This window comes from Streptomyces sp. NPDC006259, from assembly GCF_042870975.1.
Taxonomy (GTDB): Bacteria; Actinomycetota; Actinomycetes; order Streptomycetales; family Streptomycetaceae; genus Streptomyces.
In genome coordinates this window covers 808,047-923,389 of record NZ_JBIAHY010000001.1, presented here as the reverse complement: position 1 = coordinate 923,389, position 115,343 = coordinate 808,047, and the positions used below count along the sequence as shown (strand labels likewise).

Genomic DNA, 115,343 nt, shown 5'->3' with positions numbered 1-115,343 from the left:
CTGGTCGACGGCACCCTGGTCACCCAGCCCAGGTACGCGATCTGGCTGGACGGTCCCGGGTGGGGCGTGGAGAACCACGGCGTCGACCCGGACGTGGAGGTGGTGGCCCGCCCGCAGGACCATGTGGCGGGCCGGGACGTGCAGTTGGAGGAGGCGGTCCGGCTGGCGCTGCTCGCCCTGGAGGAGACCCCGGCGAAGGTGCCGCCGGCCCTGCCGTGAGGGACGGGCCGGTGGCGGCGACGTCGCTACGATGCTCCGTAAGAGATCACCGGTGCGAGGAGGATCCGAATGCCAGGCGAGCCGCAGGACGACTGTCTGTTCTGCAAGATCGTGGCGGGGACCATCCCCGCGACGATCGTGCGGGAGACCGGGACGACCGTCGCCTTCCGGGACATCAACCCGCAGGCCCCCACCCACGTCCTGGTGATTCCCAAGGCGCACCACGTGGACGCCGCCGCGCTCGCCGCCGAGGCGCCGCAGCTCGCCGCGGACGTCCTGCGCGAGACACGGGCGGTCGCCGACGAGGAGAAGCTGGACAGCTACCGCATCGTCTTCAACACCGGCAGCGGCGCCGGGCAGACCGTCTGGCACGCCCACGCGCACGTCCTCGGCGGCCGTGGCCTCCAGTGGCCCCCCGGCTGAGCCGTGTCCGTACGTGAACTGGTGGTCCTCGGCACCGCCAGCCAGGTCCCGACCCGGCACCGCAACCACAACGGCTACCTCCTGCGCTGGGACGGCGAGGGCCTCCTCTTCGACCCCGGTGAGGGCACGCAGCGTCAGATGCTGAGGGCCGGGGTCGCCGCGCACGACCTGAACCGGATCTGCGTCACGCACTTCCACGGCGACCACTCCCTCGGCGTCGCCGGGGTGATCCAGCGCGTCAACCTGGACCAGGTCCCGCACCCGGTGACCGCCCACTTCCCGCGGTCCGGCCAGCACTTCTTCGACCGGCTCCGGTACGCCACCGCCTACCGCGAGACCGTCGGCGTCACCGAGGTCCCGGTGGACGGCGACGGTCCCCTCGCCGTCACCGCCTCCTACACGCTGGACGCCCGACGGCTCTCCCACCCGGTCGAGTCCTACGGCTACCGCCTGATCGAGCCCGACGGCCGCCGTATGCTGCCCGACCGGCTCGCCGCGCGCGGCGTGCGGGGGCCGGACGTCGGCCGCATCCAGCGGGAGGGCTCCGTCGGCGGGGTGTCGCTGGAGGAGGTCAGCGAGGTGCGGCGGGGACAGCGGTTCGCGTTCGTCATGGACACCCGCCTGTGCGACGGGGTGGGGGAGCTGGCGGAGGGCTGCGACATGCTGGTGATCGAGTCGACGTTCCTCGACGAGGACGAGCGGCTCGCCGTGGACCACGGCCATCTGACCGCCGGTCAGGCGGGGCGGGTCGCACGGGACGCCGGTGTCCGGCATCTCGTGCTCACGCACTTCAGCCAGCGCTACGGCGAACCGGACGCGTTCGGGCGGCAGGCGCGGGCGGCCGGGTTCGAGGGGGAGCTGACGGTGGCGCAGGACCTGCTGCGGGTGCCGGTTCCCAAACGCCAATAAAACACCCGTACGATGCTTTGATGCCCCTCCCCAAAGCCGAACTGCACCTGCACGTCGAAGGCACCCTGGAGCCGGACCTGGCCTTCGAGCTGGCCGCCCGCAACGGTGTCGCCCTGCCGTACGCCGACACCGAGGCGCTCCGCGAGGCCTACCGGTTCGAGGACCTCCAGTCCTTCCTGAACCTGTACTACGAACTGATGGCGGTCCTGCGCACCGAGCGGGACTTCGAGGACCTGGCCAACGCCTACCTCGTCCGTGCCGCCGCGCAGGGCGTGCGGCACGCGGAGATCTTCTTCGACCCGCAGGCCCACCTCGCCCGGGGCGTCGGGATGGGCACGGTCGTCGAGGGGCTGTGGCGGGCGCTCGGCGCCGCCGAGGCCAACCACGGCGTCTCCACCCGGCTGATCATGTGTTTCCTGCGCGACGAGTCCGCCGAGTCCGCGCTGCGGACGCTGGACGCCGCGAAGCCGTACCTCGACCGGATCACCGGCGTCGGGCTGGACTCGGCGGAGGTCGGGCATCCGCCCGCAAAGTTCCGCGAGGTCTACGAGGCCGCCGCCGCGCTCGGCCTGCGGCGGGTGGCGCACGCCGGTGAGGAAGGGCCGCCGGAGTACATCACCGAGGCCCTCGACGTCCTCGGGATCGAGCGCGTCGACCACGGGCTGCGCTGCGTGGAGGACCCGAAGCTGGTGGAGCGGCTGGTGCGGGAGCGGATCCCGCTGACGCTGTGCCCGCTGTCCAACGTCCGGCTGCGGACCGTCGACGTCCTCGCCGACCACCCGCTGCCCGCCATGCTCGACGCCGGGCTGGTCTGCACGGTCAACTCCGACGACCCGGCCTACTTCGGCGGCTACGCGGGCGACAACTTCGACGCCGTCCGGTCGGAACTGGGCCTGAGCGAGGAACGGCTGCGCGAACTGGCCCGCAACTCCTTCGTCGCCGCCTTCCTGGAGGACGACGAGAAGCTGCGCGAGCGGTACCTGGCCGAGGTCGACGCCTACCGCTTCTAGGTGCCCGGGGGCCTCCGGCGCCCCCACGCCCGGCACCAGCGCGGCCCGGCGGCCGGTGACCCCGGTGCCCGCGCGGGCCGGTGCCCGTGCGGCCGGCGGCCCCGACGCCTCCGGCGGCCGGTGACCGCGACGCTCGTGCGGCTGACAGCTCCGACGCCCCGGCGGCCGGGTGACCCCGACGCCCCGGCGGCCTGGCGGCCGGTGACCCCGGCACCCGTGCGGCCCGGCGGCCGGTGACTGCGACGCCCTGCGGCCCGGCGGCCGGTGACCGCGACGCCCTGCGGCCCGGCGGTCGGCGGCCCCACGGCCCCACGGCCCCACGGCCCCACGGCCCCACGGCCTGGCGGCCCGGCGGCCTGGCGGCTGGCGGCACCCGTGCGGCCCTGCGGCCGGTGACCGCGACGCTCGTGCGACTGACGGCCCCGGCGGCCAGGCGGCTGGCGGCCCCGACGCCCCGGCGGCCCTGCGGCCGGTGACCCCGGCGCCCCGGCGGCCCTGCGGCTGGCGGCCCCGACGTCCCGGCGGCCGGTGACCGCGACGCCCTGCGGCCCGGCGTCGGCGGCCCCACGGCCCGGCGGCCCGCCGCCCCGTGCCCCCGCCGCCCCGGTCCATGATCCGGGGGCCGGAAGGGATCCTCCCGACCGGTCACCCGCCGGGAGGCTCCGTTGACGTCGGCGGTCCATGTATCTAGCCTCCATCTTCATACATGGACGACTTTCCCCGAGGGAGATGGCCGGTGGACCTCACCGTCAAGGACGTACGGCTGACGCCGATCCTGATCGCCGACCCGCCCCTCCTCAACACCCAGGGCGTGCACCAGCCGTACACCCCGCGCCTGGTCGTGGAGGTCGTGACCGCGGACGGTGTCACGGGCCTGGGCGAGACCTACGGCGACACCAAGTACCTGGACCTGGCCCGCCCCTACGCGAAGAAGCTGATCGGCCGACAGGTCACCGACCTGAACGGACTCTTCACCCTCGGCGACGAGGTGGACGTCGACCGGTCACGGATCTCCGCACAGGTGGACGTCGGCGGCCTGCGGGGCGTCCAGACGGCCGACAAGCTCCGCCTGTCCGTGATCTCGGCCTTCGAGGTCGCCTGCCTGGACGCGCTCGGCAGGACCCTCGGCCTGCCGGTGCACCGACTCCTGGGCGGCAAGGTCCGGGACGCCGTCGAGTACAGCGCGTACCTCTTCTACAAGTGGGCCGACCATCCCGGCTCGGTGCCCCACGAGACGGACGACTGGGGCCCGGCCGTCGACCCGGCCGGCATCGTCGAGCAGGCCCGGAGGTTCACGGAGCGGTACGGCTTCACCTCCTTCAAGCTCAAGGGCGGCGTCTTCCCGCCGGACGAGGAGATCGCCGCCGTGCGCGCCCTCGCCGAGGCGTTCCCCGGCCACGCCCTCCGCCTGGACCCCAACGGCGCCTGGAGCGTGCCGACCTCGCTGCGGGTGGCCCGCGAACTCCAGGACGTCCTCGAATACCTGGAGGACCCGGCCCTGGGCACCCCCGCCATGGCCGAAGTGGCGGCCGGAACCGGCGTACCGCTCGCCACGAACATGTGCGTGACCACGTTCGCCGAGATCAAGGAGGCCTTCGCCCGCGACGCCGTCCAGGTCGTCCTCTCCGACCACCACTACTGGGGCGGCCTGCGCAACACCCAGCACCTGGCCGCCGTCTGCCGCACCTTCGGCGTCGGAGTGTCCATGCACTCCAACACCCACCTGGGCATCAGCCTCGCCGCCATGACCCAGGTCGCGGCCACCGTCCCCAACCTCGACCACGCCTGCGACTCCCACTACCCCTGGCAGTCCGAGGACGTCCTCACCGACCGCCTCACCTTCACCGAGGGCAAGGTCACCGTCTCCGACGCCCCCGGCCTCGGCGTCGACCTCGACCGGGACCGTCTCCAGCACCTCCACCGGCGCTGGCTGGACGACGACGGCACCTACCACGACCGGGACGACGCGGCGGCGATGCGCGTCGCCACCCCGAACTGGACGACACCGGCGGTACCCCGCTGGTGACGGCCGCGCGCCCACCGCCACGGCGACACCCCGCCCCGCCCCCGACGCCCACCCGTTGTCAGCCCCGTGGTGCACACTGGCCGGATCGGCACCACGTCAGGGAGCGCACCGTGACCGCGTCCACCGGAGAGGGACACCACCGACACCCACGCCAGGCCCAGGTCGACCCCCTGGCCGCCCGGCGTGCCCCCACGGACCCGCCCTGGGACGTCTACCTCACCGGCACCGTCTTCCTCGACATCATCTTCACCGGCCTCGACACCGCGCCCGTCCGCGGCACCGAGTCCTGGGCGCGCGGCATGGGCTCCAGTCCGGGCGGCGTGGCCAACATGGCCACCGCCCTGGCCCGCCTCGGTCTGCGGACCTCCCTCGCCGCGGCCTTCGGCGACGACCACTACGGCGAGTACTGCTGGGACACCCTGGAACAGGGCGAGGGCATCGACCTGACCGCGTCCCGCACGGTCCCCGGCTGGCACTCCCCGGTCACCGTCTCGATGGCCTACGAGGGCGAGCGGACGATGGTCTCGCACGGCCACGAGCCGCCCCCCGAGGAGGCCGCCCCCGCCTCCCCGCCGCACGCCAGGGCCGCCGTCGCCTCCCTCACCCCCGGCAGACGAGCCCCCTGGATCGCCCAGGCGGCGAGCCGCGGCACCCGCGTCTTCGCGGACGTCGGCTGGGACGACACCGGCGCCTGGGACCTGGCCGGCCTGGCCGACCTGGAGCACTGCGAGGCGTTCCTGCCGAACGCGCAGGAGGCCATGCGCTACACGGGCGCCACCTGCCCGCGCGCCGCGGCCCACGCCCTCACCGAGCACGTACCGCTCGCCGTCGTCACCCTCGGCGCGGAGGGCGCCTACGCGGTGGACGGCCGAACCGGCGCGAGCGCGGAGGTGCCCGCGATCGCCGTCGAGGCCCTCGACCCCACGGGCGCCGGGGACGTCTTCGTGGCCGGTTTCGTCACCGGCACGCTGGCCGACTGGCCGCTCGCGGACCGCCTGGCCTTCGCGGGCCTGACCGCCGCGCTGTCGGTGCAGGAGTTCGGCGGCTCGCTGTCCGCGCCCGGCTGGTCCGAGGTCGCCGCCTGGTGGCGCCGCGTGCAGTCCGTGGAGAGCCAGAACCCGGAGGCACTGCGCCGGTACGCCTTCCTCGAGGACCTGCTGCCCACCCGGGAGGCCACCCCGTGGCCGCGCCGCAGAGCGGTCCCCACGATCGGATTCGGCCGCTCGGCCTGAGCCGGGACACCCGCCCCCACCGGCCACCGCGCACGGTCCGCCGCAGGGCCCGCTGTTCGAAAAGCCCTACGGTCTTGTCAGCCCCCTGGCGTACCCTTGAATCGCCAGGCCGCCCTTGTGGCAGGCGAGACGCATCCGGGAGGACGTAGAGGCCTTCGGCCCGCCTATGACTCAGACACCCTCAGCTCAGACGCCCGCGCAGGGCGATGCGAGAGCACAGTTCACGGTTCCCGCCCAGCACCCCATGGTCAGCGTGCTGGGATCCGGCGACTCCCTTCTGCGCGTGATCGAGACGGCTTTCCCGGCGGCCGACATCCACGTCCGGGGCAATGAGGTCAGCGCGGTCGGCGATCCGCGGGAAGTCGCCATGATCCAGCGCGTGTTCGACGAGATGATGCTGGTGCTGCGCACCGGGCAGCCGATGACGGAGGACGCAGTGGAACGCTCGATCGCCATGTTGCGGGCGAGTGAGAACGGGACCAGCGACGGCCAGGAGACCCCGGCCGAGGTACTGACGCAGAACATCCTGTCCTCGCGCGGCCGCACCATCCGCCCCAAGACCCTCAACCAGAAGCGGTACGTCGACGCGATCGACCAGCACACGATCGTCTTCGGCATCGGCCCCGCCGGCACCGGCAAGACGTACCTGGCCATGGCCAAGGCGGTCCAGGCGCTCCAGTCGAAGCAGGTCAACCGCATCATCCTGACCCGCCCGGCGGTCGAGGCGGGCGAACGGCTGGGCTTCCTCCCCGGCACCCTGTACGAGAAGATCGACCCCTACCTGCGCCCGCTGTACGACGCGCTGCACGACATGCTGGACCCGGACTCCATCCCGAAGCTGATGGCTTCGGGGACGATCGAGGTGGCGCCGCTCGCGTACATGCGCGGCCGGACGCTGAACGACGCCTTCATCATCCTGGACGAGGCCCAGAACACCAGCGCCGAGCAGATGAAGATGTTCCTCACCCGGCTCGGTTTCGATTCGAAGATCGTCATCACGGGTGATGTGACGCAGGTCGACCTGCCGAGCGGCACCAAGTCCGGGCTGCGTCAGGTGCAGGACATCCTGGAGGGTGTGGACGACGTCCACTTCTCCCGGCTGTCGTCCCAGGACGTCGTACGGCACAAGCTGGTGGGCCGTATCGTCGACGCGTACGAGAAGTACGACGACACGCACGGCACCGAGAACGGCACGCACAAGGGCGGCCGGGGGAAGTCCGGGCACAAGGGGAAGTAGACCGAGCACCACCATGTCGATCGACGTCAACAACGAGTCCGGAACCGAGGTCGACGAGCAGGCGATCCTCGACATCGCCCGCTACGCCCTCGCGCGGATGCGCATCCACCCGCTCTCCGAGCTGTCGGTGATCGTCGTGGACGCCGACGCCATGGAGCAGCTGCACATCCAGTGGATGGACCTGCCGGGGCCGACGGACGTCATGTCCTTCCCGATGGACGAGCTGCGTCCGCCGTCGAAGGACGACGACGAGCCCCCGCAGGGCCTGCTCGGCGACATCGTGCTGTGCCCCGAGGTCGCGAAGAAGCAGGGCGAGGAAGCGCCGACGCGGCACACCATGGACGAGGAGCTCCAGCTGCTCACCGTCCACGGTGTGCTGCACCTGCTGGGGTACGACCACGAGGAGCCCGGCGAGAAGGCCGAGATGTTCGGCCTCCAGGCGGCCATCGTGGACGGCTGGCGTGCGGAGAAGGGCCACACCGGCCCGTCCCCGGCCCCGACCGTGTCATGAGCCTCCCCCTCGTCTCCGGCGCGATCGCCCTGGTCGTCGTCGCGTGGCTCGCCGCCTGCGCGGAGGCGGGCCTCGCGCGCGTCTCCAGCTTCCGCGCGGAGGAATCGGTCCGCTCCGGGCGGCGCGGCAGCGCGAAACTGGCCCAGGTCGCCGCCGACCCGACCCGCTATCTCAACGTGGCGCTGCTGGTCCGGGTGGTCTGCGAGATGGCGGCGGCCGCGCTGGTGACGTACGCCTGCCTGAAGGCGATCGACGGCACGACGCCCGCGCTGCTGGCCGCGATCGGCGTGATGGTCCTGGTCTCGTACGTCGCGGTGGGGGTCTCCCCGCGCACCATCGGCCGCCAGCACCCGCTGAACACCGCGACGGCGGCGGCGTACGTGCTGCTGCCGCTGGCGCGGATCATGGGCCCGATCCCGTCGCTGCTGATCCTCATCGGCAACGCGCTCACGCCCGGCAAGGGCTTCCGGCGCGGCCCGTTCGCCTCCGAGGCGGAGCTGCGCGCGCTGGTCGACCTGGCGGAGAAGGAGTCGCTGATCGAGGACGACGAGCGCCGGATGGTGCACTCGGTCTTCGAGCTGGGCGACACGCTCGTGCGTGAGGTCATGGTTCCGAGGACCGACCTGGTCGTCATCGAGCGGTACAAGACGATCCGGCAGGCCCTCACCCTGGCGCTGCGTTCGGGCTTCTCCCGGATACCGGTCACCGGGGAGAGCGAGGACGACATCGTGGGGATCGTGTACCTCAAGGACCTGGTGCGCAGGACGCACATCAGCCGGGACGCGGAGAGCGACCTGGTGTCGACGGCGATGCGGCCGGCGGCGTTCGTCCCCGACACCAAGAACGCCGGCGATCTGCTCCGTGAGATGCAGCAGGAGCGCAACCACGTCGCCGTCGTCATCGACGAGTACGGCGGCACCGCGGGCATCGTCACCATCGAGGACATCCTCGAGGAGATCGTCGGGGAGATCACCGACGAGTACGACCGTGAACTCCCGCCCGTCGAGAAGCTGGGCGAGGACCGCTACCGGGTCACGGCCCGCCTCGACATCACCGACCTCGGCGAGCTGTACGGCCTGGAGGAGTACGACGACGAGGACGTGGAGACCGTCGGCGGACTGCTCGCGAAGGCGCTGGGCCGGGTGCCGATCGCCGGCGCGTCCTCGACCGTCGAGCTGCCCGACGGCCGCACCCTGCGGCTGACCGCCGAGGCCGCCGCGGGCCGCCGGAACAAGATCGTGACGGTCCTGGTGGAGCCCGTGGAGCCGCCGGAGGACGAGGAGGCGGAGTGACACCCCAGGAGCTGCGCGGGCTGTGCCTGTCGTTCCCCGCGGTCGTGGAGGAGTTCCCGTTCCGCCCGGAGATCTCGGTCTTCAAGGTCGCGGGCAAGCTCTTCGCGCTGACGAACCTGGACGCGGAGCCCCTGACGGTGAACCTCAAGTGCGACCCGGAGGACGCGATCCGGCTGCGCGGCGAGCACCCGGGCCTGATCGCCCCGGGCTATCACATGAACAAGCGGCACTGGAACACGGTGACGGTCGACGGCGGCCTCCCGGACCGGGTGGTCCGGGAGCTGGTCGAGGACTCCTACGACCTGGTGGTGGCCGGTCTGCCGCGTGCGGAGCGGCTCCGCCTCGACCGGCCCTGAGACGGCCCGCCCCTGAGCGTCCGCGGGGGGCGGGCCCTTCGTATGCTCGGGGCATGACCGACATCAACGCGCTTGGTCCCGAGGACCGCAAGATCGTCACCCTGGCCCGCTCGGCGCGGGCCCGCAACGGTGTGCCCGAGGGGGCTGCCGTACGGGACGAGACGGGACGTACGTACGTCGCCGCGACGGTGGATCTGCCGTCGCTGAAGCTGAGCGCGGTGCGGACGGCGGTGGCGATGGCGGTGGCGTCGGGGGCGGAGTCGCTGGAGGCGGCGGCGGTGGTGACGTCGGCGGAGGGTGCGGCCGAGGCGGATCTGGCCGCCGTCGCCGACCTCGGCGGGCCGGGGACGCCGCTGCTGGTGGCCGGTCCCGACGGTGTCGTCCGGGCGACCGTCTCCGCCGGCTGAGCCGCCCGCCCTCAGGTCGGCCGGAATGCGACCTTGTCGTTCTTCCGCCACCACGCGTCAATGGAATCGTAGAATCCGACGGACCGTCAGACGCATTCCCCACGGCACCGGTGACCGCACCCACCCGTTCCGCTTCGGCCGTCCGTCTCCCCACATCCGGAAGGAGCCGGAAACTCCATGAGAGGCAAGCGAATCGGATCAGGTGCGGCACTGCTGGCGGGGACCCTCGCGGTCACCGGGCTGGCGCTCGCACCCTCTGCCGCCGCCGTCACTCCGACGACGGCGACCGTCACCGCGAACTGCGGTCTGTTCGGCGGGGGTGCGGCCACCCTCACCGCCACCCAGAACGGCACCTCCGCCACCCTCAAGCTCTCGTCCACCGCGATCACCGCGCCGATCGCGATCAACGCGAACAGCATCACCTCCACGCTCACGATGGCGAACTCGGCCGGTGCCGCCAGGGTCTTCACCGGCACCGTGAACCCCGCCATGGCCGTCGGGGCCCCGATCGTGGTCGGACCTCTCGGCGGGACCGTGGCCCGCGGTGACAAGCTGGACTTCTACCGGGGCTCACTGAAGATGGTCGTCTTCGGGATCACCGTCACCTGCACGGCGGCCGGGCCGCAGTCGCCGGGACCGTTCGCGTTCGACTGACCGCAGTAGCGAACAGAGCCAGGGAACCGTCGGTTTCCCCGCCGAGCGAGGGAACTGACGGTTCGTCAGCCCGGCGTGCCGCGTCCATTGACTTCTCACGCGATCCCCAGCTCAATGCCCCCTGTCGGCGCAGCCGAGCCGCTGCGCCCGCATCCCTCGGAAGGGGGCACCCATGGGTCCGACACCCCAGAGTTCCCGAAGATCACGCGGACGGCACTGGACCGCGCTGCTCGGGGCGACCGCGCTCGCGGTCACCGCGGGCGGAGCGCTGGCGGCACCCGCCGCCGTCGCCGCGGCCGTCGACGTGGACTTCCCGACGCACTGCGTCCCGCCGCCCATCGCGGGCATCCCGCCGATCGACGGCACCACCACCGGGAAGATCACGGTGGACGACGCCACTCCGCAGGTCGGCGCCACCGTCACCGTGACGTACACGGTGGTCAAGCCCGCCGCGAGCAACCCCACCGACCTGGCCCTGCCGGCCGACATCATGACGCCCACCGGCACGGTCACCCTGGGCGGGGCGCAGACCGGCGGCGTCACCGTCACGGGGCCGAAGAAGAACGACCCGGTGCCCGGCAAGGGCCCCTTCCCGTCGTTCTCCATGACCGGCACCTTCACCGTGACCGCACCCGGCGCGATCACCCTCTCGCCCGGCGACTACAACATCCACACCAGTTACATCCTGGAACTGGACACCCCCTGCACGGTGACCAACCCGCCCGCGCCGGTGTCGGAGACGGTCACCGCGGCCGACAACCCGCCGGCCAACACCCGTGCCATCTCACTGAGTTCGCCCTCCGGTGCGCCGGGGGACGCGGTGACCGTCACGGGCAGCGCCTTCACGCCGGGCGCCGCCGTCACCCTCGCCGGGCGCTCCGGGAGCGCCCAGACCGCGGACACGGCGACCGTGACCGCCGACGCGCAGGGCGGCTTCAGCGGCTCCCTCGCCGTCGCCGACCGCACCACCACCGGGGTGGTGGCCTACGAGGGCGGCGCGTGGAGCGCGGAGAAGGGAGCCGGGCCCGTCGCCTATGTCGTCCTCGACGACACGCCCGTACCGGACGGGAGTCAGAAGCTGACGACGACCGTGAAGGCGGGCACGCTCTCGATGTCCCAGGCCGGGGACGCCGTCCCGTTGTCGGCGGTCGACTTCGGCACCGGCGGGGCCTCGACCGGCACCCTGAGGACGGTAACCGTCAAGGACTTCCGCGGTGGCCCCGCGGGCTGGTCCCTGACCGGCAAGGTCACCGACTTCACCGGACCCGGCGCCAAGATCGACGCCGGCGAGCTGAGCTGGACACCCGCGTGCGCGACCGACGCGGGCAGCCCGAGCACCTGCCGGGCCGGTTCGGCGGGCGTGGTGGGCACGGCGGGGGCGACCCTGGCCTCGGCCCCCGACGCGGCGCTCACCGGCGGCGAGTTCACGGCCGACGCCCAGCTCTCCCTCGACGTACCGGCGTTCACGCCTCCGGGCACCTACGCCGGCGTCCTGACCCTGACGCTCACCTGATCCACGTCCACCGGTGGCCGGGCGCACCCTCCGCACGGGTCCGCACCCGCCCGACCACCCGCCGTGCCCGATGTCCGCGGGGGTCCGCACCCATGCGCAAGCCGTACGTCCTGCTCCTGCCGCTCCTGCCGCTCCTGCCGCTCCTGCCGCTCCTGCTGTCCGTGCTGTCCGTGCTGTTCGCCGCGGCCCCGGCCCGCGCCGCCGACAACGGCAGCTGGTCCGTGCAGCCCGTCTCCTCGGCCGTCGCCGCGCGGCCGTACTTCTACGTCTCCGCCGACCGGGGACAGACCGTCCGGGACCAGGTCGTCGTCGTCAACAGGACGGACGCGCCCCTCACCTTCCGGCTGTACGCCGCGGACGCCTACAACACCGCGCGGGACGGCGGGTTCGCCGTACGGACGCCGGGGGAGCGGATGCGGGGCGTGGGGGCGTGGGCGAAGCCCGCCAAGGACCGGGTCACCGTGCCCGGCGGGAAGTCCGTCACCGTGCCGTTCACGATCAGGGTGCCCGCGGACGCCGAACCCGGCGACCATCCGGGCGCGATCGTGGCACTCGACGAGCGGGTGGAGAACACCGGCGGAAAGGTCGCGCTGGGGGTGCGGCGGGCCGTCGGTGCCCGCATCTACCTCCAGGTCAGCGGTCCGAGGCTGCCCGCGCTGGCCGTCGAGGACGTCCGTCTCGGCTACGACCGGCCGCTCGTGCCCGGCCTCGGCGACAGCACCGCGACGATCTCCTACACCCTGCGCAACACGGGCAACGTCACCCTCGACCCCACGGTGGAGCTACGGGCCCGCGGCCTCTTCGGCCGTACGCTTCTCGCCCGCGACCTGAGCGCGGTCCCCGCCGAGCTGCTGCCCGGACAGCGGGTGCGGCTCACCGAACCCTGGCGGAACGCGCCCCAGCTCGACTGGGGCGACGTGACCCTGACGGCGAGTGCCCGGGACACCCGGGAGTCGGCGAGCACGTCGTTCCTCGCGCTGCCCTGGCTGCTGGTGGCGGTGGCGTTCCTCGCCGGGCTGGTGGGCGGGGTGCTGCTGGTCAGAGCGCGTCGGGCCCGCGCTCGCCGGTCCGGACCCGGACGACCGTCTCGACCGGCACGGACCACACCTTTCCGTCGCCGATCTTCCCCGTCTGCGCGGCCTTGACGATCGCGTCGATGACGGCCTCGGAGTCCGCGTCCCCGACGACGACCTCGATCCGGACCTTCGGCACCAGGTCGACCTGGTACTCGGCCCCGCGGTAGACCTCGGTGTGGCCGCGCTGCCGGCCGTAGCCGCTGGCCTCGGTGACGGTCAGACCGTGCACGCCCAGCTCCTGGAGGGCGGTCTTGACCTCGTCGAGGCGGTACGGCTTGACGATCGCGGTGATGAGCTTCATGCCTGGGGCTTGACCTTCTGGGCGGAGGGGACGGAGGACGCGCCGACCGGGGCGCCATGGCCCAGGACGCCGTGATCGTATGCGGTCTCGGCGTGCACCGTAAGGTCCAGGCCGGTCCGCTCGTGCTCCTCGTCCGCCCGGAAGCCGAGGGTCCGGTCGAGCAGCCTGGCGATGCCGTACGTCATGAGGAAGGCGTACCCGCCGACGGCGAGGACGGCCACGAGCTGCCTGCCGAGCTGGCCGAGTCCGCCGCCGTAGAGCAGGCCCTGCGTGCCGCCGGTCATCGACTCGACGGCGAAGACGCCGATCAGGAGCGTCCCGATCACACCGCCGACCAGGTGGACGCCGACCACGTCGAGGGAGTCGTCGTAGTTCAGCCGGAACTTCCAGCCGACGGCGTAGGAGCAGACGACGCCGGCGGCGAGGCCGACGGCCAGGGCGCCGAGCAGGGAGACCGAGCCGCAGGACGGGGTGATCGCGACCAGGCCCGCGACGGCGCCGGAGGCCGCGCCCAGGGTGGTGGGGTGGCCGTCGCGCCTCTGCTCGACGACGAGCCAGCCGAGCAGGCCGGTGCAGCCGGCGGTGAGGGTGTTGAGGAAGGCGGCGGCGGCGAGGCCGTTCGCGCCGAGGGCCGAGCCCGCGTTGAAGCCGAACCAGCCGAACCAGAGCAGGCCGGCGCCCAACATGACCATGGGGAGGTTGTGCGGGCGCATCGCGTCCTTCTTGAACCCGAGGCGCGGACCCAGGACCAGGCAGAGCGCCAGGCCCGAGGCGCCCGAGGTGATCTCCACGGGAAGTCCGCCCGCGAAGTCCAGGGCCCCGAGGCTGCTCAGGATCCAGCCGTGCGGCCCCCACACCCAGTGCGCGACGGGAACGTATACGAGGAGCGCCCAGATGGGCACGAAGACCAGCCAGGCCCCGAACTTCGCCCGGTCCGCGATCGCGCCGCTGATCAGGGCCGCCGTGATGATCGCGAAGGTGAGCTGGAAGGTGGCGAACAGCAGGGTCGGCACGGTGCCGGACACGCTGTCCGGGCCGAGACCGGCCATACCCGCGTGCTCCAGGGTGCCGATGAGTCCGCCGCCGGCGTCCGGGCCGAAGGCGAGGGAGTAGCCGGCGGCCAGCCACACCACGGTGACCAGCGCGATCGACACGAAGCTCATCATCAGCATGTTGAGGACGCTCTTCGTGCGGACCATGCCGCCGTAGAACAGGGCGAGGCCCGGCGTCATCAGCAGGACGAGGGCGGTGGCGGCGAGCAGCCAGGCGGTGTCGCCGGTGTCGATCCGAGCGGCGGCGAGGGTCACGGTCGTCTCCAACGGTGTGGGGGCTCGTCAGAGATTCACGGGCATGCGTTTCCGGCCGCGTACGCGGGTGTTTCCGTGACGTTTCATTGCGTACGGGTTTCTGGAAACTCACGTTCGAGGGCCCTCTCGGGCGGTTGTACGGCAGGGCCTCGTGGATCAGGGAGAATGGGCGGCATGAGCGTTCGTACCCAGTCATCCGAACAGCCGGCCGAGGCCGCCCACCGGGCCGGTTTCGCCTGTTTCGTCGGCCGCCCCAACGCGGGCAAGTCCACCCTCACGAACGCTCTGGTCGGGACGAAGGTGGCCATCACCTCCAACCGTCCGCAGACCACCCGGCACACCGTGCGGGGCATCGTGCACCGGCCCGACGCGCAGCTGATCCTCGTGGACACCCCGGGGCTCCACAAGCCGCGCACCCTGCTGGGCGAGCGGCTCAACGACGTCGTGCGCACCACCTGGGCCGAGGTCGACGTCATCGGCTTCTGCCTGCCGGCCAACGAGAAGCTGGGCCCCGGCGACCGGTTCATCGCCAAGGAGCTGGCCGGGATCAAGCGGACGCCGAAGGTGGCCGTCGTGACCAAGACCGACCTCGTGGACTCCAAGACGCTCGCCGAGCAGCTGATCGCGATCGACCAGCTCGGCAAGGAGCTGGGCATCGAGTGGGCCGAGATCGTCCCCGTCTCCGCCGTCGGCGACCAGCAGGTCGAGCTGCTCGCGGACCTGCTGATCCCGATGCTGCCGGAGAGCCCGCCGCTGTACCCCGAGGGCGACCTGACGGACGAGCCCGAGCAGGTGATGGTCGCCGAGCTGATCCGCGAGGCGGCGCTGGAGGGCGTCCGCGACGAGCTGCCGCACTCCATCGCGGTGGTCGTGGAGGAGATGCTCCCGCGCGAGGACCGCCCCGCGGACAAGCCGCTCCTCGACATCCACGCCAACATCTACATCGAGCGCCCCAGCCAGAAGGGCATCATCATCGGCCCGAAGGGCAAGCGCCTCAAGGACGTCGGCATCAAGTCCCGCAAGCAGATCGAGGCGCTCCTCGGCACGGCGGTCTTCCTGGACCTGCACGTGAAGGTGGCGAAGGACTGGCAGCGGGACCCCAAGCAGCTGCGCAAGCTGGGGTTCTGAGCGGCCCGGTCAGTCCACTCCCCGGATCCGCCCCACCAGCACCGCCCCCGCCAGCCCGATCACGGCGGCCACCGCGTAGAGCATCCGGTAGCCGCCCAGGTAGGTCACGATCGGTGCGGCGAGGGCGGGTGCCGCGACCTGCGGCAGGGCGTTGGCCACGTTGATCACGCCGAGATCCCTGCCGCGGTCCAGCGCCGTCGGCAGCACGTCCGTCATCAGGGCGAAGTCGACGGAGGTGAACACCCCGAAGCCGATGCCGAGCACGGCGGCCGCGACGACCGACCCGGTCCAGGTCTGCCACACCGCCAGCATCGCCGTGGCGGCCGCCATCAGCAGGCCCGCCCAGAGCACGAAGGGTTTGCGTCGGCCGACCCGGTCCGACCAGACGCCCGCGACGACGACGGTGGCGAGCAGCGTCACCCCGTTCACGGCCGTCAGGACGAGCACGCCCCGGTCCGGGTCGGCGTACTCCAGCCGGTCGCGCAGGTAGTACAGCAGGTACAGCAGGACCAGCGCGTTGCTGAGATTCATCAGGAAGCGGGTCAGCCACGCCCAGCCCAGGTCCGGATGGCGGCGCGGACTCAGCCGGAACCCGGCCAGGAAGGCCCGCCAGGACCACGCCGGCCGGTCCGCCGCGGCCAGCCGCAGATCCGGATGGCGCAGGACGTACGGCAGCACGCCGACCGCCGTGAACACCGCGCAGGCCGCGTAGCCCGCCCCGACGCCCCCGGCGAGCGTGGCGAGCCCGGTCCCGCCGACCACGCCGAGGATCTGGGCGGCCCCCAGCCAGCCGCCCACCGAGCCGCGTTGCAGCCGGGGCACCCGGTCGGGGACGGCCGCCGTCACCGCCGCGAAGCCCGCGTTGAGCGTGAGCTGGACCAGGCACCAGCCCAGCACCATCGTCCACGGGCCGTCCGCCGCGCCGAGCGCGAGCAACGACAGGGCCCCGCCGGCCGCCCCGGCCACGATCCACGGCGTACGGCGGCCGTGGCGGGAGACCGTGCGGTCGGACAGGGCGCCGAACAGCGGGTTCGCGGCCAGGGAGATCACCGCGCCGACGCCGGTCACCCAGGCGAGCATGGTCTCCTTGGACATGCCGGAGCCGGGCGCGAAGTCCTCGGCCTGGGAGGCCAGCAGGATCTGGAGCGGGCCGTACCAGCCGACCCAGATCGCCCCGTTGGCGAGGGACAGGGCCGCCGTCCACCCGCCGCCCACCCGGTCGACCGGCTCGGCCAGGGCGGCCGACGGGCGGACCGTCGTCATCTCTGGGCCCGCAGGACGTCCCGTAGCCACGCGTAGGACGCCTTGGGGGTGCGCGCCAGGGTTCCCGGGTCGGAGAAGTCCACGTGGACCAGGCCGAAGCGGCGCGCGTATCCCTCCGCCCACTCGAAGTTGTCCAGCAGCGACCACACGAAGTAGCCGCGCACGTCCACGCCCGCCTCCACCGCCCGGTGCAGGGCGCGCAGATGGCCGTCGAGGTAGGCGATGCGCTCCTGGTCGTCCACGCCGGGGTAGCTGCACCCGTTCTCGGTGATGACGACCGGCGGGAGGCGGTCGCCGTAGCGTGCGCGGAAGCCGGTCAGGAGTTCCGTCAGGCCCTCCGGCACGACCGGCCAGCCGAAGTCGGTGACCGGTACGCCCTCGATCTGCTGGACGGTGAAGGGGAGTTCGGCCGGGATCCGCACGCCGCCGAACTCGATCTCGGTGCCCTGCGGGGCGGCGACGCGGGTGGGGGCGTAGTAGTTGACGCCGTAGAAGTCGAGGGGCTCCGCGATGACCTTGAGGTCGGACGGCACGTCGCCGGGCATCAACTCGCCGAGGCCCTCGGGGTATTCGCCGAGCAGGAGCGGATCGGCGAAGAGCCGGTTCAGCAGCAGGTCGTAGAAGGCGGCGGCCTCCTGGTCGGCGGGTTCCGGGGAGGCGGGCCAGGTGGGGCCGTGGGAGTTGGCGATGCCGATGGACCGGGCGCCCGCCGCCCGCAGCGCCTGGACGGCCAGACCGTGGGCGAGCAGCTGGTGGTGGGCGACCGGGAGCGCGTCGAACATCAGCTGCCGGCCGGGGGCGTGGGTGCCCAGGGCGTGGCCCAGCAGGGTGTGTTCGGCGGGCTCGTTGAGGGTGATCCACTTGCCTACCCGGTCGCCGAGACGGTCCGCGACCACGGACACGTACGCGGCGAAGCGGTGCGCGGTGTCCCGTTCCAGCCAGTCCAGCCGGGCCGGCAGGTCCCAGTGGAAGAGGGTCGGGACCGGGCGTACGCCGGCCGCCAGCAGGTCGTCCACCAGCCGGTCGTAGAAGTCGAGGCCGCCGGGGGAGTTCACCCGCGGCCAGGAGACCGAGAACCGGTACGCGTCGACGCCCAGGTCCGCCAGGAGTGCCACGTCCTCGGCGTGGCGGTGGTAGTGGTCGCAGGCCACCGCGGCCGTCGAGCCGTCCTTGACCCGCCCCGGCTCGGCCGTGAAGACGTCCCAGACGGACGGTTCGCGGGCGTCGACCGCGCCCTCGATCTGATGGGCGGAGGTCGAGACGCCCCACAGGAAGCCGGCCGGGAACCGGGGTATCGGGTTGGCCGCCCCGCGCGGATCAGTCGCCATGGCGCGATCATCCGTACCGCTGGTAACGGAAGTCAACGCCCCAGCGTGAACCGGTGGTTACGCACCCTCCTTGAGCACGCGCGAGACCAGCTCGCGCTGTTCCGGGGTGAGCCGGGGGTCGGCCGCGTACACCGTCCTCCCGTCCACCGTGATCTCGTAGCTGAACCCGTCCGGGACCCCGCCGGGGCGGCACGGGTGGCCGTCCGCCAGCGCCTGCCCGGCCAGGGCCTCCCAGGCGCGGGCGTCGGGCCGCGCCGAGGTGTCCACCTCGGCGCCGCGCTCGATGCCCGCGAACCCGCCCGTGCGTCGTACCTGAATCCGCATGGAACCGTGTCTAGTACGGATCTACAGAATCCGCACCCCCACCCGCTCCCACGCCTTCTCCACGGCCAGGAACTCCTCGCCGCCGGCGCCGAAGCGCTCGCGCGCGGCCTTCACCGTGAGCTTGGCGAAGTCGGTGAAGAAGGCCCGCTCCGTCAGCTCGCCGCCGGTCAGCACGTCGTACCAGATCTGGCCGGCCTTCTCCCAGGCGAAGCCGCCGAGGGCGGTGGCGGCCAGGTAGAACGCGTGGTTGGGGATGCCCGAGTTGATGTGGACGCCGCCGTTGTCGCGGCCGGTGCGGACGTAGTCGTCCATGGTGGCGGGCTGCGGGTCCTTGCCGAGCACGTCGTCGTCGTACGCGGTGCCCGGGGCCTTCATGGAGCGCAGGGCCTGACCGCTCACGTTCGGGGCGAGCAGCTCGGCGCCGATCAGCCAGTCGGCCTCGGCGGCGGTCTGGCTCAGCGTGTACTGCTTGATGAGCGCGCCGAAGACGTCGGACATCGATTCGTTGAGGGCGCCGGGCTGGCCGTAGTAGGTGAGGTTCGCCGTGTACTGGGTGACGCCGTGGGCCAGCTCGTGGCCGATCACGTCGACGGAGCCGGTGAAGTCGAGGAAGATCTCGCCGTCGCCGTCGCCGAACACCATCTGCTCGCCGTTCCAGAAGGCGTTGTTGTAGTCCTCGTCGTAGTGGACGGTGGCGACCAGCGGCAGGCCGTCGCCGTCGATGGAGTGCCGGCCGTAGGCCTTGAGGAAGTGCTCGAAGGTGGCGCCGAGGCCTGCGTAGGCGCGGTTCACCGTGGCGTCCGGGCCCGGGTCCTCGCCCTCGCCGCGGACCTTGGTGCCGGGCAGGGCGGTGCCGTGTCCGGCGTCGTGGACGGTGCGCAGCGGCTGGTCCGAGGGTGCCTTCGCCGCCGGGACGGCCGCGAGGCGGAACTCGGTGGTCACGCGGCGCCGGGAGCGCAGCTCGCTGTCGCGCACCAGGGTGCGCCGCGCGGGTCCGGAGAGCGCGGGGTCGTCGTTGCGTGCCAGGCGGTCGAGGACGTGGGGCGGTACGACGGTGCAGAAGACGGGCTCGAAGCCCCCGTGGGTCGTCATGTCCGGCACCCTCGCACCGCGTGACGGCACTGTCACCACTCGCAACCATGATTGGTGAAATACGGTGACAAACAGCCCTGATCCGCGTCCACGAGTGGTATGCGGCACTTTTTGTCCGCTTCGTCCGCACGGTCCCGCATACTGGAACAGGCCCGCGCGTCCCGTGGGGCTCGGCTAAAGTGCGGAGCACTATGCGTTTCGGGCTGCTTCTCCTTAGCTGCCGCGGCGAGGGCCTGTAGTCGAGGCCGACTCCCTCCCCGCGGAGCTTGGCATTGCGTCGGCCGTCCTTCCGGACACTCTGAGGAGCCACCGCATCATGGCCAACCGCCAGCAGCCCAGTTCCATGCCGATCCACAAGTACGGGCGCTACGACCAGGTCGACATCCCCGACCGCACCTGGCCCGACCGGCGGATCACCGTCGCGCCCCGCTGGCTCTCCACCGACCTGCGGGACGGCAACCAGGCCCTGATCGACCCGATGTCGCCCGAGCGCAAGCGCCGGATGTTCGACCAGCTGGTCAAGATGGGCTACAAGGAGATCGAGGTCGGCTTCCCGGCCTCCGGCCAGACCGACTTCGACTTCGTGCGCTCGATCATCGAGGAAGAGGGCGCGATCCCGGACGACGTCACGATCTCCGTGCTGACCCAGGCCCGCGAGGACCTGATCGAGCGGACCGTGGAGTCGCTGAAGGGCGCCAGGCGGGCCACCGTCCACCTGTACAACGCCACGGCTCCGGTGTTCCGCCGGGTGGTCTTCCGCGGCTCCAGGGACGACATCAAGCAGATCGCCGTCGACGGCACCCGTCTGGTCATGGAGTACGCGGAGAAACTGCTGGGCCCGGAGACCGAGTTCGGCTACCAGTACTCGCCGGAGATCTTCACCGACACCGAGCTGGACTTCGCCCTGGAGGTCTGCGAGGCGGTGATGGACGTCTACCAGCCCGGCCCGGGCCGCGAGATCATCCTGAACCTGCCGGCCACCGTCGAGCGCTCGACGCCCTCCACCCACGCCGACCGCTTCGAGTGGATGAGCCGCAACCTCTCCCGCCGCGAGCACGTCTGCGTCTCGGTCCACCCGCACAACGACCGCGGTACCGCCGTCGCCGCCGCCGAGCTGGCGCTGATGGCCGGCGCCGACCGCGTCGAGGGCTGCCTGTTCGGCCAGGGCGAGCGCACCGGCAACGTCGACCTGGTCACCCTGGGCATGAACCTGTTCTCGCAGGGCGTCGACCCGCAGATCGACTTCTCCGACATCGACGAGATCCGTCGTACGTGGGAGTACTGCAACCAGATGGAGGTCCACCCGCGCCACCCGTACGTGGGCGACCTGGTCTACACGTCCTTCTCCGGCTCCCACCAGGACGCCATCAAGAAGGGCTTCGACGCGATGGAGGCCGACGCGGCCGCCAGGGGCGTCACCGTGGACGACATCGAGTGGGCCGTGCCGTACCTGCCGATCGACCCGAAGGACGTCGGCCGCTCCTACGAGGCCGTCATCCGGGTCAACTCGCAGTCCGGCAAGGGCGGTATCGCGTACGTCCTGAAGAACGACCACAAGCTGGACCTGCCGCGCCGGATGCAGATCGAGTTCTCCCGGATCATCCAGGCGAAGACGGACGCCGAGGGCGGCGAGGTCACCGGCGGCGACATCTGGGCGACCTTCCAGGACGAGTACCTGCCCAACCCCGAGAACCCGTGGGGCCGCGTCCAGGTCCGCAACGGCCAGTCGACCACCGACACCGACGGCGTGGACACCCTCACCGTGGAAGCGGTCGTCGACGGCCGCGAGACCGTCCTGTCCGGCTCGGGCAACGGTCCGATCTCGGCCTTCTTCGACGCCCTGCAGTCCATCGGCATCGACGTACGTCTGCTGGACTACCAGGAGCACACGATGAGCGAGGGGGCCTCCGCGCAGGCCGCCTCCTACATCGAGTGCGCGATCGGCGACAAGGTCCTGTGGGGCATCGGCATCGACGCCAACACCACACGGGCCTCGCTGAAGGCGGTCGTCTCCGCCGTCAACCGCGCGACGCGCTGATCATCCTGATCGGGAGTTTCGGAGCCCCGGCCGCCGGAAACGGCGGCCGGGGCTCCGTCGTATATCGGCCATCCGTCCGTGGAGGTCACGGAAAGGTCTCGTCCTGGGTGCTGACTCCGCCTCAACGATGTGGCTAACATCACGAAAGCGCGTGGCGATGATGCCACGGGGTTACGGAGGTGCGACGTGCTGCCAGAACGGGGACCAGACGGCCGTGCCACCGGGCTTGCCCGTGTGCTGGGCCATCGCACCGCCTGGACACCCGTCGGGGACGGCGAGTTCTTCTGCCCCGGCTGCGGCGGCGACCGCAACTACCAGCGGCTCACCGGCCGACGCCGCTTCACCGTGCTGGGCGTACCCGTCCTGCCGCGCGGCGAGGCCGGTCCGGTCGTGGAATGCGGCGCCTGCCGACGCCACTTCGGCACCGACGCCCTCGACCATCCCACCACCACCCGTTTCTCCGGGATGCTCCGCGACGCCGTCCACACCGTCGCCCTCGCGGTCCTCTCGGCCGGCGGCACCTGCGCCCGTACGTCCCTGGAGACGGCGGCGGTCGCGGTGCGCGCGGCAGGCTTCCCGGACTGCACCCGTGAGCAGCTCGCCGCCCTCGTCTCCGCCCTCGCCGCCGACACCGGCCGGCTCCACGGCGCGCCCTGCCCGCCCGGCCTGGCCATAGAGCTGCACGAGGCCCTCGACCCGCTCGCCCCGTACCTCGCCCCCGTCGGCCGCGAATCGATCCTCCTCCAGGGCGCCCGCATCGCCCTCGCCGACGGCCCGTACACCCCCGCCGAACGCGAGGTCCTCGCCACGGTCGGCGCGGCCCTCACCCTCCGCGCGGACGACGTGACCCGGCTGCTGGCCGCGGCCCGCACACCGTCCTGACGCCTCTCCGGCGCCCGCGCCGCTACGTCCCCGCGGTGACGCGGCCCCCGGGCCACCGGCCGCGGTCGGCACGGAGGCCCGGTGACGGCCTCTGGTCCTGCGGCTACGGCGAGTTCGGGTGTCAGGGCCCGCTCCACGGGGACCGTCGGAACGAGGGCGCCGCCGGCACCGCAGGAGACCGTCACCGCCCAGCCGTCACCGACGCGGTGGACCGGCGGGCGTCCGCCGGCGCGGTCCGCGTCGGGCACGCCTCGCCCCGCGGAGCACGGGCCGGGCCGAATCGGTTGCCCGGACGGCGGAGCCGGGTTCGAATGGGCTCGTGGAATCACGACCCGAGCCCTGGCCGACGGAACTGCCCGGCGTGCTCCGGCTGCCGTCCGGGCGGCTGGTGCGCGGCCGAGGACTGCGCCGCCCCCTCGACCCGACCGGACCGGACCCGACGTACGGCCTCTATCTGCTCGGTGCCGAGCCCCCGGCCGTCCCGTGGGAGGCGCGCTGGCTCCGCTGGCCGGACTTCCGGCTGCCCGCGGACCGTGCCGACGCCCGCGCGGCGCTCACCGAGGCCTGGCGGCGGGCGGCCGACGGCAGGCTGGAGGTCGCCTGCCACGGCGGGCGCGGCCGTACGGGGACGGCGCTGGCCTGCCTGGCGGTGCTGGACGGCGTACCGGCCGCCGGGGCGGTGGAGTTCGTGCGCCGGCACTACGACCGGCACGCCGTGGAGACGCCCTGGCAGCGTCGCTATGTGGGACGGTTCGAGGGGCTCACAGGGCGAGCGTCATGAGGAGGCGGTCCTCTCCGGGGCCGAAGTAGTCCGGCCGGGGACCGCCCGGGTACGACGCGAAGCCCAGGGACCGGTACAGGGCGATCGCGGTGTCGTTGCGCGGCTCCACCGACAGCGTCACCGAGCGCACGCCCTGGGTGCGGAGATGACCGAGGACGTGCGTCATCAGCTGCCGGCCGAGCCCCCGCCGTTGCAGCGGCGGGGAGATGCCGAGGCTGAGGATCCAGCTGCGCGCCGCGTTCGGCGGCGTCGAGAGCACGTATCCGCCCAGGTCCTCGCCCATGTCCACGACGAACACGTAGTCCGGGAACGAGGCCAGGAGCTGGCGCAGCACGAAGTACGGGTACGGGGCGGTCGGGAAGGCGTCCTCGTCGAGCCGGACGATATGGGGGAGATCCTCCTCCGTGGCCGGTCTGATCCGTAAGCGCTTTTCCTGGGACACCTGGCTCACTGTCGAACCGGCGACCGACCGAGAACGATCTCGGGGAAGAGGAGTCATACAGTCCCCTTGTGAAGGATCGACAAAGTGAATGGCACGCGTGCTCGCTCTTGTCCGATATGCATACCCGACCGTCCATCATTGCGTGATGCATCCACTCCTTCAAGAGTGCATCGCCCTGCTAGGCTGAACCAATGACCTCGGGATCGCCCACCGCCGCCGCCGAAAAGCTGAATGCCGATGTGCCCTGGGACGCCTTCGATCCCGACGAGTACATCAAGCGCAATTACCTTGAGATCCAGCCCGTGGACAGGGCGATCCTCACCCGGGTGCGAGATCACTTCACTGATCACTTCATGAAGCACGGCGGCCGTGGCGGTTCCGGTATCGACGTGGGCGCGGGGCCCAATCTCTATCCGGCCCTGGCGATGCTCCCCTGGTGTGGCCGGATCACGCTCCTCGAGCGGTCCGAGTGGAACCTCGAGTACCTCCGCGGTCAGCTTTCCGGCTACGACGCCAACTGGGACCAGTTCTGGGAAGTGCTGGAGAGCGGCGCGGACGGCGAGGGCGCCGCCTATACCGGCCTCGGCGCCGACCCCAGGGCACGTTTCGGGGAGGCGGTCGGCAAACCGAGGCGCGGCAGCCTTTTCGACCTCTGCGGGAAGAAGCCCGCCTGGGATCTCGGCACCATGTTCTTCGTCGCGGAATCCATCACCACGTCGCTCGAAGAATTCCGGCGGGGGGTGGGTTGTTTCATGGGTGCCCTCAAGGGCGGCGCGCCTTTCGCCGCCGCTTTCATGGAGCATTCCGAGGGATACAGCGTGGGCGCGCAGGAGTTCCCCGCCCGCGATATCGACGAGGAGGAAGTGCGGACCGTACTCGGCCCGTATGTCGAGGCGGACATGGAGGTCGTCTGCCTGGACAATCCGAAACAGCTGGTGCGCCATGGGTACACCGGAATGATTCTGGCCTGCGGCCGGCGACGGAAAAAGTGATGTCCCGGCTTTCCACCACGGGGTTCTTATGTGGGGGGCACGGTGACGGGCCTGTGCGAGGGGAATGGGCATGCAGATCAAGCCGAGACAGAATCTGCTCGAAGTGTGGCAGGCCGTCGCCCGCCATTCCTTCGCCGACGGTGAGTGGGAGTGGGGGGACCGGGGCGGCCTGAGCAGCGTCGCCGACGCCGAGCGGCTGCTCTGCCTGCTCTACCCGGCCACCGAGATCACCGCCTTCCGTCTCGACGACCCCGACACCACCCAGCGGGACGTGGAGCGGGCGCTGAGGACCGCGGGCGACTCCAGCGAGATCCCCGGGAACCTGGTCAAGGTCCTCGCCGACTTCATGGAGAAGCACCGCGGCGAGGAGAGCCCCACGTTCTCCGGCGGCTACTACTTCGCCGCCGGCGACCCGGAGCGCGAACTCACCAAGGAGCAGCGGGACCTCGGGGTGGTCGACAGCTTCTCCATGTCCGTCACCCTCTGCCTCGCCACCCTCGGCTTCCTCAAGGTCTACCGGGGCAAGACGCAGCGCGCGAGCACCCTCAAGCAGATCGACCGGCTCTGGGACTCCACCAGCGCCCGGCTGACCGCCGCCATGGTGAGCCTGCTGCGCTCCTTCACCGTCAACGTCGTCGACGTCGCCTCCGACCAGGGACAGTCCCTCACCCGGCTGCTCGGCCAGGGCCGGCTCTCCGAACGGCAGGTGCTCCAGCGCTTCCAGGAGCGCTTCAAGGCCCTGCGCGCCGTCATCAGCGAAAGCGTCACCCTCGGTCTCGACGCCGACGTCACCGACGAACTGCGCAACGAGAACCGCCTGTTCGAGTGCGGCTGGGCGTGGAGCCTGGTCAAGGGCGCACCCGACGTCGAGGTGGAACCGGCGACCGCCGAGGCCATCGGCAAACAGCCCGCCGGCGTCGCCCACCCCACGCCCTACCTGTACTTCACCGTCGTCGCCCTCGACGGCATCCCCGACCTGTTCTCCGAGCGCACCCTCGTCCTGGGTCTGCTCAGCGCCGAACAGCAGAAGCTCGCCGACGCCCTGCGGCTGCGCTGGGAGATCACCCAGCAGTACTGGTCGGCCATCGCCCGGTTCGGCGACGGCACCTGGCCGCTGGAGGAGATCCCCTGGCGCACCACGCTCCAGCAGCTGGAGTCGGAATACTTCTCCCTCTCGGTCGCCTCCATTCTCGTCCACGACCTGGTGCGCCGCCGCGCCACCGACGACGACCTCACCCGCACCGTCGCCGTCATGGAACGCCTCGCCGAACGCGGCCGGATCACCAGCGGCATGACCCGCGACGACCCCGCGGTCGGCCTGCACAACCCCGGTGTCAGCCTGCCCCTGCTGGGCAGCGAGGCCGTCGGCCCGCCCATGAAGTGGACGATGACCGACTTCTCCGCCCAACTGCTCAAGCGGACCATCCAACTCTGCTCGCTGTCCCGGAACATCGCCTCCCAGGACCGGCTGCTGCGGCTCGCCGAGGACATCGTCGACCATCTCTGGCAGCGTCGCATCAGCGAGGGGGCGGGCGTCGGCCTCTGGGACAACGTGCACGCCGTCTACCCGGAATCCCCGGAACGGCAGGGCCCGGTGTCCTGGAGCATGACCGAGCGCGTCACCGAGTGCATGGTCGCCGCCCACGCCCTCTACGACCAGCCGCCCATCCGCAGCGCCGAACTGTCCCTGCTGGCCAGGGCGTTGATCAGCGAGTCGGCCCACCTCTTCGGCAAGGAGCAGATGGAACAGCCCGCCCCCACCCCCAAGAGCCCCCAGGGCGAGGAGATCAAGGGCATCGAGGCCGACCTGCGCCGGGCCCGCCTGCTCGTCGACGAACAGCCCGGCACCGCCTACGCGCTGGCCCTCGGCGTGCTCAGCCGGCTGGACTCCCTCTCCCGGGCCCGCGGCGGCTCCGGCCACCAGGGGGTGTGAGCGTGCTCGTGTTCGCCGCCTCCGACAAGGGGGGCACCGGCCGGTCCGTGACCAGCGCCAACCTCGCCTACCACCGCGCGCTGGACGGGGACGACGTCTGCTACCTGGACTTCGACTTCGGCTCGCCCACCGCGGCCGCCGTGTTCGACCTGCCCGACGTCCTCGCCGAGGCCGAGGGGCGCGGTCTGCACTCCTACCTCAAGGGGAAGACCGTCGAGCCGCTGCGCGTCGACGTCTGGTCCCGCACCGAACACCCCGTGCTGCGCAGCCGGCCCGGCGGCTCCGGACGGCTCGTCCTGCTGCCCGGCGACCGCACCGGCGGCGAATTCGTCACCGACGAGGAGAACCTGCACCGCACCGTCGATCTCGTCCTGCGCCTGAAGCGCGAATTCGACGTCATCATCATCGACCTGAGCGCCGGACGCAGTTATGCGATGGACCTCGCCCTCGCCGCCACCTCACCCCGCGGCGGACTCGGCCGCCTGAAAACACGCTGGCTCGTCTATCACCGCTGGACCCGCCAGCACGTCATGGCCGCCGCCGAACTCGTGTACGGAAAACAGGGCATTGTGCAGGCCGGTGTCGCCATGGGCCACGACACCGACGCGCTTTCCGCCTCGATCCGCTTCGTCCGCGCCGCCGTACCCGATCTCGACTCGCCGATGTGGTCCCAGGTCTCCGCCGCGCAGTACGCGTGGATGCGGCAGTGCGACACCCAACTGGAGGAAATCGCGGCCGGCCGCGGTATCGGCAAGACCCGCGTCCTGTCGTCCATTCCGCTGGAACCCGTTCTGCAGTGGCAGGAGCGGCTCATCACCGACGAAGACGTGCACGACCGGCGCATCGCCAATGTGGAGACCTGGCAGAAGATGGGCGAACTCGCCCAGCGCCTCACCGAGGACAAGTACTGGGGGCAACTGTGAGCGGGCCGGAAACCGTCTTCCGGGAGACCAGCGCACAACCGCGCACCGCCTCCGTGCCGTTTTCCCATCTCTCCCTGGAACTCGGCCACTTGTACATGGAGGACTTCGCCGAGGGCCCCGCCCGGCTGCGCCGTCACTTCGCCGCCGTACGGCCCTGGGTGGACGCCGCCCGCGCCTCCGTCGGCCCGCTGCCGGCCGGCCGACGACCGCGGATCAGCACCTGCTTCCTCGTCGACGACTACTTCAGCCGGCTGTCCACCCCCGCCGAACTCATACCGCCCCTGCTCGCCGCCGCCGCCGAGGCCGGCCTGAGCATCGACTACCTGGCCCGCGAGTCCGGCTGCGCCGTCGCCGAACCCGGCCACCGCGACCGCGCCGAACTCGCCGAGGCCGTCCTGCACCGGCTGGTGGAGTCCCCGCCGCCCGGCAGCAACGGTTTCCGCCCGCCCGTCAGCCGCTCCGGCTGGCTCACCAACGGCCGGCGCACCCCCTCGCACCGCACCTCCGCCGCCCTGGACGCCACCGGCACCGTCTGGGAACCGCCCAGCGAGACCGGCGCGCGCGGCCACTCCGTCTTCGTCGACGTCGAACTGTGGAGCGGACCCGAGGACGAACGCCTGTGGTCCTGCGCCTTCCTCGCCTCCGTCTGGCAACTCGTCCGGCTCGGCCTGCTGCGCCACGACGGCCAGGCCGTGCTGACCCCCACGCCCTGGGACGACAAGGAGTTCCCCGCCGAGTGGGACGCCCTGCCGCCCGTGGTGCGCCTCAACCCCCTCGCCGCGCCCTTCACCGCGTACGCCACGTGCAGCATCCTTCCGGCCCGCTTCCTGCCCGTCGAGCACGCCGTACGCGTCGTCCTGGACCAGGTCCACGTCGAGTCCGAGGCGTTACGGCAGGTCGCCGAGCGGTCCGCCGCGGAGGGCCGGCCCGTCCCCGCGGGCGTCGTGGACCGCACCTCCTACGTCTTCCCGCCGGGGCTGTGACATGAGCGGCGGCCCGCACGAGCCCGGGGACACGGAGACGGGGACAGGGACGGAGACGGTCCTCGCCTGCGGGGAGGTCCGTACCTGCCTGCTGCCCACCCGGGACGCGGTCGACGAGCAGGTCGCCGAACGGCTGCTCCGGCTGCGCGCCGACGAACGCGTCCGGCTCTCCCGGCGCCCCAACCGGCACGCCGTCTCCCCGGACGTCCTCACCGGCGTCGACTGCCGGCTGCCCACCGCGGGCGGCGCCAGGATCCGCGCCGTCGGCACGGTCACCGCCCGCGCCGCCCTCGTCGAGGGCCGGGTGCTCCAGGCCACCGCCCACTTCTCCGCCCCCGCCGACGGCCCCGACCGGCGACAGCCCTGGGGCTACTACCTGGTCCGCCCCGGCGTCCTCGTCCCCGTCGGCAGGCTCTCCGCGCGAGCCGTCGTCGAGGGGTTCCTGACCGGACAACGGCAGGACGAGCTGGACGTCGGCCCGGTCGCCGAGGGCCTCCTCGCGCGGATCTCCCGCCAGCACCGGCTGCTCGACTACGACACCCCGCTCAACACCACCGACACCAGCCTGCGCTGGGCCGCGTTACCGGCGGCCGACGGTGAGGCGGCCGCCCCGCACTTCACCGTCGCCGACGACGGCCGCCGGGTCGTCGAACTGCGGCTGCCCCGCGGGACCCCACCCGCCGCGGCGGCCGCGCTCTGTGAGGACCTCGCCCTGCACGACTGGCTCCTCACCACGGTCGCCGACAAGCTCGACGGCCTGCGGCTCGGCTCCGACGACGGCCGGGCCGCGCTGAAGGTGCTGCGCCCGCTCGTCGACCACCTGCTGCACCTGTGGATGCCGCAGGCCCGCGTCGACCGCACCCTGAACTCGCTGTGGCGGGAGCTGGAGGAGACACCGGGCTTCAGCCGGCAGTGGTCGAGCCTGGCCCAGCGCATCCGGGACCAGCTCGCCGTCCAGCTCCTCACCCGCGGCGACGCGCTGACCCCGTCCTGACGGAGGAACCGCACGGCACCGCGGCCCACGGCACCACACCTGTCCGAGCACGATCCGACGCACAACCCGACGCACGATCCCAACGGGGGGAGAAAGAGAGATGAGCGCACCGACGAACTCGTACTTCCGAAGCGGCCAGCAGCGGCGGTCCGACAACGACAGCGCACGTCAGCTCACGCTGAAACTCCTGGTCACCGTAGTGGTGGGCGGAGTGGTCTACGTACTCACCAACGTCCTGCTGCCGAAGGAGGAGGGCCCCTGGCAGCTGGTCCTGTCCGTGCTGTGCGGCGGCACGGTCCTGATCGTGCAGTTCATGGCGTCCTTCGTCAGCCAGCTCAGCGAACTGAAGGACGTCGTGGAGAAGCGCTTCGCCGACATAGGCGAGGCCACCAAACTCTTCAACGAGGTGGAGAAACTGCGCGGCGACGGCGTGCCCCGGCTCGCCGAGCACGCCACCAAGGTCGTCTCCATGGGGCCCGACATCCTGCACGAGTTCGCGCACGAGGAGATCAACCGCCTGGCCGCGCAGATGGAGGACCTCACCAACCTCAGCGCGGAGACGCCGGGCGAGAACCACGACTGGCTGATGACGCTGACCAAGTGCACCAGAAGCAGCATCGACGCCATCAGCACCAGCGTCGTCGACGACGGCTTCTGGTCCTCCGAACCCGCGAGCCGCTATCTCACGGCCCAGCGGGAGGCGATCGTCGAGCGGGGCGTCACCGTACGGCGTCTGTTCATCGTCAAGGCACCCCAGGAGCGCTCCGCACTGGCCCCGATCTGCGAGGAACAGCGCCAGATCGGCATCCACGTCCGGGTGGTGGTCCTGGAGCAGCTCCCGCCCCATCTGCGGCGCGGCAAGATGATCGACTGGATCGTCTTCGACGAGGCGCTGTCGTACGAGATCCACGCGGACCAGCTCAGCGTGAACTCCTCGACCACGGTGAACGCCCGCGCGGACGAGGTCCAGCCGCTGATCCGGCGCTTCAACCAGCTGTGGGACGCCTCCGCGGAGATCTCCCCGAACGGCACGCCCGACACCGTGCCCGTGCTGACCCCGGGGGCCGACCCGGACGGCGCCTGAGGCACCGTCCGGGCCGGGACCGGGGGCGGGGCGGGGGCGTCTCAGCCGAGCGTCGCCGCCAGCAGCCTCGCCGTCTCGACGATCAGGGCGTGGTCGTTGGCCGCCTCCCGGTCCGGCATGGTGACCTGGACGGCCAGCACGACGGGCGCGCCCTCGGGGGTCCAGGCGATCCCGGCGTCGTTGTCGGCGCCGTACCAGCCGCCGCCGGTCTTGTCGGCGAGGGTCCAGGTGGGCGGCAGCCCGGCGCGGAAGCGGTTGTCGCTGGTGCGGTTGGCGAGCATCCAGTCCGTCAGCCGCCGCCGGTCGCCGGTGGCCAGCGCGTCGCCCAGCACCAGCCGGGCGTAGGAGCGGCCGATGGCGTACGGCGTCGTGGTGTCCGTCACCCGCCACGGCTCGGCCGAGTTCAGGTCCGGCTCCCACCGGTCGAGCCGGGTGACCCGGTCACCGATCGACCGGGCGAAGCGGGTGACGGCGGGCGGGCCGCCCAGCTCGCGCATCAGCAGGTTGGCGGCCGTGTTGTCACTGTGGCGGAGCGCCGCGTCGCACAGCTCCTCGACGGTCATGCCGTCGGCCACGTGCTCCTTGGTGACGGGCGAGTTCTCCACCACGTCGTCGTCGGTGAAGTGGACGCGGCGGGCCAGCACCTCGCCGTCGCGGTCCAGGTCGCGCAGGACGGCGGCGACCGCGAGGACCTTGAACAGGGAGCAGACCGGGAAGCGTTCGCCGGCGCGGTGGCGCACGGAACGCCGGGTGCGCAGGTTGTACGCGAAGACGCCGAGGCGGGCCCCGTGCGCCTCCTCCAGGGCCCGCAGGCCGGCGCTGACGAGGTCGGCGCCGTCGGTGGCGTGGGCCCGGCCGGCGCCCAGCAGGGAGGCCGCGGTGACGGCACCCGTGGTGGTGAGCAGGGTACGGCGGTTCGTCGAGCCTAAGATCGTTCTCTCCGTCCGTCGGTGACTGGTTCGTCGTGACCGGTCCGTCGGTGACCGGTTCGTCGTGACCGGTTCAGGAGCCTCGGTGGTCTCTGCGGCCCCATCAGTCACGGACGCGCCGTCCGGCCGCCCGGTTGCGAGGAGCGGCGGGGCCGCCCGGCGGGGCGCGGGCCGCCGCCTCGGCCGGCCCGGCGTCCGGCACCTGGCCGCCGCGCTCCCGCCGTGTGCCACAACCGGGCGATCGTCGTGGGTCGGCACACCGCTCTCCCCGCGTAGGCGAGAATGGCGGCATGAGTCTGTTCCGCGACGACGGCATCGTGCTGCGCACCCAGAAGCTGGGCGAGGCGGACCGGATCATCACGCTGCTCACCCGTGGCCACGGCCGGGTGCGGGCCGTCGCCCGCGGGGTGCGGCGGACCAAGTCGAAGTTCGGGGCCCGGCTGGAGCCCTTCTCGCACGTGGACGTGCAGTTCTTCTCGCGGGGGAGTGAGCTGATCGGGCGCGGGCTGCCGCTCTGCACGCAGAGCGAGACGATCGCGCCCTACGGCGGGGGCATCGTCACCGACTACCCCCGCTACACCGCCGGCACGGCCATGCTGGAGACCGCCGAGCGGTTCACCGACCACGAGGGCGAACCGGCCGTGCAGCAGTACCTGCTGCTCGTCGGCGCCCTGCGCACCCTCGCCCGCGGCGAGCACGCCCCCCACCTGGTCCTGGACGCCTTCCTGCTGCGCTCCCTCGCCGTGAACGGCTACGCGCCCAGCTTCGGCGACTGCGCGAAGTGCGGCATGCCCGGACCGAACCGGTTCTTCTCCGTCGCCTCCGGCGGCTCCGTCTGCGTCGACTGCCGGGTGCCCGGCAGCATCGTACCCTCGCCGCAGGCACTGGTCCTGCTGGGGGCGCTGCTCACGGGAGACTGGGAGACCGCGGACGCCTGCGAGGCGCGGTACGTCCGGGAGGGCAGCGGACTGGTGTCCGCGTACCTGCACTGGCATCTGGAGCGCGGTCTGCGTTCCCTGCGGTACGTCGAGAAGTAGAAGCAAGCCGAAACGCAAGAGGAGACGAGAAGCACATGGTCGTACGCGGGTTCCTGGGGCGGCAGCGTCGGGAGTACAAGGCGCCGGAGCCGCATCCGTCCGGCGCCCGCGCGCCGAAGCTCCCCGGTGAACTGGTCCCCGAGCACGTGGCGATCGTCATGGACGGCAACGGCCGCTGGGCGAAGGAGCGGGGCCTGCCCCGCACCGAGGGTCACAAGGTGGGCGCCGAGCGGGTGCTGGACGTCCTCCAGGGCGGCGTCGAGATCGGTGTGCGCAACATCTCCCTGTACGCCTTCTCCACCGAGAACTGGAAGCGCTCGCCCGACGAGGTGCGCTTCCTGATGAACTTCAACCGCGACTTCATCCGCAGGACCCGCGACCAGCTCGACGGGCTGGGCATCCGGGTGCGCTGGGTGGGCCGTATGCCCAGGCTGTGGAAGTCGGTCGCCAGGGAACTCCAGATCGCCCAGGAGCAGACGAAGGACAACAACCGTCTCACCCTGTACTTCTGCATGAACTACGGCGGCCGCGCGGAGATCGCCGACGCGGCGATGGCTCTCGCGGAGGACGTGAAGGCGGGCCGTCTCGACCCGTCGAAGGTCAACGAGAAGACGCTCCAGAAGTACATGTACTACCCGGACATGCCGGACGTGGACCTGTTCCTGCGCCCGAGCGGCGAGCAGCGCACGTCCAACTACCTGCTGTGGCAGAGCGCCTACGCGGAGATGGTCTTCCAGGACGTCCTGTGGCCGGATTTCGACCGCCGTGACCTGTGGCGGGCCTGCCTGGAGTTCGCCTCCCGGGACCGCCGCTTCGGCGGCGCGATCCCGAACGAGGAGCTGCTGGCCAGGGAGGGACAGGAAGAGGAGGACGGCCCGTCCGGCGGCTGAGGACGAGGCCGGTCAGGCCGACAGGGGGTCCGGTGGGCGGGGCCCCAGGCAGTCCCGGCGGCTCACCCGCACCGAAACGCTCGACCTCCGCTCAGCCGCCGGAGGCCGCCGCGCAGTCGGCGCACGTGCCGAAGATCTCCACGGTGTGGGCCACGTTCACGAAGCCGTGTTCCGAGGCGATGGCCTCCGCCCACTTCTCGACCGCCGGTCCCTCCACCTCGACCGCCTTGCCGCAGGCGCGGCAGACGAGGTGGTGGTGGTGGTCGCCGGTGGAGCAGCGGCGGTAGACGGACTCGCCGTCGGAGGTGCGCAGTACGTCGACCTCGCCGGCGTCGGCGAGGGTCTGCAGGGTGCGGTAGACCGTGGTCAGCCCGACGGAGTCACCCTTGTGCTTGAGCATGTCGTGGAGTTCCTGCGCGCTGCGGAACTCCTCGACCTCGTCGAGCGCCGCCGCCACGGCGGCGCGCTGCCGGGTGGCTCGGCCCTTCACGGGCGATCCAGCGGTCGTCACCGTTGCCTCCTCACGTCTGCGCATTGCCGGGCCATTGTGCCAGGCCGGGCTGTGCGTGGTCAGACGCCGACTCCGTCGCCGGACCGGCGGCTGGCCGGAATCGCACACTCGGCCGGGTCTCCGGCGGGGTGCGCGGCGGCGGCGGCGCGGGCGCGCCGCCGGGCCAGCGGGGCGGCCAGCGCGGTCAGCACGACGAACGCGCCGATGGTCAGCAGCACGATCGTGGCGCCCGGCGGGACGTCCTGGTAGTACGACGTGACCGTGCCGCCGATGGTCACGCTGACGCCGATCGCGACGGCGATGGCGAAGGTCGCCGCGAAACTGCGGCTGAGCTGCTGGGCCGCCGCCACCGGCACCACCATCAGCGCGGACACCAGCAGCAGGCCGACGACCCGCATGGCGACGGTGACGGTGACCGCGGCGGTGATCGCCGTCAGTAGGTTCAGGGCGCGCACCGGCAGCCCGGTGACCCGGGCGAACTCCTCGTCCTGGCTGACGGCGAACAGCTGCCGGCGCAGTCCGACGGTGACCAGGACCACGAAGGCCGCGAGGCCGCAGATCGCGGTCACGTCCGACTCGGACACCGTCGACAGCGAGCCGAAGAGGTACGAGGTCAGGTTGGCGTTGGAGCCGGTCGGGGCGAGGTTGATGAACATCACGCCGCCAGCCATGCCGCCGTAGAAGAGCATGGCGAGGGCGATGTCGCCGCGGGTCCTGCCGTACCAGCGGATCAGCTCCATCAGGACCGCGCCGAGGACGGAGACGGCGGTGGCCATCCAGACCGGGGACCAGGACAGCAGGAAGCCGAGGCCCACACCGGTCATGGCGACGTGGCCGATGCCGTCGCCCATCAGGGCCTGGCGGCGCTGGACGAGGTAGATGCCGACGGCGGGGGCGGTGATGCCGACCAGGACGGCGGCGAGCAGCGCCCGCTGCATGAAGGCGTAGTCGAGGAAGTCCATCAGCTCAGCAGTCCCGTGCGGATCGGTTCGGTGCCCGCCGGAGCGTGCGGGTGTACGTGGTCGTGGCCGGGCAGCGCGTGCTGGCCGAGCGCCCGCGGCGGCGGGCCGTCGTGGGTGACGCAGCCGTCGCGCAGGACGACGGCCCGGTCGATGAGGGGCTCCAGGGGGCCCAGTTCGTGCAGGACGAGCAGGACGGTGGTGCCCTGGGCGACCTGCTCGCGCAGCGTCTCGGCCAGGACCTCCTGGCTGGCCAGGTCGACGCCCGCCATGGGTTCGTCCATGATCAGCAGCTCGGGTTCGGCGGCGAGCGCGCGGGCGATCAGCACCCGCTGGTGCTGGCCGCCGGAGAGGGCGTCGACGGAGTCCCTGGCGCGGTCGGCCATGCCGACGAGGCCCAGCGCGCGGCGTACGGCCTCGCGGTCGGCCTTGCGCAGGACGCCGAAGCGGGCCCGGGACAGCCGCCCCGAGGACACGACCTCGGTGACGGTCGCCGGGACGCCGCCCGCGGCCGTGGTGCGCTGCGGTACGTAGCCGAGGCGCCGCCAGTCCCGGAACCGCCGCCGGTCGGTGCCGAACAGCTCGATGCGCCCGGCGCTGAGCGGCACCTGGCCGATGATGCCGCGTACGGCGGTCGACTTGCCGGAGCCGTTGGCGCCGAGCAGGGCGACGACCTCACCGCGGTGCACGGTGAGGTCGATGCCGCGCAGGACGGGGCGCGAGCCCAGTTCGGCGCCGACACCGCGCAGCGAAATGACGGGCTCGCTCTTGGTGTCCATCACGCCCTCCGTGAAGTTCATGTGGTTCCCAGGGCCGTCCGCAGGGCCTTGAGGTTCGCCTTCTGGACCGCGAAGTAGTCCGTGCCGCGGGACTTCTCGGTGATGCCCTCGATGGGATCGAGGACGTCCGTCCTGAGGTTCGCGTCACCGGCTATGGTCTTGGCGGTCTTGTCGCTGACGAGCGTCTCGTAGAACACGGTGGTGACGCCGTCGGCCTTGGCCATCTTCTCAAGCTCCTTGACGCGCGCGGCGCTGGGCTCCGACTCGGGGTCGAGGCCGCTGATGGCCTCCTCGGTCAGACCGTAGCGCTCGGCGAGGTAGCCGAAGGCGGCGTGCGTGGTGATGAAGACCTTGGTCCTGGTGGCCGCCAGGCCGTTCTTGAACTCGGTGTTCAGCGCGCCGAGTTCCGCGACAAGGTCCGCGGTGTTCTTCCGGTAGTCGGCGGCGTGGTCCGGGTCGGCCTTCTCGAAGGCCTTGCCGACGCCCTCGGCGACCTCGGCGTACTTCACCGGGTCGAGCCAGATGTGGGGGTCCTTGCCGCCGGCTTCCTCGTGCTCGTGTTCGTCGTCGTGCTCGGCCGCGTGGCCGCCGACCTCGCTGCCGTGCTCCTCCAGCGTGGTGAGGGTCGCGGCGTCGATCTTCGTCTTGATCCCGGACTGGGTGACGGCCTCGTCGACGGAGGGCTGGAGGCCCTTGAGGTAGAGGGCCGCGTCGGACTTCTCCAGCTGGGTGCGCTGCTGGGCGCTGATCTCCAGGTCGTGCGGTTCCTGGCCCGGCTCGGTCAGGCTGGTGACCTTCACGTGGTCGCCGCCTATCCGCTCGGCGAGGAAGGCCATCGGGTAGAACGACGCGACGACGTCGAACCTGCCCGAGCCGCCGGCGGCCGCGCTGTCGGTCGAGCAGGCGGAGAGGGTTCCCAGACCGAGGGCGGTGGCGGCCGCGACGGCTGCCGCGGATATGTGGTGTCGTCGTACGTTCATGACAGTCATTTTCAACAAATATGGAAACCGTTGTCAACAAAGCCGACGGTAAGGACTGGGGCAAGGGCGCGGTGAGGGTGTCCGGGACGCTCCGCCGGCCTCCCCTGGGCCCGTGGACGGGCACCGATTTGGTCGAGGGGGAGCCCTCGCCGGTACCCTGAGGCAATTCGCTGGAAGCATCTCCGCTTCGTCGCCCGTCGTCGTTATGAAGAGAGCACCGTGGCCGCCGACAAGATCGACACCATCGTCAGCCTGAGCAAGCGCCGGGGCTTCGTATTCCCCTGTAGTGAGATCTACGGCGGCCAGAAGGCCGCTTGGGACTACGGACCGCTGGGTGTCGAGCTGAAGGAGAACCTGAAGCGCCAGTGGTGGCGCTACATGGTGACGTCGCGCGAGGACGTGGTCGGCATCGACTCGTCCGTCATCCTGGCCCCCGAGGTCTGGGTCGCCTCCGGCCATGTCGCCACCTTCTCCGACCCGCTCACCGAGTGCACCTCGTGCCACAAGCGGTTCCGCGCGGACCACTTGGAGGAGGCCTACGAGGCCAAGCACAAGCGCCTGCCGGAGAACGGCCTGGCGGACGTGAACTGCCCCAACTGCGGCAACAAGGGCCAGTTCACCGAGCCCAAGCAGTTCTCGGGTCTGCTCTCCACCCACCTCGGCCCCACCCAGGACACCGGCTCCGTCGCCTACCTGCGCCCCGAGACCGCCCAGGGCATCTTCACCAACTTCGCCCAGGTGCAGACCACTTCGCGCCGCAAGCCGCCGTTCGGAATCGCCCAGATGGGCAAGTCCTTCCGCAACGAGATCACGCCCGGCAACTTCATCTTCCGCACTCGCGAGTTCGAGCAGATGGAGATGGAGTTCTTCGTCAAGCCGGGCGAGGACGAGCAGTGGCAGGAGTACTGGATGGAGCAGCGCTGGAACTGGTACACCGGCCTCGGCATGCGTGAAGAGAACATGCGGTGGTTCGAGCACCCGAAGGAGAAGCTCTCCCACTACTCCAAGCGCACCGCCGACATCGAGTACCGCTTCCAGTTCGGCGGCAACGAGTGGGGCGAGCTGGAGGGCGTCGCCAACCGCACCGACTACGACCTCGGCGCCCACTCCAAGGCCTCCGGCCAGGACCTCTCCTACTTCGACCAGGAGGCCCAGGAGCGCTGGACGCCGTACGTCATCGAGCCCGCGGCCGGTGTCGGCCGCGCGATGCTGGCGTTCCTGCTCGACGCCTACATCGAGGACGAGGCGCCCAACGCCAAGGGCAAGCTGGAGAAGCGCACGGTGCTGCGCCTCGACCACCGCCTCGCCCCGGTGAAGGTCGCGGTGCTGCCGCTGTCCCGCAACCCGGAGCTCTCGCCCAAGGCCAAGGGTCTCGCCCAGGCGCTGCGGCAGAACTGGAACATCGACTTCGACGACGCGGGCGCGATCGGCCGCCGCTACCGCCGTCAGGACGAGATCGGCACGCCGTACTGCGTGACCGTCGACTTCGACACGCTCGAGGACAACGCGGTCACCGTGCGCGAGCGTGACTCGATGAAGCAGGAGCGCGTCTCGCTCGACCAGATCGAGGGCTACCTGGCCGCCCGTCTGATCGGCGCCTGAGCCGCACCCGCCGCCGAAGCCCCCGGTTCCCTTCTTGGGAGCCGGGGGCTTCGCGTTGCCGTGGCGCCCGGAAGGCCGGAAGGTCGGTGCGGGGGGGTCTGCGACGCGTCGGTGCGGAGCGGCGGCCCGGAGTGGTGACAGGTATGGACTGACAGATATTGAAATCTGTCAGCTGTCATGGCATGGTGGCGCACATGGAGAACACGACCACGCACACCCGCACCCTCGGAACCACCGGCCCCCAGGTCTCCGCCCTCGGCCTCGGCTGCATGGGGATGTCCGCGTTGTACGGCGACGCGGACCGGCGCGAGTCCATCGCCACCATCCACGCCGCTCTGGAGGCCGGCGTGACCCTGCTGGACACCGGCGACTTCTACGGCATGGGCCACAACGAGCTGCTGATCGGCGAGGCCCTGCGCACCGCCCCCGCCGCCCGCCGCGAACAGGCCCTGACCAGCGTGAAGTTCGGCGCCCTGCGAGGCCCGGACGGCGCCTGGTCCGGCTACGACGGCCGCCCCGAGGCGGTGCGGAACTTCGCCGCCTACTCCCTCCAGCGCCTCGGCGTCGACCACATCGACATCTACCGCATCGCCCGGCTCGACCCGGCCGTCCCCATCGAGGAGACCGTCGGCGCGATCGCCGAACTCGTCGAGCAGGGGTACGTCCGGCACATCGGCCTCAGCGAGGTCGGCGCCGGGACGATCCGCCGGGCCGCCGCCACCGCGCCCATCGCCGACCTCCAGATCGAGTACGCGCTCATCTCCCGCGGCATCGAGAAGTCGATCCTGCCCACCACCCGTGAGCTGGGCATCTCCATCACGGCGTACGGCGTCCTGTCCCGCGGCCTGATCTCCGGCCACTTCACCGCCGACCGGCAGCTCGCCGCCAACGACTTCCGGGCCCACTCACCCCGCTTCCAGGGCGACAACCTCCGGCACAACCTCGCCCTCGTGGACGCGCTGCGGAGGATCGCCGAGCAGAAGGGCGTCTCCGTCGCGCAGATCGCCATCGCCTGGGTCCTCGCCCAGGGCGAGGACATCGTCCCGCTGATCGGCGCCCGCACCCGGGAGCGGCTCGCGGAGTCGCTCGGCGCGCTGGACGTCGTCCTCGACGCCGCCGACCTCACCGCGATCGAGGCGGCCGTCCCCGCCGACGCCGCCGCCGGCGAGCGGTACGCGGCCGCCGCGATGGCCCACCTCGACAGCGAGCGGTGACCCCCGCCCCGGGTACGGTCTGACCATGGCACCGACCCCCGAGACCCTGACCGCCGAGCGCATCCTCGAAGCCACCGAGGAGGTGCTGCGCCGCCACGGCCCGGCCAAGGCGACCGTGGTCGACGTGGCCCGCGCGCTCGGCGTCAGCCACGGCAGCGTCTACCGCCACTTCCGCACCAAGGCGGCGCTGCGCGAAGCGGTCACGAAGCGGTGGCTGGACCGTACGTCCGAGTCGCTGGCCGGCATCGCCGCCGACGAGGGCCGCGACCCCGCCGCCCGCCTCCGCGACTGGCTCGCGACCCTCTTCGAGGCCAAGCGCCGCAAGGCGGGCGACGACCCCGAGCTGTTCGCCACGTACATGGTGCTCACCGACGAGAACGGCGGGGCGGTCGCCGAGCACGTCGCCGACCTCCTCGGCCAGCTCACCCGGATCGTGCGGGCCGGCGTCGACAGCGGCGTCTTCACCGTCCCCGGCCCGACGGAGACGGAGGCCCGCGCCCTGTTCCACGCCACGGGTCGCTTCCACGACCCCTGCTACGCGCGGGAGTGGGAACGGCCGGGCGCGCAGGGCGAGTTCGAGGCCGTGGTCGAGCTGCTGCTGAGGGGCCTCGCGGCCGGTTAGGCCAGGTCGTCACCTCCCCGTCGTCCGCCCGCACGGCGGGCCGGGCGGCGGCCGGTGCGTCCTGCCGGGTGGCCGGGCGGAAGGCCTCGAACCGGACGCGGACGTACGCGGACGTACGCGGACGTACGCGGGCTTCGCCCGGCGCGGTGGGAGTGCGTGCCGGACGCCGTCCGGCAGGGCGGAAGGTGACGACGCGGCTCAGCCGCCCGCCGGGTCCACGGTCGCCTGGTGGGCCTGCGCCAGGTGCTCCTGCGCCTTCAGCCAGGGCAGGAACTGCGCCCCCTGGCGCCAGCCGCACGTGTCGCAGCTGATCGTGCGCTGGAGTGCCGCCCGCTGGACCCGGACGACGTGCTCGCGCCCGTGCTGGTCCCACCGGCTCACCTTGCTCGTGTTGATCTCCAACATGCTGCCTCCAGAAGCTGGGCCGACGCAGCAAGGAGTGTGCAGCATGACCGACGTCAACGGGGAACCCGCCCCTGTGAGTTGCCCGGCGCCCGGTGGATCCCCGCTGATCGTCGAGTCGCATGTACGGCTGGAGCGCCTGCACGCGCTCGCGGTGGAGCGGGAGCGGGAGCGGGACGGGGACCGGGGACTGGACCGGACCCCGGATCCCCGGACCCGGATCCCTACCCTGAACCCCGGACCCGGATCTCCGGACCCGGATCCCGGACCCCGACCCTGAACCCCGAATCCCCGGACCAGCGGGAACCGAGGACCGGAGCGCTCCGCCGCGGATGAGTGTCCGCGGTGCGGGAACTCGGGCGGTCGAGAGTGGGCCGACCCGAGGAGTGAGAGTCATGACCGGGACCGAGCAGCAGTCGAAGTCGACGCGGGACCTCCCCCAGCCGCTGCGCGCGGCCGTCTCGGTGCTGAGCAGGGTGCCCGGCGCCGGCACGGTCGGCCGGGCCGCCGAGGGCGCGCTCGACAAGGTCGGCGCGGTGTCCCCGCGCGGGCGACGGCTCGCCGTCTACACCGGCGCGGGCGTGCTCGGCGTCGCGGGGGTCGTGGAGTGGCCCGTCGCGGTCACCGGAGCGGCCGTGGCCTGGCTGACCCAGCCCCGACCGCGACCGGAGGGCGACGCCGCGGGTACGGGCGCCGACGCCGCGGGCCCGAGGGGGACCGGAAGCCGTACCGAGGGCGAGGCGTCCGGCACGCCGCCCACGCCGAAGGTCCTCGCCAGGCAGTCGGCGGCCGCCGCGGCGGAGGGCACGCCGGCACCCGCGACCCCCTCGGACAGGCTGCCCACGCACCACGCGGCGCCGCCGCGTGCCGGACGAGGCGCTGAGGGCGAGTGATGGCCGCGGGAATCCTCACCCGCCCCACGGCGGCCGCCGCCGGTCTGGTTCTGGCCGGACCGCGCCTGCTCGCCCGCGGTACGGCCCCCGCGGTGGGGGTCGCCGCCGGGGCCGTCGCGGGTACCGCCAGGGCCGGCGTCCGGGCCGCGGACTCCGCCCTGCGCATGGCCCGGGTCGGCCGCGCCGCCCTGCCGGGCGGCTCCGCCGACTGGCGCGCCGGCACCCGCGCCCACCTGGTCCTGCGCGAGGCCGGCCCCCGGGACCCGGGCCGGCCGGACGACGAGCCCGCCCCGCACCCCCTCGAACACCGCGCCCGTCGGGTGGCCGCCGCTCTCGCCGAGCACCCGGACGTCGCCCTCGCCTACTGGGACAGCGGCCTGGCGCGGCTGGTCGTGGTGGCGGTCGAGGAGGCCGTCGGCGACAGCGTCGTGGAGCGGGCGGCGGCGCTGGCGGAACGGCATGGCCTGGAGCCCGCCGGGGACGACGTGGAGGACCTCGGGCACCCCGGCGATCCGGCATCCGTGCGGATCGCCGCCGAAACCCTCGCGGCCGACGCGGTGGGTGCCGTGGCCGCGCTGGCCGGATCCGCGATGCGGCTGCCGGCCTCGCCGCGTCTGGTGACCGCCGTCGTCACGCTGCTGCGTGAGAACCCCCGCTTCCGCTCCTGGCTGCGGGCCCGGCTGGGCAACGCCCGCATGGAGGTCGTCCTGGCCGTCGCGAACGCGGCCGTGCACGGCGCCGGGCAGAGCCCCACCTCACTGGTCCTCGACGGGGTGCTGCGCGTCGGCCAGCTCGCGGAGGCGCTGGTGCGGACGGCCGCCTTCGAGACCGTGCACGACGAGCTGTGCGCGCCGCACCGGCACAGCGTGCCCGCCGATCCGTCCGCACGCCCGCCGCTGCGCACCTCCCCGGCCCAGGAGTACGCCGCCCACGCCTCGACCGGCAGTGTCCTGGGCGCGGCGGCGACGCTGCTCGTCAAGCACGACCTCGCCGAGTCGGCGGAGGCCGTCCTGGCCGGTTCCCCGAAGGCGGCGCGGTACGGCCCCGCCGTCTTCCACGCCGCCCTCAGCGGCGCCCTGTGCCGCCAGGGCGTCCTGGTGCGCGATCCCGACCGGCTGCGGCAGCTGGAGACGGCCGGGACGGTCGTCCTGCACCCCAGCGCGCTCCGGAAGCCCGGCGCGGGCGCCGATCCGTGGACCGAGCCCGTCCTGGACGCCGCCCGTCGGGCCGGCCTGCGCATCGTGGTCGTCGACGACCCCGCGCTGGCCGACTTCACCGGCCTGGCCGACCAGGTGGTGGGCGCGGACCGCCCGTTGGGCGAGGTGGTCGACGGGCTGCGGGGCGAGGGCGGTGTCGTCACCGTCGCCCGCCCCCGCCCGGGGGGCGACGCGGACGTCACCGCCGGTCTGCTGCGCGGGGATGTGGCCGTCGCCCTCACCGACGAGGAAGGCCAGGTGGTGTGGGGCGCGGACGTCCTCGCCCCGCACGGCCTCGCGGACGTGTGGCGGCTGCTGACCGCCGTGCCGGCGGCCCGCGGCGTCGGCGGCCGGTCGCAGACCCTGGCCCGGTCCGGCGCCGCGCTGTCGGGTCTGCTCGTGGCCGTCGGCGAGTCCCGCCGGCGCCCCGGTTCCCCACTGCCGGGCCTGCGGCACGCGCCCGTCGACGCGGCCGCCGCGGCGGCCCTGCTGACCGGGGCGCGCACGGCGCTCGGCGTGGCCCTGGCCCGCCCGCCGCACCCCCGCCCCCGGGTCGCCTGGCACGCCCTGGACCCGGACGACGTGCGGGACCGGCTGGAGCGCGAGGCACCCCCGGAACCGACCTCCGCCGAACGGGCCGCGGCCCGTGTACGCACGGCCGCCGACAGGGTCGTACGACTTCCCGTCCTGGCGCCCGCGCGCTGGTCGGGGCAGCTCGCCCGGGCCGTACGCGGCGAGCTGGACGACCCGCTGACCCCGGTGCTGGTCGTCGGCTCGGCGGCGTCCGCGATCCTCGGCTCGGTCGTGGACGCCCTGCTGGTCGTCGGCGCCCTCGATCTGAACGCCCTGGTCGGGGGCTTCCAGCGGCTGCGGGCCGAGCGCGCCCTGTCCGGGCTGGTCGCCGGCCAGAAACAGAAGGCGCGGGTCGCCGACGACGACAGGACCACCCACGTGGTCGACGCCGCCAAGCTCGCCCCCGGCCACGTCATCGACCTCAAGACCGACGACGTGGTGCCCGCCGACGCCCGCCTGCTGTGGGAGGACGGCCTGGAGGTCGACGAGTCGGCGCTGACCGGCGAGTCCCTGCCGGTCGGCAAGGCCGTGGACCCCACCCCGAGCGCACCCGTGGCGGAACGGCACTGCATGGTCTTCGAGGGGACGACCGTGGTGGCCGGGCGCGCCCAGGCCGTCGTCGTCGACACCGGCGACCGGACCGAGGCCGCCCGAGCGGTCTCCCTCGCCGCCCGCATCCCGGCCGCCGCCGGAGTCCAGGCCCGTCTCCAGGAACTCACCCGCAAGGCCATGCCGTTGACCCTGGCGGGCGGCGCCGCCGTGACCGGCCTGGCGCTGCTGCGGGGCACCCCGATCCGCCGCGCGGTGAGCGGCGGGGTCGCCGTCGCCGTGGCCGCCGTACCCGAGGGGCTGCCCCTGGTCGCCACGGTCGCGCAGCTCGCCGCCGCCCGCCGGCTCAGCAGCCGCGGCCTCCTCGTCCGCACCCCGCGCACGCTGGAGGCGCTGGGCCGGATGGACACCATCTGCTTCGACAAGACCGGCACCCTGACGGAGAACCGGCTGCGCCTGGTCCGGGTGGCCGGCCCGGACGGCACGGTGCACACCCCCGACGATCCGGCCGCCGCCGACACCCTGCGCGCCGCGGCCCGGGCCTGTCCCCGCCTCGACGGCGACGCCCACCACCCGGTCCACGCCACCGACGAGGCGGTGCTGGACGCCGCCGGCCCGGATCCCGACTGGCGGCAGAGCGAGGGCCTGCCCTTCGAGGCCGGCCGAGGCTACGCGGCGGCGGTCGGCCGCGCCGCCGACGGTTCACCGGTCCTGGTCGTCAAGGGCGCCCCCGAGACGGTCCTGTCCACGTGCGCCGGACTGGCCTCCCACATCCACGACAGCTCCCAGTCCCTCGCCGCCGACGGGCTGCGCGTCCTGGCGGTGGCCCGACGTCCCCTGGCGGACGGCGAGCAGGCGGCGGACGCCCTCGCGGCGCCCCTGGCCGACCTGGAGTTCACCGGGCTCGTGGGCCTCGCCGACGTGGCGCGCGAGACCTCCCCGGCCCTGGTCCGCGGGCTGCGCGAGGCGGGCGTACGGCCCGTCGTGCTGACCGGCGACCATCCGCGGACCGCCCACGCCATCGCGGTCGGACTGGGCTGGCCGGACGACGCGAACGTGGTCACCGGCGACGAACTGGCCGCCGCCGACCGCTCCGTCCGCTCCCGCATGCTCCGCGACGCCGACATCGTGGCCCGGGTCGCGCCCGAGCAGAAACTCCAGGTCGTCGAGGCGCTCAGGGATGCCGGCCGGGTCGTCGGCATGGTCGGCGACGGCGCCAACGACGCCGCCGCCATCCGCGCCGCCGACATCGGCGTCGGCATCAGCGCCCGCGGTTCGGCCGCCGCCCGCAACGCCGCCGACCTCGTCGTCACCGGCGACGACCTCTCGGTCCTCATCGACGCCGTCCAGGAGGGGCGTTCCCTCTGGCACAGCGTCGCCGACGCCATCGCGATCCTCATCGGCGGCAACGCGGGCGAGGTCGGCTTCGGCGTCCTCGGCACCCTCCTGTCGGGCTCGGCACCCCTGTCGACCCGCCAGATGCTCCTGGTCAACCTCTTCACGGACCTGTTCCCGGCGATGGCGGTGGCGGTGACCCCCAAGGAGGAGGCCGACTCGGAGACCGAGGCCCCCCTGGGCACGGCCCTCCTGGGCGCGCCCCTCATCCGCCAGATCCGCCACCGGGCCCTGACCACCTGCCTCGGCGCCACCGTCGCCTGGCTCATCGGCCGCTTCACCCCCGGCACGGCCCGCCGCTCGACGACGATGGCCCTGTGCGCGGTGGTGGGCACCCAACTGGCCCAGACCCTGGCCGACCGGCGGGACAGCCCCTTGGTCCGTCTCACGTCGCTGGGCTCGGCCGCGGCCCTGTTCGCGCTGGTCGAGACCCCGGGGGCGAGCCAACTCTTCGGCTGCACCCCCCTGGGCCCCGTGGCCTGGGCGGGGGTCCTGGCGGCGATCGTCCTGGCCCTGGCGGGCCAGAAGGCACTGCCCAGGGTGGAGGAGACACTGCTGAAGCACTGGCCCGCGCCGGCCGCGCCACTGGCGTGAGCGTGGCCGCCCAGGGGCGGGGGCCGCGTCGCTTCACGGCCCCGCCCCTGGGCGCGACCGACGACGCACGGCCCGCGCCGACCGAGCACAGGCCCCCACGCCCGACCGGGCCGCAGGGGTCACGCGCCGACGGGACTCGGCCGTAGGGGTCACGGGCGGCGACTCGACCCCAGGTGTCACGCGCCCGGCGCCGCCCCGGCCGCAGGCGCCATGCGCCCCGCGTCGACCCGGCCGCAGGCGCCATGCGCCCCGGCGCTGGCGCGGCCGTGGGCATCACGCACCGACGCGGCTCGGCCGCAGGTGTCACGGGCGGCGACTCCGAACCCAGGTGTCACGCGCCCCGCGCCGACCCGCGCCCCGCGTCGACCCGGCCGCAGGCGCCATGCGCCCCGGCGCTGACCCGGCCGCAGGCATCACGAGCCGACGCGGCTCGGCCGCAGGTGTTACAGGCGGTGACTCCGAACCCAGGTGTCACGCGCCCCGCGCCGACCCGGCCGCAGGCATTACGCGCCGACGCGGCTCGGCCGCAGGTGTTATGGGCGGCGACTCCGACCCAGGTGTCACGCGCCCCGCGCCGACCCGGCAGCGGGCGCCCCGCGCCGACCCAGCCACACGCGCCCCGCGCGGCGACTGCGCCCCAGGCGTCACGCGCCGACGCGGGCATCCTCGCGCGCCTCGGGGGAGGCCAGCCGTTCGGCCGTCCGCGCGGCGGTCCGCCGCGCCCAGGCCCCACTGCTGAGCACTCCCACCACCAGCACCACCACCCCGCAGCCGGCGAGGATCCACCACCCCGGTACCGCCGCGGAGACGAACGTCTCCCGGTACGCCGACGCCCCGATGCCCGCCGCGAGCACCGCCCCGATCACCGCGACCCCGAGGGTCTGGCCGAGCTGCCGGCTGGTGGAGGCGACGGCGGCCGCGACGCCGGCCTGGGCGCGAGGCATCCCGGAGACGGCCGTGTTGGTGATCGGCGCGTTCACGAAGCCGAAGCCGATGCCGAACAGCACGTATCCGAGGAACAGCGTGGTGTCGGACGTCTCCGCGTCGAAGGCGGCGAACAGCACCGCGCTCGCCGTCATCGCGAGCCCGGCGACGAACAGGGGCACCCGTGGCCCCCGGCTGCCGACGAGCCGCCCGGACAGGGGTGCGCACAGGAAGGTGGGGAGGGCCATCGGCAGCATCCACAGGCCGGCGTGGAGGGCGTCGAGGCCGCGGACGTTCTGGAGGTACAGCGTGGAGAGGAACAGGAATCCGCCGAGGGCGGCGAACGCGCTGATCGCGATCACGGTGGCCCCGCTGAACGGCGCCGACCGGAAGAACCGCAGGTCGACGAGGGGTTCCTCGCGGCGGGGTTCGTAGTACAGGAGCCCGAGGAGGGCGGCCAGGGCCACCGCCGCGAAGGGCAGGCTGGTGCCGAGCCCGGCCTCGGGGGCCTCGATGATCGCGTACGTCAGGCAGCCGAAGAGGGCGATGACGAGGAGCTGGCCGACCGGGTCGGGGCGGCGGGCCTTCGGGGCGCGGGATTCGGGGACGTGGCGCAGGGTCAGCAGGAGGGCGGCGAGGCCGACCGGCAGGTTGACCCAGAAGATGGAGCGCCAGCCGACCGACTCCACCAGCAGGCCGCCGATCAGCGGGCCGGCGGCCATGGAGATGCCGACGACCGCGCCCCACGCGCCGATGGCGCGGGCGCGCTCGCGCGGGTCCGTGAACGTGTTGGTGATGATCGACATGGCGACCGGGTTGAGCATCGAACCGCCCACCGCCTGCACCATGCGGGCCGCGACGAGCAGTTCCAGATTCGGGGCGAGGGAGCAGAGCAGGGAGCCGAGCGAGAACACGACCAGGCCCGCGAGGAAGACCTTCCTGCGGCCGATCCGGTCGGCCGTGGACCCGGCGAGCATCAGAAGGGAGGCGAGGACGAGGGTGTACGCGTCGATCGTCCACTGGAGGCCGGAGGTGTCGGCGTGCAGGTCGCGCTCCATCGCGGGAAGGGCGACGTTGAGGACGGTGTTGTCGAGGCTCACGATCAGCAGGCTCATGCAGCAGATCGCGAGGACGATCAGACGTCGTCGCTGGCTCAGCTCTGGCATGAGGTCATGCTACGCCGATTTCAATAGTGCGGTTAACTAATGACTGTTACATGATCGTCGTCGATGCGCGACAATGGGCGGATGTCCACGCCCCTGACCCCCTTGCAGATCGGCCCGCACACCGTCCAGCCGCCGGTCGTCCTCGCCCCCATGGCCGGTATCACCAACGCGCCCTTCCGCACCCTGTGCCGGGAGTTCAGCGGTGGCAAGGGCCTCTTCGTGAGCGAGATGATCACGACCCGGGCGCTGGTCGAGCGCAACGAGAAGACCATGCAGCTGATCCACTTCGACGCGAGCGAGAAGCCGCGCTCGATCCAGCTGTACGGCGTGGACCCGGCGACCGTCGGCAAGGCCGTCCGCATGATCACGGAGGAGGGCCTGGCCGACCACATCGACCTGAACTTCGGCTGCCCGGTCCCGAAGGTCACCCGCAAGGGCGGCGGCTCGGCCCTCCCGTACAAGCGCAACCTGCTCCGCGCGATCCTCCGCGAGGCCGTCAGCGGCGCCGGGGACCTTCCGGTCACCATGAAGATGCGCAAGGGTATCGACGACGACCACATCACCTACCTCGACGCCGGCCGCATCGCCGTCGAGGAGGGCGTGACGGCCATCGCGCTGCACGGCCGCACCGCCGCGCAGCACTACGGCGGCACCGCCGACTGGGAGGCCATCGCCCGTCTGAAGGAGCACGTCCCGGAGATCCCCGTCCTCGGCAACGGCGACATCTGGTCGGCCGAGGACGCGCTGCGCATGGTGCGCGAGACGGGTTGCGACGGTGTGGTGGTCGGCCGCGGCTGCCTGGGCCGGCCGTGGCTGTTCGCGGACCTGGTCGCCGCCTTCGAGGGGCGCACCGAGGCTGGCGGAGGCACCGGCGGTTCCGGTGCGCGGCCCTCCCTGCGCGAGGTCGCCGACATCATGGTCCGGCACGCCACGCTCCTCGGCGAGTGGTCCGGCGACGAGTCCAAGGGTGTCGTCGACTTCCGCAAGCACGTCGCCTGGTACCTGAAGGGCTTCGCCGTCGGCTCCGAGATGCGCGGGCGCCTCGCGATCACCTCGTCCCTCGCCCAACTGCGCGCCGGGCTCGACGAACTGGACCTCGACCAGCCCTGGCCCGCCGGCGCCGACGGCCCCCGCGGCCGCACCTCCGGCAACAACAGGGTCGTCCTCCCGGACGGCTGGCTCAAGGATCCCTACGACTGCGCGGGCATCGGCGAGGAGGCGGAGCTGGACACCTCCGGCGGCTGAGGCACCCCGGCCGGGTCACCCCCGCGACGGATGCGGGGTCGACCCGTACGCCGTGAGGAAGCGGTCCCGGAAGAGGTCCATCCGCCAGACCGGGGCGTCCTTCGCCGGCCGGAGGCCGTCGGTCCACTTCCAGGCGGCGACCTTGTCGAGGACCTTCGGGTCCTTGGCGACGATCGAGACCGGCACGTCCCGGCTGGCGTTGTCGCCGCTGACGCGGGCGATGGGCTGGTGGTCGCCGAGGAAGACCAGGACGGTGTCCTCGGTGCCGTAGCGCTCCAGCCACTGGGTGAGGGCGGTCACCGAGTACTCGATCGACTCGCCGTACGCCTTGCGGGACCTGGCCGAGTCGGAGATGACGTCGGAGGCCTTCTCGCCGGCCTTCTGGATGCTGTCGAAGACCGAGCCGTCGCCCATCTCGTCCCAGCCGACCATCTTCGGGAGCGGGGCCCACGGCTGGTGGCTGGAGGTCAGGATGATCTCCGACATCAGCGGCTTGTCGCGGTCCTTGCCGTGCTCCAGCCGCTGGAACGCCTCCAGCGCGTACTGGTCGGGCATCGTCGACCAGCTGAACTTCGGCCCCTGGTAGCCCATCTCGAAGGCGTTGTAGACCTTGTCGAGGCCGTAGTGCTTCTGCTCGGGCCAGGCCTTCTGGATGCCGGGCATCACGCCGACCGTGTCCCAGGCCCCGGTCTTGCGGAAGATCTTCGGCAGGCTGAGGCGGTCGCTGTTCATGACCGTGCGATAGCGCTGCTGGTTGTCGATCCACAGCCCGGACAGCGTGGTGGAGTGGCCGAGCCAGCTGCTGCCGCCGAAGGTCGCCGAGGTCAGCCAGCCGCTCTTGGCGCGGTAACCGGCCTTCGCCAGCGCGGCGGTGCTCGCGGTGAGCGTCCGGTCGACTCCGGGCGCCATGACCGGGTCCTCGATCGCGCTGCGGCCGTAGCTCTCGATGAAGGCGAAGACGACGTCCTTGCCGCGCAGGTCGGGCACGAGCTGTTCGGGCGGGGTGTCGCCGAAGGCGTCCGTGCGGGCCTCCTGGGCGAACGCGGCCTCGTCCTTGAGGGTCTGCCGCACGTCCTTGGCCTTGACGGCGACGGCGCTCACCGCCCGGTGGTACGCCAGCGGCAGGCCGGCGTACTGGACCGACAGGACGGAGCAGGTGATCCAGACCGTGCCGGCGATCAGCGTGCCGCGGGTCGCCGCGGGCACGTGGAGCGCCAGCACATTGCTCAGCCGCACCGCCGCCAGCGCCATCACGACGAACAGCACGACGATGAGCAGGAGCAGGCCGGCAGTGGCGGCGGAAGCCGTGGTCGCGCCCATCGAGTCCGCGACGTAGGACTGGGCGTCGTCCAGCAGGCCCCAGTCCAGGACCAGGTTGAAGCCGCGCCCCAGGTACTCCGAGTACGCCATGTCCAGGACGTTGACCACGGTGAGCGCCGCGAGGCCGGCCCCGAGCGCCGCCGCGGCCGCCACCCGGGGGCGGCGCGGCAGCGACAGCAGCACGGCCGCCGCGATGATCGCCTCGCCCGGCAGCCGCACGAACCGGTCGGCCCGCAGGAACCGCGTCTGGTTCGGCATCACCATGGCCGCGAGTATCAGCGCGAGGGCGAGCGCGGTCGTCGTCCACCACAGCGCGCGCGCCGCCCGCGGATGGCGGCTCCGCCAGGCCCACCAGCGCGCGACACGGGACGCGAGGACGCGGAGCGGCGCGGTCCCGCTCCCCGGCGCCTCGACCTCCACGGCCGCCTCGGTGCCGTCGGCGCCCACGGGCGCACCGTCGCCGGAGCCGGGGAGATCACGAGACCGTGTGAAGACAGGCACCCGAGGGTCCTTCCGTACGAAGCCGGGTGGATCGGCGGATCCGGTGGTGGGACCGGATCCGCCACCGTTGCGTACGGCGTGGCTCCGCCCGGCGTTCATCCGTCCCGGCCCGCGGTCGGCAAACACCGGGCAAACGCTTGGCCAAGCCGGTCGTCAGGCCCCGCCCACCGCCGTGAGCAGCGCCAACGGGGTGGCCGCCGAGCGGGATTCCCGTACGCAGGCGTGAGGGTACGGCACCGGTTCCGCGTGGGTGTCGCGACCGTAGCCCGCGAGCACCTCGGGCAGGCGGTGGCCGGTCACGGTGGCCGCGTCGACCAGGCCGCGCGCGACCGTGCGGGCCTCGTCGTGCAGGCCGTAGCGGGCCAGTCCCAGGGTGATCAGCGCGTTGTCGTGCGGCCAGACCGAACCGCGGTGGTACGACAGCGGGTGGTACGCCGGCTGTCCGGCCGCGAGCGTGCGGACGCCCCAGCCGGAGAAGAAGTCCGGCTCCAGGAGCCGCCGGCCGACCAGTTCGCCGTACTCCTTGTCCAGCAGCCCCGACCACAGCAGATGGCCGGCGTCCGAGGCGAGCGCGTCGACCTGGCGGCCGTCGCCGTCCAGCGCGAGGGCGGGGAAGGAGCGCTCCCGCATCCAGAAGTCCCGCTGGAAGCGGTCGCGCAGATCGGCGGCGGCCTGTTCGAGCAGGGCCGCGTAGGTCTCGTCCCGCCATACCGCGCGCGCCACGAACGCGGTCCGGCGCAGCGCGTCGTACGCGTAGCCCTGGGCGCCCGCCGCCATCACCGGGCCCGAGGGGCGGGTGCCGTCGGCCGCGCAGATGGCGCCGGGGGAGTCCTTCCAGTTCTGGTTGGCGAGGCCGCCCCGGTCGGCGCGGTAGACCAGGTAACCCCGGGAGGTGAGGCCGCCGTGGTCGAGCATCCAGCCGACGGCCGCGCGGGCGTGCGGCTCCAGCCGGCGGGCGAGCGGCGCGTCGCCGGTCTGTTCGACGTACGCGCCGAGCAGGACGAGGAAGAGCGGGGTGGCGTCCACCGAGCCGTAGTAGCGGCCGTAGGGGACCTGGTGGAAGTGGGCGAGTTCGCCGTGCCGGACCTCGTGGACGATCTTGCCGGGCTGGGCCACCGACTCCGGGCCGGTCTCGGTGGCCTGGGCCGCGGCCAGCGCGAGGAGCGTGGCGGCGGCCGGGGCGGGCCGGTAGGGCAGCGCGAAGAGAGAGGTGAGCAGGGCGTCGCGGCCCAGCAGCGTCAGGAACCAGGGCGCGCCGGCGGCCGGGACGCGCAGTTCCTCCCCGTCCGGGCCGCTCGCGGGGACCTGGAGCGCCGCCAGGTCGGCGAGGCCCCGCGCGCAGGCGGCCGCCAGTTCGGGCCAACCGGTCGGGAAGGCCACGCCTTCCACGAACTCCCCCTCCTGCGCGAGGAGCTTCTCGGTCAAGGCGGCGGGGGAGCTGGGAACACGCAGGGCCCGCTTCTCGCCGTGCGGGCGGGCCATCACCCGCAGGGTGAGTCCGGCGCAACCGTGCGGCTCCAGCTCCAGGGTCCAGGCGAGGCGGCGGGCGCCGGTGCCGGTCTCCTCGACGCCGTCCGGGGCGGGCTCGGCGGTCACCGTGGTGACGGACCGCCACTCGCCGCGCCGGTAGCTGAACTCCACACCGTCGTCGAGGACCTGGCGGCGGCGGACCGCGCCGGTCTTGGCGTAGGTGCGGTGGTCGGAGCGGAGTTCGAACTGGTCGGTGAAGTCGGCGTCGACGGTGAGCGCCAGCCGCACCGTCAACGGCGCCGCACGGTTGCTGACCACCCGCAGCGTCTCCACGAACGAACTGTCGCCCACCGCCTGTTCGCGGAAGAGGGTGCACGAGGGCGGCTCGGTGCGGCCACCGCGCGGCACCAGCACACAGCGCGCCGCGTCCCCGTCCGCGACGGGCGCGAGCACCTCCGGCACCGCGCCGTCGACGGTGAGCTGCCATCGGCTGAGGTGGCGCGCGTCCCTGACGAACAACCCGTCGGGTGATCCGGCGCCGCGTACGCCGCTGATGTCACCGCGGTCACCGACGGCGGCGAACGTCCCGCCGTACACGAGCAGATGATGCCGGTCCGTCATCCCCGGTCCCCTCCCATGAACGAGCTGTCGCCCCTGTCGAGGTCCGTGCCGGACGGCACGGCCTCCGTGTCGTGCAGCAGGTCGAGCGTGAGCGCGGCGGTCCAGCCGAAGCCGGTCGCCCCGCAGGCCTCGCCGGTGTACGGGTCGACGTACTCCGCGAAGTCCGAGGAGTACGCGGTGTCCACCACGGCCTCGCGCAGCGCGTCCGCGTGCGCCCGCTCGCCGTGCAGCCGCAGGCCCCGCTCGACGAGCCAACTGGTGTTGGCCCAGGCCGGCCCCCGCCAGTAGCGGTGCGGGTCGAAGGCCTCGCCGAGCAGGTCGTAGCTGGGGACGAGACGGGTGCGGTCACCCACCCCGAAGTGCGGGCCGCGCAGGGTTCCCACGAGCCCGGAGACGATCTCGCGGGGCAGCCCCGGCAGCAGCAGCGGGACCAGGCCGGAGACCCCGCGCTCGGGGAGCAGGCCGCCGCCGCGCAGGTCGCGGCAGAGGAACAGGTTCTCGGCCGGGTCCCACAGCCGGTCGACCAGCGCCGCCGTCAGCCGCTCCGCACGCGCGCGGCGGGCGGTGCCGGTGGCTCCCAGCTCCTCCGCGATCCGGGCCAGCGCGTGCTCGGAGGCGATGAGCAGGGCGTTGAAGGCGGGGTCCTCGACGGCGAACCCGGTCCGGCCGTCCGCGTACCCCCCGTCCCGGTAGTCCGTCGCCAGCCGTACGTACCGCCCGTAGTCCAGGTCCGTCGGCCGGTCCTCCGGCGCCCCGTGGGCGAGGTCGGCGCGCCGGAAGGAACGGGCCGGGGCGGGGGAGATCCGGGCGAGCGGGGCGTCCCAGGACGGGGCGTTGTCCATGCCCTGCTCCCAGGGGTGGACGACCGACACCAGCCCGCCGCCGCCCAGGTCCCGCCGGTGCAGCAGATAGCGGTGCCAGGCGGCCAGCCGGGGGTACACCCGGGCGAGGAAGCCGCGCGCCCGCGACAGACCGGGGTCGGCGCGGTGCGTCAGCCAGGCCGCCAGCGCGTGCACCGGTGGCTGCACGATGCCGGAGGTCTGTACGGTGCGCGGGGCGCCCGCAGCGCGCCCCGCGGTCGAGGAGCGCCAGAAGTCGGGGCTCGGGAAGTACGCGTCGAGCGGCACGGAGGGGTTGAAGACGATGTGCGGGATGCGCCCGTCGCCCCACTGCGCGTCCAGCAGCGTCTCCAGCTCGGTCTGCGCCCGGCGCGGCGAGACGTGCCGCAGCCCGATGGCGATGAACGCCGAGTCCCAGGACCACTGGTGCGGGTACAGACCGCGCGAGGGCACCGTCGAGGTTCCCGTCCAGTTGGCGGCCAGGACCTCCACCGCCCTGACGTGGACCTCCGCCGCCCTGACGTGCGGCGACCCGGCCACGGTGGTCGGATCGTATACGGCGGTGCGCTCCGCTGGGCGGGCGACGAGCTGGGCGGTGCGTTCCACTCGGGGCTCCCCGAAGACGACGACGGCAAGGCCACGGTCGACCAGTTCGGCAGTGGCTACCCTAGGGTTACGTCTATTTAACACGCAGAACTCAATATGTAATGCAGGGTTGGGAAACACAAGGGGGCGTGCAGCATGACCGGACAGCCCGGACGGACGGGCAGGGGCGGCGGTCAGGCCGGCGCGGGAGATCTGCTCGCGCTGGTACGCGCCGGCCGGGCCACCACGCGCGGTGCCCTCCAGCAGGCCACCGGGCTCTCCCGGGCCACGGTCGGGCAGCGGCTGGACCGCCTCTTCCGCGCCGGCTGGCTGCGCGAGGGCGCGGGCGGCCCGGTCGACTCCCCGCTGGGCGGCCGTCCCTCCATCACGCTGGAGTTCGACGACGCGCACGCCGTCGTCCTCGCCGCCGACCTCGACACCCGGCACGCGCGCGCGGCCGTGCTGTCCCTGACCGGCGAGGTCCTCGCCGAGCACTCGGGCACGCCGACCCTGGAGGACGGTCCGGACGCCGTCCTCGGCGAGCTGGGCGGCTGGTTCGCGGAGCTGCTGGAGAAGGCCGGCCACCGCGCGGACGAGGTGTGCGGGATAGGTCTCGCCGTGCCCGGCCCGGTCGACAGCGAGACGGGCCTGGTGGTCCAGCCGCCGATCATGCCCGGCTGGGACGGCTACGACATCCGCTCCCGCCTCGCCCGCGCGTTCACGGAACGCACGGGCGCCGCCCCGGTCCCCGTCCTCGTCGACAACGACGCCAACCTCATGGCGTACGCCGAACAGCGCGCCGGATACCCCGACTGCTCGGCGTTCGTGCTGGTCAAGGTCTCGACGGGAATCGGTGCGGGGGTCGTCGTGGGCGGCGAGATCTTCCGGGGCGTGGACGGCGGCGCCGGCGACATCGGGCACATCCGGGTGGGCTCCGAGGCGCTGTGCCGCTGCGGCTCCCACGGCTGCCTCGCGGCCGTCGCCAGCGGCGGCGCGGTGGCCCGCAGGCTGGCGGAGACCGGCGTGCCCGCGGCCTCCGGCTCGGACGTACGGGACCTGCTCGCCGCCGGGCATCCGGGCGCGGCGGCACTGGCCCGCGAGGCCGGACGCCAGGTCGGCGACGTGCTGGCGACGGTCGTGACGCTGCTCAACCCGGGCGTCCTGATGATCGCCGGGGACCTCGCCGGCACCTCCTTCCTCACCGGCGTGCGAGAGCTGCTGTACCAGCGGGCGCTGCCCCGCTCCACGGCCCGGCTGGAGGTGGTGACCTCACGACTGGGGGAGCGGGCGGGGCTGGTGGGGGCCGGCGCGCTGGTCGTGGAGCATCTGTACGCCCCCGCGCGGGTGGAGGAGCGGTTGCTGGCGCTGGGGGTGTGAGCGGTTGCCGGTGCTGGGTGTGTGTGAGCGGTTGCCGGCGGCTGGTATGCCTGCGGCTGCTTGCCCGGCGGCTGGTTGTGCGGCGCAGGCGCGGCCGGTCCGTGCGACGAGCGGTGTGACGAGGGGGTTTTCCGTGGCGAGGCGGGGTCCGGCAGGCGTCCGGAGAGCGTCCGGATGGTGAAATCCGACGGTGTGTGGAAGCGTGATTCTCGCCACCCTTGATAGGGGTAGCGCTCAGATGAGCGAGTCGCGCTCGTTTGCACTTCCTCAAGGGGTGGCACTCAGTGCCACCCCTTGATCGTTCATCGATCGAAATCAATCGTGGCGATGGTCGCTCATTCGAGCGCAAAGGGAGGTTCCTGGGAGCGGATGCGTTCAAGAAGTGGAAACATCGGCTCCTTCGCGCTTGCCAAGCTTTGACTTTCGATCCGGTGGCGGACGCCTGGTCATAGGCGCATGACGCGCAAGTGGACGTACCCAGGCGCCTTCGATCTGGGTATGTTCCTGCCCGTCAGGGCAGCCACCGCGTCCTCGAGGAGTCGAGACCCGTGTCGGAAAACAAAGATCTCCCGGTAGCCGGAACGGCCACGAGCGTTGAGGCCGTGAAGTTCGTCTACGACTTCACCGAAGGCAACAAGGACCTCAAGGACCTCCTCGGGGGCAAGGGCGCGAACCTGGCCGAGATGACCAACCTCGGCCTGCCGGTGCCCCCCGGCTTCACCATCACCACCGAGGCCTGCAAGGTCTACCTCGACAGCGGCGAGGAGCCGGCGGCACTGCGTGACGAGGTGAGTGCGCACCTCGACGCCCTCCAGGAGAAGATGGGCAAAAAGCTCGGCCAGGCCGACGACCCCCTGCTCGTGTCCGTCCGCTCCGGCGCGAAGTTCTCGATGCCCGGAATGATGGACACGGTGCTGAACATCGGGCTCTCGGACAAGTCGGTCCAGGGCCTGGCCAGGCAGGCGGGCGACGAGCGCTTCGCGTGGGACTCCTACCGGCGCCTCATCCAGATGTTCGGCAAGACCGTCCTCGGCGTCGACGGTGACCTCTTCGAGGAGGCGCTGGAGGCGGCCAAGGAGGCCAAGAAGGTCACCGTCGACACCGAGCTGGAGGCCGCCGACCTCAAGAAGCTGGTCACCCGCTTCAAGAAGATCGTCAAGTCCGAGGCCGGCCGGGACTTCCCGCAGGACCCGCGCGAGCAGATGGACCTCGCCATCCACGCGGTCTTCGACTCCTGGAACACCGACCGCGCCAAGCTCTACCGCCGTCAGGAACGCATCCCGCACGACCTGGGCACCGCGGTCAACGTCTGCTCCATGGTCTTCGGCAACCTCGGCCCCGACTCCGGCACCGGCGTCGCCTTCACCCGCGATCCCGCCTCCGGCCACCAGGGCGTCTACGGCGACTACCTCCAGAACGCCCAGGGCGAGGACGTCGTCGCCGGCATCCGCAACACGGTCCCGCTCGCCGAGCTGGAGACCATCGACAAGAAGTCGTACGACCAGCTGATGCAGATCATGGAGACGCTGGAGAACCACTACAGGGACCTCTGCGACATCGAGTTCACCATCGAGCGCGGTCAGCTGTGGATGCTCCAGACCCGCGTCGGCAAGCGCACGGCGGGCGCGGCGTTCCGCATCGCCACGCAACTCGTCGACCAGGGCCTGATCGACGAGGCCGAGGCGCTCCAGCGGGTGACCGGCGCCCAGCTCGCCCAGCTGATGTTCCCGCGCTTCGACGAGGACGCGAAGGTGCGGCAGGTCGGCCGGGGCATCGCGGCGTCGCCGGGCGCGGCGGTCGGCAAGGCGGTCTTCGACTCGTACACCGCGGTCAAGTGGTCCCGCTCGGGCGAGAAGGTCATCCTGGTCCGCCGCGAGACCAACCCCGACGACCTCGACGGCATGATCGCGGCCGAGGGCATCCTCACCTCGCGCGGCGGCAAGACCTCCCACGCGGCCGTGGTCGCGCGCGGCATGGGCAAGACGTGCGTGTGCGGCGCGGAGGAGCTGGAGGTCGACACCAAGCGCCGCCGGATGACGGTCCCGGGCGGCCATGTCGTCGAGGAAGGCGACCTCATCTCCATCGACGGCTCGTCCGGCAAGGTCTACCTGGGCGAGGTCCCGGTGGTCCCCTCCCCGGTGGTCGAGTACTTCGAGGGCCGGATGCACGCGGGCGCCAACGACGCCGACGAGCTGGTCGAGGCCGTGCACCGGATCATGGCGTTCGCCGACCGCAAGCGCCGCCTGCGGGTCCGCGCCAACGCGGACAACGCCGAGGACGCGCTGCGCGCCCGCCGTTTCGGCGCCCAGGGCATCGGCCTGTGCCGCACCGAGCACATGTTCCTCGGCGACCGCCGTGAGCTGGTCGAGCGCCTGATCCTGGCGGACACGGAGACCGAGCGCGAGGAGTCGCTGGCCGCGCTCCTGCCGCTCCAGAAGCAGGACTTCGTGGAGCTGTTCTCGGCGATGGACGGCCTCCCCGTCACGGTCCGGCTCCTCGACCCGCCGCTGCACGAGTTCCTCCCCGACATCACGGAGCTGTCGGTGCGGGTGGCGTTGGCGGAGTCCCGCCAGGAGCCCCACGAGAACGAACTGCGCCTGCTCCAGGCGGTGCACCGGCTGCACGAGCAGAACCCGATGCTCGGCCTGCGCGGTGTCCGCCTGGGCCTGGTGATCCCCGGCCTGTTCACCATGCAGGTACGGGCGATCGCCGAGGCGGCGGCCGAACGCAAGGCGGCGAAGGGCGACCCGCGCGCGGAGATCATGATCCCGCTGGTGGGCACGGTCCAGGAGCTGGAGATCGTCCGCGAGGAGGCCGACCAGGTCATCGCCGAGGTCCAGAAGGCCACCGGCACCGACCTGAAGCTCGCCATCGGCACGATGATCGAGCTGCCGCGCGCCGCGCTGACCGCCGGCCAGATCGCCGAGGCGGCGGAGTTCTTCTCCTTCGGCACCAACGACCTCACCCAGACCGTGTGGGGCTTCAGCCGCGACGACGTCGAGGCCTCCTTCTTCACCGCCTACCTGGAGAAGGGCATCTTCGGCGTCTCCCCGTTCGAGACGATCGACCGGGACGGCGTGGGTTCCCTGGTGAAGCTGGCGGTCGAGGCCGGCCGCGCGACCCGCCCCGACCTCAAACTCGGCGTCTGCGGCGAGCACGGCGGCGACCCGGAGTCCGTCCACTTCTTCCACGAGGTCGGCCTCGACTACGTCTCCTGCTCCCCCTTCCGCATCCCGGTCGCCCGACTGGAGGCAGGGCGCGCGGCGTCCCAGTCGGCAGGCAGCGACCACCGCTGAGCCGGGCGTGGGGACGGCCCCCTGGCGGACCGTCCCCACCCCCTCCCGCCCCGGAGCCGCCGCGGTCCCCGACCCTCAGCACCGATCGCGGCGGCTCCGGCGCACCGAGAGAGGACGGCACCCGTGCGGGGGTGCCGTCCTCTTGTGCTGCTCTCGGCGGCGGGGACAGGGCCGTCGCCGGGCGGATACGCGAGCCGAGCCGCGTGAGACGCAGGCAGCGCGCCGAACGGCCTTCACACACCACTCCGTCCGGGACGGTGCCCAGCGCTACGGGCGTCGTCCTGGTCGGCGGCGACGGCCCGCAGTGCGTCGGCCAGGGCCCGCGGTCCGAGGACCGTGTCCTCCTATTCGCAGCCCGTCCCGTCGCCGTCGCGGTCCAGGTGTCTGCCGTAGCCCGGGTCGCCCGCGTGGACCGGGGCCGCGCCCGCGGCTCGGGCCGCGGTGCAGTTGGCGTAGTAGGCGGTGTCGGAGCCGCCCGAGCCCCCCGAGTCGCCCGAGCCCCCCGCGCCGCCCGAGTCGTCGGAGCCGCTGTCGTCGTTCGCCGCCGCCGTGACCGTCTTGGTGACTCTCACCGTCTCCGTCGCGGTCACCGTCTCCGCCGGCTCCGGCGTGGCCGTCTCCGTGGCGGTCGTCGTCACCGTGACGGTCGGCCGGGGAGTGGCGGACAGCGGCTTGGCGTCGGTGGCGGCGGGCTCGGCGTCGGTGCCGCCGATCCCCATGCCCACGAACAGGGCCAGGGCGAGGGCGGGCAGGACGTACCGTTTGCGGGCCCACTTCGGGGTCCGTGCGGTGGTGTACGGGTTGCTCATGGATGTCCCCCCAGGCTGTGTGCGAGGGGGTGACCGTACGGCCGGGAGGCGGGGCGTGGAGGAGGAGTGGCCGATTCGTGACGAACCTGTGTGTGCCCGGCGTCTCCAGGCCGCGGTCCGGGCAGCCGGGGCACCGGGCTGTCCGGGGGTGAGGGGGCGCCGGCCGGGTGGGTGAGGTGGGCGCCGTCGCCGGCCGACCGCGGGCCGCCCCTGACCGTCAGGGACCGACGCGCGTGCGCCGTAGGGCGGCCCGAGGACCGGGGCCGCCCTACGGCACGGACAGGTCAGACCGCCGCCCGCACCTCGTACGTCGTGACGCCGACCGTGTCGTCGTCCAGGCACTGTCCGCTGCGCAGGTCGAAGCGCTGCTTGAGCAGGGGCGAGGCGACGAACGGACGGCCCTGGACCGAGCCGGTCAGACCGCGGGAGAGGACCGCCGCGCCGCTGAACGGGTCGCGGTTGTCGATGGCGTACAGCTCTCCCGCCCGGTCCCGGAACACGGCCACCTGGCGGCCGTCCGGCAGAAGCGCCGCCACCCCGCGGCCGGGGACCAGCAGGCTCAGGTCGCAGACCGTGAACCAGTCCTCGCCGAGCTGGAGTTGCACCTTCAGGTCGGTCGTCTCGAGTGCCAGGGTCATCGCTGGGCGCTCCCTTCCAGGGGACGGTGGCCGATGGAGAGCAGCGGCAGATCGGGCTTGATCTGGTCGCGCTCGGGGACGAAGCCGACGACCGGGTCGGGGGTGTCCGGCGCGTTGACGAAGGACACGAACCGGGACAGCTTCTCGGGGTCGTTGATGGTGGTCGCCCACTCGTCGGCGTAGTTGGCCACGTGCGCGGCCATCAGGGACTCCAGCTCCTCGCAGATGCCGAGGGAGTCCTCCACCACCACGTCCCGTACGTGGTCCAGGCCGCCGGGGACCCGCTCCAGCCAGGTCGAGGTGCGCTCCAGCCGGTCGGCGGTGCGGATGTAGAACATCAGGAACCGGTCGATCAGGCGGATCAGTCCGGCGTCGTCGAGGTCCTGGGCGAGGAGGTCGGCGTGGCGCGGGGTGGCGCCGCCGTTGCCGCCGACGTACAGGTTCCAGCCGTTGGAGGTGGCGATGATGCCGAAGTCCTTGGACTGGGCCTCGGCGCACTCACGGGCGCAGCCGGAGACGGCGGACTTCAGCTTGTGCGGGGAGCGCAGGCCCCGGTAGCGCAGCTCCAGGTCGATCGCCATGCGGACGGAGTCCTGGACGCCGTAGCGGCACCAGGTCTGTCCGACACAGGACTTGACCGTGCGCAGCGACTTGCCGTAGGCGTGGCCCGACTCGAAGCCGGCGTCGACCAGGCGGGCCCAGATCAGGGGGAGCTGTTCCACGCGGGCGCCGAACATGTCGATCCGCTGGCCGCCGGTGATCTTCGTGTAGAGGCCGAAGTCGCGGGCGATCTCGCCGATGACGATCAGGCCCTCGGGGGTGATCTCGCCGCCGGGGATGCGCGGGACGACCGAGTAGGAGCCGTTCTTCTGGAGGTTGGCGAGGAAGTGGTCGTTGGTCTCCTGGAGGGCCGCCTGCTCGCCGTCCAGGACGTAGCCGCTCGCGCCGATCGTGGGGGCGAGGGAGGCGATGATCGAACCGACGGCGGGCTTGCAGACGTCGCAGCCGTCGCCGCCGCGCGCGCTGTCGCGGCCGTAGCGGTCGAGCAGGTCCTGGTAGGTGTTGATGCGCAGGGCGAAGACGATCTCGTACAGCTCCTCGCGGGTCTGCGAGAAGCAGCCGCACAGGCCCTTGTCGACCTCGACGCCGCTCGCCTCCAGCTCGGCGGTGACGAGCTGTCCGAGGACCTTGACGCAACTGCCGCAGCCGGTACCGGCCTTGGTGCACTTCTTCACCTCGGGCACGGTGGTGCAGGAGTGCTCGGTGACCGCGCCCCGGATGGCGCCCTTGGTGACGTTGTGGCAGGAGCAGATCACGGCCTCGTCGGGCAGGGCGGACGGGCCGAGCTGGGCGCCGCCGCCGGACCCGGCGGGCAGCACCAGCGACTCGGGCGAGATCGGCGGGACCGAGCCGGTGAGGGCGCGCAGGGTGCCGTAGGCGTCCGCGTCACCGATCAGGATGCCGCCGAGCAGGGTGCCGTCGCGGCCGATGACCAGCTTCTTGTACAGGCCCGAGCGGGAGTCGGAGTACACCACGTCGAGACAGTCCTCGGCGGTGCCGTGCGCGTCACCGAAGGAGGCCACGTCCACGCCGAGCAGCTTGAGCTTGGTGGAGAGGTCGGCGCCGGTGAAGGAGGCCTCGTCGGCGGCGATCGTCGCGGCGGCCGTCTCGGCCTGCTCGTAACCGGGGGCGACCAGGCCGTACACCCGGCCGTCGGCGGCCAGCGCGCACTCGCCGATCGCGAAGACGTGCGGGTCGGCGACCGTGCGGCACTGCTCGTCGACCGTGATGCCACCGCGCTCGCCGACCGTCAGACCGCAGTCGCGGGCCAGCTGGTCGCGGGGGCGGACGCCGGCGCTGAACACGACCAGGTCGGTGGCGAGTTCCGAGCCGTCGGACAGCTTCATGCCGGTGACGGCACCGGAGTCGTCCGTCAGGATCTCCTGCGTGCCGACGCCCGTGTGGACGCTCAGGCCCATCTCCTCGATGGTGCGCAGCAGGGCCGCGCCACCGCCCTCGTCGACCTGCACCGGCATCAGGCGCGGCGCGAACTCCACGATGTGGGAGGTGAGTCCGAGGCCCTTCAGCGCGCCCGCGGCCTCCAGACCGAGCAGACCGCCGCCGACCACCGCGCCCGTCGTCGCCCGTGACCTGGCGTACTCCTCGATGGCGAGGAGGTCCTCGATCGTGCGGTAGACGAAGCAGCCCTCGGCGTCCTTGTTGGGGACCGGCGGCACGAACGGGTAGGAGCCGGTGGCCAGTACCAGCACGTCGTAGTCGACGACCAGACCCGAGCGGGCGGTGACCCGGCGGGCCTCACGGTCGACGGTCTCCGCCGGGTCGCCGACGTACAGCTCGATGCCGTGGTCCTTGATGAACTCCATGTCGGTCATGGAGAGGTCCTCGGGCGTCCGGCCCGAGAAGTACGAGGTGAGCTGGACCCGGTCGTAGGCGGGACGCGGCTCCTCGCACAGCACGACCACGCGGTGCGTGGCGGTCAGGCCGCGCTCGGCGAGCGCCTCCAGGAAGCGCTGGCCGACCATGCCGTGGCCGACGAGGACGATCGTGGGGGTGGCCCCCGGGGTGGCGGTCATTCAGGAGCCTCCGTCGTTGGTGAGCAGGTGGAGCAGCGGGCCGTCGTCGGGGAGCGGCTCTGCTCCCTCCCAGGCGCGGGCGAGCGCGCCGACGGTGCCGAGTTCGCCGACCAACACGCCGCCGACCAGGCGGTCGTCGCGGACGACGACCTTGCGGTAGGTGCCGCGGGTCGCGTCGGCGAGCTGGACGACGTCGTCGCCGGGGCGCGCCTCGGTCTCGCCGAACGAGGCGAGGTCGAAGGCGGAGTGCCCGTGGAGAGTGAGGCGGGTCAGGGAACGGGTCCCGCGGTAGCGGGCGTGGGCCGAACCGGCGAGCGACTCGGCGAGTACGTCGGCCTGTTCCAGCGCGGGGGCGGCGAGTCCGTAGACCTCGCCCCGGTGTTGGACGCAGTCCCCGATCGCGCGGATGTGCGGGTCGGAGGTGCGCAGTTCGTCGTCGACGACGATGCCCTTCCGGACGGCGAGTCCGGCGTCCTTGGCGAGGCCGGTGCGCGGGTGGACCCCGCAGGCCAGGACCACCAGGTCGGCGTCGAGGGCGTATCCGTCGGCCATCTCGACCGAGCGGACCGCGCCGCCGACACAGCGCACGTCCCGGACCCGGCACTCGGTGTGCACCTCGACGCCGAGGTCCCGCAGGTGCCGCAGCACCAGCCGCGAGGCGCCCGGGTCGAGCTGACGCTCCATGAGCCGCTCGGACTGCTGGGCCAGGACCACCTGCGCGCCGCGTACGGCCAGTGCGCGGGCGGCGGAGACCCCGAGGAGCCCGCCGCCGATGACGACGGCCCGCACGCCCGGCCGGACGACCTTCGACAGCCCCAGGCAGTCGTCCATGGTGCGGAAGGCGTGGACGCCCTCGGGGAGTTCGTGGTCCGGCGTGAACAGCCCGCGCAGCGGCGGCAGGACCGGGTTGGAGCCGGTGGCGAGCACCAGCGTGTCGTAGGCGATCTCCGAGCCGTCCGCGCAGACCAGGCCGCGCCGCTCGCGGTCGATGCCGGTCACCCGGGCCCGGACCAGTTCGGCGGGCGCGGGGAGCGCGATCACCTCGGGGGCGTACCGGCCGGCCAGCACCTCGGCGAGCAGGACCCGGTTGTACGGCCGGTGTTCCTCCTCGCCGATCAGCAGTGCGGGCGTGCCCAGCTCACCGAGCCGGCGGGCGAGGCGTACGCCCGCCAGGCCGGCTCCGATCACCACCACACGCTTATTCGAGGTCATGACATCGAGCGTGCGGTGCGGAGGTTACCCGGCCGCATCACGGTTGTTTCCCGCGAGGAACGCTGCCCTCAGCGGGGGCGGGGCAGGGGTGTGAGGGTTCCCGGGAGCGCGGAGAACACGGTGTGAGCTCGTGCCCGGCGCGCGGGGCGGGGGCGGGGCGGTGTGTGCCCGCGTCCGGCGGGGGTGGTGAGGCGTGGCGGCGTCCGGCGGCCGGTCCGTGCGGGCGGCCGGCGTCCGGCCCGTGCGGGCGGTGTGTGTGTGCCGGCGGCCAGCCCGTGCGGGCGGGGCGGTGTGTGCCCGCGTCCGGTCCGCGCCGGGGCGTGTGACCGGTTCGAAGCTCAGGAGTGCCTCAGTTCGATGGACGCACCACGTATCCGGTCCCTAGGGTCGCGATCATGCCTGACATATCGCTGACCGTGGTCGTCGTCCTGTGCCTCGCCGCGCTCGCGGCCGGCTGGATCGACGCCGTGGTCGGCGGGGGCGGGCTCCTGCTCCTGCCGGTCCTGCTGCTCGGCCTGCCGGCCGGCACCCCGGCCGCGCACGCCCTCGGCACCAACAAGGCCGTCGCCATCGTCGGCACCTCCGGCGCGGCGGTGACGTACGCCCGCAAGGCGCCGGTCGACGTGGGGGTGGCCGTACGGATCGGGCTCGCCGCGCTCGCCGGGTCGTCCGCGGGGGCCTTCTTCGCGGCCGGGATGAGCACGGACGTCCTCAAGCCGGTGATCATGGTGGTGCTGCTCGGGGTCGGCGCCTTCGTGATCCTGCGTCCGGCCTTCGGTACCGCCCCCGCCACCGGTCCGGCGGGCCCGCGCCGCGTCCTCGCCGCGATCGGCCTCGCGGGTCTCGGCATCGGTTTCTACGACGGACTCGTCGGCCCCGGCACGGGCACCTTCCTGGTCCTCGCCCTGACCGCCGTCCTCCACCTCGACCTGGTCACCGCTTCGGCCACCGCCAAGATCGTCAACTGCTGCACCAACGCGGGCGCCCTGGCCACGTTCGCCTGGCAGGGCGCGGTGCTGTGGCAGTTGGCGCTGCCGATGGCCGTCTTCAACCTCGCGGGCGGCATGCTCGGCGCCCACACGGCGCTGAGGAAGGGCAGCGGCTTCGTCCGGATCGTGCTGCTGACGGTGGTGTTCGCGCTGGTGGCGAACCTGGCGTACGAGCAGTGGGTGGCGTAGGGGGCCGGAGGAGGGCCGCGGGCGGTGGCGCCGCGCACGTGGCGGACGGGACCCGGACCACGGGTCACCGGCTCCCCGTGAGATGCGCGAACACGACGACGTTCCCCCGGTAACCGGTTGCCCGCGAGTATCCGCCGCCGCAGGTGATCACCCGCAACTCGGGTCGCGCCGCGGCCCCGTACACCTTCTTGTCGGGGAAGTCGCCGGCGTCGTACACCTCGACCGCGTCGACGGTGAACACGGCGACCCCGCCGTCGCGCCGGTCCACCTCGATCGTGGCACCCCGGCGCAGGGCGCCGAGGTCGTAGAAGACGGCCGGGCCGTCCGCGTTGTCGACGTGCCCGGCGACGACCGCGGTGCCGGTCTCACCGGGGGTGGTGCCGGACTCGTACCAGCCGGCGAGGTTCTTCTTCGAGGCGGGCGGCACGTCGAGGCTGCCGGAGCTGGTCAGGCGGAGGCCCATGAGAGGGGCGTCGACCCGGATCGACGGGATGCGTACGCGGTCGGGCGGGGAGGGCGGCAGCGCGGGCGCGGACCGCGGGTCGGCGCCGCCCGGACGGGCCTCGGCGGCCGACGGCTGCGGTGGGGCGTGCGTCCCGGCGCCGCCGTGCAGCAGCCACGCGCCCGAGCAGAGGGCGACCGCGGTGACGGCCGCTATGACGGTGTCGCCGACGACTCCGCGCATGCCTGAACACCCCTCTCCCTGACGGAACACCCCGTGCCCCCCTCCGGGTCGCGAGGGGCGTCGGACCCGGAGGGGGAGGGGACATGCGGTACCGGCGGACGGACAGCGGAGGATGTCCGTCAGATCCCGTCGCCTCTCGCCCGGCGATGCAGGAGCCAGGTACCGCCCGCGGCGGCGACGGCGAGAGCCGTCACACCGGCCGCGGTCTGCACGGGGTCGGGGCCCAGAGCGCCGCCGACCCCCGTCTTCACACTTCCTCTCGGGAGCACCTGCTCCCGGGAGGAACTCAGGACGACCACCAGATCCCCGGCGACCCGCCGCCCGTCCCCGGCGCACCGCGCGACGATCTCGTACGTCCCCGGCTGCGCGCTCGGCGGCACCTGGAACTGCCCGATCGCCTCACCGTCGTGGCTGCTCGGCGCGAGCATGAAGGGACCGGCACCGACGGCGCCCGCGTCCCCCGCCGCCGCCCCCGGGTCGCCGCACGCCGCCGTGTTCACGGTGACCTGGTCGCCCGGCACGGCGGTGGAGGGATACACGTTCAGGCTGCCGGTTCCCGAGACGGCGGTGGCGGCCTGGACGGGCGCGGCGAGCCCGGCCGCGGTGGCCACGGCGAGCGCGGTACCGGTCAGCAGTCGGGCGGCGGTACGTCGCATCGGTGCTCCTCCGAGCTTTCGCGAGGGCGGCCCGCGACATCCCCATGTGCCGCTGCGTCGGTCGCGCCCCTGCTCCTCAGAGGTAAGTGGCAGCGACGCGAGCGCGCTTCCTGAGTGGCCGTCAGGAACGTGGTGAACGGGTGTCGGGCGGATCGGCCGCGCGAGTGCATCCCGGCTCGTTTCGGCTGGTCACCGCCGTGCGCGAAGCAGCTGACGGAAAAGAACCCGATGGGCGCGGAAGGGGGGTGTGAACGGGTGACCCGGGCGGTGCCGGGCTCCCGGGCGGCGCCTCCCCCCACCTCGGTCACCGCACCCGCACCGCTCCCGCACGCGTGCGCTATGGACATGACATGTCATGCCCCCTTAAATCTCAGGACGACCTCCGCGCCACCCCCACGCGCCCCCCACGGCGCCCTTCCGAGGATCCCGAGGAGACCGATGAGTCGGATACGGCAGCACGTCCGAGGTTCCCGTCTCGCCACCGCCGGCATCGCCGCCACCACGGCCACCCTCCTGGCCGCCGTACTCACCCCCGCCGCCGACGCGGCCGACCGGCCGAACCGGGCCACCGCGGTGGACAACGCCACCGCCGTGCTGGCCGAGCGCGCCGCGAGCCTGGGCCTGACCCCGGCCCAGGGCACCGCCGTCCGGGACGTCATCGTCGACAAGAACGGCACCCAGCACGTCCGCTACGACCGCACCTACCGCCGACTCCCCGTCCTCGGCGGCGACTTCGTGGTCCATCTGGCACCCGACGGCAGCTACCGCGGCGCCGACCGCGCGACCGCGCGCGAGATCTCCCTCCCCACCATCGTCCCCGCCCTCTCCGCTCCCGAGGCGGCCGACACCGCCGCGAACGCCCTGCGCGCCGCACACCTCGGCGAGGCGCTCGAGAAGCTGACCGCGAAGCCGCGGCTGGTCGTCGACGCCCTGCACGGCGCCCCGAAGCTGGCCTGGCAGACGAACGTCGCCGCACTGGACTCCGCGGGCAACCCGGTCGCCCGCGCCGTCCTGACCGACGCCCGCACCGGCGCCCGGATCGACGCCTGGGACACCCTGGAGACCGCCACCGGCGACGGCAGGTCCCTGTACGGCGGCACGGTCCCGCTGGAGACGACCCTCTCCGGATCGACGTACCAGCTCAAGGACCCCACCCGCGGGAACACGTACACCGGCGACGCGGCCAACAAGACCGACCTGTGCATCTTCGGCATCTGCATCAGCCGCGCCCCCTCGACCCTGTTCACGGACGCCGACAACCACTGGGGGGCCGGCGCCACCGCCGACCGCGCCACGGTCGCGGTGGACGCGCAGTACGGCACGGACGTGACCTGGGACTACTACAAGAACGTCCACGGCCGCAACGGCATCGGCAACGACGGGAAGGGCTCCTACAACCGCGTCCACTACGGCAACGCCTACAACAACGCCTTCTGGGACGACAGCTGCTTCTGCATGACCTACGGCGACGGCGACGGCACCCAGCTCGGCCCGCTGGTGTCGCTGGACGTGGCCGGCCACGAGATGAGCCACGGCGTGACCTCCAAGACCGCCAAGCTGACCTACTCGGGCGAGTCCGGCGGCCTCAACGAGGCGACCTCCGACATCTTCGGCGCGCTCGTGGAGTTCCACGCCGCCAACTCCTCCGACGTCGGCGACTACCTCATCGGCGAGAAGATCGTCCGCTCCGGCTTCGGCCGCGACGCCCTGCGCTACATGGACAAGCCCTCCAAGGACGGCAAGTCCGCCGACTACTGGAGCAGTTCGGTCGGCGGGCTCGACGTCCACTACTCCTCGGGCGTCGCCAACCACTTCGCGTTCCTCCTCGCGGAGGGCAGCGGCACCCGAACCGTCAACGGCGTCACCTACAACTCCCCTACGTCCAACGGCTCGACGCTGACGGGCATCGGCCGCGACAAGCTCGGCAAGATCTGGTACCGGGCGCTGACCGTCTACATGACGTCGTCCACCAACTACGCGGGCGCCCGCACGGCCACCCTCAACGCGGCCCGCGACCTCTACGGCGCCGGCAGCCCGGAGCACAACGCGGTGGCGGCGGCCTGGAGCGCGGTCAACGTCAACTGACCGCGTCCCGCCGGGCCCACCGGTGGGCGGCACCTTCGGCGGGTGCCGCCCACCGGGAGCGGGAGGGCATGTCCTCGCCCACGGGGACGGCCCTCAGGCGCCGGCGATCTCCACCCGCACCGCGCACACCTTGAACTCGGGCATCCGCGAGGTCGGGTCCAGGGCCGGATTCGTCAGGGTGTTGGCGCGGCCCTCGCCCGGCCAGTGGAACGGCATGAACACCGTGTCGGGGCGGATGCCGGTGGTGATCCGGGCCGGTGCCACCGCCCGGCCCCGCCGCGACACGACGGCCAGCGGATCGCCCTCGGCCGCTCCGAGCCGCGCCGCGAGGCGGGGATGCAGCTCCACGAACGGGCCGGGCGCGGCGGCGTTCAACTCGTCCACCCGCCGGGTCTGGGCGCCGGACTGGTACTGGGCCACGACCCGGCCCGTGGTGAGGAACACCGGGTACTCCTCGTCCGGTTCCTCGGCGACGGGCCGGTGCGAGACCGGCACGAAACGAGCCCGGCCGTCGTCCGTGGCGAACCGGTCGAGGAAGAGACGGGGCGTGCCCGGGTGGACGGTACCGGCCTCGTCGCGCGCGGAGTCCGCCGTGAACACGCCGGAACCGACGTCCGCGGCGCCGTCCCCACGGGCGCTCGCACCGACGTCCTCACCGTCACGGTCACCGTCACCGTCACCGTCACCGTCACCGTCCCCGGCCGCGGCTCCCGCGCCCACCGCCCCGGCGGGGTCGGCCGCCTTCGCCGGGCTTGCCGGGCCGGCCGCCCCGATGGTGCCCGCTGCCTCCGCGGCGCTCCCCGAGCCCGACGCCCCGCTGCCGGCGTTCGCCCCCTCGGCCCCGCCCCCCGCGGCCGCCGTTCCGGCTTCCGCCGACGCACCCCCCGCCTCAGGCACCGCCGGGCACGGCCAGAACACCCCGTTCTCCTGCGCCAGGCGCCGGTAGGTGATGCCGGAGTAGTCCGCGGGGCCGCCCGCGCTCGCCCGGCGCAGCTCCTCGAAGACCTCCTCGGGATCGGTGGGGAATCCCTTCTCCACCCCGAGCCGGGAGGCCAGCTCGTGCAGCACCTCCAGGTCGCTGCGCACCCCCTCGGGGGGAGTGATCGCCCGCTGCCGCAGCAGCACCCGTCCCTCCAGGCTGGTCGTCGTCCCGCTCTCCTCGGCCCACTGGGTGACGGGCAGGACCACGTCCGCGAGGGCGGCCGTCTCCGACAGCACCACGTCGCAGACGGCGAGGAAGTCGAGGGACCTGAGACGCTCCTCGATGTGCGCGGCACGCGGCGCGGACACCACCGGGTTGGAGGCCATCAGCAGCAGCGAGCGGATGTCGCTGCCCATCGCGTCCAGCAGCTCGTAGGCGCTGCGCCCCGGACCGGGCAGGCTGTCGGGGTCCACGCCCCACACCTCGGCCACGTGCCGGCGCGCCACCGGGTCGTCCAGTTTGCGGTAGCCGGGCAACTGGTCCGCCTTCTGGCCGTGCTCGCGCCCGCCCTGCCCGTTGCCCTGCCCGGTCAGGCAGCCGTACCCGGACAGCGGGCGGCCCGCCCGGCCGGTGGCCAGGCACAGGTTGATCCACGCGCCGACCGTGTCGGTGCCCTTGGACTGCTGCTCCGGCCCGCGGGCGGTGAGCACCATCGCGGCCTCCGGCTCGCAGAACATCCGCACGGTCTCCCGGAGCTGCGGAACGGACACCCCCGTGATCCGTTCCACGAACTCCGGCCAGTGGGCCATCGCCGCCGCCCGCGCCTCCTCCCAGCCGGAGGTGCGCTCCCGCACGTACTCCTCGTCGACCCGTCCCTCGGCGACGACCAGGTGCAGCAGCCCGAGCGCGAGCGCGAGGTCGGTGCCGGGCCGGGGCATCAGATGCAGGTCGGCCTGCTCGGCGGTCCTGGTGCGGCGCGGGTCGATGACGATCAACGTGCCGCCGTTCTCGCGCAGTTCGCTGAAGAAGCGCAAGGAGGGCGGCATGGTCTCCGCGAGGTTGGAGCCGACCAGGATCACGCAGCCGGTCTTCGGGATGTCCTCCAGCGGGAACGGCAGCCCCCGGTCCAGGCCGAAGGCCTTGATGCCGCCGGCCGCGGCGGAGGACATGCAGAAGCGGCCGTTGTAGTCGATCTGCGAGGTGCCGAGGACCACCCGCGCGAACTTGCCGAGCGCGTACGCCTTCTCGTTCGTCAGTCCGCCCCCGCCGAACACCCCGAGCGCGTCGGGTCCGTGCTCCGCCCGGATCCCGCCCAGCTCACCGGCGATCCGGTCGAGCGCCTCGTCCCAGGTCGCGGGCGTGAGCGTGCCGCCGGAGCGCACCAGCGGCGAGGTCAGCCGTACCCGGGACGAGAGCACCGCCGGTGCCGTCCGGCCCTTGCCGCACAGCGCGCCCCGGTTCACCGGGAAGTCCACGCGCTCGGTCACCTCGACGCCGCCCTCCGGCGTGGGCGACAGGTTCATCCCGCACTGCAGGGCGCAGTACGGGCAGTGGGTGGGCGTCGAGGTGGTCTGCATGCGTTTCAGCGTGCTTCGGCCGTGTTACGCGCCGTGCGGTGTCCTGTTACGGCGGTGTGGTGGTGCCCTCCCCACGGACGCCGGCCCACCGTGAGGCACGGCCGCGGCCCTTGCCCGCGTACGCCCTGCCGGCTTCGACGCCTTGCCCGCCTACGCCTCGCCCGCCCACTGCCTGCCGGTCTCGACGCCTCGCCCGCCCACCGCCTGCCGGTCCCGACGCCCTGCCCGCCGACGCCCGCCCGCCCACTGCCTGCCGGTCTCGACGCCTCGCCCGCCCACCGCCTGCCGGTCTCGACGCCCTGCCCGCCCACCGCCTGCCGGTCCCGACGTTCTGCCCGCCGACGCCTTGCCGGCCCACGCCCTGCCGGTCTCGACGCCTCGCCCGCCCACCGCCTGCCGGTCTCGACGCCTCGCCCGCCCAACGCCTGCCGGTCCCGACGCCCTGCCCGCCGACGCCTTGCCCGCCCACTGCCTGCCGGTCTCGACGCCTCGCCCGCCCACCGCCTGCCGGTCCCGACGCCCTGCCCGCCGACGCCTTGCCCGCCCACGCCCTGCCGGTCTCGACGCCTCGCCCACCCACCGCCTGCCGGTCTAGAGGCCCCGCCCGCCTCGGACGCCCCGCTCGCTACCCGCCCGACGCCAGCGCCCGCGTCACCCCGGGCTCCTCGGGCCCCAGGAATCGCGGATCCGGCTCGAACACCGCGTCCAGCGCCGCCTTGCCGGCCGCGAAGATCTCCCGCGCGCCGCCGTAGTACCAGGTCGCGTCGTGTACGGCGTCGACACCGACGCCGTAGGAGTGGATGCCCGCCGCCTCGCACAGCGCGACCGCTCGCCGGATGTGGAAGCCCTGACTGATGAGGACCGCGCGGTCGACCCCGAAGATCCTCTTCGCGCGGACGCAGGAGTCCCAGGTGTCGAAGCCCGCGTAGTCGCTGACGATCCGCGCGTCCGGAACGCCGTGCTCCGTCAGGTAGGCGCGCATGGCGTCGGGCTCGTCGTAGTCCGCACGGCTGTTGTCCCCGGTGACGAGCACGACCTTCACGCGCCCCTGCCGGTACAGCGTGGCCGCCGCGTCCAGCCGGTGCGCGAGGTACGGCGACGGCTCGCCGGCCCACAGGCCGGCACCGAACACCACCGCGACGTCGGTGCGCGGCGCGTCGGCCGTCGTGCCCAGCCGGTCCGCGGTCGACACGTGCAGCCAGGTGGCCGGGAGCAGTCCGAGCACACAGGCCGCCATCACGCCCCGCACCAGCCGCCGCCACCCGGTGCGGGTGCGCGGCAGCCGCGGCCGACGGATCTTCATACGGTGCCCCCCGCTGCCCGTCCGGACTGTCCTTCCGGTCTCCGCCAGGGAAGACGCGGCGAGCGGTGATCCGGTTCGGTCAGCCCGCGTCGCCCAGGTCACACGCCCCGCGAGGACGAGCCGCCCCACCGCTCACACCGCAGGTCACACCGCACCTCACAGCGCGGTCACGCGCGCGGTGAACCCCCGGAAAACACTCGTGACGGTCGCGCAACGGCGGCGCAACCTCGCGCCGCCACGATCGGTACATGACGGCGTCCCCTCCATGTACGACGAGCAGGTACGACGAGTCCCACCACCGGCCCGGCAGCCCGCCGCCCGGTGGCACCCACCTCGACAGCACGGGGCACCTCATGAACCGGACCGACTCCCAGCTCGCCGGCCGGCTCAGCCTCGTCCCCCGCGGCGGCCGCCGGCGCCCCGCCCCGCCCGCGCTGGTGGTCGTCGCCCACGGCAGCCGCGACCCGCGCGCCCTGAGCACCGTCGGCACGCTCCTGGACCGCGTCCGCGACCTGCGTCCGGACCTGCCCGTGCACCTCGGGCACATCGAACTCAACGAGCCGCTGCTGTCCGACACCCTCGCCCGCCTCGACGCGACGGACACGGCGGACGCCGTCCTCGTCCCCCTGCTCCTCAGCCGCGGCTACCACGTGCGCCGGGACATCCCCGAGATGGCCGCCCAGGTGCGGGTACGCACGCGCGTGGCCGCACCGCTCGGCCCGCACCCCCTCCTCGTGGAGACCCTGCACGCGCGTCTCGTCGAGGCCGGCTGGCACACCCGCATGACGGACGCCGAACGCCGCGCGAGCGCGGTGGTCCTCGCGGCGGCGGGCTCCCGCGACCCGGACTCGGCCGTCGACACCGGCCGCACGGCCCGGCTGCTGGCGGACCGCCTCGGCGTCCCCGTGGTCCCGGCGTACGCCTCGACGGCCGCGTCCACCGTTCCCGCGGCGGTCCGCGCCCTGGCCGCGCGAGGCCGCCACCGCGTGGCCGTCGCCTCCTATTTCACGGCCCCCGGCCGCTTCGCCACCGAGTGCGCGCAGGCCGCCCCCTGGATCGCCGCGGCCCCCCTCGGCACCCACGAGGCGATGGCCCACCTGGTGCTGCACCGCTACGACCAGGCGCGCGCGGTGAGCGTCGGCAGCAACGCCGCCTGAGCGCGCGGGGCGGCGCGACCGCGCCTCCCACGCGTCCCGGCGGCCGAGCGGTGCCCCGATTGTCACTGCCGCCGCTTACTGTCGAGACATGCCCTACGACGTGCCGTCAACAGAACGCTGGGCGGCGGAGCCCGACAAGCGCCCCGGCCGCACCGCCTTCCAGCGCGACCGCGCCCGCGTCCTGCACTCCTCGGCGCTCAGAAGGCTCGCCGGCAAGACCCAGGTGGTGACCCCCGGCACCCGCACCGACGCCTGGGACGCCACCCCCCGCACCCGCCTCACCCACTCCCTGGAGTGCGCCCAGGTCGGCCGGGAGCTGGGCGCGGCCCTCGGCTGCGACCCCGACCTGGTGGAAGCGGCCTGCCTCTCGCACGACCTCGGCCACCCCCCGTTCGGGCACAACGGCGAACAGGCGCTGAACGACTTCGCGCGTGACTGCGGCGGCTTCGAGGGCAACGCCCAGTCGCTGCGCCTCCTCACCCGTATCGAACCCAAGCGCTTCACCCCCGAGGGCTCCGTCGGCCTCAACCTCACCCGCGCCACCCTCGACGCCGCCACCAAGTACCCCTGGCCGCGCGGTGCCCACCCCACCGACCCGGCGTCCCCCAAGTTCGGTGTCTACGACGACGACCGTCCCGTCTTCGACTGGGTCCGCAAGGAGGCCCCCGGCACCCGCACGTGTTTCGAGGCGCAGGTCATGGACTGGTCGGACGACGTGGCCTACTCGGTGCACGACGTGGAGGACGGCCTGCACGCCGGCCACATCGACCCCGGCTGCCTGCACGCCGAACCGGAGCGCGCCGAGGTCTTCCGCGTCGCCGTCGGCCGCTACGTCCCCGCGGACACCGACCCCGCTGCACTCGCCGCCGCCCTGGACCGGCTCCAGGATCAGCCGTGGTGGCCGCACGGCTACGACGGCACCGCCGCCGCCCAGGCCCGCCTCAAGGACGCCACCAGCCAGCTCATCGGCCGCTTCTGCCTGGCCGCCGAGACCGCCACGCGCGCGCGGTACGGCCTCGGGCGCCTCACCCGCTACGGCGCCGAACTCGTCGTCCCCCACGAGACCCGGCTGGAGTGCGCGGTCCTCAAGGCCGTCGCCGACCGGTACGTCATGCAGCGCGCCGAGCAGGAGCTGCTCCGCGCCGACCAGCGCGTGGTCATCGGCGAGCTGGCCGAGGCGCTCACCGCGCGCGCCCCCGACGGCCTGGACCCCCAGTTCCGCGCCCTCTTCGAGCGGGCCGCCGACGACCGCGCCCGCAAGCGGGTGATCGTCGACCAGATCGCCTCCCTCACCGACGCCTCGGCCCGCTCCCTGCACGCCCGCTTCACCGCGAGATCCTGAACGGGCGGGCCGATGCGCCCGAACGGGCGCGAAGGTGACACTCCGTGGCCTGATCGGGTCACCCCCTCTTCCCCCCTCACGCCCCGTGCGGGACGCTCGGGTGGCGGCACTGTTACGAGGAGGCATCACGTGGTCGACGCGGATCAGACATTCGTCATCGTCGGAGGAGGCCTGGCCGGCGCCAAGGCGGCCGAAACACTGAGGACCGAGGGCTTCACCGGCCGCGTGATACTGATCTGCGACGAGCGGGACCACCCCTACGAACGCCCGCCACTCTCCAAGGGTTTCCTGCTCGGCAAGGACAGCCGGGAGAGCGTCTTCGTGCACGAACCCGCCTGGTACGCGCGCAACGACGTGGAGCTGCACCTGGGCCAGACCGTCGACGCGATCGACCGTACGGCCAAGACGGTCCGCTACGGCGACGACGGCACCCTCGTGCACTACGACAAACTGCTGCTGGCCACCGGCTCCGAGCCCCGCCGCCTCGACATTCCCGGCACCGGCCTCGCGGGCGTGCACCACCTGCGCCGCCTCTCCCACGCCGAGCGCCTCAAGGGCGTCCTCGCGGCACTCGGCCGCGACAACGGGCACATCGTGATCGCCGGCGCCGGCTGGATCGGCCTGGAGATCGCGGCGGCGGCCCGCGAGTACGGCGCGGAGGTCACCGTCATCGAACCGGAGCCGACCCCGCTGCACGGCGTCCTCGGACCCGAACTGGGCAATGTCTTCGCCGAGCTGCACCGCGAGCACGGCGTCCGCTTCCACTTCGGCGTCCGGCTCACCGAGATCGTCGGCCAGGACGGCATGGTCCTCGCCGCCCGCACGGACGACGGCGAGGAGCACCCGGCGCACGACGTGCTCGCCGCGATCGGGGCCGCCCCGCGCACCGCCCTCGCCGAGGCCGCCGGACTGGAGCTGGCCGACCGCGTCCACGGCGGCGGCATCGCGGTGGACACCCGGCTGCGCACCTCCGACCCCGACATCCACGCCGCGGGGGACGTGGCGTCCTTCCCGCTCGGGCTGTTCGGCACGACGCTGCGGGTCGAGCACTGGGCCAACGCCCTGAACGGCGGACCGGCCGCCGCCCGCGCCATGCTCGGCAGGGACGTCAGCTACGACCGGGTGCCCTATTTCTTCTCCGACCAGTACGACCTGGGGCTGGAGTACAGCGGATGGGCGCCGCCGGGGACGTACGACGAGGTGGTGATCCGGGGCGACGCGGGGAAGCGGGAGTTCATCGCGTTCTGGGTCAAGGAGGGGCGGGTGCTGGCGGGGATGAACGTGAACGTGTGGGACGTCACAGAGCAGATCCAGAAGCTGGTGCGGGCGGGTGGGCCGGTCGACACCGAGGCGCTCGCGGATCCCCATGTGCCCCTCGACAGGTTGATCGCCTAGGGCCCCTCGTCCGGACCGGCCCGGCATGATCCGGACGAGAGGTTCTGGCCGCCCGCGGGGTTCCGCCGTCCCGGGGATGTCGGTCCACCCCCGTAGAATCACCACGTGGCAGGACGGATCAACGACGAGGACGTGAAGGCGGTTCGGGACGCGGTCCCGATCGACGCCGTGGTGTCCGAGTACCTCCAGCTGCGCGGCGCGGGCGGCGGCAACCTCAAGGGTCTGTGCCCCTTCCACGACGAGAAGTCACCGTCCTTCCAGGTCAGCCCCAGCAAGGGTCTCTTCCACTGCTTCGGCTGCCAGGAGGGCGGCGACACCATCACGTTCGTGATGAAGATCGACCACCTCACCTTCTCCGAGGCCGTCGAGCGCCTCGCCGCCCAGGCCGGCATCACCCTGCGTTACGAGGAGGGCGGCTACAACCCCTCCCACCAGCGCGGCGAACGCATCCGCCTGGTCGAGGCCCACAAGATGGCCGCCGAGTGGTACGCCGAGCAGCTCGCCGTCAGCCCCGAGGCCGACGCCGGCCGGATCTTCCTCGCCGAGCGCGGCTTCGACCAGGCCGCCGCCGTCCACTTCGGTGTCGGCTACAGCCCCCAGGGCTGGGACCACCTCACCCGCTTCCTGCGCGGCAAGGGCTTCAGCGACAAGGAACTCGTCGTCTCCGGCCTCGCCCAGGAGGGCCGCCGCGGCCCCATCGACCGCTTCCGCGGCCGGCTCATGTGGCCCATCCGCGACATCGGCGGCGAGGTCGTCGGCTTCGGCGCCCGCAAGCTCTACGACAGCGACAACGGTCCCAAGTACCTGAACACGCCGGACACGCCGATCTACCGCAAGTCGCAGGTCCTCTACGGCATCGACCTCGCGAAGAAGGACATCGCCAAGGTGTCCCGTGCGGTCGTCGTCGAGGGCTACACCGACGTCATGGCCTGCCACCTGGCCGGCGTCACCACCGCCATCGCCACCTGCGGCACGGCCTTCGGCACCGACCACATCAAGATCCTCCGCCGCCTGCTGATGGACAACGGCTCCGCCCGCGTGATCTTCACCTTCGACGGCGACGCGGCCGGCCAGAAGGCGGCCCTGCGCGCCTTCGAGGACGACCAGAAGTTCGCCGCCGAGACGTACATCGCCATCGCGCCGGACAACATGGACCCCTGCGACCTGCGGCTGGCCAAGGGCGACGAGGCGGTCGCCGACCTCGTCGAACCCCGCACCCCGCTGTTCGAGTTCGCCCTCCGGCAGATCGTCGCCCGCTACGACCTGGAGACCCCGGGCGGCCGGGCCGCCGCCCTCGACGAGGCCGCCCCGGTCGTCGCCCGCATCAAGAACAGCGGCGCCCAGCACGAGGTCGCCGTGCAGCTGGCCGGCATGCTCGGCATCCTCGACACCCAGTTCGTCGTCAAGCGCGTGGCACAGCTGGCCCGTTGGGCCCGCGACCGCGGCGGCAGGGGCCCGGCGCCGGCCCGCGGCGGCTCCGCCCAGCCCTACGAGGCCGCCCCCCGCCCCACCACCGCCGGTCCCGCCCTCACCCTGCGCAACCCCGTCTACGCCACCGAGCGCGAGCTGCTCAAGCTCGCCCTCCAGCGCCCCGAGCTGGTCGCCCCGGCCTTCGACGCGTACGGCGCCGACGAGTTCACCGCCGCCCCGTACGCCGCCGTACGCGCGGCGATCCAGGAGGCCGGCGGCGCCGAGTCCGGCGTCCAGGACGGGCAGGAGTACCTGGTGCGGGTCCGGGACGCCGCGCCCGACGACACCGTCCGCGCCATGGTCACCGAACTGGCCGTGGAGCCGATCATGCGGCGCGCGGTCGACGACGTCTACGCCGGCACCGTCCTCGTCCAGGTCCGCCGGCGCGCCGTGGAGCGACGGGTCCGCGACGTCCAGTCCCAGCTGGCCCGGCTCTCCGCCGGCGGCGACCCGGCCCAACTGGCCGCCGTGCAGAACGAGCTGTGGGTCCTCCAGCAGTACGACCAGGCGCTGCGCGGGCACGGAGCCGCCGCTCTCTGACCGGACGCCGGCCGGCACGGTCAGCACGCGGTCACGGACCGGACGCAAAAAGTCATCGCACGCCCCTCGTGGCGGCGATGTGTCGTACTCCACACTGGGTGGCGGTGCCTGAGTCCTCGGAGCGCGGCCGATCCGTCCCCAACGGGTCCCACACCCCCCGCGGTTCCGCTCATCGCGTACGGGACGGACGGCGGCGAGGCCGCCTGCTCCGCCTCGAAGCAGCGCTGCCGCTCCTCTCGGCAGCGATCACCCTGGAGGTCGCCCCCGTGCAGACCCAGACCCTCACCCAGACCGACACGTGTACCGACGGCACGGAACCGGACGGCGGGACGGGCGTCCTGGTCGCGGTCCCGCCGCAGAACCGTGCCGTACGTCACCCGGAGACGGCCATGGAACCGGAGCCCGAGCCGGCCGACCCGGCGCCCGAGGACCCGTCCGCCGAGGCGCTCGACGAGACCCCCGAACCCGTCGACCCGCCCGCCCCGCGCTTCGTCGACACCTCCGGCCCCTCCTCGGACCTGTTCCGCCAGTACCTGCGCGAGATCGGCCGCATCCCGCTGCTCACCGCCGCGGAGGAGGTCGAGCTGGCCCGCCGCGTGGAGGCCGGACTGTTCGCCGAGGCGAGACTGGGCAGCACCCCCGACATGGACAGCGACCTCGCCCTCGACCTGGACAAACTGGTCGTCATGGGCCGGATGGCCAAGCGCCGCCTCATCGAGTCGAACCTGCGCCTGGTCGTGTCGGTCGCCAAGCGCTACGTCGGCCGCGGCCTGACCATGCTCGACCTCGTCCAGGAGGGCAACCTGGGCCTGATCAGGGCGGTCGAGAAGTTCGACTACGCCCGCGGCTACAAGTTCTCCACCTACGCCACCTGGTGGATCCGGCAGGCCATGTCCCGCGCGCTCGCCGACCAGGCCCGCACGATCCGCGTTCCCGTGCACGTGGTGGAGCTGATCAACCGCGTGGTCCGCGTCCAGCGCCGGCTGCTCCAGGAACGCGGCTACGAGCCCACCGCCGAGGAGGTCGCCGCCCAGCTCGACCTCGCCCCCGAGCGCGTCGGGGAGGTGCTGCGGCTGGCCCAGGAGCCGGTCTCGCTGCACGCCCCGGTGGGCGAGGAGGACGACGTCGCCCTCGGCGACCTCATCGAGGACGGCGACGCCGCCAGCCCCGTGGAGTCGGCGGCGTTCCTGCTGCTCAGGGAGCACCTGGAGGTGGTGCTGTCGACACTCGGCGAGCGGGAGCGCAAGGTCGTCCAGCTCCGCTACGGCCTGGCCGACGGCCGCCCCCGCACCCTGGAGGAGATCGGCCGCATCTTCGGCGTCACCCGGGAGCGCATACGGCAGATCGAGTCCAAGACCCTCAACAAACTCCGCGACCACGCCTTCGCGGACCAGCTCAGGGGCTACCTGGACTGACGTGGGGGCCGCCTGCGGGGCGGCGGCTCCCCGTCCGCCGTCCCCCCGGTCCCTGTCGTCACCTTCCCGCCCGCCGGGCGACGCCCGGCACCCGCTCCGGCTCCGGCCCGCCGTCCGGGCGGACGACGGGAAGGCGACGACCGGGACCTAGTCGACCTCGGCGACCGCCTGGGCGAACTGCGCCTGGTACAGCCGCGCGTACGCCCCGTCCGCCGCCAGCAGATCCGTGTGCGTGCCCTGCTCGACGATCGCCCCGTTCTCCATCACCAGAATGGTGTCGGCGTCACGGATCGTCGACAGCCGGTGCGCGATGACGAACGACGTCCGCCCGTGCGCCAGCTTCGCCATCGCCTTCTGGATCAGCACCTCGGTACGGGTGTCGACGGAACTCGTCGCCTCGTCGAGCACCAGGATCACCGGGTCGGACAGGAACGCCCGCGCGAGGGTGATCAGCTGCTTCTCACCGGCGCTGACCCCGCTGCCCTCGCCGTCGATCACCGTGTCGTAGCCGTCGGGGAGGGTGCGCACGAACCGGTCGGCATGGGCCGCCCGCGCCGCCTCCTCGATCTCCCCCCGCGTCACCTCGCGCCTGGCGCCGTACGCGATGTTCTCCGCGATGGTGCCGCCGAACAGCCAGGTGTCCTGGAGCACCATGCCGATCCCGGCGCGCAGTTCGTCGCGGGACATCCGCGCGATGTCGACGCCGTCGAGGGTGATGCGCCCGCCGGTGACGTCGTAGAACCGCATCAGCAGGTTGACCAGCGTGGTCTTGCCGGCGCCGGTCGGGCCCACGATGGCGACCGTGTGACCGGGTTCGACGACCAGCGAGAGGTCCTCGATCAGCGGCTTGTCGGGTTCGTAGCGGAACGACACGTGTTCCAGCGCCACCCGCCCGCGCAGTTCCTCGGGCCGCACGCCCGGCACCGGATCGGCCTGCTGCTCCTCCGCGTCCAGCAGTTCGAAGATCCGCTCCGCCGAGGCGACGCCCGACTGCACCAGGTTCGCCATCGACGCCACCTGCGTCAGCGGCATCGAGAACTGGCGCGAGTACTGGATGAACGCCTGCACGTCACCGATCGACAGGGACCCGGTGGCGACCCGCAGCCCGCCGACCACGGCCACCAGCACATAGTTGAGGTTCGACACGAAGAACATCAGCGGCTGCATGATCCCGCTGTTGAACTGCGCCTTGAACCCGGCCTCGTACAGCGCGTCGTTCTGCTCCGCGAACTGCCGGGCCGACTCCTCCTGCCGGCCGAACACCTTCACCAGCGTGTGGCCGGTGTACATCTCCTCGATGTGCGCGTTCAGCTTGCCGGTGGTGCGCCACTGCTGCACGAAGTGCGGCTGCGAGCGCTTGCCCACGCGCGCGGCGACGACCGCCGACAGCGGGACGGTCACCAGCGCGACCAGGGCGAGGATCCACGACACCCAGAACATCATCACCAGTACGCCGACGATGGTGAGCAGCGAGTTCACGAGCTGGCCCAGCGACTGCTGGAGCGTCTGCCCGATGTTGTCGATGTCGTTGGTCGCCCGGGACAGCACCTCGCCGCGCTGCCGCTTGTCGAAGTACGACAGCGGAAGCCGCCCCAGCTTCGTCTGCACGTCCTCGCGCATCCGGTACATCGTGCGGTTGACGGCCCGGTTGACCAGCCGGGTCGCCACCGCCATCAGCAGGCCCGCGACGGCGAACACCGCCACCGCGAACAGCAGGACCCGGCCGACGGCGTCGAAGTCGATGCCCTGGCCGGGGGTGAAGTCGGTGCCGGAGAGCATGGTGGCGACATCGCCGTCACCGCGCTCACGCATCGCGTCGAGGACCTGGTTCTTGGAGGACCCGGCCGGCATCTCCCGCCCGATGATGCCGGCGAACACCAGGTCGGTGGCCCGGCCGAGGATCTTCGGTCCGACCACGCTCAGGCCCACGCCCAGGACGACGCAGAACAGCATCGCGTAGAGGGTGAGCCGTTCCGGCTTGAAGTGGGTGAGCAGCCGCCGGCCGGACGCCTTGAAGTCCAGCGTGCGACTCTCCGGTCCGGTCCCGGCCATCATGCGCCCCATGGGCCCGGCCATCAGGCAGCCTCCGCTTCCGTGAGCTGGGAGAGGACGATCTCCCGGTAGGTCTCGTTGTCCGCCATCAGTTCCTGATGGGTGCCCTCGCCGACGACCCGGCCCTCGTCGAGGACGACGATCCGGTCGGCGTCGCGGATGGTGGCCACCCGCTGGGCGACGATGACGACGGTCGCCTCGGCGGTCTCCCGGGCGAGGGCCGCCCTGAGCGCGGCGTCGGTGGCGTAGTCGAGCGCGGAGAAGGAGTCGTCGAAGAGGTAGATCTCCGGACGCTGCACGAGCGTACGGGCGATGGCGAGCCGCTGGCGCTGACCGCCGGACACGTTGGTGCCGCCCTGCGCGACGGGGGCGTTCAGCCCGCCCTCCAGGTTCCGCACGAAGTCGTCGGCCTGCGCCACCTCCAGCGCGTGCCACAACTCCTCGTCCGTCGCGTCCGGATTGCCGTACCGCAGGTTGGTGGCGACCGTGCCGGCGAACAGGTACGGCTTCTGCGGCACGAGACCGACCGTCCTGGCGAGCAGCGCCGCGTCCAGGTGGGCCACCTCGACGCCGTCGACGAGGACCTGCCCGTCGGTGGCGTCGAACAGCCGGGGCACCAGCCCGAGCAGCGTGGACTTGCCGCTGCCCGTCGAGCCGATGACGGCGGTGGTCTCACCGGGCCGCGCCACCAGGTCGACGCCCTTGAGCACGGGTTCCTCGGCACCCGGGTAGCCGAAGCCGGCGCCCCGGATCTCCAGGTGACCGTGGCGCCGCAGCTCGCGCACCGGCGCCTTCGGCAGGACGACGCTGGACTCGGTGTCCAGCACCTCCTGGAGGCGCTCGGCGCACACCTCGGCGCGCGGCACCATCATGAACATGAAGGTGGCCATCATCACGGACATGACGATCTGCATGAGGTAGGCGAGGAAGGCGGTCAGATCGCCGATCTGCATCCCGCCGCTGTCGATCCGGTGGGCGCCGAACCACACCACCGCGATCGACGACAGGTTCACCGTGGTCATGACCACCGGGAACATCAGCGCGAGCAGGTTGCCGGCCTTCAGCGAGATGTCGGTGAGGTCGGCGTTGGCCTCGCGGAAACGCTGCTCCTCGTACGCGTCGCGGACGAAGGCGCGGATGACGCGGTTGCCGGTGATCTGCTCGCGCAGCACCCGGTTCACCGTGTCCAGCCGCGTCTGCATGGACCGGAACAGGGGCCGCAGCGCCCGCACGATCAGCGTCACGCAGATGCCCAGTACCGGCACCACGGCGACCAGGATCCCGGACAGCGGCACGTCCAGACCGAGGGCCATCACGATGCCGCCCACGCACATGATCGGCGCGGACACCATCAGGGTGAACGACATCAGGGCCAGCATCTGGATCTGCTGGACGTCGTTCGTGGTCCGGGTGATCAGCGAGGGCGCGCCGAACTGGCCGACCTCGCGGGCGGAGAAGGACTGCACCCGGTCGAAGACGGCCGCCCGCATGTCCCGCCCGAGCGCGGACGCCGTCCGGGCGCCGTAGTAGACGGCACCGATGTTGCAGACGACCTGAACCAGCGAGATGCCGATCATCAGGGCGCCGTAGGAAAGGATGTAGCCGGTGTCACCGTTGACCACGCCGTTGTCGATGATGTCGGCGTTCAGCGTGGGCAGGTACAGCGTGGCGCAGGTCTGGAGGAACTGGAGCAGCACCAGAAGGACGATGGGTTTCTTGTAGGGCCTGAGATAGGTCCGCAGAAGTCGTATGAGCACGCTTCGTCTCTCGGAGTCGGCGGGGAGAGGGGCATCGGTTGCCCCTGGCCCCTATCGTCCGACACTCCACCGGTGTTACCTCAACCGATTAAGCCGACAGCGTTGCGCCGGCCGCGGCCCTACGAGCGGAACGCCGTGGGATGCGTCTGCTCCCGCACCGACACGTACTGCTGCCGCACGGCCTGTCCCACGGCCAGTTCTTCACCCGGATCCAGCACCTGGGCCACCGGACCCGGCCAGGCCGGGGGAGTGCGCGGGTCGAGCGTGCCCTGGGACGCCCCGAGCGCCCAGGCGGCCTGCCGCGCCGCCCCGATCGCCGCGTAGTCCGCGGGCTGCGGTACGACGACCTGCGCCCCGAACAGCGCGGGCGCCGCCGCCTGCACGGCCGGCAGCTCGGCCGCCGCACCGAGCAGGAAGATCCGCCGCACCGCCACGCCCCGGCCCCGCAGCACGTCCAGCGCGTCCGCGAGCCCGCACAGCATGCCCTCGAACGCTGCCCGCGCGAAATGCTCCGGCTTCATCGACTCGCGCCGCAGACCCGTCAGGGTCCCTGCGGCGTGCGGCAGGTTCGGCGTCCGCTCACCCTCCAGGTAGGGCAGCAGCACCAGCCCGTGCGCCCCCGGGGTCGACTTCGTCGCCAGATCGGACAGCGTCTCCAGATCCGCCACCCCGAGCAGCTCGGCGGCCCCGCGCAGGGTCCGTACGGCGTTCAGGGTGGTGACGACCGGCAGATGCATGCCCGTCGCGTCCGCCAGCGAGGTGATCATGCCGCTCTGGTCGACGAGGGCCTCGGGGTGCACGGCCATCACGGACCCGGAGGCGCCCAGCGACACGACCGCGTCCCCGAGGCCGATGCCCAGCCCGAACGCGGCGGCCATGGTCTCGCCGGTGCCCGCCGAGATCAGCAGGCCCTCCGGTGTCGTACCGGCCGCGTCCGAGGGACCGATCACCTCGGGCAGCATGACCTGGTGACCCAGCGCCAGCTCCACCAGCTCGGACCGGTAGCCGCCGATCGCCGCCGACCAGTACCCGGTGCCGGAGGCGCCGCCCCGGTCGGTGGTGCGGCGCACCGGCCGCCCGAGGAGCTGCCACACGAGCCAGTCGTGGGCCTGGAGCAGCACGGCGGTCCGCAGGGCGGCGTCGGGCTCGTTCTTCGCCAGCCAGCGCAGCTTCGTCACCGGCTGCGCGGCCTGCGGCACCGAGCCCACCGCCTGCGCCCACGCCTCGCGCCCGCCGAGCGCGTCGATCAGATCGGCCGCCGCGACCTGCGCGCGCTTGTCGCCGCCGACCATCGCCGGGCGCACGGTGTTGCCCTGCGCGTCGAGCGGCACGATCGCGTTCTGCTGCGCGGACACGCCGATGGCCTGCACGCCTTCCAGCAGTCCGCCGCCGGCCGCTTCCCCGAGGGAGAGCAGCCAGGCCTGCGGATCGACATCGGAAGGACGGCCGGCACCGTCGGAACCCTCCACCGGATGCGGCGCATAGCCCTGCCTGAGCACGGCCCCTGTGTCCGCGTCGCAGACGACGATGCGAGTGAAATCGGGCGAACTGTCCAACCCGGCGACTATCCCCATGAGCAAAATTCTGCCGCACCGCGAGGGGTGACCGCGTCGGCTCGGCGGGCACTACGTATGACTGGTGCCCCAGTCGTCCGCTCCGTCGCTCTGCGCGGACCGCTCCCGCAGCGACCGGACCCGGCCCGCGACCGACTCGGGCATCCGGTCCCCGACCTTGTCACTGACCACGTGGTACGCCTTGCCGGCGAACTGGCGGCCCTGCTGCGCCGCCGACTCCGCCGTGTTGCGCACGGCGGGGTTCTGGGCGACCTGCCGGGCGGACTTCTTCAGCTGTTCGTAGCGCTCTCGCCCTGCCTTCGAACCGAGCACGTAGCCCAGGGCGATTCCGACGACGAATGTGAGCCGGTAGCGCATGACGGCCACCCTTCCCTCGTGTAGGTCTGCGGTGCGGCATCGGTGCCGGGGGGAACCGATTGGCGGAGCACCCCCCTGCTTGCGCTAATGTATGTGTCGCAGCGAGCGTCCGCCCTCTGGCGAATACCCAGGTAGGTGCGTTCGATGCAGACGAGGCATTCCTCCGTAGCTCAATTGGCAGAGCAGCCGGCTGTTAACCGGCAGGTTACTGGTTCGAGTCCAGTCGGGGGAGCTTCGGTCCTCCGTAGCTCAATTGGCAGAGCAGCCGGCTGTTAACCGGCAGGTTACTGGTTCGAGTCCAGTCGGGGGAGCATCGTGATCGAGGACCCTTAGGGGTCCTTTTTCATGTCGCCGGGAACCGCGCAGGCCGCGGCGCGGTCCTCATGGTCAACGGCGTCCGACCAGGCGAAGCGTGAGATCGTATGAGCGGCTATGCTGCGGCAGACGGCGCGCACACGTGTACGCGACACGCCGCTATGGGGCGGTAGCTCAGCCGGTTAGAGCAGCGGACTCATAATCCGCCGGCCGTGGGTTCGAGTCCCACCCGCCCCACCATGCACGTCTCTGAACTGCGGATCGTCTCATCTGGGGTGCGGATTCAGGGTGTTGGTCCACGGGGCTGAATCCGCTGCTCGTGAGTTCGACTCCGTTGTCATCAGCGTGAGTTGAGGTCCCTCTGACCTGCGCGGACGTATCGGCCCATGGCCGGAGGACGGCGTCGTGGGTGGGCTGTGCGAGCGTCTGGATGTCGGATTCCGGACACTGGCTGGACACGAGGATCCGGAAGTGCCGCTCAGGGACCTTCGAGTGGGCGGGCCTGCCGGGTCGGCGGGGCACGGACGCGGTCCGAATGGCGTGCGGTCCGAGTCGGGACGCGACAACAGCCCGTACTGGAAACGGCCCGGAGAGGACCGACAGGCGGGGCGGGAGCGGCCGGGCCGGGCGGCTCCCGCACAGACAGCCGCCGGTCTTCCTGCTCATCCCGTTCCTCCCGGGGCGGCGACGGTTGGCGCTCAGGCGGGACGTGGTCCGCTGCCCAGGGCCGCCGAGCGCGTGCTGCCGCTGATCGCCGACGACGTGGCGTGGCTCGACGAGGCCGACGCAGCCGTCCTCGGGTTCGTCGCACGGCGCGTCACGGACGCTCCGATGTCGAGCACGACCCTGCCCGACAGTGCGGCGGCGGGAAAGCTCCCGGTAGGGAGCCGGCGGGGTACTCACCACGACCCGGTCACCGGCGCGGGCCGCCTCCTCGGGTGTCGCGACGCGGGCTCGCCGGCCGAGCGCGGCGGCCGTCTCTGCCAGGGTCTGGAGACCGCGGGATTCGGACAGGAGGACGTCGGCCGACCGCGATCGCGAGGCGGGCGAGGCTCGTGACGAACGACGGGCCGCTGTGCCCCGATCTCACCGCCGAGGTCCGGTTCTGTTCAGCAGCTCCCTGAGCCAGGCCGCCCTGACGACCGGTGACAGCTTCCGGGCCAGGAGCGCCTCCTCCTCCCGCGCATCTCCCTCGACCGCCCCAGCAGCCGCAACACCGCACTCCTACGGGTCTCGGTGGCAGGGAGTACAGCTCTCACCGCAGCGGGCGCTGTTCGCGCGAAGACGCCGGATCAAGAAGAAGAGACCGACCTCTTGAAGGTCAGGCCGGCCCCGTTCGCCGACGATCCGGCCGGCGGCCATGTAGGAGAAGCTCATGGCCTGCACCGAGATCTTGTTGCTCAAGTGTCACCTGATGACCACCGGGTGACCGCCACCCGCCAGGCGTTTTGTCGGATCCCGGGAAACGATGGGAGACGTCACCGCGAGCAACCAGCCGCCGGAGCAGGCGCGCGGACACCCGAATCGCGCTGGAAGGACACGCCATGACCGACACCGCTCCCAAGGCTCCGACTGCACCCGGGGTGCGGTCCTGGTGGGGAATCCCGTATGCCACCGCCGAGCGGTACCGCCGCCCCGTGGTCGCGGATTTCGATCCGGACCGACCCTATGACCGCAAGGGCGTCGTCGCTGTCCAGCCCGACAGCGGCGACTGGCTGGAGGCGGACAGCGGGATGGGCGAGGACTGTCTGAACCTGAACGTGTGGGCTCCCGAACAGCCGGCCGGGACGGCGCTTCCGGTAGCCGTGTACATCCACGGCGGCGGATTCGAGTACGGCGCGAACACGCAGATCACCTCGAACGCCTCCGGCCTCGCCGCGTCGGGGCGCGTGGTGGGCGTGTCGGTCAACTACCGGCTCGGCGCGCTGGGTGCGCTCTCGCTGTCGCAGTACGGCGGGCGGCTCTCCGAGGCCAGTAACCTCTGCCTACGGGATGTCATCGCCGCACTGACCTGGATCAAGCGGAACATCGCCCACTTCGGTGGCGACCCCGACAACGTCACCGTCTACGGCCACAGCGCCGGCGCCTACTCCACCTTCGGGCTGCTCGGCGCCTCCTCCGCAGGCGGCCTGTACCGGCGATTGGCCGGCTTCTCCGCCGGGCCCTCGCGTCTCCAGCCGGCCTGGTGGGCCGAGGAACTCGCCCACCGGTTCGTCACCGAGCTAGGCGTCGCGGACAACCCGGAGAAGCTGCTCGACCTTGATACGACCTCCCTGGTGGCCGCCCTGCACAAGGTCACCCCGACGGACCTCGGAGTCCGTGGCGGGATGGACAGCAAGAGCCTCGGCGTCGTCCTGGACGCCGGACAGCCCGGCGCGGTGCTGCACGCCCACCCCATGGACGAACTCGCCTCGGGCGCACACCGTGATGTCGACGTGCTGCTGAGCATGGCCAGTGACGACATGGGCTGGTGGGTGGCGAACGACCTCGACCGGTTCGCCCCGCACACTGTCGACCGCATCGTCGACGAGGTCGCCGGGTGGCGCATCCCCCGCTCCCGCGCCAAGAGGATCGTCGACGCCTACGACCAGGGCGGCCGCACCCCTGCCGAGGTCCGCGCCGCACTCCTGTCGGACTACCTCTTCGGGCTCCCCGCGGCCCGCGGCGCCCTGGCGCACGCGGCGGCGGGCGGCAACGCCCATCTCCTTCTGATCGGGCCCGCCGAGGGCGCGCCCGCCGTGCACGGCACCGAGATGTACGCGCTGGTCGGGCAGGAGCGGCCGGGCCGCAGCGCGGAACAGGCCGAGCGTGACAAGCGTATCCGCGACATCGTGCTCGACTTCGCCACCGGCGAGCAGCCCCGGCTGTGGCCCGCCGTCACGGACCGGCCCACCTCGGAAAGCGTCGGCAACCCTCCCTTCGAGGCCACCACCCACTATCAGCGGGCCCTCGAGCTGTGGGAGGGCATCGACCGCCCCTGACGGGCATCGGGCGATACCCAACAGCGCACCACGGGGGCGAACAGAGTAAGGAGCCCGACATGAGCCAACCGACAGCAGTCGGCGAGGCGGCACCAGCCACGATGCGGGCCGTCGTCGTCACTCGGCCCGGCGGCCTCGACGCACTGGAGATCCAGGATGTGCCGGTGCCCGCACGCGAGCCCGGCTGGGTGCGGATCAGGGTGAAGGCGTTCGGCGTCAACGAGTCCGAGGTCACCACCCGCAAGGGCGAGTCGGATGCGGAGGTCAGCTACCCGCGTGTGCCCGGCATCGAGGGCGTCGGCGTGGTCGATGAGGCCGATGAGGACAGCGGGCTGCGGCCGGGACAGCAGGTGGCCACGATGATGGGCGGCATGGGCCGCTCCTACGACGGCGCGTACGCCCAGTACGTGAGCGTCCCAGCCGGGCAGGTCATCCCCTTCGAGACCGACCTGCCGTGGGAGGTCGTCGGTGCGCTGCCGGAGATGTTCCAGACCGCCTACGGATCGCTGACCACCGGCCTGGACCTCAAGCCCGGGGAGACGCTGCTGATCCGCGGCGGCACCTCCACGGTCGGGCTGAGCGCGGCCACGATCGCGAAGGACCTCGGAGCCACCGTGCTGTCCACCACCCGCAGCCCGGAGAGGGCCGGGGACCTGCGGGCCGCGGGCGTCGACCATCCCCTCGTCGACAGCGGCACGATCGCCGACCAGGTGCGCGAGCTGATGCCGGAGGGTGTCGACGCCGTACTGGAGCTGGTGGGCTGCTCGGTTCTCGCCGACACCCTGCGCACCGTTCGCCGCCACGGCACGGTCTGCTTCACCGGAGCCCTGGCGGGCCAGTGGACGATCCCCGAATTCAGCCCGTTCATGATCCCGGGCGGGGTGCGGCTGACGTCCTACGGCGGTCAGGCAGCCGACCTCCCGGCCGACGTCTTCGCCCACCAGCTCCGGGCCATCGCCGCAGGACGCCTCAACGTCCCGGTCGCGAAGGTCCACCACGGCCTGGAACAGGTCCGTGACGCCCAGGCCGACGTCGAGTCCGGCACCACGCCGGGCAAGCACGTCGTCGTCCTGGACGACTGAGACCCCGGCAACCGAGAAACGACAACCAACCACTCCCGATGCGCGAGGGCTGACAACGTAAGCGCCGGTGAGCACGGAATCCTGACACCGCGTGAGGCGCAAGGGGCGCCCGTGCCTGCCCCACCAGGCACCTGTTCCCCTGGCCAGGAGCTCTGATTGGCGCAGGCCGGCACACTCGACTTCCGGTCGGCCGACGGACAGACACAGCCGGCATCCGCAGTGCTCGATCGACAGCGAATGGCGGCGAGCGCGACCGGTCCTACCAGTGCCCAACAGCGGTCGACAGCTGAACCGGGACCGTGGCCTGCCGGTACTCCTGACGTGAGGCCCCGGCGTTGCGCTCGGTGGCGCGACCACCGACAAGTGATCGACGAGACACGGCGGGTGGGGACGGCAGTTCACCCGCGCGTGCCATGCCCCGGGCTGGGTGTAGGCGAGGCGGTTCAGTGCGCGGGGCGGGTGCGAGGGCGCGGGAGGAGGGCCGTCCGGCAGTGGGGGAATCGCCGTGATGCCGCCTCGGGTGGGCGGTCGGCGAGAGGCTTGACGCCCGTCCGTGCGGCCGCGCGGACTCTACTGCCTGAGATCGATCATGCGGACCGGCTGCCCCGTGGTGCGAGCAATGGTTTCGAAGTCGCGGTCGAAGTGGAGGAGGGTGAGGCCTGCCTCTTCCGCGGCGGCGGCCACCAGGAGATCGACGGGGCCCGCACTGCGGTGTTCCCCTTTGGTGGTCAGTTGTTCCTGGACGATGCGGGAGCGGCGGTAGATGCCCTCCGGCATGGGGCACCACACGTAGTGGGCGTCGAGTGCAGTCTTCAGCCGCGCGCGGTCCGCGGTTGAGCGGGCGGAGTAGAGGACCTCGAGTTCCGTGATGTCGCAGATCGCGACGAGGCCGGCGCCGATCCTGTCGTCCCACTCGGTTGTGGTCTGGCGGAGCACGACGCGGGCGAGGGCGGAGGTGTCGATGAGGTAGTCGGCGACGGTCACGGCCGGTACTGGTTCTTGTTCAGGAGAATGTCGATGTCCAGGGCTCCGTCGGTCACCAGTTGCCGGGCGTCTTCGAGTGCGCGCAGGCGCCGGTAGCGGGCGGTGACCTCACGCAGGGCGGTGTTGATGGTGTCGCGCTTGGTGGTGGTGCCGAGTTCCTTGGCGGCTTCTTCCAGGGCCTCGTCGTCGAGGTCGATCACGGTGCGGCTCAAGATGGCCTCCTCATGCACATTGCGGCGTATATCAATATACATGATCGATTGTATATCGACTCCCGCACCCCTGGGCGGTCTGATTCTCGGATCCGGGGCCTTGCAGTGAGCGCGTCAGAAGAGGGGGGCGCGCCAGGGACTTCCCGGGGGGCTCCTTTCAGCGTTCGAACTTCCAGGTGAGGCGGGAGGTCGTCCCTTTCGGGATGGTCGCCTACGCGTCCGCGCCCTGCGGACCTGGCGCCCGCGAGCCGCCCGGCATGGTGCCGGAGCGGACGGTGGCCGGACCTCCGACGTGTCGAATCGAACCCGGACGCACGGTCGTCAGTGTCCGACGGCTCCTCCCGGTCCCGGTGGCACCCTCCCGGGCCATGTCGGGGGAGGCCCTGGAAGGCCTGGCGGCGTCCCGTTGAGCCGTCTTCAACGGTGGTTGACGGAACGGCTGTTGTTCGCGACGTGTCCACACGGCATCGTCGGTGCCGTGAGCCACCCGGAAGGAACAGGGGGCCCGGCTTCTCCGGACCGGCCCGACGTCCCGCACCGACAGGGCTCGCCACCACCGCACCCCGTCGCTCGGCGGGCGTGTCCCCAGTGAACGCGTACACCCCGAAAGGTGCCATGACCGTCGTCGTCCTTCCGCCCAGGACCGGGGAGCGGCCCGTCGGTTCACAGGCCCACCTGGGTGCCCCGCACCGCCAGAGCGGGCGTGATCTCCAGGACCGTGGCCGAGAAGGCCCGGATGCGCTGGTCGCAGGCGTCGCGTGTGCGCCACACGAGCCCGTGCTCCAAGGGCGGCATGTCGGCGATCCGGACGAACCGGATGTCCGGCCGCGGGTACAGCAGCAGCAACTGGCCGTCACCGGGGACGATGGCTCGTCCGGCGGCAGCCAGCGCGAGCGCCTCGGCATACGTGGCGCACGGTTCGGCGTGCCTGCCGATCAGCTGTCCGCTCGGCGTCTGCCGGGGCGTGTGGAAGTCGTTCCAGTAGTCGGGAACGGAGGCGGCCACGGATACGAAGGTCTCGCCCGCGAGGTCCTCGAACGTGGCCACGTCCCGCTCCGCGAGACGGTGCCCGGCGCTCAGGCACATGTACCTGGCCCCGCGGGTGACCACCGCACCGACCGTCAGGCCGGGCTCGTCGACGGGCAGCACCGTCAGGAGCACGTCCGCCACGCCGTCGCGCAACTGCGTCACATGCTGCTCGAGGCGGGTTTCGACGATACGCACCCGGCAGTCCGGGTGCCGCCGCTCGAAGACCTCCCGGGCGGCGTGGAGTATGCGACCGGCCTGGGTGCCCATGAACCCCACGGTGAGGGAACCGCTGACGCCTCGCCCCGCCAGTTGAGCGCGGTCCATCGCGAGCTTGATGCCCTCGTACAGCGGCAGCAGATCGTCCCTGAGCGCACGTCCGAGGGGTGTCAGCGCGACGTGGCGGCTGGACCGTTCGAAGAGCGGAGCGCCGACGCGGCGTTCGATCTTCTTGATGGTCTTGCTGATCAGTCCGGTGGTGACATGCAGGCGCTCAGCCGTGCGGCCGAAGTGGAGTTCCTCGGAGAGCGTCAGGAACGCCTCCATTTCCGTGCGTTCCATCGTGTTCCGCCCTGCCTCCGGTGATCGCTCGGGCCCGAGGTCCCGTGGGCCGCGCTGGTCCTTGTGCGACGCGCACGATCCTGCCGTACGGCTGATGACGCCCCGGCGACGGGTGTCGCATCCCGGCTCCGCGAGGAATCGTTCCAAATGTCCCATCAGTTCTGATTGTCAGAGGAAGTTCCTATGCGAGTGATCACGCAGTTTTCGATCGGCGGTCCCGAGGTGTTGCAGGTCGCGGAGGCCGAGCGGCCCGTTCCCGCGGCCGGTGAGGTTCTCGTGCGCGTGTACGCCACGGGCGTCAACCCGGCGGACTGCAAGGTCCGTTCAGGGCACGTGGACTTCTTCGGTGACCCCCCGCTGGTCCTGGGCCATGAGTTCAGCGGAGTGGTGCACGAGGTCGGTGAGGCGGTACGGGCCTTCCAACCCGGTGACGAAGTGTTCGGATGGGTGACTCCGCCGCACGGCAGCCACGCGGACTACGTGCTCGTCCCCGAGACGTCCCTCGCGGCCAAACCCACGACCCTCGACCACGTCCACGCAGGGGCGCTCGGCATCGCGGGCCTGACCGCCTACCAGACGCTGGTCAACATCGCCCAGGTGCGCCGCGGGCAACGGGTTCTCATACACGCGGCGGCGGGCGGCGTGGGACACCTCGCCGTCCAGATCGCCAAGGCGCGCGGCGCCTACGTGATCGGTACGGCCCGGAGCGCCAAGCATGCCTTTCTGCGGGAGCTGGGCGTCGACGAGCTGATCGACTACACGACCGACGACTTCACACGCCTTCGCGAGGTGGACGTGGTGATCGACACGATCAGCAACGACTACGGCCCGAGATCGCTGCGTACGCTCGACCGCGGCGGCATTCTCGTCGACGTCGTGGGCGTCGGGGTCGACCGTACGTCCGTCCGGCAACAGGCCCAGGCGGCCGGGGTCCGCTTCGTGGAGTACTTCCTCCAGCCGAACCCGGCGGATCTGGCCGGCTTCGCCGACCTGCTGGACCGCTCCGGGGTACGACCGTTCGTCGAGCGGACCCTGCCGCTGACGGAGGCGGCCCAAGCCCACGAACTGAGCGAAAGCGGACGCGTCCAGGGGAAGATCGTGCTCATACCCTGACCCTCCCGCCCCACTGTGCGCGTTTCCGACCTGCGGACACGTTCATTTCCCCGGGCGCGGGGCGCGGGGCGCCGACCGCGCGGGAACGGACCGAATGCGACGCTCGCGGGTGCGGAGTCCGGCGGCGCTCAGGGGACGTCGGTGCGTTCCGGCTCCGCCGACCGCCGACCGCCGACCGCCGACCGCCGACCGCCGACCGCCGGCGATCAGCGTCCCGCGCGGAGCGAGATGAGTCCGAGTGCCGTCAGGTTCCGGCCTCGCGTCGGCGGTACGCGCTCGGACTGAGGCCGTGTTCCTTCTTGAACGCGTTGCTGAGGGCGAAGGGGTTGGCGAACCCGACGCGGTCGGCCACCACGGCGAGTGTCGTGTCGGGGTCGCGCAGCAGGTCGGCGGCGAGCGCCAGGCGGCGTTGCCGCAGGTAGGTCATGGGCGGTTGCCCGACCAGGGCGTTGAAGCGCCGGGCGAGGTGCGCTCGTGACGCGCCGGTCCTCGCGGCGAGGGCGGGCAGGGTCCACGGGTGGGCCGGGTCGGCGTGCAACAGGCGCAGCGCCGGGGCGACCACGGGGTCGCTCAGGGCGCGGTACCAGCCGGGGATCCGGGCGCCGGGGCGGGTGAACCAGGCGCGCAGGGCGGTGATCAGTACCAGGTCCATCGTCCGGTCCAGCAGGATCTGCTGCCCGGGTCCCTCGCGGGTGATCTCCTCGAAGGTCGACGGGCCGACCGGACAGGCCCCCACGGACGCTTCGACCACGGCAAGCGGTGGCAGGGCCGCGAGCAGCCGGGCGGACGTGCCGCTGTCGACGGTGTACAGGCCGTTGATCACAAGGGTGCGCTCCGGCTCCGCTGCGCTCCACGCGCCCGCGTCCGGGATCCGCGCGGGAAGCAGTTCTTCGCCCTGGGGGGACGTGCAGCGGCCCCCGGACCGGATCACCACGTCCGGTTCCGTGCCCGGTGCGTCCGCGATCACGTACGGCGCGCCCCCGGAGAGCACCGCGACATCGCCGGCGCCGAGCGGGACGGGAACGCCGCCCTCGGGGGTGATCCAGACGGAGCCGTGCACGAGGACCGCCAGGGCCAGCGGTGAGCCGTCCTCGAACCGTGCCGCCCAGGACCCCGTCACGGAGCACTGGTCGAAGATCGCGCCGCCGGCCCGTACCCCGTTCAGGAGATCGGCCAGTGGATCGATGCCGGGCAGTCCCGAGGGATCCATGCCGGTCAGCGTAGACGAACGCGTATGTACGTGAGCCGGTGCGGCATGGGTGAGGCGGCCGGCGGCTGGTTCAGTGGGGTGCATGAGCGACGAGATCGTCCTGGTGACGGGTGCCACGGGAAAGACGGGCCGCCGGGTGGCGCGGCTGCTGCGGGAGCGGGGCGTGGTGGTCCGCGCGGCCTCCCGTTCCGGTGCGCAGTCCTTCGACTGGACGGACCGGACCACGTGGGGGCCCGCGCTGCGGGATGTGACGGGGATGTACCTGGTGATTCCCGACCTCGGCGGCCCGCGGGCCGCCGACACCGTCGGCGCGTTCGCCCGGCAGGCCGCGGCGGCCGGGGCACGGCGGGCGGTGCTGCTGTCCGTGCCGGAGGGCGGGGCGGCTCACGAGCATGTCCTCGCCGCGGAACGGGCGCTCGAACACGCGGGCCTGGACTGGACCGTGCTGCGACCGCGGTGGTTCTCCCAGAACTTCAGCGAGGACTTCCTGCGCGACCCCGTACTGAGCGGAGAGGTACGGCTGCCGGCCGGAGAGGGCGAAGAGGCGTTCGTCGACGCGGAGGACATCGCCGAGGTGGCGGTCGCCGCCCTCACCGAGGACGGCCACGCCGGGTGGCACTACGAGCTGAGCGGCCCGAGGCTGATGACCTTCCGGGACGCGGTCGCCGAGATCGCGGGGGCCACCGGCCAGGACATCCGCTACGTGCCGCTGACCCCGGAGGCGTACGCGGACGAGCAGCGCGCACAGGGCGTGCCCGAGGAGTGGGTGCGGCTGTCCGTCGGCCTGTACGAGTACGTCCGTGACGGCGGCCTCGCGACACTCAGTGACGGCGTTCAGCGTGCGCTGGGCCGCGCGCCACGGGACTTCTCCGACTACGCCGAGGCCGCTGCCCGGCAGGGTGCCTGGAACGCCTGACCCTTCCGTAGCGACCGGTCGACCGGCGGGGACGCAGGGAGGAGCCGAGCCTCCGGCGCCTCCGCGCGGGCGCCGAGGGGCGAGTGCGGTCACCTCTCCGGTGCCGTCGCGGGAAGCAGCGCGAACGCCGCCTCGACACACACCGCGACCACCCGCTCCCGCGGCCCTTCCGGCCGGGCGGCGCAGTCGCGGCGGATGGTCCGTCGCCCCGTCGCCCCGTCGCGCCGTCGATCACGAGGATCGCGACCTCCACACCGCCGATGGTGTCGAAGGTGGTCGCCTCGCGGCCGGCGACGCCCGTGACGCGGGCGGAGACGAGCGGCGGAGGGGACGGCCTCGCGAGGCGGTCGTTGCGCGAGGGCCTCGATACCGGCAGCCGACGGCCCGGTGTCGCACGCCGTGATCGCAGTGATGGGCCGGCGGCGGAACGGAAGCGGGTCCGGGCGCCACCGCTTGGATCCCTTTTCGGGCAGAGGCAGAGGCAGAGCCAGGGTCAGGGGCAGGTCGGGAGCCAGCCCTGCTGGACGGCGCGGACCCCGGCCTCGAAGCGGCTGCGGGCGTTGAGGCGGTCCATCAGTTCGGAGGCGATCCGGCGGGCCGTGCGGTGGGAGACCCCGAGGCGTTTGGCGATCGTCTCGTCGGTGTGGCCCTCGGCCAGCAGGCGCAGGGCCGTCGCCTGCTGGCCGGTGAGACCGTGGGGGTCGGTGGGCGCGACCTCGCCGAGCGGCCGGGCGGACTCCCAGGTGGTCTCGAACAGTGCGTACAGGGCGGTGAGCGTGCCCTGCCCGGTGAGGAGGACCGCTCCCGCGGCGGTGTCGTCGCTGCTGACGGGGATCATGGCGATCCGCCGGTCCATGAGGATCATGCGGGTCGGCAGTGACGGGACCGTGCGGACCAGGCCGCCCAGGCCGGCCAGCCAGGTGGCGTGTTCGACGGTGGGCCGGTTGGTGCGGACACTGTCGAGGTAGATGGTCCGCATGCGCACCCCGCGACCGAGCAGATCCTCGTTGAGCGGCCTGGACGCGGCCATGTTCTCGGCGGTCTGCGGCCCGCCCGGCGCGAAGGCCAGGAACTCCTCCGTCACCTCACGGGTGAGGACGGCCAGCCGGTCGCGGATCTGATCGAGTCCGACCAACTGTTCCACACCCGGGTGACTGGTGTCCGGACGGAGTTCGGCGTACTCGGATATCAGCTGGGCCGCGGCCGCCCGCGAAGCCTCCAAGCGCTGCTGGTGGGCGGCCAGCTGGGCCTGCTGGCGGGCCATCAGGATCTCCATGCCGATGTCGGGGGAGACCGCGCGGAGCCGGCCCGCGTCCCCGGCGGCGGGGCGTACCAGAGCCAGTTCGCTCAGCGTGTCGAGGGCGTCGCGGACCTCGTCCTCGGACAGTCCCACCTCGGCGCCGAGTGCCGTGACTCCGGCCGCCGGCTCTCTGAGCATGGCGCGATACACCGTCTCGGCGACGGAGTCGAGTCCGAGTGCGGTCAGCATGTGGCCCCCATTTGCTGCACGGAATTCCCCTGGTTCGAACGAGATCCTCGCAGAGAGTCGAAAGGTCGTCACCGGGGGAGACGGAAGGCCTGAACCGGCCCAGGCCGCAACAGTCCAGTCCACCGGCGCTCCGAGGGGGTTCCCGCTTGCGACCCTGGAGCGCATGTACCTTGTGCACACGCATCTCGAACTGCCCGGCGGGAGCCAACTTCCGCCCGACGTAAGGGCCTTGGTGCGGTCGGCGATCATTCCCGGGGACGGCGTGGAGCACGTCGCCGTGCATCCCCGCTCCCCGTCCACCCTCACGCTCGGCTTCTACCTCGTGGCCGGTGCGCTCGCCGAGGCGGAGGAGCGGGCCGTCATGGTCTGCTCCCGACTGCTGGACGAGCTACCGCAGTTGGCGTCGGCGCGGCTGACCGGTGCCGGGGTGCCGCTGCTGCCGATGACGTTCGTGCCGCAACCGGTGGACTGAAACGGCCGGGGTGGACCGGAACGGCCGGCGTGGACGCATGAGTCCAAGGCCCCTTCCGTCCATCCGTGAACCCTTCTCACGGCCGTGAGCTGCGGCGAAGCTATGGATCACCGGTCAGGGCGAGCGTCTCCGCGGGACGCCGCTCCGGACCGGTCACCACAACCGACTCAGGAACGGGATCAGTCATGCTTCGCACTCGGATCGCCAGGGCCGCCGCGGTCGCCTCCCTCGTCACCGCCGCGTCCGTCACCGCTCCGGCCATCGCGTTCGGGTTCCAAGCCGCCGCCCCTTCCTCCGCTGTCGTCGTCGCCGACGCCGGCTGGCAGGTCACCCCGGCCGACGCCGGGTGGCAGGTCACCCCGGCCGACGCCGGCTGGCAGTAGACCGCCCGCCATCCGACGCCGGCCGGCAGTAGACCGCCCGCCACCCGATGCCTGATCGACCGATCACACTTGCCCCAGGGGGGACCGAAAAGTGAAGAACATCCGCATGACCGGCCGTAGGGTCGCGGGCCTGGTGACCGCCGGAGTCCTGAGCACCGGACTCCTCACGGTCACCGCACCCACCGCCGAAGCGGCCACCACCTGCGCGGGCGGGGTCAACATCTACGGCGTGCTCGACGACGGCCGGCTGACCTTCAGCAGCATCAACCCGGCCACCGGAAACCTGGCCAAGGTGCTGGTCGGCCCCGACCTCGGCTTCGAGCCGAAGGCCATGGCGACCCTGAACTTCAACACCGTGCTGATGACGTCGACGGCCGGCGCCCTGTACCGCGTGGACATCAGAACCAACAACACCACCCTCGCCCTGCTCAACGCACCGGTGAAGATCGCCGACAGCGGCTGGACCCACGACAAGCTCACCTACGACGGTCACGGCCACCTCTACGGCACCACCGCCGCCGGTCTGCTGCTCCGCTACAACGTGACCGAGGACAAGCCCGCCGGCTCCCAGCACATCGGCGTGCGCACCGAGATCGACACCGGGTTCGTCCTGAAGACGCTCACCGCCACCGGTGACGACCGGCTCAGCGCCACCACCGACGACGGGCGCCTGCTCGACTACACGGTCGCCGGCGCCGGCTCCTGGAAGGGCAACACCCTGAAGACGTCCGGCTGGTCGGGCTTCAACCAGCTGGTCTCGCCCGGTGGCGGCCTCTACTACGGCCGGCTCGCGACCGGTGCCATGTACTGGTACAAGGACGCCAACCCCACCGACGGCTCCGGCTCCGACATCTCCTACCACCTGGACGACCCGGTCAACACCAGTGGCTGGACACAGAAGCTGCTGTCCGCCCAGCCGGGCACGTACACCTGCACCACCGCCACGGACACGGTCGACCGCGACAACATCACCGAGGTGAAGGCGGCCGGCCGGCAGATGATGAACAACAAGGACGCCGCCTGGGCCACCTCCGCCCAGTGGTCGTGCCTCGAGCAGCTCTGGGACCACGAGAGCAACTGGCGCTGGAACGCCACCAACCCGTCCTCCGGTGCCTACGGCATCCCGCAGTCGCTGCCCGCCTCCAAGATGGACGTCGCGGGCGACGACTGGAAGGAGAACCCCCTCACCCAGATCAAGTGGGGTCTGAGCTACATCGACGGCCGCTACGGTTCCCCCTGTGGTGCGTGGGACTTCTGGCGGGCCAACAACTGGTACTGACCACCGCCACCTGAACGGCAGCGTCAAGGGCGGCGCCCCCTCGGTCCGAGGGGGCGCCGCCCTTCGGCATGCCCGCCCACACTCCGGGCCGTGGTCGCACGGGTGGAGGGCGGTCGCCCGGCCGCGGTCGCCGCGGCCCAGCTCCCCCACAGGGGAGGACTTGGCCCGTCCCGACCTCGGCGAACGCGAGCAGACCGGACGGTCCAGCGGCCGGCAGGGCTGGTCGTCGACGGCGCGGTGGGCCGGGCGACCGCGCCGTGCGTCCGCCGGTACGGCGTCGGGGGCGGCGGGCGCCCGTGCGGGCGGTGCCGTACGGACGGTGCCGTGCGGGCAGTGCTGTACGTGTGAGGTCTTACGAGTGAGTCGTACCGAGGCGGCCCCGGCGCTATCCGGCCGCACGTGCAGGCGGCCAGGGACAGGCGACGGGTGCGGGCGGGAACGGGCGCCGGGAGCAGGCCGCTCTACCGAGGCCACTGCTTCGGGCCACGTCGGCCACGTCGGCCACGTCGGCCACGTCGGCCACGTCGGCCACGTCGGCCACGTCGGCCACGTCGGCCATGTCGGCCACCCGGCCACCCCGGAAACGGGAGAGGGCCCCACCGTGTCGGTGGGGCCCTCGGAGGGTCTGGCGGTGGGGGGTCAGCCGACGGGGGTGATGAAGCCCGAGACGTCGCCCGCGTTCAGGGGGTTGTTGTTCGTCTTCCAGTTGTACGTGGTCTTGCGCACCGCGTCGCTCTCGTTGCCGCCCACCGTGGTGACGTAGTCGCCGTCGACCGCGACGACCAGGTTGACGTGGTTGGCGACACCGCCGCCGCTGTAGCCGTAGACCACGGCGTCGCCGACCTTGGGGCCGCTGCTGTGCAGGGTGCCGTTGTTCTGGCCGTACGTGTAGAGGCTGCCGGACGCCGCGGTCACGCCGGAGGTCTTGATGCCGCCCACGTTGGCCCACACGTAGCGGACGAACTCGGCGCACCAGGCGTTCGGGTAGTGGAAGTCGAAGTCGTTGAAGTCCTTGCCGACCTGGGCGTTGGCCACCTTGGCGATCTTCTCGCCGGTGGTGGCGGTGGGCGCCGGCGGCACGTAGGCGCAGTTGCCGGCGTAGGCCGACAGCAGGCTCTGGGTCCAGCCGGAGGCGTCCACGGGGTCGCTGGTGTGGTAGGCGATGTCGGAGCCGTCGCCGTCGGTCGGGTCGACGTCGTGGTACCAGTACATGCCGCCGTTGGTGCGGCCGTAGTAGAGACCGCCGCCGGGGGAGGTGAGCGAGTCGACCGCGGACCAGCCGTCGTTCTTGAGGGTGGCGCGGGTCCAGTCGCCGACCCCGTCGATCTTGTAGCTGTAGAACTGGCCGCCCGCCGTGGAGGCGATGATGCGGTCGTCGCCGGCCGCGGCCAGGGTCTTCAGTACGAAGCCGGTGTCGATGACGACGTGCTGGCCGATGTGCGCCGAACCCTGGGGCTTGTCCTGGGAGACCAGGTACCGGTGGAGCTGGCCCTCGACGGTGCCGTAGAGGTGGCCGGCGCCGTCGTAGACCATCTTGTCGAACGTCCAGCCGCCGTCCCAGATCTTCTCGACCCCGGCCAGGGTGAGCGTGGTGTTGTTCGTCTGCACGTCCACGCGGTAGAGGTCACCGGCCGTCGAGGTGACCAGCACCGTGTTGAAGTTGAGCGTCGCCATCGCCTTGGGCGTGAAGCCGAGGGCCGGCCCGATCAGCGTCTTGACCCGGTCGCCGGTGTTCGGGGCGATCTGCGAGTACGTCAGCTTGCCGTCCGACAGCGTGCCGTAGATCGACACGTCACCGGTGCACGAGGCGGCGGCCTGCGCGGCGCCGCCGGTGACGGTGACCAGTCCGAGCGACATGGCGCCGACGGCGAGGGCGGCGGAGGCGCGACGAACGGTGTTGCCCAGCTTCATGGTGTTCTCCTGCGGCATGGAGGTCGAGCGGGCGAAGGCACGTCGCTCCCCTGGACAGCTGCCCTGCAGGTGCAGCTGTGAGGGTGTGCGGCGCGTGTGCACCCGGTGGCAGGAACTACTCTCGCCGCAGGTCAGGGGGGTGAGAAGAGAGATCGGGTGGACGCAACCGTCCCTGGCCCGTTGCGTCCTGACCAGGCGTCGGGGCGTCAGGCCCCGGCGCGGAGGGCCGTCCATGTGTCGTGGCCCACGACGCCGTCGACGCCCAGTCCCCGGTCGCCCTGGAAACCGCGTACGGCGGCTTCCGTGCCGGAGCCGAAGACGCCGTCGACGCCGCCGTCACCGACGCCGTAGCCGCGTTTCGTCAGCATGCACTGCACCTGGAGGACGCGTTTGCCGGTGTCGCCCTGGCGGGTGCGGCCGTTGCCGGCGTAGTGGGCGCAGTCGGTGTTCCAGGGTGCGCCCGCGGGCTCCACGGAGGGGCTCGGGCTCGGGGTGGGGCCGGTGGCGGAGCCGGGCTCCGAGGGCGGGGCGGCGGGGGTGGCCGTACCGCCGCCCGAGCCGTCGGAGGGGGACGGGGAGGCGGTGGTCAGGGCGTCGGAGGTCTCGTCGGCGGAGCCGTCGGGGCGGGCCGCGCTGCCGCCCTCGGTGGACGTGCCGCCGCGGGCGCCGCGGGTGGGGGAGGAGGCGGTGCCGCCGGATCCGGAGCCGGCGGGGCCGGTCACCGAGGACCGGGGTGAGTGAGCGGCGGCGGGGGCGTCCTGGCGGGTGAGGACGTAGCAGCCGGCGGCGATCAGGCAGAGGGCGACGGCGGCGGCGCCGGCCAGCAGCGGCTTGCGGCGCCCACCGGGGCGAAGGGCGCCCGGGTGCGGTACGGCGGGGGAGGGGGAGGGGCTCGGGCCGTCGGACGGAGGGGCCGCGGGGGGCGGCGCCGCCGTCGGGCGGCCTAAGCGGGCTCGGCGGTCGACCGGGAGGCGGAACAGCACCTCGTACGCCCGCTGGCGGGCCAGGACCCGTCCGCCCAGCGGTTCGGGCCAGCCGGGCGGACCGGCGTGCCGCACGGCCGTTTCCAGGAGCTCCGCCGGGGTGGGGCGCTGCTCGGGCTCCTTGGCCAGGCAGGCCGACAGCAGCGAGCCGAGCGCCGGGTCGGCGGAGGAGATGTCGCCGAGCAGCTCCTGGTCGGGTTCCTCGAAGGCCACCCGGTGCATCACGTCGACGCCGGTGCCGTCGCCGAACGGGGCCCGGCCGGAGGCCGCGTAGACCAGCGTGCCCGCGAGCGAGAACACGTCCGACGCCGTGTCGGAGTGCCCCGTCCTGAGGTGTTCCGGCGACATGTAGGCGGGTGTGCCGACCCGGTTGCCCGTGCCGGTGATCGAACTCGCGTCCACCGCCTTGGAGATGCCGAAGTCGATGACGTGGGCGCCGCGGACGGTGAGCAGGACGTTGGACGGCTTGAGGTCTCGGTGGACGATGCCCGCGGCGGCCAGTTCGCCCAGGGCCCGTGCGAGTTGCTCGGCCACCAGCCAGACGGTGGCGGTGGTCAGGGCGCCGTCCTCGCGTACGACCTCCGCCAGGTCGGGTCCGGGAAGGTACTCGGTGGCCATCCACAGCAGTTCGTCCCGGAAACCGGTCCCGCAGAGCTTCGGGGCGTGCTGGGTGCGCAGCCTGGCGTGCACGGCCGCCTCACGTTCGAACCGGCGGCGGAACCGGGGGTCCTCCGCGTACTCCGGCCGGATCACCTTCACCGCGACCAGGCCGGGGCTGTCGTCGACCGGGCGCGCCAGGTAGACCCGCCCCATCCCGCCACTGCCCAGCAGGGCCAACGGTACGTAGGGGCCGACCTGTTCGGGGTCGCCGGGACGCAGGGGTGAGGCGCCTGCCTGCCGCAGTGCGGCGGCCTCGCTCGTCGCCGGGCCCGATGGCGACGGCCGCTGATCTGACACGGATGTTCCCCGAAGTGGTATTCGACGTACGTCAGTTCGTCTGCAAGAGAAGAAGAGGCTAGCCCAGCCCCGCCGCGCGGTCAGGGTTTCGCTCACTTCCGCCTTCGAGGGCACCGGGGGAGGGTACGGGCCCCTCCCCCGAGTGCGAGTGCGAGTGGGGCGTGGGTCAGGGGCGGACGGCCTTGCCGCGGCCCCACGCCCAGGCGAGGCGGTCGGCGCCGGACTGGTTGGTGGTCGCCAGCCAGGGGCGGGCCGGGGAGCCGGTCAGGGTCTGGAGGGAGTACGTGTCACCGGTGCGCAGGCCCGGCCAGTAGACCGACCCCATCTTCAGCTGGCGGAAGGTGTCGGTGACGGCCTGCATGTAGTTGACGAAGTTGTTGTCCGGCGTCGGCTTGTTGTAGTCGAGGCCGGTGGTCATGTGGGCGCCGAACTCGTCGGCGACGGTCCGGTTCGCGCAGTCGCCGATGCGCACCTTGAGGTCGGCCACCCACTGGTCGTAGGTGGCGTACTCCTTCCAGAACCCGTAGTGGTGCAGGGAGAGGTAGGTGCCCTTCAGGCGCGGGTCGGCGCAGACCGTGGTGACGTGGTCGTTGTAGCCGGCGCCGCTGACGAAGACCCGGTTGCGGGGGACCGAGGAGTAGGTGTCCAGCCACTTCGCGGCGAGGTCGGCCCACTCGGTGTCGGTGTAGCCGTGCGGCTCGTTCATCGGCTCGAAGTAGACGTTGCGGTCGTTCTTGTAGGCCTTGACGACCGTGTTCCACATGGGCCAGTAGGTGGCCTCGTCGTCGATGAAGCCGTCCTTGCGGGGGCCGGTGCCCTCCCAGTACGACAAAATGACCTTGAAACCCTTGGCCGAGGCCGCGTCGACGACCGCGCGGTACGACTTCCAGTAGCTGCCGTTCACCGTGTACGGGTTGATCGGCAGCCGCACGGTGTTGGCGCCGAGGTTCGCGCGGAACGCCGATATCACCCGGCTCGACTTGGTGTAGGTCCGGGCGTAGCTGTCCGAGAGCGACAGGCCCGACAGGACGACCGGGTCGTCGGCGAAGTTGTCCCGCGGGTCGGCCCAGTTGACCCCCTTGAACTGGCTGGTGTCCATGCGCGGGGCGGCCTGCGCGGGGGCGCCGGCGAGGCTGGTGCCGGCCCCCGCGATCAGCAGGGCGAGGAGGGCGGCTCGCAGGCGGGGGGTCCGGCGGGTACCGGCGGGGGTGGTGCGCATCTGCCTGGCCTTTCGGGTCGGGGAGGCGGCTCGGTTCGACGGTGTGGGGTCCGTCCAGGGGCGCCTCGACATGTTTACGCAAACATCAGCCACCGTGGAGCCCGATGTTTACGTAAACATGGCGGCGCCGGAATCGTGGCACCCGGCACAGTGATCGTCAAGGTTTCCCACACGTAACGTCCGCGGTCCGGTTCCCCGGAAGGGGCGGTGTCGATGGGGGTTCCCGGAGGGGGTGCCGAGGGGAATCCCCGGAGGGGGCGGTGCTGATGGGGGTTCCCGGAGGGGGGCGGTGCCGATGGCCGGGGCGGTGGCCGGTGCGTGGTCGGGGCCCGGCGCGAGCCCGGCCGCGCGCCCACCGCCATTCCGGCGCCCGGGTCGGGTCCTCACGGCCGCTCCCGCGCTCCTGGGCCGCGCGCCCACCGCCGGCCCGCCGGTACGCCGAGCCGCGGGACGGACGCCCGTGCACGCCTTGCGACCCGGGCGCCCCTTGCCACCTGGGCGCCTTCGCCGTCCGCGTCGCCTACCCGTGCCCCCTTGCCACGCGCGCACCGTTTGCCACTCGTGCACCTTCGCCGCCCGCGCTGCCTACCACGCGCACCCTCACCGCCTTCGCGCGCACCGGTCGCCGCCCACGCACCCTTGCCGCACCGGCCGTGCGGCGTCAGGTGGGAGCTGCCGACCGGTGGCGGTGGGGCCGGACGTCCGGCGGGCCGACGGGTCAGGGGGTCCGGCGGTCAGGGGGTCCGGCGGGCCGACCACCCAGAGGTCCGGCAGTCCGGCGGTCCGGCGGGCCAGGTATCCGGCAGACCGCCGGAAGTCGTCGGTCCGTCAGTCCGTCGGTCCGTCGGTCCGTCGGTCCGTCGGTCTGTCCGTCCCTCGGTCCGTCGGTCAGGCGGTCGCGATCGGCTGGAGCGAGAGGGGCTCGATCTTGCCCTCCAGCATGGCGCCCAGGCCCTGGGCGGCGCAGATGTCGGGCCGTTCGGCGATGTGGACGGGCATGCCGGTGGCCTCGCGGAGCATCTGGTCGAAACCGGGCAGCAGCGCGGAGCCGCCGACCATCATGATCCCGCGGTCGGCGAGGTCGGCGACCAGGTCCGGCGGGCAGCCGCGCAGGACGCGTCCGATGCCGTCCAGGACGGCTGTCAGCGGGGTCTCGATGGCGTCCCGTACGGCCGCGGTGTCGACCTGGACGGACCGGGCCAGGCCGGTGGCGACGTCCCGGCCGTGGATCTCCGTGGAGGCCGGACCCTGCGGGGTGAGGCCGTTGCCGGACAGGGCCAGCTGGAGGGGGCGTACCGACTGGCTCGGAAGCATCAACTCGTGTTCATGGCGCAGGTGTTGCACGATCGCGTGGTCCACCGCCTCGCCGCCGACGGGGATGCGCTCGGCGGTCACGATGGAACCGAGGGAGAGCACGGCGACCTGGGTGGCGGCCGCGCCGCACACCATGATCATGGTGGCTTCGGGCCGTTCCACGGGCAGCCCGCAGCCGACGGCGGCGGCGATGAGGGTGTCGACGAGTTCGACGCGCCGGGCGCCGAGCCCGACGAGCGTCTCGATGGCCGCGCGCTGGGCCAGCGGGTCGGCGTCGTGCGGGGTGCAGGCGGCGGCCCGCAGGAACGGCTTGCGGCGCAGCTGGCGGCGGATCCTGTCGCCGATCAGGTGCCGCAGCATGCGCTGGGCCATTTCGATGTCGACGACCGTGCCGCCGGAGACCGGGCGGACGACGCGGATGTAGTGCGGGGTGCGGCCGGTCATCTTCTCGGCGAACTCACCGACCGCGATCAGTGCCCCGGTGCGGGTGTTCACGGCGGCGGCGGACGGCTGGTCGACGACGAGACCGGCCCCCTTGACGTAGACCCGCGTCCGCGCCGCTCCGAGGTCGACGGCGAAGTGGCAGCGACGCAGCTGCTCCAGACTGGCGGTCATGGCAGGTCCTCCCGAGAGCACAGACCGTGGCGGCCGCCGGGCCGGCGGGCCTTCCTGAGCGGGCCGCCGGCGGTGGCCCTCTTTCGCATCGTGCGGGGGCGGGAGGACGGGCGCCCGTTGGAGGGGGCCGGGTGGGGAGCCGCCGAATGGGGGTTTCGACGGCCCGTGACCCGTGGGGGACGGAACGGGCGGCCGTGCGGCTGCGGGACGCTCGACGGCCCGTGACCCGTGGGGGACGGAACCGGCGGCCGTGCGGCTGCGGGACGACCCTCGGCGTGCGCGCGCCGGCTCCGGCACCTCCGTCAGCGATCGCACGGTCGTCCGACACCCCGCGGCCCGCGCTTCCTGCTCCACCGTGGGATCGCGTGCGAGGCCGACGGACCGCAGGGCGGCCTGCTGGGCGGCGGTCAGCTCCGCCACCGTGGACCCGATCGGCGCACCGGCGGCCGCCCCTGTCCTGTTCCCGCCTTCGCCGTCGCCCACCGGCGCCGGCGGGAACCGGTCACCTGGTCCTCGCCCGCCCTGAGGGGCGGGCGAGGCCTCACGGCAGGTCCGTGCGGATCACCCCCAGTTCCGCCAGGTCCTGGGGGCGGACGCGCAGTTGGCCGGCGGTCGCCTCGACGTCCTCGGGCGGCCGCTTCAGGATCGCGGCGGCGTGCTCCGGGGCGATCACCGAGAAGTAGCTGTCCGGGGTGGCCCAGGTGCGGCCGGGCGCGGCCAGCGCCAGCGCGCCCCCGGAACCGCCCTCGCCGATCACCAGCGTGGTGACGGGTGTGCCGGCCGTGGCCACCGCGCCGAACAGCTCGGCGATCGCCGGGCCCGCGCCCTGCCGCTCGGCGTCGGCGTCGTTGGCCGCGCCCGGTGTGTCCACCAGCGTCAGCACCGGAATGCCGAGCCGGTCCGCGAGCCGGACCAGCCGGGTGGCGGTGCGGTAGCCGGCGGGCCGGGTCGCGGTTCCGGTCTGGGCGGCGTAGGCGACGGTACGGCCCCGGTGCTCGCCGAAGCCGCACAGCATGCCGTCGGGATCGGTGCCGCCGCAGCGGTCGCCGCCGATCGCGGCGCGCACGGTGAAGTAGGCGTCCAGGTAGGCGTCGGCACGCGGCCGTCGCGGCGACCGGGCACGCCGGACGGCGTCCCAGCCGGTGGCCGGGAGGTCCCTCGCACCCAGGGCGCGGGGGACCGGCGCGGGCTCCCGCGACGGGTGGGTCAGCAGCCGGAGCCACCGCCCCAGCGTCTCCCGCAGCGCCCCCGGTTCCACGACGGCGTCCGCCGAGCCCGCCGCGACCTGCGCCTCGGCGGTGTACGCGGCGGGGTCGGCGTCGGGCGGGCGTACCCGCGACCCGGCGAAACCCACTTGGGCGCCCGGCAGCGCCAGGACCACGTCGGCGCCCGCGCCCAGGGTGGCCCAGCCGCCGCCGGTGGTCGGATCGCGCACCACGGCGATCTGCGCCAGCCCGGCCCGCCGGGTCAGCGCCGACTGCCGGGCCACCCGCTGGAGCTGGGTGAGGGCGAGCATGCCCTCCTGCATCCGCGAGCCGCCGGTGGCGACCAACGGCACCACCGGCAGCCGGTGTTCGCGGGCGTAGGTGTACGCCGCCTCCAGCCGGTCACCGGTGCGTTCCCCCAGCGAGCCGCCCAGGAAGCCGAACTCGAACGCGATCAGCACGGCGCGGGTGCCCCCGACGCCGCCGACGGCGCCGACGCCGCAGACCACGGACTCCGTCTCACCGGTCCGCTCGGCGGCACGGGCGCGGGAGGCGTCGTAGCCGGGCCAGGAGAGGGGGCCGTCGGGCGCGGACTCCGCCACCGGGCCGGTCAGTTCGTCGAACGAGTCGCACACGAGGGCGAGCATCTCGCGCGCGGTGAGGCGCGGAGCGCTCATGAGGGCAGCGCCCGCTTCATGATCTTCCCCATGTCGTTGCGGGGCAGTAGGTCGAGGTACCGCACCACGCGGGGCCGCTTGTGCGGGGCGAGCCGCCGCGCCACATGATCGGCCAACTCGCTCTCGGAAGGCGGGGACTGCCGGTCCTCGGGCACGATCCATGCCACGATCCGCTCCCCGAGGTCGGCGTCCGGCTCCCCGGTGACGGCGGCCTCGCGCACGCCCGGACACTCCAGCAGCGCGTTCTCGATCTCACCGGCGCCGATCTTGTATCCGCCGCTCTTGATCAGGTCGGTGGCCTTGCGCCCGACGATCCGCACGTAACCGTCCCCGTCCCGCACCGCCATGTCCCCGGTCCGGAACCAGCCGTCGGCGGTGAACGCCCCGGCCGTGGCCTCCGGCCGGTTGAGGTATCCGGTGAACAGGTTCGGCCCCCGCACCTGGATCTCCCCGACGCTCTCCCCGTCGTACGCGGTCAGGGGCGTCCCGTCCTCCTCCACGAGCCGCAGTTCCACGCCCGGCAGCGGCACCCCGACCGTGCCCGCCCGGGGTTCTCCGTCGGCGCGCACGGAGGTGTTCATCAGCGTCTCCGTCATGCCGTACCGCTCGACGACCCGCTGCCCGGTCGCGGCCGTGATCCGCTCGTGGTCGTGCACCGGCAGCGCGGCGGAGCCGGAGACCAGCAGCCGGGCCCGGCCGAGCGCCTGGGCGAGGGCGGGGTCGTCGGGGAGGGTCTCGGCGAGCCGGTGATACATGGTCGGCACCCCGAACAGCATGGTGGCGCCGCTGTTCAGCTCCCGGGTCACGCCCTCGGCGGAGAACCGCCCCAGATGCCGGACCGATCCTCCGCGCCGCAGCGGTCCCAGGACGCCCAGCACCAGCCCGTGCACATGGAACAGCGGCAGCCCGTGCACCAGCACGTCCTCGCCGGTCCACCGCCAGGCGTCGGCGAGCGCGTCGAGGGTCGCCGCGATCGCCCGCCGGGGGATGACCGCGCCCTTGGGCGGGCCGGTGGTGCCGGAGGTGTAGACGACGAGCGCCGGGTCCTCCCCGGTGACCGGGAGGCGGTCCGGGAGCCGTCCGCCGGTGGCCCGCACGTCCACGTCGACGCGCGGCAGGTCCCGCACGGCGGGCGGGAGCCGGTCGCCGGGCGCGGCCAGGAGGAGGGCGGGCGCGCTGTCGGCCAGGATGTGCGCGAGTTCCTTCTCCCCGGACCTCGGGTTGAGCGGCACCACCGGCACCCCGGCCTCCAGGGCCGCCACGACGGCCACCGCCGTCTCCAGCGCGGGCGTCGCCCATACGGCGATCCGCGCGCCGCCGTCCGGCAGCCGGCCCCCCAGCGACGCCGCCGCGCCGGCGAGTCCGGCGTACGTCAGCGACCGGTCACCGAACCGCAGGGCCACACGGTCGGACGGCTCGCCGGACGGCTCACCGGACGGCGGACCGGAGGACGCTTGGGGCGGCGGACCGGAAGACGCGTAGGGGGACGGACCGGAGGGCGCGTCGGACGGCGGACCCGATGACGGGCCGGACGGCGGCTCCGTCAGGGCCGGGAAGAGAGAGGACACCGGAACACTCCTCGGGCAGGGGACGACAGTCCGTTCCTACCCCATGGCCGCCCCGACCCGCCGGTCGCGGAGGTTGACACCCGTCACGTCGCAGGTCGCCCGCGGCCGTGCCGCTCCCCGCGACCGGAGAGATCGGCACGGGCCGGTCCCGCCCCGGTTCAGGCCGCCTCCACCACGTCGGCCACGACACAGCTCACGTTGTCCGGGCCGCCCGCGCCGTTCGCCTCGGCGACCAGAGCGTGGACCGTGTCGGCGGGGGAGCGGCCCTGGGCGAGCAGGGCGCGGACGCGGGGCTCGGGGACGACGGTGGACAGGCCGTCGGAGCAGAGGAGGTAGCGGTCGCCGGGCCGGGCGTCGTGCAGCCGCAGGTCGGCGTCGGGGGACGTGGTGCCGGGCAGGGCCTTCAGGAGAAGGGCGCGCCCGGGGTGGACGGTGGCCTCCTCGGCGGTCAGGCGGCCCTCGTCGATCATCGACTGGACGACCGTGTGGTCGTGGGAGATGAGGAAGAGGACGCCGTCGCGCAGGAGATACGCGCGGGAGTCCCCGATGTGGACCAGGGCGAGGTGGGAACCGGTCCACACCAGGGCGGTCAGGGTCGTACCGGCGTCGCCCGCGCCGGCCGCGGCGTCCCGCACCGCGTCGTTCGCGCCGCGCACGGCGTCGTCCAGGAGGTTGAGGACGTCTCCCGCCGGCACCTCCTCGGTGTCCAGGAAGCGCAGCGCCTCCACGGCCGCGCCGCTCGCGGGTGCGCCCGACGGTCCGAAGCCGTCCGCGACCGCGAGCAGCCTGGCGCCCGCGTACGCCGTGTCCTGGTTCTCCGGGCGGACCCGGCCCCGGTCCGAGTGGGCGGAGTAGCGAAGTTCCAGCATGGTGGTGTCCTTCCGAGATGCCTGTGGTGCCGGCGACAGCTGATCCACGAGGAACGCCGCGAGATCACGCCGTACGGCCGTCTCCGCCTCGACGCGCGCCCAGTAGGCGCGGATCTCCGCGGCGGCGGCCGCGGGGTCGAGCGCGCACACGCCGCGGATGCGCGCGAGGGGCATCCCGAGCCGCCGCAGCCACGCCACCAGCCGCGCCCGCTCCAGCTGGCCGGTCGTGTAATAGCGGTATCCGGTGTCCGGGTCGACCCGCGCGGGCCGCAGCAACCCCAGCTCGTCGTAGAGCCGCAGTGCCTTCGGCGACAGCCGGGAGGCCTTCGCGAAGGCCCCGATCGTCAGCATGCGCATGCCCACCCCGTCCTCGTGTCCGTTCCGCCACCGATGCTGGGGCTTCACCGAAGGGGAAGGTCAAGCGGGTTGCGGCGGTTGCGGGGGCGGCGGTTAACCTGCGGTCCGTGCGCGCCACGAGGCGTCGCCAGGTGTCGAGACGTGATGAGAACGAGGACGTCGTCCCGAGAATGGAGCCCCGTCGTGCCCCGAGTCGCCCTGGTCACCTATGACCCCCGCCCGGAGCCGAGCAAGGACCGGGACCTGCCGGTGCTGGCGCGGGCGCTGGAGGAGGCCGGGGCCGAGGCGGAGGCCGTGTGCTGGGACGACGCCGACGCCGACTGGGCCTCCTACGACCTCGCCCTGATCCGCTCCACCTGGGACTACAGCTGGCGCGCCGCCGAGTTCACGGCGTGGGCGGAGCGGTGCGCCGCGGCGACCCGGCTGGCCAACCCCGCCGCCGTGGTGCGCTGGAACACGGACAAGCGCTACCTCGGTGAACTCGCGGCGGCCGGAACACCCGTCGTCCCGACCCGCTACCTCGCCCCCGGTGACCCGGCCGACCTCCCCGACGACCACGAGTACGTCGTCAAACCCACCTCGGGCGCCGGCGCCCGCTACGCCGCGCGCTACACGCCCGACCAGCACGACACCGCCGTACGCCATCTCGCGCGCATGCACGAGGAAGGGCTGACGGCGATGGTCCAGCCGTATGTGCGCGGCATCGACACCGCGGGGGAGCGGGCCCTGCAGTTCTTCGGGGGCGGCCTGCTGCACGCCAGCCGCAAGCGGGCCGTGCTCGCTCCCGGAACCGCGTTCGACGCGGCCAAGGTCGCCCATCCGGGGCTGGAGCCCTGGCTCCCCACGGCGGCCGAACGCGAGGTGGCCGAGAGGGCGCTGGCCGCCGTACCGGGCGCCCCCGAGTTGCTGTACGCCCGCGTCGACCTGGTGGACGGCGACGACGGCCGGCCCCGGGTGATGGAGCTGGAACTGGTGGAGCCGAACCTCTTCCTGTTCCTGCACCCGCAGTCCCTCCCGAGGGTGGTCGAGGCGATCCTCGCCGCGGCCGCCGCCGGCTGAGGGCTACCCCCGCACGGCCGTCCGCTGCAACAGACCCCAGGTGAACTCGGCCGCCACCTCCCGTCGCACCCCCTCCCCGTCCGGCGCGGTGAAGGCCAGGCCCCAGCGGGTGGGGGCGGAGCCCTCCAGGGGGCGGGCGGGGGCGAAGGCGCGGGCCGCCTCGTCGACCGTGCAGGACCAGGGGGTGAGGTCGTCGAGGGTGCGCAGGGAGGGGGAGGGTGTGCCGGGGGCGCGGACGAGCCACTCGTTCCACACGGCGCCGTTGGGGGCGAGCAGCACCTCGAAGCGGAGATCGGGCCAGAGGGGGAGCGGCCACAGCCACGCCTCGCAGTCCAGGTCGCCGATGCGTCGCGCCGCCCGCGATTCGGGGGCGCCGAGGACGGAGCGGTACCGGGAGGCGGCGCCTCGGCCGCGCGGCGAACGGAGCATCGCCTGCCAGCGCCTGTTGGCCTCGCGCATGTCGGTCAGGGAGGCGCCCAGCGCGCGGCGGGCGTCCTCCACCGGGTCCGGATTGTGGTCGGCCATGCGGCGCAGCAGCACCAGCTGGAAGTCGACGGGTGTGAAGGGGCGGCCGGCGGGGCGCGTGTCGGACGGCATGCGGTCCATCGTCCCCCACCGGCCTCGCGGCGAACCGGCCCACCGGCCTCGCGGCGAACCGGCCCACCGGCCTCGCGGCGAACCGGCCTCGCGGCGAACCGGCCTCGCGGCGAACCGGCCTCGCGGCGAACCGGACGACCGGGACGACCAACCGGACGACCAACCGGGACGACGACCGCACGATCCGGGGTCGAAGCGCGGTTCGTCGGCAGGCGCGCGGCTCCCGGCCATTGCCCGACGCCTCGCCATGTGACTAGCCTGTGTTCGTCATGCCGATCGTCTGTTGAAATTTCGAACGCAGGCTACGAACCAAGGAAGGGGGCCGGCCGTGGGACGACTCGTACCTGCCGTCACCCGTGCTCTCGACATTCTCGAGCTCTTCCTCGAGGGGGACGGGACACTGTCCGCCCCCGACATAGTGCGCCGACTCCAACTGCCGCGCACCACCGTGCACGAGCTTGTCACCACGCTCGCCGCCCGGTCGTACATCGTCACGGTTCCCGGACAGCCCGGACGCTACCGCCTCGGCGTACGGCCGTACCAGCTCGGCAGCCGGTACGCCGAGCAGCTCGACCTCGCCGCCGAGGGCCAGCAGGTCGCCCGGACCGTCGCCGAGACCTGCGACGAGACGGTCCACGTGGCGATCTTGGAGGGCACCGACGTCATCTACATCGCCAAGGTCGACTCCACGCACGCCGTCCGCATGGTGTCGGCGGCGGGCCGTCGTCTCCCCGCGCACTGCACCTCCGTCGGCAAGATGCTGCTCGCCTCCCTCCCCGACGCCGAGCTGACCGCGCGGATCCCCGAAGACGCCGCCCTGGCCGCCATGACGCCCAACAGCATCACGCAACCGGACGCGCTGCGCGAGGCCCTTGCGGAGATCCGGGAGCGGGGCGTCGCGGTCGAGAACCGCGAGTCGAACCCGGACGTCAGCTGTGTCGCGGCCCCGGTGCGCGACCGCACCGGCAGGGTCGTGGCCGCGCTGTCGATCTCCGTGCCCATGATCCGCTGGAGCGACGAGCGCCGCGTCGAGCTGGAGCAGCTCGCCGCCAAGGGCGCGGCCGAGCTGTCCGAACAACTGGGCTACCGGAGCGTGGCATGACCAACGTGTACGAGGCCGCCGTCCGCGCGGAGGCCGCCCTCGGCGAGGGCCCGACCTGGGACCCGGCCACCGGGCGCCTCCTCTGGCTCGACATCCTCGGCTCGCGCCTGCACACCTACGACCCGTCGACGGGCCGCCGCACGGTCCGCGTCACGGACCAGCACGTGGGCGCGGCCAAGCCCCGCGCGGGCGGCGGGCTGGTCCTCAACCTCCGCCACGGCGTGGGCCTGCTGGACGAGGACGGGAGCTTCCGCTGGCTCCACCACGAGCCGGTCCCCGGCCGCCGCGCCAACGACGCGGCGATCGCACCCGACGGCTCGCTGTGGGCCGGCACGATGCGGTACGACGAGGCGCCGGGCGGGGGATCGCTGTCCCGCCTCACCGGGGACGGATCGGTCGCCGTGATCCTCGACGACGTCGCGGTGAGCAACGGGACGGGCTGGAGCCCTTCCGGCACGCTGATGTACTACATCGACTCCCCGACCCGCCGCGTCGACGTCTTCGACCACGCGGACGGCCGGGTGACGAACCGTCGCCCCTTCGTCGAGATCGAGGACGGCGCGGGCTTCCCCGACGGGCTGACGGTCGACGCGGACGGGTGCGTGTGGGTGGCGCTGTGGGACGGGGCAGCGGTACGCCGGTACACCCCGGCGGGTGTGCTGGACCGGGTGATCGAGCTGCCGACCCCGCGGGTGACGGCCTGCGCGTTCGGCGGCCCCGAGTTGACGGACCTCTACATCACGACGGCGCGGGTGGGCCTGGAGGCCCCCCACCCACTGGCGGGCTCGCTCCTGGTCGTCCCTGACGCCGGCAAGGGCGTCGCCCAGCCGGCCTTCACCGGCTGAGAGAGCCGGCGCCGCCCGCCCGCTGCCGGTGGCATCCCCTCACCCGTCGCCGGGCCGACCTCCGGTCGTGTCCGGCGTGGGCGCAGGGTGTGACCCTGTAGGTGTTCGGCGGCTGAGGGGGCTGGTGCCGGGCGTATATCGCCGGGCGTCGGCCCCTCACTCGTTGACCGGTGCCGCGCGACCCACCGCCGGGCG

The 115,343-nt window shown here is 72.6% G+C and carries 92 protein-coding genes, 3 tRNA genes and 1 pseudogene (1 of these 96 only partly in view); 54 read left to right on the top strand and 42 right to left on the bottom strand.

The window, feature by feature from the left end; translation table 11 throughout:
* The 14 genes from ACFYO5_RS03890 to ACFYO5_RS03825 all read left to right on the top strand — a co-directional run.
* On the top strand, nt 1-219 hold the 3' portion of the coding sequence (locus ACFYO5_RS03890) for a S41 family peptidase (protein ID WP_388703844.1). Its footprint begins 2,979 nt before the window's first position; the window shows 219 of its 3,198 coding nt (coding positions 2,980-3,198); its start codon lies beyond the left edge, outside the window; its stop codon occupies nt 217-219.
* Nucleotides 220-288: 69 nt separating this feature from the next.
* Complete coding sequence (locus ACFYO5_RS03885; protein ID WP_356559696.1) at nt 289-642, top strand: histidine triad nucleotide-binding protein; 354 nt, start codon at nt 289-291, stop codon at nt 640-642.
* 3 nt (nt 643-645) lie between these two features.
* A complete protein-coding gene (locus ACFYO5_RS03880; RefSeq protein WP_388703842.1) occupies nt 646-1,551 on the top strand; it encodes a ribonuclease Z in 906 nt (301 codons plus the stop codon).
* A gap of 20 nt (nt 1,552-1,571) precedes the next feature.
* Complete coding sequence (locus ACFYO5_RS03875; protein WP_356559694.1) at nt 1,572-2,561, top strand: adenosine deaminase; 990 nt, start codon at nt 1,572-1,574, stop codon at nt 2,559-2,561.
* 736 nt (nt 2,562-3,297) lie between these two features.
* Entirely contained in the window at nt 3,298-4,587 is a 1,290-nt protein-coding gene (locus ACFYO5_RS03870; RefSeq protein ID WP_388703839.1) for a glucarate dehydratase family protein, read from the top strand.
* A 110-nt stretch (nt 4,588-4,697) separates the two neighbouring features.
* Complete coding sequence (locus ACFYO5_RS03865; protein WP_356559692.1) at nt 4,698-5,819, top strand: PfkB family carbohydrate kinase; 1,122 nt, start codon at nt 4,698-4,700, stop codon at nt 5,817-5,819.
* A gap of 166 nt (nt 5,820-5,985) precedes the next feature.
* Nucleotides 5,986-7,056 (top strand): PhoH family protein, encoded by a 1,071-nt coding sequence (locus ACFYO5_RS03860; protein ID WP_356559691.1) that lies wholly within the window; start codon nt 5,986-5,988, stop codon nt 7,054-7,056.
* A gap of 13 nt (nt 7,057-7,069) precedes the next feature.
* Nucleotides 7,070-7,567 (top strand): rRNA maturation RNase YbeY, encoded by a 498-nt coding sequence (gene ybeY / locus ACFYO5_RS03855; RefSeq protein ID WP_356559690.1) that lies wholly within the window; start codon nt 7,070-7,072, stop codon nt 7,565-7,567.
* The gene (locus tag ACFYO5_RS03850) at nt 7,564-8,859 is read left to right on the top strand and encodes a hemolysin family protein (RefSeq protein WP_356559689.1); all 1,296 of its coding nucleotides are present in this window, start codon (nt 7,564-7,566) and stop codon (nt 8,857-8,859) included. Before ybeY ends, ACFYO5_RS03850 begins: the two co-directional genes overlap by 4 nt.
* Nucleotides 8,856-9,215 (top strand): MmcQ/YjbR family DNA-binding protein, encoded by a 360-nt coding sequence (locus ACFYO5_RS03845; RefSeq protein ID WP_356559688.1) that lies wholly within the window; start codon nt 8,856-8,858, stop codon nt 9,213-9,215. The genes ACFYO5_RS03850 and ACFYO5_RS03845 overlap by 4 nt, the downstream gene beginning before the upstream one ends.
* Nucleotides 9,216-9,268: 53 nt before the next feature.
* Nucleotides 9,269-9,622 (top strand): cytidine deaminase, encoded by a 354-nt coding sequence (locus ACFYO5_RS03840; RefSeq protein ID WP_388703834.1) that lies wholly within the window; start codon nt 9,269-9,271, stop codon nt 9,620-9,622.
* 177 nt (nt 9,623-9,799) lie between these two features.
* Nucleotides 9,800-10,276: a hypothetical protein gene (locus tag ACFYO5_RS03835; RefSeq protein WP_388703832.1), complete on the top strand. Its 477-nt coding sequence runs from the start codon at nt 9,800-9,802 to the stop codon at nt 10,274-10,276.
* A gap of 172 nt (nt 10,277-10,448) precedes the next feature.
* Nucleotides 10,449-11,789 (top strand): beta-xylosidase, encoded by a 1,341-nt coding sequence (locus tag ACFYO5_RS03830; protein ID WP_388703829.1) that lies wholly within the window; start codon nt 10,449-10,451, stop codon nt 11,787-11,789.
* A 92-nt stretch (nt 11,790-11,881) separates the two neighbouring features.
* The gene (locus tag ACFYO5_RS03825; protein ID WP_388703826.1) at nt 11,882-12,934 is read left to right on the top strand and encodes a WxL protein peptidoglycan domain-containing protein; all 1,053 of its coding nucleotides are present in this window, start codon (nt 11,882-11,884) and stop codon (nt 12,932-12,934) included.
* On the opposite strand, the gene ACFYO5_RS03820 is transcribed toward ACFYO5_RS03825, so the two are convergent.
* Nucleotides 12,828-13,166 (bottom strand): P-II family nitrogen regulator, encoded by a 339-nt coding sequence (locus ACFYO5_RS03820; protein WP_356559683.1) that lies wholly within the window; start codon nt 13,164-13,166, stop codon nt 12,828-12,830. The genes ACFYO5_RS03825 and ACFYO5_RS03820 overlap by 107 nt on opposite strands.
* Entirely contained in the window at nt 13,163-14,473 is a 1,311-nt protein-coding gene (locus ACFYO5_RS03815) for an ammonium transporter (RefSeq protein WP_388703822.1), read from the bottom strand. The genes ACFYO5_RS03820 and ACFYO5_RS03815 overlap by 4 nt, the downstream gene beginning before the upstream one ends.
* A gap of 174 nt (nt 14,474-14,647) precedes the next feature.
* Between ACFYO5_RS03815 and era the strand changes: the two genes are divergently transcribed.
* Nucleotides 14,648-15,601: a GTPase Era gene (gene era, locus ACFYO5_RS03810; RefSeq protein ID WP_388703820.1), complete on the top strand. Its 954-nt coding sequence runs from the start codon at nt 14,648-14,650 to the stop codon at nt 15,599-15,601.
* 9 nt (nt 15,602-15,610) lie between these two features.
* Here the strand turns inward: era and ACFYO5_RS03805 are convergent, their stop codons facing one another.
* Genes ACFYO5_RS03805 through ACFYO5_RS03790 form a run of 4 tightly spaced genes read right to left on the bottom strand, consistent with a single transcriptional unit; the run spans nt 15,611 to nt 19,608 of the window.
* The gene (locus tag ACFYO5_RS03805) at nt 15,611-16,864 is read right to left on the bottom strand and encodes an MFS transporter (RefSeq protein ID WP_388703818.1); all 1,254 of its coding nucleotides are present in this window, start codon (nt 16,862-16,864) and stop codon (nt 15,611-15,613) included.
* Complete coding sequence (locus tag ACFYO5_RS03800; protein WP_388703816.1) at nt 16,861-18,192, bottom strand: GH1 family beta-glucosidase; 1,332 nt, start codon at nt 18,190-18,192, stop codon at nt 16,861-16,863. Before ACFYO5_RS03800 ends, ACFYO5_RS03805 begins: the two co-directional genes overlap by 4 nt.
* A gap of 57 nt (nt 18,193-18,249) precedes the next feature.
* Entirely contained in the window at nt 18,250-18,516 is a 267-nt protein-coding gene (locus ACFYO5_RS03795; protein WP_356559678.1) for a protealysin inhibitor emfourin, read from the bottom strand.
* Between the two features lie 21 nt (nt 18,517-18,537).
* Nucleotides 18,538-19,608, bottom strand: coding sequence for a M4 family metallopeptidase (locus tag ACFYO5_RS03790; protein ID WP_388703811.1), 1,071 nt, complete (start codon nt 19,606-19,608; stop codon nt 18,538-18,540).
* Nucleotides 19,609-19,924: 316 nt separating this feature from the next.
* Between ACFYO5_RS03790 and leuA the strand changes: the two genes are divergently transcribed.
* The 3 genes from leuA (at nt 19,925) to ACFYO5_RS03775 (ending at nt 23,309) form a co-directional block, all read left to right on the top strand.
* A complete protein-coding gene (gene leuA, locus ACFYO5_RS03785; RefSeq protein ID WP_356559676.1) occupies nt 19,925-21,646 on the top strand; it encodes a 2-isopropylmalate synthase in 1,722 nt (573 codons plus the stop codon).
* 186 nt (nt 21,647-21,832) lie between these two features.
* The gene (locus ACFYO5_RS03780) at nt 21,833-22,528 is read left to right on the top strand and encodes a TerB family tellurite resistance protein (RefSeq protein ID WP_388703808.1); all 696 of its coding nucleotides are present in this window, start codon (nt 21,833-21,835) and stop codon (nt 22,526-22,528) included.
* A gap of 319 nt (nt 22,529-22,847) precedes the next feature.
* Nucleotides 22,848-23,309, top strand: coding sequence for a protein phosphatase (locus tag ACFYO5_RS03775; RefSeq protein ID WP_388703805.1), 462 nt, complete (start codon nt 22,848-22,850; stop codon nt 23,307-23,309).
* Here ACFYO5_RS03775 and ACFYO5_RS03770 read toward each other — a convergent pair.
* Complete coding sequence (locus ACFYO5_RS03770; RefSeq protein WP_356559673.1) at nt 23,290-23,751, bottom strand: N-acetyltransferase; 462 nt, start codon at nt 23,749-23,751, stop codon at nt 23,290-23,292. The two genes, ACFYO5_RS03775 and ACFYO5_RS03770, sit on opposite strands and share 20 nt — an antisense overlap.
* Nucleotides 23,752-23,942: 191 nt before the next feature.
* On the opposite strand from ACFYO5_RS03770, the gene ACFYO5_RS03765 reads away from it, so the two are divergent.
* From ACFYO5_RS03765 to ACFYO5_RS03740, 6 genes are all read left to right on the top strand, one after another.
* A complete protein-coding gene (locus ACFYO5_RS03765) occupies nt 23,943-24,743 on the top strand; it encodes an SCO2525 family SAM-dependent methyltransferase (RefSeq protein WP_388703801.1) in 801 nt (266 codons plus the stop codon).
* Between the two features lie 70 nt (nt 24,744-24,813).
* Nucleotides 24,814-26,676, top strand: a complete 1,863-nt coding sequence (locus tag ACFYO5_RS03760; RefSeq protein ID WP_356559671.1) for an SCO2524 family protein — start codon at nt 24,814-24,816, stop codon at nt 26,674-26,676.
* A 2-nt stretch (nt 26,677-26,678) separates the two neighbouring features.
* Nucleotides 26,679-27,599, top strand: a complete 921-nt coding sequence (locus ACFYO5_RS03755; protein WP_388704714.1) for an SCO2523 family variant P-loop protein — start codon at nt 26,679-26,681, stop codon at nt 27,597-27,599.
* Complete coding sequence (locus tag ACFYO5_RS03750) at nt 27,596-28,582, top strand: SCO2522 family protein (RefSeq protein WP_388703798.1); 987 nt, start codon at nt 27,596-27,598, stop codon at nt 28,580-28,582. The genes ACFYO5_RS03755 and ACFYO5_RS03750 overlap by 4 nt, the downstream gene beginning before the upstream one ends.
* A 1-nt stretch (nt 28,583) precedes the next feature.
* On the top strand, nt 28,584-29,576 hold the full coding sequence (locus ACFYO5_RS03745; protein ID WP_388703795.1) for an SCO2521 family protein: 993 nt from the start codon (nt 28,584-28,586) through the stop codon (nt 29,574-29,576).
* A gap of 100 nt (nt 29,577-29,676) precedes the next feature.
* A complete protein-coding gene (locus ACFYO5_RS03740) occupies nt 29,677-30,660 on the top strand; it encodes a DUF6879 family protein (RefSeq protein ID WP_356559668.1) in 984 nt (327 codons plus the stop codon).
* 41 nt (nt 30,661-30,701) lie between these two features.
* Here ACFYO5_RS03740 and bla read toward each other — a convergent pair whose 3' ends face one another.
* A complete protein-coding gene (gene bla / locus ACFYO5_RS03735; protein WP_388704712.1) occupies nt 30,702-31,592 on the bottom strand; it encodes a class A beta-lactamase in 891 nt (296 codons plus the stop codon).
* A 287-nt stretch (nt 31,593-31,879) separates the two neighbouring features.
* On the opposite strand from bla, the gene recO reads away from it, so the two are divergent.
* Together recO and ACFYO5_RS03725 are read left to right on the top strand one after the other, a co-directional pair.
* A complete protein-coding gene (gene recO, locus ACFYO5_RS03730; protein ID WP_388703791.1) occupies nt 31,880-32,626 on the top strand; it encodes a DNA repair protein RecO in 747 nt (248 codons plus the stop codon).
* Between the two features lie 35 nt (nt 32,627-32,661).
* Nucleotides 32,662-33,516, top strand: a complete 855-nt coding sequence (locus tag ACFYO5_RS03725; protein ID WP_356559665.1) for an isoprenyl transferase — start codon at nt 32,662-32,664, stop codon at nt 33,514-33,516.
* A 91-nt stretch (nt 33,517-33,607) separates the two neighbouring features.
* Here ACFYO5_RS03725 and ACFYO5_RS03720 read toward each other — a convergent pair whose 3' ends face one another.
* Genes ACFYO5_RS03720 through ACFYO5_RS03705 form a run of 4 tightly spaced genes read right to left on the bottom strand, consistent with a single transcriptional unit; the run spans nt 33,608 to nt 36,745 of the window.
* Nucleotides 33,608-34,027, bottom strand: coding sequence for a transcriptional repressor (locus ACFYO5_RS03720; RefSeq protein ID WP_356559664.1), 420 nt, complete (start codon nt 34,025-34,027; stop codon nt 33,608-33,610).
* 59 nt (nt 34,028-34,086) lie between these two features.
* Entirely contained in the window at nt 34,087-34,989 is a 903-nt protein-coding gene (locus ACFYO5_RS03715) for a metal ABC transporter permease (protein WP_356559663.1), read from the bottom strand.
* On the bottom strand, nt 34,989-35,786 hold the full coding sequence (locus tag ACFYO5_RS03710; RefSeq protein WP_388703786.1) for a metal ABC transporter ATP-binding protein: 798 nt from the start codon (nt 35,784-35,786) through the stop codon (nt 34,989-34,991). Before ACFYO5_RS03710 ends, ACFYO5_RS03715 begins: the two co-directional genes overlap by 1 nt.
* On the bottom strand, nt 35,783-36,745 hold the full coding sequence (locus ACFYO5_RS03705; RefSeq protein ID WP_388703783.1) for a metal ABC transporter substrate-binding protein: 963 nt from the start codon (nt 36,743-36,745) through the stop codon (nt 35,783-35,785). The genes ACFYO5_RS03710 and ACFYO5_RS03705 overlap by 4 nt, the downstream gene beginning before the upstream one ends.
* A 219-nt stretch (nt 36,746-36,964) precedes the next feature.
* Here ACFYO5_RS03705 and ACFYO5_RS03700 point away from each other — a divergent pair, with 219 nt between their 5' ends.
* From ACFYO5_RS03700 to ACFYO5_RS03690, 3 genes are all read left to right on the top strand, one after another.
* A complete protein-coding gene (locus tag ACFYO5_RS03700) occupies nt 36,965-38,347 on the top strand; it encodes a glycine--tRNA ligase (RefSeq protein WP_356559660.1) in 1,383 nt (460 codons plus the stop codon).
* 194 nt (nt 38,348-38,541) lie between these two features.
* On the top strand, nt 38,542-39,561 hold the full coding sequence (locus ACFYO5_RS03695) for an aldo/keto reductase (protein ID WP_388703780.1): 1,020 nt from the start codon (nt 38,542-38,544) through the stop codon (nt 39,559-39,561).
* 25 nt (nt 39,562-39,586) lie between these two features.
* Nucleotides 39,587-40,183, top strand: a complete 597-nt coding sequence (locus tag ACFYO5_RS03690) for a TetR family transcriptional regulator (RefSeq protein WP_388703777.1) — start codon at nt 39,587-39,589, stop codon at nt 40,181-40,183.
* 198 nt (nt 40,184-40,381) lie between these two features.
* Here ACFYO5_RS03690 and ACFYO5_RS03685 read toward each other — a convergent pair whose 3' ends face one another.
* The gene (locus ACFYO5_RS03685) at nt 40,382-40,588 is read right to left on the bottom strand and encodes a hypothetical protein (RefSeq protein WP_388703775.1); all 207 of its coding nucleotides are present in this window, start codon (nt 40,586-40,588) and stop codon (nt 40,382-40,384) included.
* Between the two features lie 392 nt (nt 40,589-40,980).
* On the opposite strand from ACFYO5_RS03685, the gene ACFYO5_RS03680 reads away from it, so the two are divergent.
* Entirely contained in the window at nt 40,981-41,478 is a 498-nt protein-coding gene (locus ACFYO5_RS03680) for a hypothetical protein (RefSeq protein ID WP_388703773.1), read from the top strand.
* The gene (locus ACFYO5_RS03675) at nt 41,478-45,785 is read left to right on the top strand and encodes an HAD-IC family P-type ATPase (RefSeq protein WP_388703770.1); all 4,308 of its coding nucleotides are present in this window, start codon (nt 41,478-41,480) and stop codon (nt 45,783-45,785) included. The genes ACFYO5_RS03680 and ACFYO5_RS03675 overlap by 1 nt, the downstream gene beginning before the upstream one ends.
* A gap of 644 nt (nt 45,786-46,429) precedes the next feature.
* On the opposite strand, the gene ACFYO5_RS03670 is transcribed toward ACFYO5_RS03675, so the two are convergent.
* Entirely contained in the window at nt 46,430-47,875 is a 1,446-nt protein-coding gene (locus ACFYO5_RS03670) for an MFS transporter (protein WP_388703768.1), read from the bottom strand.
* 81 nt (nt 47,876-47,956) lie between these two features.
* Between ACFYO5_RS03670 and dusB the strand changes: the two genes are divergently transcribed.
* A complete protein-coding gene (gene dusB / locus ACFYO5_RS03665; protein ID WP_388703765.1) occupies nt 47,957-49,120 on the top strand; it encodes a tRNA dihydrouridine synthase DusB in 1,164 nt (387 codons plus the stop codon).
* A 15-nt stretch (nt 49,121-49,135) separates the two neighbouring features.
* Here dusB and ACFYO5_RS03660 read toward each other — a convergent pair whose 3' ends face one another.
* From ACFYO5_RS03660 to ACFYO5_RS03650, 3 genes are all read right to left on the bottom strand, one after another.
* Nucleotides 49,136-50,941, bottom strand: coding sequence for a CDP-alcohol phosphatidyltransferase (locus tag ACFYO5_RS03660; RefSeq protein WP_388703761.1), 1,806 nt, complete (start codon nt 50,939-50,941; stop codon nt 49,136-49,138).
* Between the two features lie 153 nt (nt 50,942-51,094).
* Nucleotides 51,095-53,032: a glycogen debranching N-terminal domain-containing protein gene (locus ACFYO5_RS03655; protein WP_388703758.1), complete on the bottom strand. Its 1,938-nt coding sequence runs from the start codon at nt 53,030-53,032 to the stop codon at nt 51,095-51,097.
* A complete protein-coding gene (locus ACFYO5_RS03650) occupies nt 53,029-54,477 on the bottom strand; it encodes a hypothetical protein (protein ID WP_388703755.1) in 1,449 nt (482 codons plus the stop codon). Before ACFYO5_RS03650 ends, ACFYO5_RS03655 begins: the two co-directional genes overlap by 4 nt.
* A gap of 135 nt (nt 54,478-54,612) precedes the next feature.
* Here ACFYO5_RS03650 and ACFYO5_RS03645 point away from each other — a divergent pair, with 135 nt between their 5' ends.
* On the top strand, nt 54,613-55,833 hold the full coding sequence (locus ACFYO5_RS03645) for an ROK family protein (RefSeq protein WP_356559648.1): 1,221 nt from the start codon (nt 54,613-54,615) through the stop codon (nt 55,831-55,833).
* Nucleotides 55,834-56,381: 548 nt separating this feature from the next.
* Entirely contained in the window at nt 56,382-59,129 is a 2,748-nt protein-coding gene (ppdK, locus tag ACFYO5_RS03640; RefSeq protein ID WP_388703752.1) for a pyruvate, phosphate dikinase, read from the top strand.
* A 344-nt stretch (nt 59,130-59,473) separates the two neighbouring features.
* Here the strand turns inward: ppdK and ACFYO5_RS03635 are convergent, their stop codons facing one another.
* The 4 genes from ACFYO5_RS03635 to ACFYO5_RS03620 all read right to left on the bottom strand — a co-directional run bounded on the left by ACFYO5_RS03635 (nt 59,474) and on the right by ACFYO5_RS03620 (nt 64,382).
* Nucleotides 59,474-59,938: an excalibur calcium-binding domain-containing protein gene (locus tag ACFYO5_RS03635; protein WP_388703750.1), complete on the bottom strand. Its 465-nt coding sequence runs from the start codon at nt 59,936-59,938 to the stop codon at nt 59,474-59,476.
* A gap of 284 nt (nt 59,939-60,222) precedes the next feature.
* Nucleotides 60,223-60,576: a nitrite reductase small subunit NirD gene (nirD, locus tag ACFYO5_RS03630; protein ID WP_388703748.1), complete on the bottom strand. Its 354-nt coding sequence runs from the start codon at nt 60,574-60,576 to the stop codon at nt 60,223-60,225.
* Nucleotides 60,573-63,170 carry a nitrite reductase large subunit NirB gene (gene nirB / locus ACFYO5_RS03625; protein ID WP_388703745.1) on the bottom strand — a complete coding sequence of 866 codons (2,598 nt, stop codon included), beginning with the start codon at nt 63,168-63,170 and terminating at the stop codon, nt 60,573-60,575. Before nirB ends, nirD begins: the two co-directional genes overlap by 4 nt.
* Nucleotides 63,171-64,382, bottom strand: a complete 1,212-nt coding sequence (locus tag ACFYO5_RS03620) for an FAD-dependent oxidoreductase (RefSeq protein WP_356559643.1) — start codon at nt 64,380-64,382, stop codon at nt 63,171-63,173.
* 395 nt (nt 64,383-64,777) lie between these two features.
* On the opposite strand from ACFYO5_RS03620, the gene ACFYO5_RS03615 reads away from it, so the two are divergent.
* Nucleotides 64,778-65,560 (top strand): TSUP family transporter, encoded by a 783-nt coding sequence (locus tag ACFYO5_RS03615; RefSeq protein WP_356559642.1) that lies wholly within the window; start codon nt 64,778-64,780, stop codon nt 65,558-65,560.
* Nucleotides 65,561-65,624: 64 nt separating this feature from the next.
* On the opposite strand, the gene ACFYO5_RS03610 is transcribed toward ACFYO5_RS03615, so the two are convergent.
* Both ACFYO5_RS03610 and ACFYO5_RS03605 read right to left on the bottom strand, forming a co-directional pair.
* Entirely contained in the window at nt 65,625-66,245 is a 621-nt protein-coding gene (locus tag ACFYO5_RS03610) for a class F sortase (protein ID WP_388703741.1), read from the bottom strand.
* Between the two features lie 119 nt (nt 66,246-66,364).
* Nucleotides 66,365-66,901: a hypothetical protein gene (locus ACFYO5_RS03605; protein WP_356559640.1), complete on the bottom strand. Its 537-nt coding sequence runs from the start codon at nt 66,899-66,901 to the stop codon at nt 66,365-66,367.
* Between the two features lie 438 nt (nt 66,902-67,339).
* Here ACFYO5_RS03605 and ACFYO5_RS03600 point away from each other — a divergent pair, with 438 nt between their 5' ends.
* Nucleotides 67,340-68,986, top strand: coding sequence for a M4 family metallopeptidase (locus tag ACFYO5_RS03600; protein WP_388703738.1), 1,647 nt, complete (start codon nt 67,340-67,342; stop codon nt 68,984-68,986).
* Between the two features lie 93 nt (nt 68,987-69,079).
* Here the strand turns inward: ACFYO5_RS03600 and ACFYO5_RS03595 are convergent, their stop codons facing one another.
* Complete coding sequence (locus ACFYO5_RS03595; RefSeq protein ID WP_388703736.1) at nt 69,080-71,485, bottom strand: molybdopterin oxidoreductase family protein; 2,406 nt, start codon at nt 71,483-71,485, stop codon at nt 69,080-69,082.
* 625 nt (nt 71,486-72,110) lie between these two features.
* Nucleotides 72,111-72,788: a vancomycin high temperature exclusion protein gene (locus ACFYO5_RS03590; RefSeq protein ID WP_388703733.1), complete on the bottom strand. Its 678-nt coding sequence runs from the start codon at nt 72,786-72,788 to the stop codon at nt 72,111-72,113.
* A gap of 353 nt (nt 72,789-73,141) precedes the next feature.
* Between ACFYO5_RS03590 and ACFYO5_RS03585 the strand changes: the two genes are divergently transcribed.
* The 5 genes and pseudogenes from ACFYO5_RS03585 (at nt 73,142) to ACFYO5_RS03565 (ending at nt 80,107) form a co-directional block, all read left to right on the top strand.
* Nucleotides 73,142-73,945: a sirohydrochlorin chelatase gene (locus ACFYO5_RS03585; RefSeq protein WP_388703729.1), complete on the top strand. Its 804-nt coding sequence runs from the start codon at nt 73,142-73,144 to the stop codon at nt 73,943-73,945.
* Nucleotides 73,946-74,033: 88 nt separating this feature from the next.
* Nucleotides 74,034-75,287 (top strand): deoxyguanosinetriphosphate triphosphohydrolase, encoded by a 1,254-nt coding sequence (locus ACFYO5_RS03580; protein WP_388703726.1) that lies wholly within the window; start codon nt 74,034-74,036, stop codon nt 75,285-75,287.
* 129 nt (nt 75,288-75,416) lie between these two features.
* Nucleotides 75,417-76,682 carry an NAD(P)/FAD-dependent oxidoreductase gene (locus ACFYO5_RS03575; protein ID WP_388703723.1) on the top strand — a complete coding sequence of 422 codons (1,266 nt, stop codon included), beginning with the start codon at nt 75,417-75,419 and terminating at the stop codon, nt 76,680-76,682.
* A gap of 105 nt (nt 76,683-76,787) precedes the next feature.
* Nucleotides 76,788-78,692, top strand: a complete 1,905-nt coding sequence (dnaG, locus tag ACFYO5_RS03570; RefSeq protein ID WP_388703720.1) for a DNA primase — start codon at nt 76,788-76,790, stop codon at nt 78,690-78,692.
* A 104-nt stretch (nt 78,693-78,796) separates the two neighbouring features.
* Nucleotides 78,797-80,107: pseudogene (locus ACFYO5_RS03565) on the top strand (RNA polymerase sigma factor).
* 147 nt (nt 80,108-80,254) lie between these two features.
* Here ACFYO5_RS03565 and ACFYO5_RS03560 read toward each other — a convergent pair.
* From ACFYO5_RS03560 to ACFYO5_RS03545, 4 genes are all read right to left on the bottom strand, one after another.
* Nucleotides 80,255-82,183: an ABC transporter ATP-binding protein gene (locus ACFYO5_RS03560; protein WP_388703717.1), complete on the bottom strand. Its 1,929-nt coding sequence runs from the start codon at nt 82,181-82,183 to the stop codon at nt 80,255-80,257.
* Nucleotides 82,183-83,916: an ABC transporter ATP-binding protein gene (locus ACFYO5_RS03555; protein WP_388703715.1), complete on the bottom strand. Its 1,734-nt coding sequence runs from the start codon at nt 83,914-83,916 to the stop codon at nt 82,183-82,185. Before ACFYO5_RS03555 ends, ACFYO5_RS03560 begins: the two co-directional genes overlap by 1 nt.
* A gap of 119 nt (nt 83,917-84,035) precedes the next feature.
* Entirely contained in the window at nt 84,036-85,490 is a 1,455-nt protein-coding gene (locus tag ACFYO5_RS03550; RefSeq protein WP_388703712.1) for an FGGY family carbohydrate kinase, read from the bottom strand.
* 51 nt (nt 85,491-85,541) lie between these two features.
* Nucleotides 85,542-85,847, bottom strand: coding sequence for a YtxH domain-containing protein (locus ACFYO5_RS03545; protein WP_356559630.1), 306 nt, complete (start codon nt 85,845-85,847; stop codon nt 85,542-85,544).
* Between the two features lie 159 nt (nt 85,848-86,006).
* Between ACFYO5_RS03545 and ACFYO5_RS03540 the strand changes: the two genes are divergently transcribed.
* From ACFYO5_RS03540 to ACFYO5_RS03520, 5 genes are all read left to right on the top strand, one after another.
* A tRNA-Asn gene (locus ACFYO5_RS03540) sits at nt 86,007-86,079 on the top strand.
* A 6-nt stretch (nt 86,080-86,085) separates the two neighbouring features.
* A tRNA-Asn gene (locus ACFYO5_RS03535) sits at nt 86,086-86,158 on the top strand.
* A gap of 167 nt (nt 86,159-86,325) precedes the next feature.
* A tRNA-Ile gene (locus tag ACFYO5_RS03530) sits at nt 86,326-86,402 on the top strand.
* Nucleotides 86,403-87,706: 1,304 nt separating this feature from the next.
* A complete protein-coding gene (locus ACFYO5_RS03525; RefSeq protein WP_388703709.1) occupies nt 87,707-89,143 on the top strand; it encodes a carboxylesterase family protein in 1,437 nt (478 codons plus the stop codon).
* A gap of 59 nt (nt 89,144-89,202) precedes the next feature.
* Nucleotides 89,203-90,225: an alcohol dehydrogenase catalytic domain-containing protein gene (locus ACFYO5_RS03520; RefSeq protein WP_388703706.1), complete on the top strand. Its 1,023-nt coding sequence runs from the start codon at nt 89,203-89,205 to the stop codon at nt 90,223-90,225.
* Nucleotides 90,226-90,795: 570 nt separating this feature from the next.
* Here the strand turns inward: ACFYO5_RS03520 and ACFYO5_RS03515 are convergent.
* The 3 genes from ACFYO5_RS03515 to ACFYO5_RS03505 form a co-directional block, all read right to left on the bottom strand.
* Entirely contained in the window at nt 90,796-91,209 is a 414-nt protein-coding gene (locus ACFYO5_RS03515) for a PIN domain nuclease (RefSeq protein ID WP_388703703.1), read from the bottom strand.
* Nucleotides 91,206-91,421 (bottom strand): type II toxin-antitoxin system VapB family antitoxin, encoded by a 216-nt coding sequence (locus ACFYO5_RS03510; protein ID WP_031047790.1) that lies wholly within the window; start codon nt 91,419-91,421, stop codon nt 91,206-91,208. The genes ACFYO5_RS03515 and ACFYO5_RS03510 overlap by 4 nt, the downstream gene beginning before the upstream one ends.
* A gap of 663 nt (nt 91,422-92,084) precedes the next feature.
* The gene (locus tag ACFYO5_RS03505; RefSeq protein ID WP_388703699.1) at nt 92,085-93,008 is read right to left on the bottom strand and encodes a LysR family transcriptional regulator; all 924 of its coding nucleotides are present in this window, start codon (nt 93,006-93,008) and stop codon (nt 92,085-92,087) included.
* 183 nt (nt 93,009-93,191) lie between these two features.
* Here ACFYO5_RS03505 and ACFYO5_RS03500 point away from each other — a divergent pair, with 183 nt between their 5' ends.
* Nucleotides 93,192-94,121 carry an NADP-dependent oxidoreductase gene (locus ACFYO5_RS03500; protein ID WP_388703697.1) on the top strand — a complete coding sequence of 310 codons (930 nt, stop codon included), beginning with the start codon at nt 93,192-93,194 and terminating at the stop codon, nt 94,119-94,121.
* Between the two features lie 244 nt (nt 94,122-94,365).
* On the opposite strand, the gene ACFYO5_RS03495 is transcribed toward ACFYO5_RS03500, so the two are convergent.
* Complete coding sequence (locus ACFYO5_RS03495) at nt 94,366-95,331, bottom strand: AraC family transcriptional regulator (protein WP_388703695.1); 966 nt, start codon at nt 95,329-95,331, stop codon at nt 94,366-94,368.
* An 82-nt stretch (nt 95,332-95,413) separates the two neighbouring features.
* Between ACFYO5_RS03495 and ACFYO5_RS03490 the strand changes: the two genes are divergently transcribed.
* Nucleotides 95,414-96,247 carry an NAD(P)H-binding protein gene (locus ACFYO5_RS03490; protein WP_388703694.1) on the top strand — a complete coding sequence of 278 codons (834 nt, stop codon included), beginning with the start codon at nt 95,414-95,416 and terminating at the stop codon, nt 96,245-96,247.
* 493 nt (nt 96,248-96,740) lie between these two features.
* Here the strand turns inward: ACFYO5_RS03490 and ACFYO5_RS03485 are convergent, their stop codons facing one another.
* Complete coding sequence (locus tag ACFYO5_RS03485; protein WP_388703692.1) at nt 96,741-97,736, bottom strand: helix-turn-helix domain-containing protein; 996 nt, start codon at nt 97,734-97,736, stop codon at nt 96,741-96,743.
* A gap of 163 nt (nt 97,737-97,899) precedes the next feature.
* On the opposite strand from ACFYO5_RS03485, the gene ACFYO5_RS03480 reads away from it, so the two are divergent.
* The 3 genes from ACFYO5_RS03480 to ACFYO5_RS03470 all read left to right on the top strand — a co-directional run bounded on the left by ACFYO5_RS03480 (nt 97,900) and on the right by ACFYO5_RS03470 (nt 99,870).
* Nucleotides 97,900-98,208 carry a hypothetical protein gene (locus ACFYO5_RS03480; RefSeq protein WP_388703690.1) on the top strand — a complete coding sequence of 103 codons (309 nt, stop codon included), beginning with the start codon at nt 97,900-97,902 and terminating at the stop codon, nt 98,206-98,208.
* 185 nt (nt 98,209-98,393) lie between these two features.
* Entirely contained in the window at nt 98,394-98,591 is a 198-nt protein-coding gene (locus ACFYO5_RS03475; RefSeq protein WP_388703687.1) for a hypothetical protein, read from the top strand.
* A 106-nt stretch (nt 98,592-98,697) separates the two neighbouring features.
* Nucleotides 98,698-99,870: a tachylectin-related carbohydrate-binding protein gene (locus ACFYO5_RS03470; protein ID WP_356559623.1), complete on the top strand. Its 1,173-nt coding sequence runs from the start codon at nt 98,698-98,700 to the stop codon at nt 99,868-99,870.
* A gap of 639 nt (nt 99,871-100,509) precedes the next feature.
* On the opposite strand, the gene ACFYO5_RS03465 is transcribed toward ACFYO5_RS03470, so the two are convergent.
* The 7 genes from ACFYO5_RS03465 to ACFYO5_RS03435 all read right to left on the bottom strand — a co-directional run bounded on the left by ACFYO5_RS03465 (nt 100,510) and on the right by ACFYO5_RS03435 (nt 111,545).
* The gene (locus tag ACFYO5_RS03465; RefSeq protein ID WP_388703684.1) at nt 100,510-101,781 is read right to left on the bottom strand and encodes a CHAP domain-containing protein; all 1,272 of its coding nucleotides are present in this window, start codon (nt 101,779-101,781) and stop codon (nt 100,510-100,512) included.
* A gap of 206 nt (nt 101,782-101,987) precedes the next feature.
* Nucleotides 101,988-103,721, bottom strand: a complete 1,734-nt coding sequence (locus ACFYO5_RS03460; protein ID WP_388703681.1) for a protein kinase — start codon at nt 103,719-103,721, stop codon at nt 101,988-101,990.
* A 166-nt stretch (nt 103,722-103,887) separates the two neighbouring features.
* On the bottom strand, nt 103,888-104,940 hold the full coding sequence (locus ACFYO5_RS03455; protein ID WP_356559620.1) for a cellulase family glycosylhydrolase: 1,053 nt from the start codon (nt 104,938-104,940) through the stop codon (nt 103,888-103,890).
* Nucleotides 104,941-105,828: 888 nt separating this feature from the next.
* A complete protein-coding gene (locus ACFYO5_RS03450) occupies nt 105,829-106,869 on the bottom strand; it encodes a rod shape-determining protein (RefSeq protein WP_388703677.1) in 1,041 nt (346 codons plus the stop codon).
* Nucleotides 106,870-107,410: 541 nt separating this feature from the next.
* Nucleotides 107,411-108,751 carry a carboxyl transferase domain-containing protein gene (locus ACFYO5_RS03445; RefSeq protein WP_388703674.1) on the bottom strand — a complete coding sequence of 447 codons (1,341 nt, stop codon included), beginning with the start codon at nt 108,749-108,751 and terminating at the stop codon, nt 107,411-107,413.
* Nucleotides 108,748-110,154, bottom strand: a complete 1,407-nt coding sequence (locus tag ACFYO5_RS03440; protein ID WP_388704709.1) for an acyl-CoA synthetase — start codon at nt 110,152-110,154, stop codon at nt 108,748-108,750. Before ACFYO5_RS03440 ends, ACFYO5_RS03445 begins: the two co-directional genes overlap by 4 nt.
* Nucleotides 110,155-110,477: 323 nt before the next feature.
* Complete coding sequence (locus ACFYO5_RS03435) at nt 110,478-111,545, bottom strand: MerR family transcriptional regulator (RefSeq protein WP_388703671.1); 1,068 nt, start codon at nt 111,543-111,545, stop codon at nt 110,478-110,480.
* A gap of 183 nt (nt 111,546-111,728) precedes the next feature.
* Between ACFYO5_RS03435 and ACFYO5_RS03430 the strand changes: the two genes are divergently transcribed.
* Entirely contained in the window at nt 111,729-112,604 is an 876-nt protein-coding gene (locus tag ACFYO5_RS03430) for a RimK family alpha-L-glutamate ligase (RefSeq protein WP_388703668.1), read from the top strand.
* 3 nt (nt 112,605-112,607) lie between these two features.
* Here ACFYO5_RS03430 and ACFYO5_RS03425 read toward each other — a convergent pair whose 3' ends face one another.
* Nucleotides 112,608-113,201 (bottom strand): hypothetical protein, encoded by a 594-nt coding sequence (locus tag ACFYO5_RS03425; protein ID WP_356559615.1) that lies wholly within the window; start codon nt 113,199-113,201, stop codon nt 112,608-112,610.
* 328 nt (nt 113,202-113,529) lie between these two features.
* On the opposite strand from ACFYO5_RS03425, the gene ACFYO5_RS03420 reads away from it, so the two are divergent.
* Together ACFYO5_RS03420 and ACFYO5_RS03415 are read left to right on the top strand one after the other, a co-directional pair.
* On the top strand, nt 113,530-114,303 hold the full coding sequence (locus tag ACFYO5_RS03420; RefSeq protein ID WP_388703664.1) for an IclR family transcriptional regulator: 774 nt from the start codon (nt 113,530-113,532) through the stop codon (nt 114,301-114,303).
* Nucleotides 114,300-115,148, top strand: a complete 849-nt coding sequence (locus ACFYO5_RS03415) for an SMP-30/gluconolactonase/LRE family protein (protein ID WP_388703661.1) — start codon at nt 114,300-114,302, stop codon at nt 115,146-115,148. The genes ACFYO5_RS03420 and ACFYO5_RS03415 overlap by 4 nt, the downstream gene beginning before the upstream one ends.
* Nucleotides 115,149-115,343: the final 195 nt, after the last annotated feature.

Excerpts from the sequence above, each read along its gene's own strand:
- ACFYO5_RS03525 (WP_388703709.1), top strand. The coding sequence starts at position 87,707 with ATGACCGACACCGCTCCCAAGGCTCCGACTGCACCCGGGGTGCGGTCC.
- ACFYO5_RS03800 (WP_388703816.1), bottom strand. The coding sequence starts at position 18,192 with ATGGCGACTGATCCGCGCGGGGCGGCCAACCCGATACCCCGGTTCCCG.
- ACFYO5_RS03685 (WP_388703775.1), bottom strand. The coding sequence starts at position 40,588 with ATGTTGGAGATCAACACGAGCAAGGTGAGCCGGTGGGACCAGCACGGG.
- ACFYO5_RS03850 (WP_356559689.1), top strand. The coding sequence starts at position 7,564 with ATGAGCCTCCCCCTCGTCTCCGGCGCGATCGCCCTGGTCGTCGTCGCG.
- ACFYO5_RS03760 (WP_356559671.1), top strand. The coding sequence starts at position 24,814 with ATGCAGATCAAGCCGAGACAGAATCTGCTCGAAGTGTGGCAGGCCGTC.
- ACFYO5_RS03495 (WP_388703695.1), bottom strand. The coding sequence starts at position 95,331 with ATGGATCCCTCGGGACTGCCCGGCATCGATCCACTGGCCGATCTCCTG.
- recO (WP_388703791.1), top strand. The coding sequence starts at position 31,880 with ATGAGTCTGTTCCGCGACGACGGCATCGTGCTGCGCACCCAGAAGCTG.
- nirD (WP_388703748.1), bottom strand. The coding sequence starts at position 60,576 with ATGACCCTGGCACTCGAGACGACCGACCTGAAGGTGCAACTCCAGCTC.
- ACFYO5_RS03645 (WP_356559648.1), top strand. The coding sequence starts at position 54,613 with ATGACCGGACAGCCCGGACGGACGGGCAGGGGCGGCGGTCAGGCCGGC.
- ACFYO5_RS03830 (WP_388703829.1), top strand. The coding sequence starts at position 10,449 with ATGGGTCCGACACCCCAGAGTTCCCGAAGATCACGCGGACGGCACTGG.
- ACFYO5_RS03710 (WP_388703786.1), bottom strand. The coding sequence starts at position 35,786 with ATGAACTTCACGGAGGGCGTGATGGACACCAAGAGCGAGCCCGTCATT.
- ACFYO5_RS03795 (WP_356559678.1), bottom strand. The coding sequence starts at position 18,516 with ATGCGGATTCAGGTACGACGCACGGGCGGGTTCGCGGGCATCGAGCGC.
- ACFYO5_RS03520 (WP_388703706.1), top strand. The coding sequence starts at position 89,203 with ATGAGCCAACCGACAGCAGTCGGCGAGGCGGCACCAGCCACGATGCGG.
- ACFYO5_RS03835 (WP_388703832.1), top strand. The coding sequence starts at position 9,800 with ATGAGAGGCAAGCGAATCGGATCAGGTGCGGCACTGCTGGCGGGGACC.
- era (WP_388703820.1), top strand. The coding sequence starts at position 14,648 with ATGAGCGTTCGTACCCAGTCATCCGAACAGCCGGCCGAGGCCGCCCAC.
- ACFYO5_RS03765 (WP_388703801.1), top strand. The coding sequence starts at position 23,943 with ATGACCTCGGGATCGCCCACCGCCGCCGCCGAAAAGCTGAATGCCGAT.
- ACFYO5_RS03745 (WP_388703795.1), top strand. The coding sequence starts at position 28,584 with ATGAGCGGCGGCCCGCACGAGCCCGGGGACACGGAGACGGGGACAGGG.
- ACFYO5_RS03610 (WP_388703741.1), bottom strand. The coding sequence starts at position 66,245 with ATGCGCGGAGTCGTCGGCGACACCGTCATAGCGGCCGTCACCGCGGTC.
- ACFYO5_RS03675 (WP_388703770.1), top strand. The coding sequence starts at position 41,478 with ATGGCCGCGGGAATCCTCACCCGCCCCACGGCGGCCGCCGCCGGTCTG.
- ACFYO5_RS03560 (WP_388703717.1), bottom strand. The coding sequence starts at position 82,183 with ATGGCCGGGCCCATGGGGCGCATGATGGCCGGGACCGGACCGGAGAGT.
- ACFYO5_RS03505 (WP_388703699.1), bottom strand. The coding sequence starts at position 93,008 with ATGGAACGCACGGAAATGGAGGCGTTCCTGACGCTCTCCGAGGAACTC.
- ACFYO5_RS03550 (WP_388703712.1), bottom strand. The coding sequence starts at position 85,490 with ATGGGGATAGTCGCCGGGTTGGACAGTTCGCCCGATTTCACTCGCATC.
- ACFYO5_RS03500 (WP_388703697.1), top strand. The coding sequence starts at position 93,192 with ATGCGAGTGATCACGCAGTTTTCGATCGGCGGTCCCGAGGTGTTGCAG.
- ACFYO5_RS03670 (WP_388703768.1), bottom strand. The coding sequence starts at position 47,875 with ATGCCAGAGCTGAGCCAGCGACGACGTCTGATCGTCCTCGCGATCTGC.
- ACFYO5_RS03600 (WP_388703738.1), top strand. The coding sequence starts at position 67,340 with ATGAGTCGGATACGGCAGCACGTCCGAGGTTCCCGTCTCGCCACCGCC.
- ACFYO5_RS03695 (WP_388703780.1), top strand. The coding sequence starts at position 38,542 with ATGGAGAACACGACCACGCACACCCGCACCCTCGGAACCACCGGCCCC.
- ACFYO5_RS03465 (WP_388703684.1), bottom strand. The coding sequence starts at position 101,781 with ATGAAGCTGGGCAACACCGTTCGTCGCGCCTCCGCCGCCCTCGCCGTC.
- ACFYO5_RS03715 (WP_356559663.1), bottom strand. The coding sequence starts at position 34,989 with ATGGACTTCCTCGACTACGCCTTCATGCAGCGGGCGCTGCTCGCCGCC.
- ACFYO5_RS03450 (WP_388703677.1), bottom strand. The coding sequence starts at position 106,869 with ATGACCGCCAGTCTGGAGCAGCTGCGTCGCTGCCACTTCGCCGTCGAC.
- ACFYO5_RS03790 (WP_388703811.1), bottom strand. The coding sequence starts at position 19,608 with ATGACGACCCACGGGGGCTTCGAGCCCGTCTTCTGCACCGTCGTACCG.
- ACFYO5_RS03690 (WP_388703777.1), top strand. The coding sequence starts at position 39,587 with ATGGCACCGACCCCCGAGACCCTGACCGCCGAGCGCATCCTCGAAGCC.
- ACFYO5_RS03860 (WP_356559691.1), top strand. The coding sequence starts at position 5,986 with ATGACTCAGACACCCTCAGCTCAGACGCCCGCGCAGGGCGATGCGAGA.
- nirB (WP_388703745.1), bottom strand. The coding sequence starts at position 63,170 with ATGACCGCCACCCCGGGGGCCACCCCCACGATCGTCCTCGTCGGCCAC.
- ACFYO5_RS03580 (WP_388703726.1), top strand. The coding sequence starts at position 74,034 with ATGCCCTACGACGTGCCGTCAACAGAACGCTGGGCGGCGGAGCCCGAC.
- ACFYO5_RS03875 (WP_356559694.1), top strand. The coding sequence starts at position 1,572 with ATGCCCCTCCCCAAAGCCGAACTGCACCTGCACGTCGAAGGCACCCTG.
- ACFYO5_RS03680 (WP_388703773.1), top strand. The coding sequence starts at position 40,981 with ATGACCGGGACCGAGCAGCAGTCGAAGTCGACGCGGGACCTCCCCCAG.
- ACFYO5_RS03585 (WP_388703729.1), top strand. The coding sequence starts at position 73,142 with ATGAACCGGACCGACTCCCAGCTCGCCGGCCGGCTCAGCCTCGTCCCC.
- ACFYO5_RS03620 (WP_356559643.1), bottom strand. The coding sequence starts at position 64,382 with ATGACCTCGAATAAGCGTGTGGTGGTGATCGGAGCCGGCCTGGCGGGC.
- ACFYO5_RS03655 (WP_388703758.1), bottom strand. The coding sequence starts at position 53,032 with ATGACGGACCGGCATCATCTGCTCGTGTACGGCGGGACGTTCGCCGCC.
- ACFYO5_RS03725 (WP_356559665.1), top strand. The coding sequence starts at position 32,662 with ATGGTCGTACGCGGGTTCCTGGGGCGGCAGCGTCGGGAGTACAAGGCG.
- ACFYO5_RS03805 (WP_388703818.1), bottom strand. The coding sequence starts at position 16,864 with ATGACGACGGTCCGCCCGTCGGCCGCCCTGGCCGAGCCGGTCGACCGG.
- ACFYO5_RS03605 (WP_356559640.1), bottom strand. The coding sequence starts at position 66,901 with ATGCGACGTACCGCCGCCCGACTGCTGACCGGTACCGCGCTCGCCGTG.
- ACFYO5_RS03825 (WP_388703826.1), top strand. The coding sequence starts at position 11,882 with ATGCGCAAGCCGTACGTCCTGCTCCTGCCGCTCCTGCCGCTCCTGCCG.
- dusB (WP_388703765.1), top strand. The coding sequence starts at position 47,957 with ATGTCCACGCCCCTGACCCCCTTGCAGATCGGCCCGCACACCGTCCAG.
- ACFYO5_RS03425 (WP_356559615.1), bottom strand. The coding sequence starts at position 113,201 with ATGCCGTCCGACACGCGCCCCGCCGGCCGCCCCTTCACACCCGTCGAC.
- ybeY (WP_356559690.1), top strand. The coding sequence starts at position 7,070 with ATGTCGATCGACGTCAACAACGAGTCCGGAACCGAGGTCGACGAGCAG.
- ACFYO5_RS03885 (WP_356559696.1), top strand. The coding sequence starts at position 289 with ATGCCAGGCGAGCCGCAGGACGACTGTCTGTTCTGCAAGATCGTGGCG.
- ACFYO5_RS03475 (WP_388703687.1), top strand. The coding sequence starts at position 98,394 with ATGCTTCGCACTCGGATCGCCAGGGCCGCCGCGGTCGCCTCCCTCGTC.
- ACFYO5_RS03615 (WP_356559642.1), top strand. The coding sequence starts at position 64,778 with ATGCCTGACATATCGCTGACCGTGGTCGTCGTCCTGTGCCTCGCCGCG.
- ACFYO5_RS03635 (WP_388703750.1), bottom strand. The coding sequence starts at position 59,938 with ATGAGCAACCCGTACACCACCGCACGGACCCCGAAGTGGGCCCGCAAA.
- ACFYO5_RS03485 (WP_388703692.1), bottom strand. The coding sequence starts at position 97,736 with ATGCTGACCGCACTCGGACTCGACTCCGTCGCCGAGACGGTGTATCGC.
- ACFYO5_RS03545 (WP_356559630.1), bottom strand. The coding sequence starts at position 85,847 with ATGCGCTACCGGCTCACATTCGTCGTCGGAATCGCCCTGGGCTACGTG.
- ACFYO5_RS03445 (WP_388703674.1), bottom strand. The coding sequence starts at position 108,751 with ATGAGCGCTCCGCGCCTCACCGCGCGCGAGATGCTCGCCCTCGTGTGC.
- ACFYO5_RS03435 (WP_388703671.1), bottom strand. The coding sequence starts at position 111,545 with ATGCGCATGCTGACGATCGGGGCCTTCGCGAAGGCCTCCCGGCTGTCG.
- ACFYO5_RS03590 (WP_388703733.1), bottom strand. The coding sequence starts at position 72,788 with ATGAAGATCCGTCGGCCGCGGCTGCCGCGCACCCGCACCGGGTGGCGG.
- ACFYO5_RS03705 (WP_388703783.1), bottom strand. The coding sequence starts at position 36,745 with ATGAACGTACGACGACACCACATATCCGCGGCAGCCGTCGCGGCCGCC.
- ACFYO5_RS03840 (WP_388703834.1), top strand. The coding sequence starts at position 9,269 with ATGACCGACATCAACGCGCTTGGTCCCGAGGACCGCAAGATCGTCACC.
- ACFYO5_RS03480 (WP_388703690.1), top strand. The coding sequence starts at position 97,900 with ATGTACCTTGTGCACACGCATCTCGAACTGCCCGGCGGGAGCCAACTT.
- ACFYO5_RS03490 (WP_388703694.1), top strand. The coding sequence starts at position 95,414 with ATGAGCGACGAGATCGTCCTGGTGACGGGTGCCACGGGAAAGACGGGC.
- ACFYO5_RS03820 (WP_356559683.1), bottom strand. The coding sequence starts at position 13,166 with ATGAAGCTCATCACCGCGATCGTCAAGCCGTACCGCCTCGACGAGGTC.
- ACFYO5_RS03740 (WP_356559668.1), top strand. The coding sequence starts at position 29,677 with ATGAGCGCACCGACGAACTCGTACTTCCGAAGCGGCCAGCAGCGGCGG.
- ACFYO5_RS03470 (WP_356559623.1), top strand. The coding sequence starts at position 98,698 with ATGACCGGCCGTAGGGTCGCGGGCCTGGTGACCGCCGGAGTCCTGAGC.
- ACFYO5_RS03455 (WP_356559620.1), bottom strand. The coding sequence starts at position 104,940 with ATGCGCACCACCCCCGCCGGTACCCGCCGGACCCCCCGCCTGCGAGCC.
- ACFYO5_RS03415 (WP_388703661.1), top strand. The coding sequence starts at position 114,300 with ATGACCAACGTGTACGAGGCCGCCGTCCGCGCGGAGGCCGCCCTCGGC.
- ACFYO5_RS03595 (WP_388703736.1), bottom strand. The coding sequence starts at position 71,485 with ATGCAGACCACCTCGACGCCCACCCACTGCCCGTACTGCGCCCTGCAG.
- leuA (WP_356559676.1), top strand. The coding sequence starts at position 19,925 with ATGGCCAACCGCCAGCAGCCCAGTTCCATGCCGATCCACAAGTACGGG.